Genomic DNA, 113025 nt, shown 5'->3' with positions numbered 1-113025 from the left:
TTCCGCACGACCGCGACGATCGGCGGCGTCACGCATCCGTCACTGCAGCAATCCGGGGCGAATCTCACGCCTTGATCTGCACCGTGGTGAGCATCGTGGTGTAGCCGGTCTGCGCATCGCCGGTCTGCATCGTGACCACGGCCCGGTCGCTGGCCTCGTCTCGATAGACGTAATACAGCCCGCCGGCGAGGGTCAGTGGGGTGCCGATCGTGGTCGCGGTGGTGAGGTCGATGGCGGTGATCTTGCTGGTGCTACCGGACACCGAGAACGCGAGAGCACGGTTCGGATCCGTGGTCAGCGTGACCCATGTCCACGTACTACCGCTGTAGGTCAGGGTTTTCCCGATCTGGACGCCGTTCACGGCGTTGAACACCGACAGCTTGGACGTCGTGTCGGTGTCGGCGAGAACGGTCACCCTGTCGTCGTCACTGATCTGAACGTAAGCGCCGTAGGTGCCGGTGAACGTTCTCGTGGCGCCCAGCTGGGCACCGTTGTCGGTATTGACGATCGCGACCCGCGTGGTGTAGTTGCCCTTGCTGTCAACGACATTGGTGAAGTACACGGCCCGGTTCCCGGCAGCGACGAGGTTGGAGTCGCCGACATAGGTGGCCGGGGCACCGGTGAGGGTGATGGTGGTCCCGACTTGCAGGCCTGTCGCCGTGTCGAGCAACGCTATCCGGGTCGTGTAGCCACTCGCCGCCGTTCCGGTGACCGTGGTCAGGAAGGCTCGGCTGTCGTCAGCGTTGAACAACGGCGTCAAGTAGGTATCGGTGTCCTCGACATTGAAGGTGACCGTGCCGGTCAGGTTCAACGTCGTCCCGATCTGTGCGCCTGTGGTGGTGTTGATGACTGCGAAATTGCTCGTCGTGCCGGTCGGCGCGGTGGTCACCACAGCCCGAGTTCCGTTCGCCACCAACTGAATGGGCAGCGGCAGGTCGCCGTTGACCGGGTTGAAGCCGACAGGTGAACCCGCCACGGTGACCGCGCTACCGACCTGTTCGCCCGTGGCCGTGTCGATGACGATGACGCGAACCCCTGACAGGGAGCCGGATGCGATGCCGTATCCGGTGACAATGGCACGCGTGCCGGCATCGTTGAACTGGGCGGGCAGGATGGTGGCCGTGTCACCGGCAGTGGCGCCGGTACCGATCTGCGCTCCGGTCGCGGCGTTGTACACCGAGATCACCGTGGTGGTTCTGCCGGTGACGGTGTCGTAGATACCGCTGTTGACCACCAGCTTGCTACTGTCGCCACTCAGCTGCGCGGCACCCTGGCCCGCCACCGACAACGTCGCACCGACCTGGCCGCCGCTGGTGAGGTCGAGCACCACCACCTTGGTGGTCTGATCGCCCACATCGTCGACTTCTGGGGTGTAGGCGAACACGGCACGAGTGCCGTCATTGCTGATCTGGACGGGGTTGAACACGGTGCCACTGACCGAGGTGGTGGCGCCGAGCTGACTACCGCCGGCGGTCTCGATGACCGTGATCGTGGTGACGGAGCCATCGGATGCGGTATCGCCGCCGAACGTGCTGACGACGATTCGGCTGCCGTCGGCGTTGAGGTCGACCGACACCGGCGACAGGTCCCCGAAGAGGGAGTCGCTGTTCTGGGTTCCGACGAAAGTCCGGGTGGCCCCGGCCTGCGCGCCGGTCGTCACGTTCACCACCGTCACCCGGGCCACGTCATCGTCGGAGCCGTCCTTACCGTCGATGGCCAGGATCGCCCGGGTCTGATCGGCGTTGTACTGCAACACATCGTCCACGTAGCCGTAGCCCGCGAGGTTGAGGGTGCCGCCCAGTTGCACGCCCGTGCCGGCGTTGATGACCGCCAGCCGGGTGGACTGGGTGCCATCGACTTCGTCGACCGACGTGGCGACCAGCGCGCGGGTGGCGTTGTCGCTGAAGGTGATCCACCCCTCCCGACCCGTCACCTGCACCGCGGTGCCGATCTTGGTACCCGTCGTGGTGTTGATCACGGTGAACGATGTCGTGTAACCGCTGGTGCTGTCACCGGTGACGGTGGCGATGATCGCCCGCGTCCCGTCCTTGCTCATCACCGCGTCGACGTTCTCGCCGTTGACGTTGACGGTCCCGCCGACCGCACTCAAACCCTTGGGGTCGACAGCCACGTTGACGGTGAACGTTGTCGTGCCGGTGTGGCCGTCGGACACGGTGACGGTGAAGGCGTCGGCTTTGTCAGCCGCGGTGGCGTTGGCGGCATTCGCCTTGATCCGGGCGGCATCGGTGGGTGTGTAGGTGAAGGTGCTGCCCGTGATGGTGATCGTGCCCTTGGCCGACTTCGCGGGAGCGGAGTAGGTCAGCGGGTCACCGTCGGCATCGGTGGCCGAGAGCGTCCCGGTGACCACACCGTTGGCGCCCAAGGTGACACCGCCGCCCGTGCCTCCGGTGGGAGCAGTGTTGGCCGGGGCAACCGTGACGCTCACGAGTTTGTCGAAGGTCCCGCCATGCGCATCGGTGATCGTCACGGTGAACGTATCGGTCTTGTCGGCCGCGACCGTGCCCGCCGCAGCATGGCGCGCCGCCGCGGTCGAGTTGTAGGTGAACGTTCCGGTGGTCGCGTCGATCGTGACGGTGCCTTTGGTGGTGGTCGCCGGCGCGCTGTAGGTGAGGGTGTCCTTGTCCTTGTCGGTGCCTTTGACCACGCCGGTCACGACACCCGCAGCGTCAGGTTTACCGACGGTGACGGTGGCGGTTGGCGTCACGTTGGCCGGCACCACCGTGACGGTGACCGCCGTGGTGATCGAGGCGCCCTTCGCGTCGGTGATGGTGGCCGTGAAAGAGTCTGTGGTGACCGGGTTTACCGTCAGACCGGCGTCATGCCGGGCCGCGGTGGTCGGGGTGTAGGTGAACACGCCGGTCTTGGCGTTGATCTTCACCTTGCCCCCGGTGACCGATGCGCCGGCGGTGTAGGTGAGGGCGTCGCTCTCCGGATCGTCGGCGTGCACGGTGCCGGTCACCGCACCCGTCGACGGGTTGGTGCTGGTGATCGTGAAGGTGGGACTGATCGGCGCCTTGTTCGGGGAGATGTCCACGGTCACCGACTGGGTGTTCGTCGCGCCCTTGGAGTCGGTGATCGTCACGGTGAACGAATCCGACTGCGCCCCAGCGACTCCCTCGGCTGCGGCCTGGCGGGCGGCCTGGGTCGGGGTGTAGGTGAAGGCTCCGGTCTTGGCGTTGATGGTGACGGTGCCCGTCGCCGGGGATTCGGTGCTGTAGGTCAGGGTGTTCTTGTCCGGGTCGCTGGCCTTGATGGTCCCGGTGACCGCACCGGTGGTCGGGTTGGTCTTGAGAATGGCGGCGACGCCGTTGACCGGTGCCCCGTTCGGGGCGATCGGGACGGTCACCGTGTCGGTGAACGATCCGCCGTGGCCATCGGACACTGTGAACGTGAAGGAGTCCGTGGTTGTCGCACCGGCAGCCAGCGCCGCCTCGGGGGTCGGGGTGTAGGTGAACTTGCCCTTCGCATCCACGGTCACGCCGCCGTTGGCGGGCGCGGTGCCCACGCTGTAGGTCAGCGTGTCTTTGTCTTTGTCGGTGGCCTTGACCGTCACGGTCACGGCTCCGGTGGCCGAGTTCGGTTTACCCACGGCGTGAGTGGCCGTCGGATCCGTGTTCACCGATGGCGCGATGTCCACCACCACCGCCGCGCTGGCGATGCCACCCTTGCCGTCGGTGACTTTCACCGTGATGGTGCCCTGGGTGACCGGGTTGACGGTCGCGCTGGCGGCGTGTCGCGCCGCCGCCGTCGGGGTGTACACGAACGCTCCCGTCGACGAGTTGATCGTCACCTTGCCGTTGGTCGCGGTCGCGGAGTATTTGAGCGTGTTGCCGTCGGCATCAGTGGCCAAGGCCTGGCCGGTGACCACCCCGCTGGATGAATCGGTGGTGGTCACCATCGGCGTGCCGAACACCGGAGCGGTATTCGCCGTCGCCGCGGGTGCCGCGGCCGCCAACGCCGTCGCCGGCTCGCCGGTGGAGACCACCGCCGCCGTCTTCGCCGAAGAGTTACCTCCCCCGGCGAATTCACGCCGGGACGCGGCGGCGACGGCCCACAGCACGGGCGAGTTCACCAAGGGTCCCGCCGGGACACCACCGACCAACGACGCATCCGCCACCGCACCGGCGACCGCACGCACCGACCCGGAAACCACGGCTGCCGCCGGCACCGCCGCGGGTGGCTCGGAAACCGTTGTCGCCGCCGGAGCACTGACCGCAACCGCAGACGGCGTCGCTTTGACCGGGGCAGACGATCCCGTACCCGGCTCGTCGTCCTTGTCTTCGCGTGCAGGACGTGAGGACACCGTGGACTTCGGCGCCCCGGTGGCGTCGTTCTTGGCCGCCTTCGCACCCGCCGGCTTGCGCTTGTGCGAGGAGCCCGCCGAGGTCTTCACCTCACTCTTGGCTTCGCCGGCTGTGGGCGAAGAGACCTCCGCACCGGCGGAACCCGACTCGGTCGCACCCGGCGCCGATGAGCCGGATGACGCACCGCCACCGGCGGAGCCACCGCTTGCCGAACTGGTGCCGCCAGATTCCGAGCCGCCCCCGGCACTCTCGTCGGCCCAGGCGATCCCCGCGCCGAGTGACACCGCGGCGCCCACCCCCAGCGCCACAGCCAAACCGCCAACTCGACCGACAAACCGCCCAGCGCCCACGGAGCCTCCTGACTTCGACGTCAATTCACAGCGGACTCTAAGTCATCTCCCGGATTTGCTCTGTAGGCCGTTCGGTTGATTCCGGATTTGCCGGCTACGGGGAACCGAACAGCAGATTCTTCCCAGCAAATAGCCGTGCGTACCGCCGGGCGGCGCTTTGCCTCAGTCCGCCGACAGCCAATCGGCTGTCGGGACACCTGGCCCGTCGCGCCGTTATGCTGACGCCGATGACACCGCTCACCGTGCTCCGCCGCTATCTGGTGTTTCAGGGCATGACGTTCGTCTTCGGCATCGTCGGGCCGATCTTTCTGGTCATCTTCTTCACCGTCCCGCGGGATCCCGGCATGAAGTGGATGTACTTCATCGGCCTGTTCATCACCGCCGCAGACGTTCTCATCGCGCTGGGGCTCACCCAGAACTGGGTCAATCAAGAACGATTGGCGCAGGAACGGCGCTCGGACCGGTCACACCTCATCACGCCGTGAACCCAATCCACTCAGCAGCGCCACGATCACCCCGATGATCACCAGGCCGCCACCGACGGTCAGCGTGAGGTTGAGCCACATGTGCATACTGCCCACCGCGTGGTCGACCATCACATCGGCGATCGCGTGCACATCCCCGGAGGTGTGGTTCAGCGCGTCATCGACGTAGCGCCGGCCGATCTCGATACCCACCCATCCCGCAGCACCCACCAGCAGGGCCGAAATCCCCAGTGCAGCAAAGGCTTTGCCACGCGCGCGGGCCGCCGCCAGCGTCAACAGGGCGAATACGCCGGTCAGCACCGCCGCCCCGACACTCGCCCACGGGCCCCATACCGCGACCAGCCGCAACTGCCCGGGCCGCAGATGCTCCGACACCTGTTCGGTGAGCGGCACTTCCAGCTTCGAGGGCGGCGCGATACCGAACGAGGTCAGCGTCTCGCGGAAGGAGCTGTCCGCCAACATCGGCGATATGTCGACCACCCACCGGCCCGTCGCATCCGAACGCGAAACCCGGTCGGTGAACAACCAGTCATGCGCGAGGCCGTTGACCTGGGCGAACTGGCCGGGGAACGCCGAGCTGGCGGTGTAGATGCCGGCACCGCGACTGAGCACGTCGGTTCCCACGTCGTAGCCGGTACCGCTGGCCAGATTCTTGAGCTGGCTGCCCAGTTCCGACGCCATCGCCTGTTGCAGCGCCGGATCCTTGGCCGCCGCCGCGGCAAACGCCGTGTACCCGTCCCGGTCCACGATCGTGTGCTGCGCCCACAACGCCGGCACCGTCACCACCAGCAGCGCCGTGGTGATCAGCCACAGCAAGGCCGCCAGCAGAAACCGCACGGCGTCCTCCTCACGAGGGACGCCTCATCAGCGCTAGTCGCTGAGTGCGCGCCCCACGATCAACGGGTCGGCCTGGCCGACCACCTCATGGTCCTTGTTGTCGTAGTTGAACTTACCCAGGACGTAGCGCATCGCGTTGATCCTGGCGCGTTTCTTGTCGTTGCTTTTCACGACGGTCCACGGCGCGATCTCGGTGTCGGTCCAGGCGAACATGTCTTCTTTGGCCGCCGTGTAGCCGTCCCATTTGTCCAGCGATGCCAAGTCGGTGGGCGAGAGTTTCCACTGGCGGACCGGATCGACCTGACGGATGGTGAACCTGGTGCGCTGTTCGTTCTGGGTCACCGAGAACCACAGCTTGGTCAGGCTGATGCCGTCGTTGGCCAGCATCTGCTCGAACAGCGGGGCCTGCCGGATGAACTCGGCGTGCTGCTTGGGCGTGCAGTAGCCCATCACCCGTTCTACCCCGGCCCGGTTGTACCAGGACCGGTCGAACAGCACGATCTCACCGGCTGCAGGCAGATGATTGACGTAGCGCTGGAAATACCACTGGGTGCGTTCCTTCTCGGTCGGCTTCTCCAGTGCCACCACCCGGGCGCCGCGGGGGTTGAGGTGCTCCATGAACCGCTTGATGGTGCCACCCTTGCCTGCGGCGTCGCGACCCTCGAACACGATGACGTGCCGAAGGCCGTTGGCCTGGCTCCACTTCTGCAGCTTGAGCAGTTCGATCTGCAGCAGCCGCTTCTGCTCCTCGTACTCGCTGCGCTTCATCCGCTCGTCGTACGGGTAGCCCTCACGCCAGGTGTCGACGACATCGCCACCGGGCATCAGCAACAATTCGGGATCGTCGTCGTCATCGTCACGGACGGCGTAGCAGGACAGGTCCACAGTCACCGGACGAAGTTATCGAGCCGGACGTACCAGCCGGTGTCGCCCAGGTGAACAGAAGGTGAGCTACTTGGCCTCGCGCTTCGGACGCGCCAGCGCCAGCTTGGTCATCATCTTGTTCATCCGGGCCAGCGCCTTGAGCGAATTGTTGTAGTAGTTGCCGCCGGCACCCACGCTCAGCCGCGGCGCCACCACCGTCTCCTGCCGGCAGAACTTGCGCACCCCGTCGACACCGCCGAACCGCGCACCGATCCCCGAGGTCTTCCAGCCGCCCATCGGGGCCGTCGTGCACATCAGGTTGGAGATGACGTCGTTGATGTTGACGGCACCGCAATCCAGTTGCAGCGCAACATCCTTGGCCCGGTCCACATCCTTGGAGAACACCACCGCGCTCAGCCCGTAGGGGCTGTCGTTGGCCAGTCGGACCGCCTCACCCACCGAGGACACCTTCATGATGGGCAGCGTCGGACCGAAGGTCTCCTCGGTCATACACGCCATCGAGTGGTCGACGTCGACCAGCACGGTCGGCGGGTAGAAGCTGCCCGCACCTTCGGTGCGCTTACCACCGGTCAGCGCCTTCGCGCCCTTGGCCAGGGCGTCATCGACGTGGCGCGCGGTCACCGCGACCTGCGACTCGTCGATCAGCGCGCCGAAGTCATAGCCCTCACCCGCACCCACCTTCAGGTTCTCGACCGCCTTCACCACGGCCGCGACGAACTGGTCGTAGGCCGGCTCCAGGACGTACACCCGCTCGACCGACACGCAGGTCTGACCCGCGTTGAACATCGCGCCCCAGACCGCGGCGTTGGCCGCCAACTCGATATCGGCATCCTCCAGGACCAGCATCGGGTCTTTCCCGCCGAGTTCCAGGCTGACCGGCGTGAGCCGGCGCGCGGCCCGCTCCATGACCTTGACGCCGGTGGCGCTGGAGCCGGTGAACTGGAGGTAGTCGGAATTGTCGATGACGGCCTCGGACACCTCCCGCGCACCCTGGGCCAGGGCCAATACTTCCGGAGCCCCGCAATCCAACCAGCCGCGCAGCAGCACCTCGGCGGTCAGCGGGGTGCGCTCGGACGGTTTGAGCAGTACCGAGCAGCCGGCGGCGAGCGCGCCGATGGCGTCCATCAAGGCGTTGGCCACCGGGTAGTTCCACGGGGCGATGATGCCGACGACCGCCCGGGGCCGATAGTGCACCTCGATCTTCTTGATCGACAGGAAGGGCAGCGGGGCGGGCCGGGTCTCCGGCGCCATCGCCTTCTCCACCGCCTTGATGTAGTACGACAGGATCATGATCAGCAGCGGCACCTCCTGAGCGGCGTCCGTTGCCGACTTGCCGGTCTCGGCGATCAGCAGCTTCTCGATCTCGTCACGGTGGTCGCCCAGCCAGACGGCATAGCGGGCCAGCACCTTGGCGCGGCCTTTCGCGCCCCGGGCCTCCCATTCGCGCTGCGCCTCGCGGAGCCCGGCAGCGATCCGCGGGACGTCAGCGGGAGCGGTCCAGCGCACCTCGCCGGCCACGGCACCCGTGGCGGGACTGACGATGGTCGCGATATCAGAACGGTCTGCAGTGGCAGTCATAGAGCCATGCTAAACCGCACGTGTGACGTAGCTCGCACCGGGGTTGACACCTGTCAACTTGGCGGCGCGATACCTCGCACATACGCCGCCTGCCCGAGGTGCTGGGCGCAGTCGTCGATGATGCTGACCAACCGCGCGCTCGCGGTGACCGGCGGGGTCCAGCGCTCGTCGACGATGCGGGCCAGCTCCTCATCGGTGACCGAGGCGATGTACTCGAGGGTGACCTTGTGCACCGCGTGGTAGTAGCCCGCCAGCAGTGCGGTGGGCGCCTGCACCTTGCCGACCTCGTCGGGCGTATGCCCGTAGCCGATGTCGTTGGCCGGCAGGTCGAGCGCGAACCGCTCACGCCATCCGTCGCGTGCCCACACCTGCTCGGCACCGGCGATATCGCACAGCTGCAGATCCTGGCAGCGCGCACTGTGCCAGATGAGCCAGGCGATGCTGTTGGCTTCGGGCGTCGGGCGCCACGAGGACAGCTCCTCGGTGAGGTCGCCCGTCAGCTCATCGACATGCTCGATGAGTCGGGTGAAGGAGTCTCTCAGCAGTTCACGGGCGGCGGTGATATCGGATTCGGCCACGGTCCCGACGCTACCCGCGCCCACCGACGACAACGCCGATCACGGCTTCCGATCACAACATCGCCAACGACACGTCCCACAGCCGCTCGGCATTCTCCGGATCCAGCGCATAGGGCGCCACTCCGCCGATCCCCCCGTCGCGAGACTCGACGACGACGGCCTCATTGCAGTTTTCGAAGTACCGGCCACCGACCCCGTCGAGCAGCGGCGAGGCGGCCAGCAGCACCGAGGTGGCCGCGCCCTGTTCGACGCTCTTGAACCGGGAGCCCGCCTGGCGGAACTGCTCCCGGGCCTCGTCGTTGTAGCCGAGCGGGAGGTGCCGCTGCAGTGCGGTGGCGATCCCGCCGGGCATCAGCGCGTTGGCGGTGATCCCGTCCCCGGCCCAGCGCCGGCTGGCTTCGACGGCGAACAGCACGTTCGCGGTCTTGCTCTGCCCGTACGCGCCGAACGGGTCGTACTCGCGAAACGCGTAGTCGATATCGTCGAACACCACCGGCGAACGCAGATGCCCCGCCGAACTCACCGAGACGATGCGCGCCCCGCCCGCCTGCCGCAGCGCGTCGTACAGGCCGATCGCGAGCGCGAAATGCCCGAGGTGGTTGGTGGCGAACTGAAGCTCGTGGCCACCTTCGGTGCGGGTCAGGTGCTGGACGGCCATCACCCCGGCGTTGTTGACCAGGATGTGCAACGGCCCGGTCCAGGCGGTCGCGAAGGCCACGACACTGTCCGGCCGGCTCAGATCGAGCGTCGAGACCGAGACGGCGTCGTTGCCCGTGCTGTGCCGGATCTCCTCGGCGAGGGGCTCGGTGGCGTCCGCGTCTCGCACCGCCAGGGTGACGGCGGCCCCGGCCCCGGCCAGGGCGCGCGCCGTCTCCACACCGATGCCGGACGAGGCGCCGGTGACGATCGCGGTCTTACCGGACAGATCGACCCCGGCGATCACGTCGGCCGCGGTGGAGTCGAAGCCGAAGGGTGTGGTGAGGCGCGCTTCAACGGTCGGTGTGCTCATACCCGGTACCAACCGCCGCCCGGCGGAATGATTCCCGTCAGGCCCCGTGGAACACGGCTTCCACGTTGTTGCCATCGGGGTCGCGCACGAACGCACCGAAGTAACCCGGGTGGTACTCCGGCCACAGCCGCGGCGCGTGCAGCGATTCGGCGCCCAGGCCGACGGCCGCGTCGTAGAACTTCTGCACGGCCTCGGCGTCGGCGGCCTGGAAGGCCACGTGCACCTCACGGTTGGGCCCAGTGGCGTCACCGGCGTTGATATCGGCGATCCAGAAATCGGGTTTGCCGTTGCGGCCGTAGCCGATGGCCACCTCGACATCCATCTGCCGGGTGACGCCGAGGACACCCAGCACGGTGTCGTAGAACTCCCGCGACTTGGCGAAGTCGGCACAGTTGATTCCCAGGTGATCGATCATCCTGGCATCGTAGGTTCGAGGTATGACAAAGCGAAGCGACGAGGATCTGCACGACCTCGTGATCCGCAACGGGACCGTCGTCGACGGATCGGGCGGGCAGCCGTACCGCGGCGATGTCGCCGTCACCGGCGGTGTGATCACCGCAGTGGGGTCCGTCACCGGCAGCGGCACCCGGGAGATCGACGCCACCGGCCTGCTGGTCACCCCGGGATTCGTCGACCTGCACACCCACTACGACGGGCAGGCCATCTGGTCGGACCGGATGACCCCGTCCTCTTCGCACGGCGTCACCACGGCCGTGATGGGCAACTGCGGGGTCGGTTTCGCGCCCTGCCGGCCCGCGGACCACGAGACGCTGGTGGACGTGATGGCCGGTGTCGAGGACATCCCCGGCGTGGTGATGGTCGACGGCCTGCCGTGGACCTGGGAGACCTTCCCGGAATTCCTCGACGCGGTGGCGTCGCGACAACGGGACATCGACGTCGCCGCGTTCCTGCCGCACTCCCCGCTGCGGGTGTACGTGATGGGTCAGCGCGGCGTCGACCGTGAACCCGCCACCGCAGAAGACCTGTCCCAGATGCGCAAGCTCGCGGCCGAGGCGGTGCACGTGGGTGCCCTCGGCTTCGCCTCGTCGCGGCTGACCATCCACAAAACCGAGAGCGGGCAGCCGATTCCGAGTTATGACGCGGCCCAGGCTGAGATCGAGGCCATCGCGCGCGGTGTGGACGACGCCGGCGGCGGACTGATCCAGTTCGTGCCCGACCTGTTGGCCGCCGACTACGAACAGGCGCTGCAATCGGTGTTCGACGTGGCGGCCGATGTCGGCCTGCCCGTCACGTTCACGCTGGCGATCGGCAATGCCGGACCGGCACTGCATCTGGATGCGCTACGCATGGTGGAGAAGGCGAATGCGAACGGCGGCGAGATCACCGCGCAGATCTTCCCGCGCCCCATCGGCCTGGTGATCGGGCTCGAGTTGTCCGGCAATCCGTTCATCACGTATCCGAGCTATCGCGAGATCGCCCATCTGCCACTGGCCGAACGTGTCGCCGAGATGCACAAACCCGAAGTGCGGGAACGCATCCTGAACGACTCCCCGGCCAGCGACGGCCACCCGTTGATGTTCGCCGTACAGGCGTTCGACTGGATCTTCCCGCTGGGCGACCCGCCGAACTACGAACCGAGCCGGTCGGACAGTATCGCCGCGCGCGCCGCCGCCCGCGGGGTCACTCCCGCCGAGGAGGCATACGACCGGCTGCTCGACGATGACGGCCACGCCATGCTGCTGATCACGCTGGCCAACTTCCGCGACGGTTCGCTGGACACCGTCGCGGAGCTGGTGCGCCGTGACGATGTGGTGCTCGGCCTCGGCGACGGCGGAGCGCATTACGGAATGATCTGCGACGCAAGCTTTCCCACCTACATGCTGACGCACTGGGCGCGCGACCGGGCCACCGGCCGACTCAGTGTCGCGGACGCGGTGCGAGAGCTGACCACCGTGCCGGCCCGGGTGGCCGGGCTGGCCGACCGCGGCCGCATCGCCGTCGGCTACAAGGCCGACCTCAACGTCATCGACCACGGCGCACTGCGGTTGCACAAGCCGACGGTGGCCTACGACCTGCCTGCCGGCGGGCGCCGCCTCGACCAGACCGCGGAAGGCTACGTCGCCACGATCGTGTCCGGTGAGATCATCGCCGAGCGGGGTGTGCCCACCGATGCGTTGCCGGGCAAGCTCATCCGCGGCCGGCAACCCGCACCCGCCTGATCTGCACAACGAATACAATAATCGACACAGTGTCGATTAGCGCGTACCGTGGTGCCATGACCAAGACGTTCTTCATCACCGGAGTCAGCACCGGGCTCGGCCGTGCGTTTGCGCAAGGGGCGCTGGACGCCGGACACACCGTGATCGGCACGGTACGCAAGTCCGCCGATCTGGCCGCTTTCGAGAGCCTGCACCCTGGCGCGCATGGCCGGATCGTCGATGTCACCGACCACGGGGCGGTCGTCGACACCGTCGCGGAGGCGGAGGCGTCGATCGGACCGATCGATGTCGTGATCGCCAACGCGGGTTACGGATTGGAGGGTGTCTTCGAGGAGACGCCACTGTCGGAGCTGCGCGCGCAGTTCGAGACCAACGTCTTCGGTGCTGCCGCCACCGTGCAGGCGGTCCTGCCGTACATGCGCAAGCGCCGGGCCGGGCACATCATGGCCGTCACCTCGATGGGTGGGCTGATGACGGTGCCGGGACTTTCGGCGTACTGCGCCAGCAAGTACGCACTCGAAGGCCTGCTGGAGAGCATCGGCAAGGAGGTCGCGGGGTTCGGGATCCACGTGACCGCAATCGAACCCGGGTCGTTTCGGACGGATTGGGCGGGTCGGTCGATGGTCCGCGCCGAGCGCGCTGTCGACGATTACGACGCGGTGTTCGAGCCGATCCGCCGCGCGCGGCAACAGGCCAGCGGCAATCAGCTCGGCGATCCGGCAAAGGCGGCCGCGGCCATGCTGACCATCGTCGATGCCGCCGAGCCGCCCCGCCATCTCGTGCTGGGATCCGACGCGCTGCGACTGGTGCGTGCCGGACGGGACGCCGTCGACGCCGATATCGCGGCCTGGGACTCGTTGTCGCGCAGCACCGATTTCGCCGACGGACACCAGATCGTGGCCAGTTGACCAGGCGGCGATCCGGCGAACCACGCAAGGGCGACCTCCGTGAGGCCGCGATCCTGGACGCGGCTGAACAGTTGCTGAGCACCATCGGGTACGACGCGATGACGATCGCCGACGTCGCCGAAGGTGCCGGCATCACCAGAGGCGCGCTCTACTTCTATTTCGGCTCGAAACAAGAGGTCATCACCGCCCTGTTCGCTCGCACCGTCGCGGTACTACACGAGAAGTCGCGCGCCGCAACCGAAGACGCCGCCAGCGGGGCGCAGGCGATCGACACCGCCATGAGGCGGACCGAGGACCTGTGGCGCGAACACGGTGTCGTCATGCGCACCGCGATCGACCTTGCCGCCACCATCCCGCAGCTCGATGAGCTGTGGAAGGCGACCGCCGACATCTTCATCGGGGCGATCACGGCCATCCTCGAGCACATGGGCGTGCCCGCCGGCAAGGGGCCCGACCAGTCGTCGGCGATCGCCGAGGCACTGTGCTGGATGATCGAACGCAATTTCTATCAAGCCTCCCGGGTGTCGCCCGCCCGCCTGACACAGGCACGCAAGACCTGTACGGAGATATGGCTGCGCGCCGCCTCGTGAGCCGCGGCGCCATTTCGAATCACGCTGTGTCCAAATCTGGTCACCCGCCACAGCCATGTGCGTTGATTGATTTCCGTGACTGTCACCGCACCGGCCCCCGGCGACCAGGGCCGGACCCTCTCTCCTCAGGCGCGCACCGCCCTGTGGGCGAGCCTGGTCGGCACCACCATCGAGTGGTACGACTTCTTCCTCTACGCCACCGCGGCGAGCCTGGTGTTCAGCCATGCGTTCTTCCCGGACCAGACGACGTTCGTCGGCACGCTGCTGTCGTTCGCGACATTCGCGGTCGGCTTCGTGGTGCGTCCCATCGGCGGGTTCGTGTTCGGCCACGTCGGGGACCGCATCGGCCGCAAGAAGACACTCGCGCTGACGATGTTCCTGATGGGCGGGGCCACCGCGCTGATGGGCCTGCTGCCCACGGCGGCGCAGATCGGTATCGCGGCGCCGATCCTGCTGCTGTTGTTGCGCATCGTGCAGGGTTTCGCACTCGGCGGTGAATGGGCCGGCGCGGTGCTGCTGGCCGTCGAGCACAGTCCTACCCAGAAGCGGGGCCTGTTCGGCAGCGTGCCTCAGATCGGGCTGGCCCTCGGGTTGGCGCTGGGAACCGGGGTGTTCGCCGTTCTGCAGGCCACGCTCTCGGATGCGGCGTTCCTGGCCTACGGTTGGCGCATCGCGTTCCTGCTCAGCATCGCGTTGGTGGTGTTCGGTGTCGTGGTGCGGCTACGCGCCAGTGAGACACCGGCTTTCGAGAAGGTGCGCGACAGCGACGAGCGCGCCGCCGTGCCGCTGCGCGAGGTGTTCAAGCCGCCGGTGCTGCGCTCGACGGTGCTGGGCATGCTGTCGCGTTGGGGCGAGGGCGCGGCCTTCAACACCTGGGGCGTCTTCGCCATCTCCTACGCCACCGGCACGCTGAAGCTGGAGAAGGTGCCGGTGCTGGTGTCGGTCACGGTGGCCGCACTGTTGATGGCCGCGTTGCTTCCGGTCTCGGGGCTACTGACCGACAGGTACGGCGCCAAACGCGTCTACGCCACCGGCATCGCGGCCTATGGGGTGGCCGTGTTCCCGGTGTTCGCCTTGTTCGGCACCAAGGACATCGCGCTGTACGCGGTGGCCATGCTGGTGGTGTTCGGGGTCATCCACGCCCTGTTCTACGGGGCGCAGGGAACGCTGTACGCGTCCTTGTTCCCGGCCCGGATCCGCTACACCGGATTGTCGACGGTGTATCAGCTGTCCGGGGTGTACGCGTCGGGCCTGACCCCGCTGATCCTCACCGCCCTGATCGGTGCCGCGGGCGGTGCACCGTGGATCGCGTGCGCGTACCTGGCCGGCACTGCGGTGATCAGTGTGGCCGCCACGCTGGCGCTCAAGCCGACGCCGTTGGCCGATATCTAGGGAAATCGGCGCGAGTGTGGGTGCTGCGTTCGCAGTAATGCGAATTCGCGTGCACAGCACCCACACTCACTCCTCAGATCGGGCACCCCGCCGCCCGCAGCTTCGCGCGGACCCGCGCCGCGATGACGTCCGGACGTGCCATCATCTCGGCGCTGACGCGCACCACCGACCAACCAGCATCCTCGAGTAGCGCGATCCGGTCGATATCCCAGGAGCGTTGCCGGGCGTCGGACCAATGCTGGACGCCGTCGTATTCGACGGCCACCTTCCACCTGCGCCACCCCAGGTCGACCCGGATTCGCAGATCGCGAAACACGATCTGGGTTTCGGGACGCGGCAGACCCGCCTCGACCAGAAGCAGCCGGAGCCTGCTCTCCTGCGGCGACTCGGCACCACCGTCCACGAGATCCAGCACGGCCCGCACGTTGGCCACGCCGCGAAACCCGGGATGGGCGTCGATGACGACCGCCACCTCTTCGCGTGTCACGCCCGTCGCGTTCATCAACGCATCGAGCACCGGAACAGCTACCTGCGCGGCGTACCGCCGACCCAGATCGAACGCCGTACGCGCAGGTGTGGTGCACTCCGCTCCGCCCGCTCGACAGGTCTCTCGCTCGCCGAGCTGCCAGGTGTGTACGACAATTCCCGCCTGCGCATGCCTGTCCGCGCGGATGATCTCGGCAGGCATGTTCGGGTTGAGCCACTTCGTGCCGAGCACCGCCGCGGCAGAGACACCCGCCAGAGTGGCACCCGAAGACAACCAGGCCGCCTGCGCCCTGATCCGGGCCGTCAGCTCGATATCGCGCCGCACGTACACATCGCGGTAGAGGGCGACGTGGTCACGCGCCAGCCCGCGTCGGGTGAGCGCACCCCGGCGGATCTCGACACTGCCGATGAACGGTTGCATGTGCGAACAGTCGCCGCGCACCCCGACGAGTGTGGGTCCTGCGCACCGGAATCGGCGACTGCCTGTGCATGAATCCCACACTGGGGATAACGAAAAAGCCCCGGCGCGCAGAGCGCACCGGGGCTTTTCTCGTGAAAGGACTTAGAAGTCCATACCGCCCATGCCACCGGTCGGGTCGCCCGCAGGTGCGGCGGCCTTCTCCGGCTTGTCGGCGACGACGGCCTCGGTGGTGAGGAACAGCGCCGCGATGGACGCCGCGTTCTGCAGCGCCGAGCGGGTGACCTTGACCGGGTCGGCAACGCCGGCGGCCAGCAGGTCCTCGTACACGTTGGTCGCGGCGTTCAGGCCGTGACCGTCGGGCAGGTTCGACACCTTCTCGGCGACGACGCCCGGCTCCAGACCACCGTTGAAGGCGATCTGCTTCAGCGGGGCCGACAGCGCGACGCGCACGATGTTGGCACCGGTGGCCTCGTCACCCTCGAGCTTGAGCTCGTCGAGCGCCGGAGCCGACTGCAGCAGAGCCACGCCACCACCGGCGACGATGCCCTCTTCGACGGCAGCCTTCGCGTTGCGGACGGCGTCCTCGATGCGGTGCTTGCGCTCCTTGAGCTCCACCTCGGTGGCAGCTCCGGCCTTGATCACCGCAACACCGCCGGCCAGCTTGGCCAGGCGCTCCTGCAGCTTCTCGCGGTCGTAGTCGGAGTCGCTGTTCTCGATCTCGGCGCGGATCTGGGCCACCCGGCCGGCGATGGCGTCGGAGTCGCCCGAGCCCTCGACGATGGTGGTCTCGTCCTTGGTGATGACGACCTTGCGGGCGGTGCCCAGCAGTGCGACATCGGCGGTCTCCAGCGAGAGGCCGACCTCTTCGCTGATGACCTGGCCACCGGTGAGGATGGCGATGTCCTGCAGCATGGCCTTGCGGCGGTCACCGAAGCCCGGGGCCTTGACGGCGACGGACTTGAAGGTGCCACGGATCTTGTTCACGACCAGGGTCGACAGGGCCTCGCCCTCGACGTCCTCGGCGATGATCAGCAGCGGCTTGCCGGACTGGATGACCTTCTCCAGCAGCGGGAGCAGATCCTTGACCGTCGACACCTTGCCCGAGACCAGCAGGATGTAGGGATCCTCGAGGACCGCTTCCTGACGCTCCGCGTCGGTCACGAAGTAACCCGAGATGTAGCCCTTGTCGAAGCGCATGCCCTCGGTGAGCTCCAGCTGCAGACCGAAGGTGTTGGACTCCTCGACGGTGATGACACCCTCGTTGCCGACCTTGTCCAGAGCCTCGGCGATCAGGTCACCGATCGACTGGTCACCGGCGGAGATGCCCGCGGTGGCAGCGATCTGCTCCTTGGTCTCGACCTCTTTGGCGGTCGAGAGCAGGCGAGCGGTGACAGCCTCGACAGCCTTCTCGATACCGCGCTTCAGGCCGAGCGGGTTGGCGCCGGCCGCGACGTTGCGCAGACCTTCGCGAACCAAGGCCTGGGCCAGCACGGTGGCGGTGGTGGTGCCGTCGCCCGCGACGTCATCGGTCTTCTTGGCGACCTCTTTGACCAGCTCGGCGCCGATCTTCTCGTACGGGTCCTCCAGCTCGATCTCCTTGGCGATGGACACACCATCGTTGGTGATCGTGGGGGCGCCCCACTTCTTCTCCAGGACGACGTTGCGACCCTTGGGGCCGAGCGTCACCTTTACGGCGTCGGCGAGGGCGTTGAGGCCCCGCTCGAGGCCGCGGCGGGCCTCTTCGTCATACGCAATTGTCTTGGCCATTGCGAAGTGATTCCTCCGGTTGGGAATTGCACGTCTGTTGGTCGGGCGCAGTGCCCGCGACGGACGGCTGGGGTGTGCTCCCTAGCCTCACCGTCCCGACCTAGCACTCACGTATCGAGAGTGCCAACTACGTTCTTAGCACTCGACCATGGCGAGTGCAAGGTGCTTCACTGAGCGCGAAGCCCGTCGAGCACCACGTCGGTGGCATGTTCGGCAACCGCGGGGTTATAGGCCTGGATGGCCTGGCAACCCACCAGCAACGCCTTCACCTCGGGCACGGTGACGTCCGCCCGCACGGACCCGGCCCGTTGCGCGGCGGCCAGCAGCTCGCCGAGGATCGCCAGGAACTCCCCTTCGGATTCCGGGACGACACAGTTGATGTCGATGCCCACACCGGCCAGTGCGTCCACCAGCCCACGGTCGGCGGCACCCCACTGCAGCACCATCGACCGCAGGAAGTCGAACAACCCGGTGCCCGGATCCCCCGAGCCCAGCAGGCTTCGCGCCTCGTCGACGATGGTGCGGATCCGTTCGGCGACCACGGCCCGGTAGAGGTCCTCCTTGGCGGGGAAGTGCCGGTAGACCGTGCCTGCGCCGACGCCGGCCCGGCGCGCGATCTCATCGATCGGCACACCGAGGCCGTCGGCCGCGAAGGTCTCGTAGGCGACCTCGAGCACCCGCGCACGGTTACGGGCCGCATCGGCGCGCATCGCCACCACCTCCGGGAACAAACAAGCGGGGCGTGCGTTCCGTATATTCGGAACCAACCGGAGGACACACTCCGCTTAACCCTCTCAAGGAGTTTCTCATGCCGAACTGGACCGCCGCCAACATTCCCGATCAGACCGGCCGCACCGCCGTCGTCACCGGGGCCAACACCGGCCTCGGGTACGAAACCGCTAAGGCGCTCGCCGCCAAGGGGGCACACGTCGTACTCGCCGTCCGCGATCTCGACAAGGGCCGGGCGGCTGCCGAGCGGATCGGCGGCGATGTCGTGGTGCAGCGACTGGACCTCGGCTCGCTCGCCTCGGTCCGGGAGGCCGCCGGCGAACTCAAGAGCACGTACGACACCATCGACCTGTTGATCAACAACGCCGGGGTGATGACCCCGCCCAAGCAGACCACCGCCGACGGATTCGAGCTGCAGTTCGGCACCAATCACCTCGGCCACTTCGCCCTCACCGGCCTGCTGCTCGACCGGCTGCTGCCGGTGCCCGGTTCCCGCGTGGTGACGGTCAGCAGCATCGGGCACCGCTTCGCCCGCGCCATCCGGTTCGAGGATCTGCAGTGGGAGCGCGACTACCACCGGCTCGTCGCGTACGGCCAGTCCAAGCTGGCCAATCTGATGTTCACCTATGAGCTCCAGCGCCGGTTGTCCGGACAGCGCACCACGGCGCTGGCCGCGCACCCGGGCGGCTCCGACACCGAACTCGCGCGACACCTGCCGCGCGCCTTACAGCTGGCGCTCCCGGTCGCACGGGTGCTGTTCCAGGAAGCCGCGATGGGCGCGCTGCCGACACTGCGAGCCGCCACCGATCCCGGCGCGCTGGGCGGTCAGTACTACGGGCCCGACGGCTTCGCCGAACAGAAGGGCCACCCCAAGGTGGTGACGTCCAGCGAATACTCCTATGACGTCGAGACGCAGCGCCGGCTGTGGGCGGTATCCGAGGAGCTCACCGGCGTGACCTACCCCGATTCACTGGACCACCCGGTCACGCAGTGGGACGAACTCCCATCCGGCCGCGCGTAACTGCGGGATCGCGGCGGCATACCCGGCGGCCGTCCCGCCCTCCGGGTGGTTCATATGCGATATGACGATCGCCCCCGGGGCGGCGCCCAGCACGGTGGCACGCACCTTCGCCGCCGGCAGCGTCGCCCCGGCGTCGCCGTTGACCGTGAACCCCAGCGGCCGCTCACCGAGTTCCGCCACGATCGCCACCGCGACATCGTCGTAGTGCGCCGTGCCGGGCCGGAACCAGGTCGGGGGCTTTCCGGTCAGCGCGGCGATCTTCTGATGGCTGGCCCACACCTCGTCGACCACCTCGGCCGCCGAGCGGGTGCCTGCGATGCCGTAGGCGGAACGGCCGGTCACCGACAGCGGCACATGCCTGGTGCCGTGGTTGCCGATCTCGAACAACGGGTCGGCGGCCAGCTCGGCGGCCCGGTCGGGGTGCTGGTCGATCCACTTGGCGTTGAAGAACAGCACGGCGGGAACCTGGTTGCGCCTCAAGGTGTCCAGCAGGGCGTCGTCGCAGCCGCCCCGGCAGGCGTCGAAGGTCAGGGCGAGCTCCCGGCCGTTCGGCACGAACGATGTGGCGATCCCCGGCAGCGCCATCCCCCACTGGGTGGGCACCCGCCGGCCGTTCTGTCCCACCACCGCCGCCGGGTCCAGCGCGGCCGATGCCCGCGGCGCCGACACACAGGCCACGACGGTGGCGGACCCGGCCGCCAGGAACATCCGCCTGGTCATCACCTGTCCGGAGGCTAGGCACCGACTCTGAACGGACTGTGTCGCGCAACTGTGGGTTTGCTGGGGTGCGGCCGACGTAGGGTGAACCGGATGTCGCTGATCGTGCCGCCCTACCCGCCGCCCCGCTACACCGCGGACGATCCCGAGGTGAGCGCCTGGGTGCGCCGCGGCGACCAGCCCGCCGACTACGACGCCTTCGGTCTGGTCAAGTATCACTACCTGGCGAATCAACAGCAGACCGACGGCGACTACGGCCTGTACCGGGTCGAGATCAGCCCCCGCGGCGGCGGCCCCGCCCCGCATTACCACCGCGCCATGAGCGAGGCGTTCTTCGTGCTGGGCGGCGAAGTGGAGATCCACGACGGCACCGACTGGTCGACCGCCGGGGTCAACGACTTCCTCTATGTACCGCCGGGCGGTATCCACGGCTTCCGCAACACCGCCGACGCGCCCGCCTCGCTGCTGATGCTCTTTGCTCCCGGCGCGCCCCGCGAGCACTACTTCGAGAACATGGGCGCCCTCGCCGACATGACCGATGCCGAACGCGCGGAATGGTTCGTCAAGAACGACAACTTCTTCGTCTGACCGGCGCGCCCACCCGCGACACGTGCTGCGGGTATGCGCACCCGGAACCCCTTGCCCTAGACTGCCCTTCGACCAGATAGGAGTCTCGGGTGCGGCCGTACGAAGTGCCGAATTCCGGCGCCGGGGGACCCAGCACCCAGGCTTTGCGGGGCTGGCAACGCCGGGCATTGGTGAAGTATCTGTCTGCCAAGCCCAAGGACTTCCTGGCTGTCGCGACCCCGGGCGCCGGCAAGACCACCTTCGCCCTGCGCATCGCCGGAGAGTTGCTGAGCGACCGCACCGTCGAGCAGGTCGTCGTGGTGGTGCCCACCGAACACCTCAAGACCCAGTGGTCACAGGCCGCGGCCCGGCTCGGCATCGCGATCGACCCCAAATTCAGCAACTCCGCCGGCCACACCTCCAGCGACTACCACGGCATCGCGGTCACCTACGCCCAGGTGGCCAGCCACCCCACCCGGCACCGGGTGCGCACCGAGAACCACAAGACGCTCGTCATCTTCGACGAGATCCATCACGGCGGAGACGCGAAGAGCTGGGGTGACGGCATCCGCGAGGCGTACGGCGACGCCACCCACCGGCTGGCCCTGACCGGTACCCCGTTCCGCAGCGATGACAGCCCCATCCCATTCGTCAACTACGAGACCGACGGCGCCGGATTCCAGCGCTCGCAGGCCGACCACGTCTACGGCTACGCCGATGCACTCGCCGACGGCGTGGTCCGCCCGGTGATCTTCATGGCCTACTCCGGTGAGGCCCGCTGGCGTGACAGCGCCGGCGAAGAACACGCCGCGCGCCTGGGCGAACCGCTCACCGCCGAGCAGACCGCGCGCGCCTGGCGCACCGCCCTCAACCCGGCGGGCGAATGGATGCCCGCGGTGCTCGCGGCCGCCGACACCCGGCTGCAGCAGAAGCGCCAGCACGTCCCGGACGCCGGCGCCATGGTCATCGCCTCCGACCAGACCGCGGCCCGCGCCTACGCCAAACTGCTCACCACCCTCACCGGTGAGGAACCGACCGTCGTGTTGTCCGACGACCCGACGGCCTCGAACAAGATCTCGCAGTTCTCCGACTCCAGCAGCCGCTGGATGGTCGCGGTCCGCATGGTGTCCGAGGGCGTCGACGTGCCCCGCCTGGCCGTCGGCGTGTACGCCACCAGTGCGTCCACCCCGCTGTTCTTCGCCCAGGCCATCGGCCGGTTCGTGCGTAGCCGCCGGCCCGGCGAGACGGCCAGCATCTTCCTGCCCTCGGTACCCAACCTGCTGCAGCTGGCCTCGGAGATGGAGGCGCAGCGCAATCACGTGCTGGGCAAACCGCACCGGGAATCCGACGGGCTCGACGACGAGCTGCTCGCCGACGCCGAGAAGCGCAAGGACGAGAAGTCCGATATGGACCGGGGGTTCGAGTACCTCGGCGCCGAGGCCGAACTGGACCAGGTGATCTTCGAGGGGTCGTCCTTCGGCACCGCCACTCCGGCGGGCAGCGACGAGGAGGCCGACTATCTCGGTATCCCCGGCCTGCTCGACACCACCCAGATGCGCGACCTGCTGAACCGCCGCCAGGACGCGCAGCTGCAGAAGCGCACGGCGTCCGGCGCGGTGCCGCCCCCCACCACCCACAACCAGCTGCGCGATCTGCGCCGCGAGCTCAACGTGCTGGTGTCGGCGTTCCACCACCGCACGGGCCGGCCGCACGGCTGGATCCACAACGAGCTGCGCCGCCGCCGGGGCGGACCGCCGGTCGCCGCGGCCACCCGTGAGCAGTTGCAGGAACGCATCGACGCGGTGCGCGAGATGCAGCGCGAGGTCGCCGGCGGCTAGAGCCCCAGCAGCGCCGGCAGATCGGCCACCGAGTCGATGACGTGGTTCGGCTGCATCGCGAATTCGTCTGTGGCCCAACGGTCCAAGGTGGCCTGCCGGAACTTTCCGGTGCGCACCAGCACCCCGGTCATGCCGACCACCTGGGCGGCGAGCACATCGTTGTTGAGGTCGTCACCGACCATGTACATCTCCTCGGGGTCCACCCCGAGCCGGTTCGCGGCCGCCAGGAAACCCTGCGGCGCGGGCTTACCGACGGCGGTGGCCTTACGCCCCGACGTCTCCTCCATCCCGATCAGATACATCCCGGTGTCCACCCGCAGGCCGTGGCTGGTGGTCCACGCGGTGCTGCGGTGCATCGCCACCACCGGCACCCCCTGGGCCATCCAGTCGTAGACCCAGCTCAAGGTCAGGTGGGTGTACTCGGGCCCCGCTCCACCGAGCAGCACCACATCCGGGGTCTCCGGTGCGGTGGGACCGGAGAACTCGTGCGAGTAGACGATGTCCACGCCCGCCATGTCCTCGGCGATATCGCCACTGTTCACCAGGAAGCATCGCGCCCCCGGATACCGGTCGCGCACGTATTCGGCGGTGAGCAGTGCCGATGTCACGACCTCGTCCGGCGCGACGGTCATTCCCGCGGTGCTCAGCAGGTCGGCGATCTGGGTGCGGGTACGGGTGGTGGTGTTCGTCAGGTAGCTGCGGGCGATCTGGTGTTCGGACAGGGTGCGCAACGCTGCAGCCGCACCCGGAATCGGTTGCCACGATGTCACCAGGACACCGTCGATATCGAACAGCACGCCACCGATCGCCATGTGCCGACAGTAAACGGCCAACCTTTCTGCGCAACTCGGGCCGCCCAGTAGTGTTGCGCGTCATGGGGCCACTCGCGCTTTTTGGAGAACGCTGGACCGAGAGAGATGTTCCGGACCAGACCGGCAGGATCGCGATCGTCACCGGCGCCAACACCGGGCTCGGTTTCGAGACGGCCCGGGTGCTCGCCGGCCGCGGCGCGCGCGTGGTCATCGCGGTCCGCGACACCGCCAAAGGTGAGGCCGCCGCAGCCAGGATCACCGGCGATGTGACGGTCCAGAAATTGGACCTGGGTTCGCTGGCCTCCGTGCGGGAAGCCGCCGAACAGCTGCGGACCCGGTTCGAGAAGATCGACCTGCTGATCAACAACGCCGGGGTGATGTACCCGCCCAAGCAGACCACCGCCGATGGTTTCGAGCTGCAGTTCGGCACCAACCACCTGGGCGCCTTCGCACTGACCGGACTGCTGCTGGATCGCCTTCTGCCGGTTGCCCGTTCGCGGGTGGTGGCGGTCGCCAGCATCGCGCACCGCATCCAGGCCGGCATCCACTTCGACGATCTGCAGTGGGAACGGAGCTACAACCGGGTCGCCGCCTACGGACAGTCCAAACTGGCCAATCTGCTGTTCACCTACGAGCTGCAACGGCGGCTTTCCTCACACCACAACCCGACCATCGCGGTGGCCGCGCATCCGGGTATCTCCAACACCGAGTTGATGCGCCACACCCCGGGCAACGGCCTGCCCGGATTCAGCACGCTGTCCGGTCTGGTCACCAACAGCCCCGCGGTCGGCGCGCTGGCCACCCTGCGCGCCGCCACCGACCCGGCCGTACGTGGCGCCCAGTACTACGGCCCGTCCCTCCCGGTCGCCTCGTTCGGACTGGTCGGCTACCCCGAACTGGTCACCTCCTCGGCGCAGTCCCACGACGTGGACCTGCAGCGCCGACTGTGGGCGGTATCCGAAGAGCTGACCGGCGTGACGTTCCCGGTCTGATGCGATCCGTCGAGGAACATCAACGCGTCGTCGCGAGTCTGATCGCGCCACGCGACCCGGTCGCGGTGCCGCTGGCCGATGCGCTCGGACTGGTGCTGGCCGCCGACGTGGTGGCCCCGCTCCCCCTGCCGGGGTTCGACAACTCGGCGATGGACGGGTTCGCGGTGTACGCCGACGATATCGCCGCCGCCACCGCCGAACATCCGGTCCGGCTGCCGGTCGCCGACGACATCCCGGCCGGACGCACCGACACCGGCGCACTGAAACCCGGTACCGCACAACGGATCATGACCGGTGCACCGCTCCCCGCGGGGGCGACCGCCGTCGTTCCGGTGGAGGCCACCGACGCAGACTTCTCGACCACCGCGACCACGGTGGCCATCCGCACCGCCGTCCGGAACGGCCAGCACATCCGACGCGCCGGTGAGGACGTCGCCGCCGGTACCACGGTGTTACGCCGAGGCCAGGTGCTCACGCCGGCGGCGCTGGGTCTGGCCGCCGCCCTGGGCTTCGGCGCGCTGACGGTGCTGCCCCGCCAGCGCGTGCTGGTGATGTCGACGGGTTCGGAGCTGGTGGCGCCGGGAACCCCGCTGCTGCCCGGCCAGATCTACGAATCCAACGCCGTGATGCTGGCCGCCGCCGTCCGCGACGCCGGCGGCGAGGTGCTCTTCTCCCCCGTGGTGAGCGACGATGTGCACGCCTTCCGGGATGCGCTGGTCACCCACACCGGCGACGCCGATCTGATCATCACCACCGGTGGCGTCAGCGCGGGCGCCTACGAGGTGGTCAAGGATGCGCTGGCCGACGAAGTCGAGTTCGTGAAGGTGGCGATGCAGCCGGGGATGCCGCAGGGCAGCGGCCGGATTTCCGGAGCCGGGCTGCCTGCGGCATCCGGTACCGGCACGCCCGTCGTCACGCTGCCCGGCAACCCGGTGAGCTCGCTGGTCTCCTTCGAAGTGTTCGTCCGCGCCCCGCTGCGCGCGGCCATGGGCCTGCCGGCCGACCGCCCACGGGTGACCGCAACCCTGACCGACGACCTGACCTCGCCGCGAGGTAAGCGGCAGTTCCGTCGCGGTGTGCTCGCCGGAACCACCGTCACCGGCTACGGGCCGCCCGCCTCACACCATCTGCGCTGGCTGGCGTCGTCGAACTGTCTGCTCAACATTCCCGAAGATGTCGACCATCTGGCAGCCGGATCGCCGGTTCTGGTCTGGGACCTGTCAACCGGCTGAGTCCACGTAGAATCGGGAGCCGCCATGGCCAGACCTGCCCGCCCCTCCGACGACAACGCGTCCGAAGCGCAACGCTTCGCCGAACTCGTCCGTTCCACCGTCCCTCCGGTTCATCCGGCCGGCCTGCCGTTCATCGCGGGTGGGCTGGGAATCGCCGCACTCGGCCGGCACCGCCGCTGGCTGCGCAACGCCGGGCTGAGCGCCGCGAGCTTCTCCGCGCTGTTCTTCCGGCACCCCTCCCGCGTACCCCCGACCCGGCCCGGCGTCGTGGTGGCGCCCGCCGACGGCCGGGTGACGCTGATCGACCAGGCGTTGCCGCCTGCCGAACTCGGCCTGCCCGCCACCCCGATGCTGCGGATCAGCATCTTCCTGTCGCTGTTCGACGCGCACGTGCAGCGCGCACCCGCGGCCGGTGAAGTGGTGGCCGTGCAGCACCGGCCCGGCCGGTTCCAGTCCGCGGACAAGGACACCGCCAGCGAGGCCAACGAACGCAACAGCCTGCTGATCCGCACGCCGGACGGAGTCGACGTGGTCGCGGTACAGATCGCCGGCCTGCTGGCGCGGCGCATCGTGTGCAGCGCCCGTGCCGGTGACAAACTCGCTCTCGGTGAGACCTACGGGCTGATCCGGTTCGGCTCGCGCCTGGACACGTACCTGCCCGAGTCGGCCAAGGTGGCCGTCGAGATCGGTCAGCGTGCGATCGGCGGCGAAACCGTGTTGGCTGAGTTGCGATGATCGCCGGAGAGAAATGATCAAGGCCCGGATCAAATCGCCGACGGTGAGTCTGCGGTTCCTGCCCAGCGCCATGACGGTGGCGGCCATCTGCCTGGCGTTGTCCGGGGTGAAGTTCGCGCTGGACGGCAGGCCCACCGAGGCGATGGCGCTGTTGGCCGTCGCCGCGATCCTGGATGCCCTCGACGGTCGCACCGCCCGGATGCTCAACGCCACCTCGAAGATGGGTGAGGAGATCGACTCGCTGGCCGATGCCGTGAACTTCGGTGTGGCACCGGCCTTCATCGTCTATGCCACGCTGCTGTCGCATTCGCGGATCGGCTGGATCGTGGTGCTGTTCTTCTCCGTGTGCATCGTGCTGCGGCTGGCCCGGTTCAACGCCATGCTCGACGCCGATCTGCCGGCGTACGAGAAGGAATATTTCATGGGCATGCCGGCCCCGGCCGGTGCGATCGGAGCCATCGGCCCGATCGCCGCCAAGTTGCAGTTCCCCGGTGAATGGTGGAACACCCCGGCCGCCGAGTTCCTGGTGATCGCCTGGATGATCGGCGTCTCGCTGCTGGTGGTCAGCGCCATCCCGATGCGCAAGGTACACACCTTCTCCGTCCCACCCAACATGGTCGCCCCGCTGCTGGCCCTGCTGGGCCTCGGCGTGGCTGCCTCGGTGCTGTACGGCTACGTGGTGATCATGCTGATCATCCTCGCTTACGTCATCCACATCCCCTTCGCAGTGCGCAGCAAGCGCTGGGTGGCCGCACATCCGGAGGCTTGGAACGACAAACCGCGCCAGCAGCGCGCGGCCCGGCGGGCCATCCGCCGCACCCAGCCGCACCGTCGCTCGGTATCCCGCCTCGGCTTGCGCAAGCCGCCCGGCCGCCAATGACGCTGTCGTTGACCGCACGGCTCAACACGTCCGCCCTGGACTCACGTCGCGGTGTGGTGCGCCTGCACCCGGAGGCCATCGCCGCACTGGGCATCCGGGAATGGGATGCGGTCTCGCTGCTGGGGGCGCGCACGACCGCAGCAGTCGTCGGCGTGGCCCCGGCCGGCACGCCCGCCGGGGTGGCCCTGCTCGACGATGTCACCCTGTCCAACGCCGGATTGCGCGAGAACACCACGGTGGTGGTGGCGCCGGTGACGGTGTACGGCGCGAAATCGGTGACGTTGACCGGGTCACGGCTGGCCACCCAGTCGGTGTCCCCGGCCACCCTGCGAATGGCCCTGCTGGGCAAGGTGTTGTCTGTCGGCGACACCGTGTCGCTGCTGCCGCGCGATCTGGGTCCCGGCACCTCCACCTCGGATGCAACGACCGCACTGACCACCTCGGTCGGCATCACCTGGACTTCGGAGCTGCTCACGGTCACCGGCGTCGACCCGGCCGGAACGGTGAGCGTGCAACCCAACTCGATGGTGTCCTGGGGTGACGGGATCTCCGAGTCCCGGCCGGTGCGGACCACCGCCGCGGAACCCTCGGCGGTGCCGTTCGACGATCTCAAGGGCGCCCATCTGCAGGCGGGCAAGCTCACCGAGTGGCTCAAGCTCGCACTCGACGAACCGCAGCTGCTGGAATCCCTGGGCGCCACCGCCAATCTCGGCGTGCTGGTCTCCGGTCCGGCCGGTGTCGGCAAGGCGACGCTGGTGCGGGCGGTGTGCGCCCAGCGCACGCTGGTCGAACTCGACGGCCCCGAGATCGGGGCGTTGCGCGCCGAGGACCGGCTGTCCGCGGTGGCCGCGGCGGTCGCCAAGGTTCGCGACGGCGGGGTGCTGCTCATCACCGATATCGATGCGCTGCTGCCCGCACCGCCGGAACCCGTGGCCACGCTGATCCTCACCGAGCTGCGCAATGCCATCGCCACCAGGGGCGTCGCGTTCGTCGCCACCTCGGCGGTGCCCGACAACCTCGACACCCGGCTGCGCGCACCCGATCTGTGCGACCGGGAACTGGGCCTGTCGCTGCCCGACGCCGGCACCCGCAAGGCCCTGCTCGAGGTGTTGCTGCGGGGAGTACCCGTCGCCGATCTGCAGCTCGACGAGATCGCCGAACGCACACCGGGTTTCGTCGTGGCCGACTTGGCCGCCCTGGTCCGGGAAGCTGCGCTGCGCGCGGCGGCACGGGCCAGCGCCGACGGGCAGACGCCCACCCTGAGCCAGGACGACCTCGCCGGCGCGCTGTCGGTGATCCGCCCGCTGTCCCGTTCGGCCACCGAAGAGGTGGCCGTCGGTTCGGTCACCCTCGACGATGTCGGCGACATGGTCGAGACCAAACAAGCCCTGACCGAGGCGGTGCTGTGGCCGCTGCAGCACCCGGACACCTTCGCCCGCCTCGGGGTGCAGCCCCCGCGTGGCGTGTTGCTCTACGGACCGCCCGGCTGCGGTAAGACGTTCGTGGTGCGCGCCCTGGCCAGTTCGGGCCGGCTGTCCGTGCACGCCGTCAAGGGTGCCGAGCTGATGGACAAGTGGGTCGGCGCATCGGAAAAAGCGGTTCGTGAATTGTTCCGCCGCGCACGCGATTCCGCCCCGTCCATGGTCTTTCTCGACGAGATCGACGCGTTGGCGCCGCGGCGCGGGCAGAGCCACGACTCCGGTGTCACCGATCGGGTGGTGGCCGCCCTGCTGACCGAGTTGGACGGTATCGACCCGTTGCGTGACGTGGTGGTGGTCGGCGCCACCAACCGGCCGGACCTGATCGACCCGGCCCTGCTGCGGCCCGGCCGACTGGAGAAGCTGGTGTTCGTCGAACCGCCGGATGCGCAGGCGCGCCGGGACATCCTGCGGACCGCCGGGAAGTCGATCCCATTGGCACCCGATGTCGACCTGGACAGCCTGGCCGACGAATTGGACGGTTACAGCGCCGCCGACTGCGTGGCCCTGCTGCGCGAGGCCGCCCTGACCGCGATGCGTCGGTCGATCGATGCGGCCGATGTGACCACCGACGACGTCGCCAAGGCCCGCGGCAATGTGCGCCCGTCCCTGGATCCCGAGCAGGTGGCGTCGTTGCGGGCGTTCAGCGAGAACCGTTAGGGTCGCCGGCCCGCAACCTGGGCTCAGCTCTCGCTGAGCGCGGCCAACCGGTCCATCGACGCCATGAGTTTGTCGGCCGTGGTGGCCTGCGCCCGCGCCATCCGCGTCTCGTCGGTCAGACGGGTCCAGTCGTAGGTGTGCGTGACGCGGGTCGTGCGCTCGTCGACCGGCTCGAGCTCCCAGCGCCACAGGTGCCCGGGCGCGGGCTCGCCTTCCGGAGCTGGCTGCCAGGCGATGAGCCGGCCCTCGGCGAACTCCACGACGTGGTTCTCCCGGACCGGACCCTGGATGAGGCGCATACGGAACACGTCGCCGACCGCATGTACCCGCTGACCGGCGGGCGCCTCGGCGAGGTTGTCGTTGCCATCCCAGCGCGGCTGCTGAGCGGGGTCGGCGATCAGCTCGAAAATCGCGTCGGCGGGGGCGTCGATGGTCCGGCTGACCGAGACAATTGTGCTCACGCCGAAGAGCTTACGGATGATCGCCGCGCACCTCATGCCGGCCACGGCGTGCCCCGCAGACCGGACCACCACAACCCCGTTACTCGCCAAGGGCTTTCGCTCCGTAGCGGCTCGGGCTGAGGTGAGCCGTCGCGACCCACGTAGAATGCGTGCCAAGACAAAGTCATAGAGGGACACCCCGACCCCAACCCGATCGGAGTGCCATGCTCACCGTACTGCTCGCCCACGCGGTCGCGACCGCGCTGGCGCCACTTCTGGTGGCCAGGTGGGGCCGAGCGGCGTTCTATCCACTGGCACTCGTCCCGCTCGGCTCGCTGATCTGGGTGGCGCAGAACTGGCCGAGTGACGACCGGGTGCCCACCCTGGACATCCCGTGGGTTCCCGAACTCTCGATGGACATCACGCTGCGTTTCGATTCGCTGGCCGCGATCATGAGCGTCCTCGTCCTGGGTATCGGCGCGCTCGTGCTGTTCTACTGCGCCGGGTACTTCCAGCATCACGACGGGCACACCGAGAAGCGGCTGCCCAGCTTCGCCGCCGAACTCGTCGCCTTCTCCGGCGCCATGTTCGGGCTGGTCGCCAGCGACAACATGCTGGTGCTCTACATCTTCTGGGAAACCACCACCGTGCTGTCCTTCCTGCTGGTCGGCCACTACGCGGAGCGCGCCACCAGCCGCCGCGCCGCCACCCAGGCCCTGCTGGTGACGACCCTGGGCGGTCTGGCGATGCTGGTGGGCATCATCGTGCTCGGCCAGCTGGCCGGTACCTATCTGCTCTCCGAGCTGATCGCGGCGCCGCCCACCGGGACCGCGGCCTCGATCGGCATCGTGCTGATCCTCATCGGCGCGCTGTCCAAATCGGCGATCGTGCCCCTGCACTTCTGGCTGCCCGGCGCCATGGCCGCGCCCACGCCCGTCAGCGCCTATCTGCACGCCGCGGCGATGGTCAAGGCGGGTGTCTATCTGGTGGCGCGGCTGACCCCGGGTTTCGCCGACAACCCGCTGTGGCGACCCATGGTGGTCGGCCTCGGCCTGCTGACCATGCTGATGGCCGGCTGGCGCGCGGTCCGCGAGTACGACCTCAAGCTGATTCTGGCCTTCGGCACCGTCAGCCAGCTGGGCCTCATCACCGTCATGGTCGGGGCGGGCGGGCCGGACATGATGCTGGCCGGACTGGCCATGTTGTGTGCGCACGCCATGTTCAAGGCCGCGCTGTTCATGGTGGTCGGCGTCATCGATCACGCCACCGGTACCCGCGACATCCGCAAGCTGGCAGGGCTCGGCCGGAAGTACCCACCGCTGTTCGTCATCGCCGTCGGTGCCACCGCGAGCATGGCCGCACTGCCGCCGTTCTTCGGTTTCGTCGCCAAGGAGGCGGACCTGGAGACCGTCATGCACAGCGCCTCGCTGGGCTCAGCCGCGCCGTTCGTGTTGGCCGGCATCGTGATCGGGTCGGTGTTCACCACCGTCTACAGCCTGCGGTTCCTGTGGGGCGCGTTCGCAGCCAAGGGTTCAGGAAAGGGTGCGGTCACCCCCAGCGTGCGGGTCGCCGAGATGCACCGGCCGTCACCGAGCTTCCTGGCCTCCCCCGCCATCCTGGCCGCGGCGGGCCTGGTGTTCGGCCTGTTCCCGGGCACGCTGGACGACAAACTCGACGACTACGCCGACACCATTCCCGGCGAGTCCGACTACTACCTGGCGCTGTGGCACGGTCTGGGCCTGCCGCTGCTGCTGTCGGCCCTGGTCCTGGCCGCCGGCGCCGCGCTGTTCTTCGGGCGCAACCGGCTGCCTCGCACCCGGGGCGCCTACCTGCCGCTCGGCAATGCCGACCGGATCTACGACGCGGTGATGCGCGGACTCGATATCGTGGCCGTCCGGTTGACCGGCCAGACCCAGCGCGGTTCCATCCCGGCCACCCAGGCCGTCATCCTGTGCACGCTGGTCGTGCTTCCCGTCGGCGCCCTGCTGTCCGGTGCCAGGGACCGGCCCGAACTGCGGTTGTGGGATTCCCCGCTGCAGGTGGTGGTGGGTCTGCTGATGCTGGCGGCGGCCGTCGGCGCGACCGTCATGCGCAATCGGCTGGCGGCCGTCCTGCTGGTCGGGGTGACCGGGTACGGCTGCGGCGTGATCTTCGCCTTCCACGGCGCACCCGACCTGGCGCTGACGCAGTTCCTGGTGGAAACGCTGGTGCTGGTGATCTTCGTGCTCGTGTTACGGACCCTGCCCGCCGAGGCGAACAGCTCCAACATCAAGCGCAACCGGCTACCGCGCGCCGCCCTGGCGTTGACCGTCGGCGCGTCCGTCACCGGGCTCGCGGTGTTCGCGATGGCGGCCCGGCGCACCACGCCGATCGCCACCCTGCTGCCCGACGCCGCCTACTACCGCGGGCACGGCGCCAACACCGTCAACGTCCTCCTTGTCGACATCCGGGCCTGGGACACCATGGGCGAGATCTCGGTGCTGCTGGTCGCCGCGACGGGCGTGGCATCGCTGGTGTTCCGGCACCGGCGTTTCGGGGCCGCGCCGCGGGTGCCCCAGGCCGGCGGGAGCGCGGCCGGCCAGCCCGATATCGGCCCGGTCACCGCCTACAGCCCCGCCGTCGGCGACATCACCTGGCTGCGCGGCAGCGATCTGCGCGATCCCAAGCACCGCTCGCTGGTCCTCGAGGTGGCCACCCGCCTCATCTTCCCGCTCATCATGGTGCTGTCGGCGTACTTCTTCTTCGCCGGGCACAACACGCCCGGCGGCGGTTTCGCCGGCGGATTGACCGCCGGGCTGGCGCTGGTGCTGCGCTATCTGGCCGGGGGCCGCTACGAACTCGGCGAGACCCTGCCCCTGGACGCCGGCAAGATTCTGGGCACCGGCCTCGCGCTCTCGGCGGGCACCGCGGTCACCTCCCTGTTCCTCGGCGCACCCGTGCTGTCCTCGGCGGTGATCCATCTCGACATCCCGGTGCTGGGCCCGGTCAAGCTGGTGACGGCACTGTTCTTCGACCTGGGCGTCTACCTGATCGTGGTGGGCCTTGTGCTCGATATCCTGCGCAGCCTGGGTGCCCGCGTCGACGTGGAGATGGCCCGGACATGAATCCTCTCGTCGTGCACGTCGCCCCCCTTGTCATGATCGGCGGACTCACCAGCGCCGGTGTCTATCTGCTGCTCGAACGCAACCTGACCCGAATGTTGTTGGGGCTGCTGCTGATCGGCAACGCGGTCAATCTGCTCATCCTCACCGTCGGCGGCGACGCGGGTAACCCGCCGATCCGCGGACGCACCAGCGACGGGCACACCACCACCGCAGATCCCTTGGCCCAGGGCATGATCCTGACCGCCATCGTCATCAGCATGGGCATCGCGGCGTTCGTCCTCGCGCTGGCCTATCGGTCGTATCAGTTGACCACCGCAGAAGATGTCGAGACCGACCCCGAAACCGCACGGGTCGCCGAGGGCACCGAGATGGATGCCGACGACATCCCCGATGTGGTGCCGTCCCGCGACACCGACGCGGCCGACGAGCTCGACGCCCTGCCGGGTGCGGAGGGGTCCCGATGACCCTCTCCCAGGTCCTCACCCCGTTGCCGGTCTTGATCCCCACGATCGCCGCGGCGGTGACGCTGTTCGCCGGCCGCACCCCGCGGCTACAGCAGTTGGTGGCCCTGGCGTCGCTGACCTCCGTGGTCGCGGTGTGCGCGACGCTGCTGTACCTCGTCGACCGCGACGGCACCACCGCCGTGCAGGTCGGCGGCTGGGGCCAGAGCCAACCGGGGATGGGTCCGCTGGGCATCACCCTGGTGGCCGACCGGTTGTCGACGCTGATGCTGGTGGTGTCGTCGATCGTGTTGCTGGCGGTCGTCTTCTACGCCATCGGGCAGGGTATCCGCGACGGCAACGACCGTCAGCCGGTGTCGATCTTCCTGCCCACCTACCTGATCCTGTCGGCCGGTGTGTGCACGGCATTCCTGGCCGGCGACCTGTTCAACCTGTTCGTCGGGTTCGAGGTGCTGCTGTCGGCGAGCTTCGTGCTGCTGACCATCGGGGGCAGCGCCGACCGGGTGCGGGCCGGCATCGCCTACGTGATGGTGTCGATGGTGTCGTCGCTGGTGTTCCTGATCGGCCTGGCCATGGTGTACGCCGCGGCCGGCACCCTGAACATGGCCGAGCTCGCGGTCCGCCTGGAGCATGTGCCGGCAGGTACCCGCACCGCGTTGTTCGCGGTGCTGCTGGTGGCCTTCGGGATCAAGGCCGCGGTGTTCCCGCTGTCGGCGTGGCTGCCCGAGTCCTATCCGACCGCGCCGGCCCCCGTGACTGCGGTGTTCGCCGGCCTGCTGACCAAAGTCGGTGTGTACGCGATCATCCGGGCGCATTCACTGCTCTTCCCCGGTGGCGCTCTGGACAATGTGCTGCTGGTGGCCGCGCTGCTGACCATGGTGGTCGGCATTCTCGGCGCGCTGGCCCAGAACGACATCAAACGACTGCTGTCCTTCACCCTGGTCAGCCATATCGGCTACATGGTGTTCGGGATCGCGCTGTCCAACCAACTCGGGATGTCCGGCGCCATCTACTACGTGGCGCACCACATCGTCGTGCAGACCACGCTGTTCCTGGTGGTTGGCCTGATCGAGCGCCAGGCCGGGGCGTCGACCCTGCAGCGACTGGGCGGCCTGGCCGCGGCGAGCCCGGTGCTGGCCTTCGTCTTCGTCATCCCGGCGCTCAATCTCGGCGGTATCCCACCCTTTTCCGGCTTCATCGGCAAGGTGGCGCTGTTGGAGGCCGGCGGAGCGGCGGGTTCCGTTCTGGCCTGGGTGCTGGTCGCCGGCAGCGTGGTCACCAGCCTGCTGACGCTGTACGCGGTGGCGCGGGTGTGGACCAAGGCGTTCTGGCGGGCGCGCGCCGATGCCCCCGAGGGCTACCTGGCCGCGGCGGTACCGGTCGCCCTGATCGACGATGCCGACGATATCGACTTCGCCGACCGTGACGATGTCGGCCGGATGCCGGTGGGGATGTTGATTCCGACCGGTGCGCTGATCGTCGTCGGCCTGGTGCTCACGGTCGCGGCCGGGCCGATCTTCGCCTACAGCGAGCGGGCGGCGGCGCAGGTGCTCGACCGCAGCCAGTACATCGCGGCGGTGCTGAAGTGAGGGCGGTGCTGACGTGAGAAGGTGGACTCTCCGCGGCTGGACGCTGCTCTGGCTGGCGTTGGTGTGGATCCTGTTGTGGGGCACGGTGTCCGTGGCCAACATCCTCAGCGGGCTGGCGATCGCCCTGCTGATCACCGTGCTGCTGCCCCTGCCCGCGGTGCCGGTCGAGGGGCGGCTGCGCCCGTGGTCGTTCGTGGTGTTGGCGGCCTACGTCAGCTGGTCGCTGGTGGTGTCCTCCACCCAGGTGGCGTGGCTCGCGGTCAAACCGGGCCCACTTCCGCCGACCGCGGTGCTGCGGGCGCATCTGAACATCAAGTCCGATCTCGTGCTCGCCCTGGCGGTCAACGTGATCAACCTGATCCCGGGGTCGATCGTGCTGGAGATCGACCAGACCCGCCGGCTGATCTATGTGCACGTGATCGACGTCGGCTCGCAGCGCGCCGTGGACCGGTTCTACCGCCAGACCTCCACAGTGGAACGGTTGATGGTGGCGGCGTTCGAGCGCGACGCCGATTGGCAGGGGGTGCGCGCATGATCGTCCAGCGAGAAGCGAAGCGGGATCGCGCATGATCGTCCAGCGAGAAGCGAAGCGGGATCGCGCATGATCTGGGTATGGGTGGTCGCCGCGGTGATGCTGACTGCCGCGGCGATGATCACGATGTTCCGGCTGCTGGCCGGCCCCAGCACCCTGGACCGGCTGGTGGCACTGGATACCTTTGTGGCCGTGTCGATGTGCGCGATCGGCACCTGGGCGGCCTTCAGCCTGGACACCACGGTCACCTACAGCCTGACCGCACTGGCGCTGATCAGTTTCGTCGGATCGGTGAGCGTGGCCCGGTTCCGGGTCCGAGACGACGTGCCGTCCGACGCCGCACACGATGCGGGGAACCGCTCATGATCCTCGACGTGCTCGCCGCCGTGCTGGTGCTGGGCGGCTCGGCGCTGGCGCTGACCGCCGCCATCGGCGTGGTGCGCTTCCCGGACACCTTGTCGCGCATGCACTCGGCATCCAAGCCACAGGTGCTAGGGCTGCTGCTGGTGCTGGCCGGCGCGGCGATCCGGTTGCGCGGCAATGCCGATGTCGGCATGGTGATCCTGGCCGGGCTGTTCACTCTGATCACCGCGCCCGTGGTGGCCAACCGGGTGGGTCAGCTGGCCTACCGGGAACAGAATGTGAAGGACCAGCTGGCCGCCGATGAGCTGGGCGAACTGTCGGACTGACTACTCCGACAGCTGGAACTCCACCATCGCCCGCAGCGTCTCGACCGCCTCCTGCAGCACCGACAGCCGCGCTGACGCCGACGGCGCGGCCAGCACTGCGTAGCGGTCGGCCTGGCCGATCGGGATGCGGGCGGCCAGCGCGTACAACCGCTCACCGGCCTGCTGCCCGGGCTCGGCGCTGCCGAGAAGTTCTTCCCGCGAAGGCAATTCCTCGTCGCGCGCCGACGCCACGAGCGAGAACACGCTCAGCACAGCGTCTTCCACGTCGGCGATATCGGAACCGGTGACCGGAGTGCCGGGCTCATCGGGCCACGCCCGCACCTCGGCGCGTGGATACGGGGCGTCGTCGAGCCACTGTGTCACCCGGAACCGGTCCCCCAGTTCGCAGCGCAGCCGGTACCGGCCACCGCCCTGCGAAGTGTGCTCGACAATCCGGGCCATCGCGCCGACGTCACTGCGCATGTCGCCGCCGCCCACCTCACGGCCCGCCGCGATCAAGACCACCCCGAATTCCCGGTCCCCGGCCAGGCAATCGGAGATCATTGCCGAATAGCGTGGTTCGAAGATCCGCAACGGCAGCTGCTCGCCGGGCAGCATCGCCACCTCGAGCGGGAACATCGGTGTCGGTGTCACCGAAAACCCTGGCCCGCCAACGCATCTTTGACGAGGGTGGTCTTCGGGGTGAACGCACACATGGCGCCGGCCAGCCCGAGCCACAGTTCCGGATTCATCTGGACCAGCTCATTGTCCTTGCCGATGGCATCGATGACTTGCCGCTGCTGGGTCTTGTCCATGGTCTGGTAGTCACCACAGGTGGTGGCGGCCAGCCCGGTCGGCGGCGGCCCTGACGGACCCGAACCCGGAAGGTTGGGCAGGCTCGGGATCGGCAGATTGGGAAAAGACGGGATCGGGATCTGAATCGTTCTGGGTGCGCGGGTCTGCGGGGTCTGGATCGCGGTCGCCGCGGGATCGGCCATCGGCGTGCCCACGATCTCCTTGCTACAGCCCGCCAACCCCAGCGCAACCACCAGCAGTCCCACCGCGAGAACCTTCACAACACCAACTCCCCGATGAGTCCGTCGACGACGGCCCGCAGATCACCGTCATGCTCCTCGGCCACCCGGCGCTGCCGCTGATACGACCCGCCCAGCCGGTAGATCGACTCGACCCGGGCCAGCTCCGGCGCGCATCCCAGCGAGGCCGCCACCGGTTCCAGCCGAGTCAGCAGGTCGTCGAGGTCGTCGGTGACCAGTCGCTCATTGCTGTCGGCGTCCAGGATGATCTCGGCATCCAGCCCGTACCGGGCCGCGCGCCATTTGTTCTCCTGCACGTGCCACGGCGGCATGGTGGGCAGCTGCTCGCCAGCGTCGAGGCGACGATCCAGGTCGACGATCAGGCTGTGGGTCAGCGCGACCAGCGCGCCCAGTTCGGCGAGATTGGAGACACCGTCGAAGATCCGCACCTCGATGGTGCCCAGGTGCGCCGATGGGCGGATGTCCCAACGGATCTCGTTCATGTGGTCGATGATGCCGGTCTTCTTCTGATCGGCGACGAACTCCTCGAATTCCGACCACTTCTGGAACTGGAACGGCAGCCCGGCGGTCGGCAGCTGCTGGAACATCATCGCCCGGTTGCTCGCGTACCCGGTGTCCTCACCGTCCCAGTACGGCGAGGACGCGGACAGCGCCAGCAGGTGCGGGTACTGATTCAACAGTGAGGTGATGATCGGCATCACCTTGTGCGCCGACGAGATGCCGACGTGCACGTGCACACCCCAGATCAGCATCTGCCGGCCCCACCACTGGGTGCGCTTGATCAGTTCGGCGTACCGCGGCCCCTCGGTCAGCTCCTGCATCTCCCACTGCGCGAACGGGTGGGTGCCGGCGCAGAACAGCTCCATGCCGCGGGTGCGCACAATGCGCTGCACGGTGACCAGCGTCTCGTGCAGGTCGTCCATGGCCTGCGGGACGGTGTCACAGATCCCGGTGACCACCTCGACGGTGTTACGCAGCAGTTCCTTGTGAACGTGCGGGGTTTCGCCGAGTTCGGCGATCACCGCGGCGGCCTCGTTGGCCAGATCGCGGGTCACCGGATCGATGAGAGCGAACTCCCATTCGACACCGAGGGTCGGCCGGGGAGACCCGGCGAAATCGATCCGGGTTCTATTGGGCGCCGATGACACCGCAAGCTACCCGCTTGCCGGCATCGCCGGTCGCCATGGTGGTCTCGTCCGGACCCGGGGTGCCGTTGATCTGCTGGTAGCGCTCGGCGGGGATGTTGGCGAAGTTGTCCGCCTTCTCGTGGATGATGATCGCCGTCTGGGTCCCGGCGAGCAGCTGCTCGGCGGTGAACGCGTCCGTCGTCGTCACCACCTTGCCGGAGCCGTCGCTGCGTACCTGCAGCGAGCTCAGGTCACCGCTGGCCGGGTGCGTGGTATGTCCGGGCACCTGCAGATGTGCGCCGGCGCTGGTGAAGTCGCCCTCGCACTTGCCCACCGAATGGATGTGCAGCCCGTGGAAGCCCGGCGTCAACTTGCCCGGGGCGGTGGTCTCGACGGTGACGGTGGCGACGCCGTCGGCGAACTCGAAGTCGGCGGTGGCCACGGCGGTGCCGTCGGCCAGCTTCAGGACCGCGTTCAGCTTCTCGCCGGCCGCGGCGGGCGCCTGCGGTGTTCCGTGTCCGGCTTCGGCCGACGGGGCGGGCGAACCGGTCCAGATGGCGGGCGTGGTTCCGGGCTGGGTGGCGACCGGCTCATAGGGCGAGCAGGCACTGGCGATCGGCGCGATGACCGCGGCCGCGGCGAGCAGACGAAGCGAGGCTGAGATCGGCATGTCCGAGAGCCTAGCCGGTGACCGCCACGATGACGCCCGGCGGTTGGTCTGCAAGTGCGGGCACCCGTGGTTCGACCGGCGCGGCGAGCAGTTTGCCCACCTCATCGGCGGCTTCCTTCTCACCGGGAGCCTCCCCGAAGTACACCGTCGTGGCGGTGACACCCTCCAGCGTGAGGTTCCCGGTCTCGGTGACGTTCCACTGCGCGTCGCGCAGTTTGGTCGCGGTGTTCTCGGCGGCGCCGGCCACCTCGGAGATGTTGAACACCCGCACATCGGCCTTGGCCGGCGCGGGTGTGGCCGACGTCTTGGTGACGGTGGAGCTGGTGGCCGCGGTCGCCGAGGTCGAGGCGCTGCTGTCGCTGTCGTCGTTCGGTCCCAGGTACTGGAATGCAATCAGCAGGAACACCACACCGAGGAACAACAGCACCATGACCATGGCGCGCAGGGGCAGCCCGGAAGAGTCTCGCTGATTCATCGGAGCCCAGACTAGCGGTCTAGGTGACCTCGAAGCCCAGCCGCCGCGCGGCCTTGGCTTTCTGCCGGCTGGCGCGCACCCGGCGCAGCCGCTTGACCAGCATCGGATCCGCGGCGAGTGCTTCCGGTCGCTCCACCAGTGCGTTGAGCACCTGGTAGTACCGCGACGGCGACAACCCGAACAGTTCCTTGATGGCTTCCTCTTTGGACCCCGCGTACTTCCACCACTGGCGTTCGAAGGCCAGGATGTCGTGTTCGCGCCGGCTCAGGCCGTCGGCGGGCTCGGAATCATCCCCGGATCGCTCAGTCCGCGCGATAGCGCCGTCCATATCGCTCCTTGGGCCCTTCCGACAGATCTGAGAATTACACGACTGTTGTTCGGCGCTCATTCAATCACGGCTGCGGTATTGCGGGCGTGATCGTTACCCGCGAGTCGGCTGACTTAAGCTTGCCAACCGTGGCTGTTGTACCTATTCGTATCGTGGGCGATCCCGTCCTGCACACCCCGACCACCCCGGTTCCCGTGGGAGCCGACGGTTCGCTTCCTGCTGATCTCGCGGATCTGATCGCCGACATGTACGACACGATGGACGCTGCCAACGGGGTTGGCCTGGCCGCCAACCAGATTGGCATGACCGCGCGGGTCTTCGTCTACGACTGCGCCGACGAGCGCGGCAAGACGGCACGCCGTCGCGGCGTGGTGGTGAACCCCGTGTTGGAGACCTCCGAGCTGCCCGAGACCATGCCCGACCCGGACAACGACGACGAAGGTTGCCTGTCGGTGCCGGGCGAGTCGTTCCCGCGGGGCCGGGCAGAGTGGGCCCGCGTCACCGGCCTGGACGCCGACGGCACCGCGATCACGCTGGAGGGCACCGGGCTGTTCGCGCGGATGCTCCAGCACGAGACAGGCCACCTCGACGGTTTCACCTATCTGGACGGGTTGATCGGCCGGCACGCCCGCGCGGCCAAGCGCATGGTCAAGTCCAACAAGTGGGGTGTGCCGGGGTTGAGCTGGACGCCCGGCGAGGATCCCGACCCGTTCGGCCACTAGTGCCCGCTCGATGACGAGCGTCGGTGACCGGGTGTCGCTGCGTTACCGGCTGCCCGACGGCCTGACCGATGTCGTCGGTGAGCTGGCAGCCCTGAGCCCGCTGATCTCGGTGCGGACCAAATCCGGCGAGATGGTGCACATCGCGCCCGCCGATGTGGTTTCGATGCGCGAACTCTCCCACGTCACCGTGCGCAATTCGGAGATCCGTGAGCTTGAGCACGCCGCGGCGCTGGCCTGGCCCGGCACCGAGCAACACTGGTGTGACGGCTGGTTGCTGCGAGCCGGCCCTGGGATCGGGGAGGGCCACACCAGCCGCGCCAATTCGGCGGTGCCCCTGTTGTTCGAGGCGAACCTGCACGCGCTGCCCACGATCGTGGACTGGTACGCCCGCCGCGGTCTGCCCGCGTGGCTGGCGCTGCCCGAGCGTCTGCTGCCCGTCAAGACGCCGGGCACCAAACCGACCCGCGTCCTGGTGCGCGATATCACTCCCGACATCACCCCCGAGGATGTCCCGGGCGACGGCACCTTGCGCCCCACCCCGGACGCCGAGTGGCTCCGCATCTACGAACGCGCCGTCCCCGTCGAGGTGCTGACCGCCGTCGGCACCGGGGAGGAGGCCGGCGAGGTGACGTTCGCCGCCGTCGAGGGCGCCGCCGTCGGCCGCGCCGCGGTGACGACGTCACCCGGGGGCACCCGTTGGGCCGGGCTGTCGGCGGTGCGGGTCGCCGAGGATTCCCGGCGCCGGGGTCACGCCCGCGCGGTATGTTCGGCACTGCTCGGCTGGGCGGCCACCCGCGGCGCCACCCGCGCCTACGTGCAGGTGCTCGCCGACAACTCCCCCGCCGCCACGCTGTACCACTCGATGGGTTTCCGCCTGCACCACACGCTGCGGTACCTGCGCGCAGAAAGCCTTCTACCCCATGCATGAGTTACTCCAACTCAACCGCGATGTGCAGTCCTCGCGTGCGGTCCGGCTGCTCGCCACCCAGAACCTGGGGATCTACGCGACGCTGATGGAGCGCCATCTGCTCGACGGGGTGGTGGCCGAGACCGATCTGGTGGTGAGCCTGGACCGCGACCTCGAAACCCTCGACGAGATCGAGCAGTCCGGCCTGGCCCTGATCAAGACGTGGGCCAGCCAGGGCTGGTTGCACCGCGTGCTCGACGTCCGATCCGGGAGTGAACGCAACGTCTGCTACCTGACCCAGGACGCCCGCCGGGCCCTGGATTTCGTGCGCGGGATGCGCCGCAACGACACCATCGCCACCGGCGGTTCGATCAACGGCATCGCGTCCCGGCTCAAACAGGTCGCGGTGCGCGTCGACAACGACCCGGCCCGCATCCGGGCCGGCATCGAGGCCGAGATCGCCGAGCTGCACCGTGAGCTCGACGAGCTGGACGCCGGCTTGCGCCCCGAGCCCGACGTCACCTCGATGTACGACGAGGCCCGCGCGATCGCCCTGCAGATGGAACGGCTGATCACCGATATCGGGTTGTACGGCACCATGATCGAACAGGCCACCCAGGCGCTCGACGATCCGATCGACACCAACACCGAGTACCGCGACCGGCAGCGCCAGATGTACGCCGACTATCAACAGGCGTGGGAGTCGGCGGGCCGCGATTCGCACCGGGCGTTCCTGCGGATGATCAACGACCCGGACCAGCGCACCGCGTTCGAGGGCGATATCGCCGCCGTCGCCGGGGCCCTGCCCGAGCTGGACCCGGCGCTGCGCAAGGTGATGGCCGGGTTCTTCGAACTGGTCGGCCACCAGATCGACGAGGTGGAACGCATCCAGCAGCGCTGCGCGCAGCGGGTCAAGCGGTTCACCGCGTTCGGCACGCTGGAGCAGAGCCGCGGGGTGGCCCGGCAGTTGAACGAGGCGATCGGGGCGGCCCGCGCGTTGTTGAAGGTGTCGCTGACGGATTCGCGGCTGGACCTCGATGTGCCGCTGGCCCGGCACACCATCAGTTCCATCGGCGCCCTGAGTTTCCGGATCAACGACTTGTCCGCCCCCAAGCCTGCGGCCGTCGCCGACGGCGATGTCGATCTGTCCACCTTCGCCGCGCTGACCACCCAGGTCGACGCACCGGCGATGTCGGCGATGATCAACACCGCACTGCGCGACGCACCGCTGTCGCTGCCGGACGCGGTGTCGATGTTGGACACCGCGTATCTCGGGCATGTCATCGTGCTGTGGTCGTGGGCGCTCAAGCAGCCGGGCCAGACCGACACCGAACCGGTACGCATCCGGTTCCATTCGCTCGACGGCCGCGACCGTGAGATGGAGGTTCCGCGGCTGATGTTCACCGAACCGATTGTTGGAGTGGCGTCATGACAGATACACCAGTTGATTTCGCCTCCTTGCCCGAGGTCGACCGCACCGGTCGCCCGACGCAGCCGCAGCAACGCCGGCCGCGGTTCGACGGGGACGTCAGTGCGCTGCCCGACCGGGCGTGCTGGGCGCTGCAGCACCTACTGACGCGCCGCTTCGTCAGCAACGAGTCCGATGCCGACATCTACAGCTGGATCAAGGAGTATCGCGCGGACCTGGCGGTGCGGTTGTCCGAACTCGACCTGCAACTGCAGATCGCCGAGGGTGTCGAGATCGCGTTCATCGAACAGGCCCGGTACGAATCGGCGCGGGGTGTCAAACTTCTGCGTCGCGAACCGCTGGGCACCTACGACTCCATCCTGGCGCTGCACCTGGCCCAGATGATGCGTGCCGGCGGCGACGCGAGCTTCGTCATCAGCCGTGACGAGATCCATGGTCTGTTCTCCGGGGTGCTCAACGACACCGACCGCGACGCCGTCACCTTCACCGCGCGCGTCGACGCCGCCGTCGCCCGGCTGGCCGGGCTGGAGATCCTGCGCAAGACGCGCGACGACGAGGACAGCTACACCGTGAGCCCGGTGATCAGCGCCATCATGACGGCCTCGGTGATCACCGAGTTGCAGCAGCAGTTCGAAGAGCTGCGCAAGGGAGGCAGCACCGATGAGTGAACAGTTCCATCTGTCCCGGCTCCAGGTCATCAACTGGGGCGTGTTCGACGGGTACCACAGCATCGGGTTCGGCCCCGGCGGGGCGCTCATCGCGGGCGCGTCCGGTAGCGGCAAATCCTCACTGCTGGATGCGATCTCGTTAGGCTTCCTGCCGTTCAACCGGCGCAACTTCAACGCCTCCGGCGATAACACCGCCGCCGGGTCCAGCGCGGGCCGGCGCACCGTGGACAAGTATGTGCGCGGGGCGTGGGGCCAGCGCAGCGATGCCGGCAGCAGCCAGGTGATGTACCTGCGCGGCGACGGCACCACCTGGTCGGCGATCGCCGTCACCTATGCCAGTAACACCGGGCGCACCATCACCGGCCTGGTGCTCAAATGGCTCACCGGTGAATCGCGGTCGGATTCCTCCAGCCGCTATGTGCTCGGCGACGGCGACCTGGATATCGAGGATATCTGTAACCGTTGGGCGGCGGGACGTTTCGACGCGAGTGTGTTCAAAAACCACTGGAGGTTCTCCACCAAGGTCGAGTCCCAGTATCTGGCCCAGCTCTATTCGTCCATCGGCATCCGCGCCTCCGACGCCGCCCAACAGCTGCTCGGCAAGGCGAAATCGCTGAAAAGCGTGGGCGGTCTGGAGCAGTTCGTCCGGGACTTCATGCTCGACGAACCGGACAGCCTGGCCCGGCTGCCCGAGGCACTCAAGCAGATCGACCCGCTGGTGGAGGCCCGCGAGCTGTTGGCGGTCGCGCAGCGCAAACGCAAGATCCTCGGCGATATCGAGGCCATCCAGGTGCGTTATGCGTCGGAGTCCAGCGATCTGGGCATCATCGATCTGGTGGACCTGCCGATGGTGCGGGCCTACACCGACCACGTGCGGCTGCGGGAGTGTCCGGCCCAGGTGGCCGCGCTGGACACCACCATCACCCAGCTGGACAACGAGTACGCCGACCTGACCCGTCAGCTCAATCTCGCGAAAGCCGAAGGTGATTCGCTCAACGCGCAGATCAGCGGCGCCAGCGCCAACGTCGGCCCGCTGCAGGCTCAGGTGGCCGCCGCCGAATCCCAGGCCGAGGAGGTGTCCCGCCGGCGCGCCGCCTTCGAGGAACTCGTCACCGCTCAGGGCATCGAGATCCCGGACAGCGCCGACGAGTTCTGGAATCTGCGGGAGGACCTGACCAGACAGGCCACCGAGATGCTCGGCAAGCTGGAGTGGGGCCGCGAAGCGTCGACCGACGCCGAGTACGCCCAGAAGTCGGCCCGCATCCTGCGCGACAACGCCGCCAAGGAACTCAAACGGGTCGAGCAGGTGGGCTCGGCACTCCCCGAGTTCGCCGTCACGATGCGCGATCACATCTGCACCGCGATCGGCGTCGACCCCGGCGAGCTACCTTATGTGGCAGAGCTTTTCGACTTGCGGCCCGACCAGCAGCGCTGGCGCGTCGCGGTGGAGAAGGTGCTGCGGGGTGTCGGTCTGCGGTTGCTGGTACCCGACCGCCACCACGCCAAGGTGCTGCGGTTCGTCAACGAGACCAATATGCGTGGCCGGCTGGCCCTGCATCATGTGCGCACCAGCGCAACCGGAACCCAGCCCGAGCCGAACACCTTGGCGGGCAAGCTGTTCCTGGTCAACCCGGACCACCCGTGCGCGGCCGAGGCGCTCGACGTCATCGCCGCCGCCGGTGACCACATCTGCGTCGACACCCCGGACGTGTTCGCCCGGTTCCGCCGCGCGGTCACCGACGCGGGTCTGTACAAGGACTCCGATCGGCTGTCGATCAAGGATGACCGGCGCCCGCTCAAACCGTCCGAGTTCATCTACCAGGGCGATATCAGCGCCAAGCTGGAGGCGTTGCACACCGAACTGGCCGAGGCGGAGGAGACCTTCACGCGGGCCCGCAAGGCCGCCGACGACATCGCCGCGCAGCGTCAGCAGTGGCGGGACCGGGCCGGCGCCTGCAAGGCCATCTACGAACAGTTCCCGCAGTGGAGCCAGATCGACATCGACACCGCGGACGTGCACGCCGACCGGCTGCGCGACCAGTACGAACTGCTGCTGGCCGACCACCCGGACATCGAGGCGTTGAGCGCCCGCGCCGAGGAGTGCTGGGCCGATATCCAGGCACTGATGACCAAACGCGGGGCGATCCAGACCCGTCGCGACGATCTGGACGGCCGCCGCACCCGGCTGATGGACCTGGCCGATCGGCTCTCCCCGGCGGCGGTGTCCGAGCCGGCAACCGATCTGTTGCGCCGGTACGCGGCCGAGGTGCCCGTCACCCTGGAATTGCTCAACCCCGAGCCGCATCGTGACGCGCTGTTCGCCGCGATCCGCCGGGAGCGCGATCAGCTGACCGAAAGCGGAAGGCGCTCGTATGAAGAACTGTCCCGCATCATCGCCACGTTCGACACGTCGTTCCCGGATGCCATCCCCAACGACTCCGATGACCTCGACGAGCGCGTGCACGACTACGTGGCGGTGTGCCGGCACATCGACGAACGCGAACTCCCGGACGCCTATGAGCGGATGATGCGACTGATCACCGAGCAGGCCCCGGATGCCATCCTGACCCTGCACCGGGTGGCCGAGCAGGAGACCCGGCGCATCAGCGAGCAGATCGACCGGGTCAACGGCGGACTGAGTGCGGTGGAGTTCAACCGCGGCACCCGGCTGACACTGCGGGCCACCCCGCGCAGCCTGGCCGCGGTCTCCGAGCTCACCGAGATCGTGAAGGCCATCTCCCGTCGCGTCACCGAGGTGAGCATGGGTGACAAGAAGGCCATCCTGGACCAGTACGCCGATATTCTGCGGCTGCGTAACCGCTTGGCCAGCACCGCACCCGAGGACCGCACCTGGACCCGCGACGCGCTGGATGTGCGTAACCGGTTCACCTTCGACTGCGCCGAATGGGATGTGCGCAGCGATGAGCTGATCCGCACCCACAGCAATGCCGGCGACAACTCCGGCGGCGAGCAGGAGAAGTTGATGGCGTTCTGCCTGGCCGGGGCGCTGAGCTTCAACCTGGCCAACCCCGAGAGTGGGGACAACACACCGGTTTTCGCCCAGCTGATGCTGGACGAGGCGTTCTCCAAGTCCGACCCGCAGTTCGCCTCGCAGGCCCTGGAGGCGTTCCGCAAGTTCGGTTTCCAGCTGGTCATCGTGGCCACCGTGCAGAACGCCACCACCATCCAGCCCTATATCGACGGTGTGGTCATGGTGTCCAAGACCGAGGCGACCGGGCGCAACGCCCGCCCCGTGGCCTCCGTCGCCACCAAGACCATCACCGATTTCACCGCCCTGCGTAAGGATCTCGCATGCGTGTAGCCACCTGGAACGTCAACTCCATCCGCACCCGTGTCGACCGTGTCACCGACTGGCTCGCGCGTGCCGATGTCGACGTGCTGGCCATGCAGGAGACCAAGTGCACCGACGCGCAGTTCCCGTCGATGCCCTTCGCGGCGTTGGGTTATGAGGTGGCCCATATCGGGCTGAACCAGTGGAACGGTGTGGCCATCGCCTCCCGGATCGGGCTCGACGATGTCGAGATCGGCTTCCCGGGCCAGCCGCTATGGGATGGCCTGGCCGAGGCGCGGGCCATCGGGGCGACCTGCGGCGGGGTGCGGTTGTGGAGTCTGTACATCCCCAACGGCCGCACGCTGGCCGACAAGCACTACACCTACAAGCTGGAATGGCTTGAGGCGCTGCGCGTTTCTTCTGCGGTGTGGCCGGGCCCGGTGGCGCTGATGGGCGACTGGAACATCGCACCCACCGACGAGGATGTCTGGGATCCGGCGTTCTTCGAAGGCGCCACCCATGTCTCCGAGCCGGAGCGGGCCGCGTTCCGCGCGTTCAACGACGCCGGGTTCGCCGACGTGGTGCGGCCGTACACCCCGGGCCCCGGCGTGTACACCTACTGGGACTACACGCAGCTGCGCTTCCCGAAGAAGCAGGGCATGCGGATCGACTTCATCCTGGGCTCGCCGGAGTTCGCCGCCCGCGTCACGCATGCCGAGATCGTCCGCGAGGAGCGCAAAGGCAAGCAGCCCAGCGATCACGCGCCCGTGCTGGTCGAACTGACATGACCGAGGGTCTGAGCGCCCCGCTCCCCAGGCTGCTGCTGCTCCTGACGGTCGTCACCGGCGTGGTGGACGCGTTCAGCTACCTGGCCCTCGGGCACGTCCTGGTGGCCAATATGACCGGCAACGTGGTGTTCAGCGGGTTCGCGCTGGCGGGGGCGCCGGGTTTCGTGTGGTGGGCCCTGCTGCTCGCCGTCGCCACCTTTCTGATCGGCGCCGCGTTCGGCGGGTCGCTGCGCAAGCGCCTGGGCGAGGACCGGCGAAAGCATCTGCTGACCTCGACGGTCATCGAATTGATCTGCGTTGCAGCCGCTCTGGCGGTGGTCATCGCCGCGCCGGTGCCTTACCGAAGCTGGATTCTGAGTACGCTCATCGTCTTACTGGGTATCGGCATGGGTCTGCAGAACGCGACGGCGCGGGCGCTGGCGGTGCCCGACCTGACCACCACGGTGCTCACCCTGACCCTCACCGGGATCGCCGCGGATGCCGCGTCGGGGCATGGCAGCAAGGCGGGCCGCAGGCTGGTCCCGGTTCTGGCCATGTTCCTCGGTGCGCTGGCCGGTGCCGCGCTGGTGGTGCACGGGTATCACGCCTGGGCGCTGGGGCTGGCCACGCTGCTGTTGGCCGCGGTGGCTACGTCTGCGGCGGCTTCACACCGACTGTGATGAGGTCCGAGATGGGCGTCCAGATGGGCCGGCGCACCCGGTGCTGATCGGCGATCGTGAAACCGGCGGCCTGGAACAGTGCCCGCATCTCCTGCTCGCTGGGATTGTGCGCGGGATTCCACAGGGCCGCCGAGAGCGCATGTAACGGCAGCGCCTGGCGTGGGCTGATGGTCGTCACCGCCACCAGGCCGCCCGGCGCCAGCACCCGGTGGAACTCCCGCAGCGCCGCCGGTTGATCGAAGAAGTGAAACGCCGACGTCGTCACCACGGCGTCCAGGAAACCGTCCTCGAAGGGCAGTTCCTCGGCGGGCGCCGACATCCAACGCACCCGGTCGGACCGTTTGCGGGCCTGGGCGAGCATCCCGTCGGACATGTCGATCCCGTACACCTCGTCGGGCTGTAGTTCGCGCTGGATGCGGTCGGCGAGAATGCCGGTTCCGCAGGCGATATCGGCGATCTGGCGGGACCCGCGCTGCCGCAGCTGGGCGATCACCTCATCCTGGGCGGGCTGGTACACCCAGCGCTGCAGGCACTGCTGGTTGTACACCGGGGCGGCGAAACTCCAGAACCGGGTGACGGCGTCGTTGAAGCCTCTGCGCGGGGTGGTCGTCATGACTGATTGCGCTTTCCGCCGGGAATCCGGTCCACCACCCAGCCCAACCGGGCCACGGTGCTCTCCAACGGGTCCACCACTTCGGCCAGCCGCTGGATCCGGGGCAGCGTCGCGGCAATCGCATGGGCCCCCTCGGCGATCTTCTCCGCCGACGAGTCGATCCCGGCCGCCGCTTCGGTCAACGTCGTGATCTCCTTGGCGATCATCCCCGCGTGCCGGTTGATACCCGCCGCGCTCTCACTCAGCGCGGCGATGTTCTCGGCGATTAATTGTGCCGACCGCCGCAGCTCGGCGATGTCCTCGAGGACCTTGATTCTTCTGAGGATTCCCGGCCTTCTCATGACTTCCGCTCTCCCTGCTGGTAGCGCCGCAACTCGGCACGCACGGCCGCGTCCAGCGCGCGGTCCAGGCTGGCGTGCGCCGAACGCCGTGCCACCCGGCGCATGACATCGATGAGATCCGCGGCCCAGGCGAGTTCCGCGTCGTTTCCGGGATACCAGCCGGTGCCACGTTGGCGGACCACCTCGCTGTGCCCGGCGCCGGACAGTGTCTGCGCCGCCTCGTCGAGCTTCTTGTCCACCGCCGCGGTCGTCTTCAGGATCGCCGACAACGGCATCCCGCGGGAGATCAGCTTCCCGAAGTCGTCGATGACCCGGCGGTCCCGCACCAGGTAGGTATCGGCATCCGCTGCGGGGTCGGCGGACTCCGCGGCCGAACCTGTCGGTCCGCTCACCTCGATGATCCCGTTGGCGGTCAGCCGCCGCAGGGTCGCCGCGTTGAGCGGGCCGAGCTGGGCTTCCAGTTGTTCGCGCGTCATCGTCTCGGGCACGGGGTGTGACCACGGCTCGGTCACCAGCTCGCCCAGGTCCGCCAGATCGAGCACCTCGACCAGCCCCTCCCCGCGCTGCAGCCCGGTGAGGAATTTCAGGATGTGCTTGACCGTGAACCCCTCGCTGAGCAACCGGATGATCGCCTGCAACTGGCTGAGATGCTTGTCGGTGTAGATGGCGACCCGGCCCCGACGTTGGGGGCGGGGCAGCAGGCCGCTCTCCTGGTAGACGCGCACGTTCCGGGTGGTCGTCCCCGCAACGCGTGCGAGGTCGTCGATCCGGTACTCGGTCACCAGCGAATTCTATGCGGTCAGCACGGGGGCACTGCTGGTATCCGCCACGGTAATCCGGTAGTCGGCCAGGTCCACCGTCTTCAGCTGGTTGACGTACTGGGTGGCGAACCCGGGGAACATGGTCGCGTTGAAGCCGTCCTCGGTCAGGTACCAGCTCTGGCAGCCCGAGTTCCAGGTGGTGGAAGCCAGCCTGCGCTGGATGTCCTCGTTGTAGCGGGCCTGCACCTCCGGCCGGACGTCGAGCGCCTTCCAGCCGAACTGCAGCAGCTTGGCGATCGCCCCGGTGATGTAGTCGATCTGCGCTTCCATGTACACCAGGGCCGAGCTGTGGCCGGGCCCGGAGTTCGGCCCGAAGGTGAAGTACAGGTTGGGGTAGCCGGATACCGCCACGCTGCGGTAGGCGTAGGCGCCCCGGTTCCATTCCGAGGCCAGGTCGCGCCCGTCGATACCGGTGACCGGAAACGGCGTGCCGGCTTTGGACACGTCGAAACCGGTCGCGAAGACGATGGCGTCGAACTGGTGCTCGATACCCTCCACGGTGCGAATTCCCTTCGGGGACAACCGCGCGATCGGCCACGTCACCAGCTTGCAGTTCTCCGCCTGCAGCGCGGGGTAGTACTCGCTGGTCATCAGCAGCCGCTTACAGCCTGCCGAGAAGTCCGGCGTCAACTGCCGGCGTAACCACGAATCTCTCACCTGAATACGGAGATTCGCGAGACTGACGGCCTCCACCAGGCGGGTGAACGGGGTGTCCCACACCACGCCGAGCGCCACCGACTCGTGGCCCCAGAACCATGCGGCGCGCATGAGCTTCTCGGCCAGCGGTGCCTTCTGGTAGATATTCTTGATCCAGTCCGCGGTGGGAGTGTTGACGCGCGGCAGCACCCAGCCGGCCGTGCGCTGAAAGACCTTCACCGACTCGGCGACCTTCACCAGTTCCGGGACGATCTGCACCCCGCTGGCGCCGGTGCCGACGACGGCGACCTTCTTGCCCGCGAAATCGAAATCGTGATCCCAACGGGCGCTGTGGATCTTCTTACCCTCATAGGAGTCGATGCCCGGGATGTCAGGCAGGCTCACGTTCGCCAGCGGGCCGGAGGCGACGATCACGGCACGGGCGCGCACCGGTTTACGGCCCCTGAACCTCACCGTCCACTCCCCCGCGTCCTGGTCGTAGACCACACCGGTGACGTTGTGCCCGAAGCGGATCTGCGACTCCAGGCCGGCCGTGGCGACCATGCCGTCGATGTACTGCAGGATCTCGGCGCTGCCGGAGTAGGTGTGTGACCAGTCCGGGTTGGGCGCGAAACTGTAGGAGTACAGCCGCGACGGGATATCACAGGCCGCACCGGGATAGGTGTTGTCGCGCCAGGTACCGCCGACCCGGCTGTCACGTTCGTAGATCACGAAATCGGTGATGCCCTGGTCTTTGAGCCGGATGGCCGCACCGATACCGGCGAAGCCGGCGCCGATGATGGCTACAGAGATGGTCACGGTCTTGGTTCCTTTACGCCACGGGCTCGTAGGTCAGTTCCTGCGACCAGGTCGGGGTGTTGCGCACCATCGAGATCGGGATGGCGCCGGTGACCTTCACCAGCGAGTCAGCCAGCCAGTGATACTTGGAGCTACGGTCGATGACCTTCTTGCTGTGCCACGAGATGAACCGGTACATCGGTACCCGGTGCACGAATTCGCTTCGCTCACCGACACTCCGGAAGCGACGCATGGCCTGGTACAGCCGTTCCTCGTTGACGCCCATGGCCACGATGTTGTCGCGCATCTTGTTCAGCAGCGGGAAGTAGCTCAGCGTGCCGATCACCAGCGCGGGATTCATCCAGCTGCCGACGAATTCGACCGCCAACTTGCGCATTCCGGCGTGGCCCAGGATGTCCATGACCTCGAAGTCCACCGCCAGGTGCCGGGATTCGTCGGAGTTGATCCGCTTGAACACCTCTTGTGCCACCGGATCTTTCACCTCGTCGGTGATGAACTTGATCAACGCACCGTCGAGTGCGACCTCCAGCATCGGGATGACGGTGCCCAGGATCGACAGGGACATACCGTCGGAGAACTTGTCCAGCCAGGTGATCACCAGTTGCACGTTGACGCTCGGCGGCGGGATCTCGTCGTTCTCCAGCATGCCCCAGCGCCGCATCAGCGCAAGCTCGGCGTTGGCGTGCTTCTGCTCCTCGGCGTGGAAGTGCTCGTAGATGCTCTTCAGCGTCGGGGTCGGGGCCTTCTTGGCCAGGGCCGCGAAGCCCCGGGCGCCGACGTTCTCGATCCACATCAGATCGGTCATGAACGGCTTGAGCTTGGCCCACAGCTCGGGTTCGATCAGTTCGGCTCCCGGTGCGTCCCAGTCGATATCGACCAGTGCCCACTGCTTGTCCTTGATCTTCTGCAGCATGTCGTCGAGATTCATCGCCATGATTGCCGGTCCTTTCAGTTGTCGGGGAGGAGGCGGCCGAGCAGCCCGGCGCCGCGTACGTAGAGGGCTGGGAAGTGCCGCTTGAGATGCCAGATGACGGTCGCGTCCAACTGCGGGACGACGTACAGCCGGCCACCGTCGTGCGCATCGAGGGTGCGCGCGGCGACATTGTCGGCGGACAGGCCGGTCCAGCGCGCCAGCTGCTGGCTCAGGTTCATCGATGCCGGAGTGATGCGGCCGTCGGTGAAGACGTTGGTTTTCACGAACGTCGGACACAGCACGGTGACGGCGATACCTGTGCCGTTCAGTTCCGCGGCCAGGGTCTCCGACAGGGACATCACCCCGGCCTTGGACACGTTGTAGGCGGCCATCGACGGGGCCGCGGCGAAACCGGCCGCGGAGGCCACGTTGATGATGCCGCCCCGGCCCGCCTCACGCAGGATGGGGGTGAACACCTCGCATCCGTAAACCACGCCCCACAGGTTGATGCCCAGTGCCCAGTCCCAGTCGTCGAACCCGATGTCCCCGACCGGTTTTCCGCCGATACCGACGCCGGCGTTGTTGATCACCAGCGTGGGTGCACCGGCGAAGATCTCCTGCGCCTGCTTGGCCAGCAGTTCGATCGCGCCGCGATCGGACACATCGCACTGCACGGCGTGGCCCCTGCCGGTCGGCAGCTGGTCGATCAGCCCGACCGTGTCGGCCGCGCGGGCGGCGTCAATATCCGCGCAGATGACCTCGCCACCCCGCCGGGCGAGCTCGAGGGCGAACGACCTTCCGATACCGCTGCCCGCACCGGTCACCACGGCCTTCGCGTCAGCGGTGCGGGCGGGCCCACCGAAAAGTCCGAACAGAGTGAACATCAGCCGATCTCCTGCAGTTCGTCGGAGAACCGGTCGGCGATGAAGTTCGCCGCCCGGCGCAGCGCGACCGTCGCCTCGGGAGCCAGCTTGGGCAGTGCCTGAAAGACATGCACCATGCCGGGCCAGATCTCCAGAGTGCTGACGCCACCGGCTTCCCGCAGTTGGGCGTCGAGGTATCTGGCATCGGCGGCGAGCATCTCGCACCCGCCGACCTGGATCAGCATGGGTGGCAGTGCCCGCGCCGCGCTGAAATCGAGCTTGAGCCGCGGATGATCCGGATCCTGTCCCCGCGTGTAGAGGCTCACCATCCTGCGCGCCGCACCCGCCGACATGGCGGGATCGCGGCGAACCGTCTCCTGCCGTTCGGCGAGCCCGAGGGTGAGGTCGATCAGTGGTGAGAACAGCACTACACCGGCAGGCTGGAAGGCCGCGTCGCCGGCGTGGGCGAGCAGCATGTCGCAGGTCAGGTGGCCGCCCGCGGAATCCGCCCCGATCACGATGTCGGACGCCGCGTAGCCCTGCGCCAGCAGTCGGCGATAGCCGGCTTCGACGTCCTGGGCCGCGGCCGGGAACCGGTGCTCGGGTGCGAGCCGGTAGTCCACCACGAACATGGGCAGACCGGTGGCCTCCGACAGCCGGGCGACCAGTTTGCGGTGGGTTTTGGCCGAGCAGATGACGTAGGCGCTGCCGTGCACGTAATAGCCTGCCCGCCTGCCGAATTCGACGCCCGGGCCCAGCACCCACTCACCCCCCTCGTCCGGGATGATCGTGGCGCCGGCAGGCATGGACCCGCCCATCGCCATGATGGCGGCGATCAGGGTGCGCCCGAACCCGACGCCCGCCCGGTTCATCGGGATGACGCTGGTCAGCGATCCCAGCGTTGCACGGGTGGCCGCTGCGGACAGCAGTGCGCGCGGCGCGGCGCGGGTGGGTACCTCGGTATCCGTCACGGCCACTACGTCACCACCAACTGTGTCATTTGTCAATGGCACAGTTTCTGACGGCGAATTGGCGATCGGATCACCGCATCGCGGGCACCACGCCGACCTTTCGGCAGACCACTGGCGAGACCCGCGCGCGGAAGCCGACGGCGTTGCCATCACCGGCTCGCGCGGTCGGGTTTCGGAGAAACCCGCGAGCAAACCCGCAAGCCCGCGTCGCCGATCGCAGCGCACGCCGCGGCGTTATCACGCTGTGCACGTGCCGTTACCGATCGAATACCCAGGCAGCAGTGATCAGGTGATTCTCAGCAAATACAGCGACATCTGCTCAGCCGGATTCACATCAAACGTTGCTATGCTCACGTGGGGGTGGCCATGAGACGATCTGCATACACGTGCGGGTGCCAGCATCCCGACGAATGCGACTGCGCATCGTTGGTCGACGACCGGCCCAGTTTCTTGATCGTGTGGATCGTCGGCGCCGTGCTGGTGGGTGTGGCCCTGATGGTGTTGTTGGCCTGGCTCCTGCTCGTCTGAGAAAGCCGCGCCCGGATGTCAGGCCGCGTTGTCCGCGCCCGGCGCCGTGCCGTAGCGGCCCGCACTGAACAGCGAGGCGATCGCACCGATGACCATCATCACCGCGGCGGCGCTGAACACCACCACCAGGCCGGAGTGGAACGGCGCGGTGATCAGCTGCGGGAAGAAGGTCTGCCCGGTCAGCACGTCGGCGTTCACGCCGGGCTGATGCAGCGCGCCCGAGGGCGCCAGCAACTCGGCCATCGGGTTGTAGCCCAGGAAGGCCGCGAACAGGCTGCCCACCGGCGGCAGGTTCGCCACCTCATGTGCCACCTGTGGCGAAACACCCTGAGCGGCAAGACCGCTCGACATCGCGGCAGGCAGAGTGTTGGCCAGACCGATGATCATGAGCGAGAAGAAGATGCCGATCGACAACGAGTTGCCGCCGTTGAAGAACGTCGACCGCACACCGGAGGCGGCACCACGCTGATCGGCCGGCACGCTGGACATGATGGCCGCCGTGTTGGGAGCGGTGAAGATGCCGCCGCCGAGCCCGTTGAGGAACACCAGGATGGCGAACATCCAGTAGTCGAAATTGACCGGAATGAGCAGCAGGGCCACAAATGTCGCAGCCATCAGCAACATGCCGCCGACCGTCAGTGGGCGCGCGCCGAAACGATCGGAGAGCCACCCGGCAATCGGCGCGGCCACCAGGAATCCGACCGTCACCGGAAGCAGGTAGATACCGGCCCACAGCGGGGTGGATTCGAAGGTGTAGCCGTGCAGCGGCAGCCAGATGCCCTGTAACCAGATGATGAGCATGAACTGCAGCCCACCGCGGCCCATCGACGACATCAGCCCGGCCAGATTGCCCATGCCGAACGCCGCGGATTTGAACAGCCGGATGTCGACCATCGGGGAATCGACGTGCAACTCGATGAAGCAGAACCCCACCAGCAGTGCCAGACCCGCCGCGATCGAGCCGAGCACCCACGGGCTGGTCCACCCGGTGGTCGAGTCCCCGTAGGGCTGGATGCCGTAGGTGATACCGATCAACAGCACGGTGAGCCCGAGCCCGAACGTCACGGTGCCGGCCCAATCCAGCCGGCCGGAGGTGCGGCTGCCGAGTTCTCGCAATGAGCGGTAGCTCCAGATCGTGCCGAGCACACCGATGGGCACGCCGACCCAGAACACGGCCTTCCAGTGCCATTCGGAGAGGAATCCGCCGATCAGCAGACCGAGGAAGGATCCGGCGACGGCAGCCACCATGTTGGTGCCGAGCGCCATACCGCGCTGGTTGGCCGGGAACGCATCGGTGAGGATCGCCGACGAGGACGCCATCAGCATGGCCCCGCCGATACCCTGGATCACCCGCCACGCGATCAGCCACACGGCGCCACCGCCGAGATGGAACGGGTCGAAGGACAACGCGATCGCCGCCACTGTGAACACCACGAAACCGAGGTTGTAGATCTTCACGCGGCCGTACATGTCGCCGAGCCTGCCGAACGGAACCACCAGGACCGCCGTCACCACGAGGTAGCCCATCAGCATCCAGAGCAGGTAGCTGACATTGCCCGGGGCCAGCGGGTTCAGTCCGATCCCCCGGAAGATGGCGGGCAGTGAGATCAACACGATGGAGGCGTTGATGGCCGCCAGCAGGATGCCCAACGTCGTGTTGGACAGCACCACCCACTTGTAGAAGGGGTGATCGTGGTCCATCCGCGTGCGACGGCGGGCGGTTTCGGCCTCGGCGGTCAGCTCAATCTCGGTCGTCATCAGCCTTCAGCTCTGCGGATCGGAAAAACATATATTAGCTATCCAAACGATCACCCGGCAATTCACATTCCCGGTGACGTGGGCTAGCTTGGAACTCGTCCAACACGGGAGTGCACCCAAGTGCGCTGAGAGGACGGCTAGACCAAAGTCTTCGCACCGCGAAGGACCGGGCCGTCGACCGTATGAACCTGACCGGGTAATGCCGGCGTAGGGAGATCTGTTGATGACTGTTTCCGTTGGCTCTATTTCTGGCAGCTCCAAGGTGTACACCGAAGGTGGCGTGCCGTTGCGCCGCGTGCATCTGACCACCGGTGAGCATTTCGACCTGTACGACACGTCGGGGCCCTACACCGACGACAACGCCACCATCGACCTGGAGAAAGGCCTGGCCCCGCGGGCCGGTGTGGTGCGCGACAAGGGCACCCAGCTGCAGCGCGCCCGCGCCGGGGAGATCACCGCCGAGATGGCGTTCATCGCCGAACGCGAGGGGATGCCCGCCGAGCTGGTGCGCGACGAGGTCGCCCGCGGCCGCGCGGTCATCCCGGCCAACCACCACCACCCCGAATGCGAACCGATGATCATCGGCAAGGCGTTCGCGGTGAAGATCAACGCCAATATCGGCAACTCGGCGGTGACGTCGTCGATCGCCGAGGAGGTCGACAAGATGGTGTGGGCGACCCGGTGGGGCGCGGACACCATCATGGACCTGTCCACCGGTGCCGATATCCACACCACCCGCGAGTGGATCCTGCGCAACTCCCCCGTACCGGTCGGCACCGTGCCGATCTACCAGGCCCTGGAGAAGGTCAACGGCGACCCGACCACACTCACCTGGGAGATCTACCGCGACACCGTGATCGAGCAGTGCGAACAAGGTGTCGACTACATGACGGTGCACGCGGGGGTGCTGCTGCGCTACATCCCGCTGACCGTCAAGCGGGTCACCGGCATCGTGTCCCGCGGCGGCTCGATCATGGCGGCCTGGATGCTGGCACACCACCGGGAGTCATTCCTCTACGAACGCTTCGGCGACCTGTGCGACATCCTGGCCCGCTATGACGTCACCTTCTCCCTGGGTGACGGGTTACGTCCCGGATCGATCGCCGATGCCAACGACGCCGCGCAGTTCGCCGAGCTGGAAACCCTGGGCGAACTCACCAAGATCGCCAAAGCCCATGGCGTGCAGGTGATGATCGAAGGCCCCGGCCACGTCCCCATGCACAAGATCGTGGAGAACGTGCGCCTGGAGGAGGAACTCTGCGACGAGGCCCCGTTCTACACGCTGGGCCCGTTGGCCACCGATATCGCCCCCGGCTATGACCACATCACGTCGGCGATCGGAGCGGCGATCATCGCCCAGGCAGGCACGGCGATGCTCTGCTACGTCACCCCCAAGGAACACCTGGGCCTGCCGGACCGCAAGGACGTCAAGGACGGGGTGATCGCCTACAAGATCGCCGCACACGCCGCGGACCTGGCCAAAGGTCACCCACGCGCCCAGGAACGCGACGACGCCCTGTCCAAGGCCCGCTTCGAGTTCCGCTGGCACGACCAGTTCGCCCTGTCCCTGGACCCCGACACCGCCCGGGAATTCCACGACCAGACCCTGCCCGCCGAACCGGCCAAGACCGCCCATTTCTGCTCGATGTGCGGACCGAAGTTCTGCTCCATGCGGATCACGCAGGATATCCGCGACGCCATGGACCAGAAATCCCTGGAGTTCGCCGAGCAGGGCAACCGGGTGTATCTACCCTTGAGTTCATGAGCTTTCTGCCGCTGACACCGCCCGGGCAGACGCCGCACCGGGTGATGACGATTGCCGGCAGCGATTCCGGCGGCGGCGCAGGCATCCAGGCCGACCTGCGCACCTTCGCCATGCTCGGACTGCACGGATGCGTGGCGGTCGCTGCGGTGACGGTGCAGAACTCTCTGGGCGTCAAGGGTTTTCACGAGATCCCACTGGATGTCATCGCGGGCCAGATCGAGGTGGTCGCCGGTGACATCGGCATCCAGGCCGCCAAGACCGGGATGCTGGCCTCGGCGGACATCATCGGCGTGGTGGCCCAGACCTGGCGCGGCCTGAACACCGACGCCCCACTGGTGGTCGACCCGGTGTGCGCCTCCATGCACGGCGACCCGCTGCTGCATCCCTCGGCACTGGATTCGGTGCGTCACCAGCTGTTCCCGATCGCCACCCTGGTGACACCGAATCTCGACGAGGTGCGACTGATCACCGGGATCGACGTGGTGGACGCGGCGACCCAGCGCGATGCGGCGAAGGCCCTCCATGCGCTGGGTCCGCGCTGGGCACTGGTCAAGGGTGGGCACCTGCGCTCCTCGACGCACAGCCCCGATCTGCTCTACGACGGCACCGACTTCTACGAATTCGACGCTGAACGCATCGACACCGGTCATGACCACGGCGCCGGTGACACCCTGGCCGCTGCCACCACCTGCGCCCTGGCACACGGCTACCCGGTGCCCGACGCGGTGGCCTTCGCCAAGCGCTGGGTGACCGAATGTCTGCGCGCCGCATACCCTTTGGGCCATGGCCACGGTCCGGTGAACGCACTGTTCAGGTTGCAGCATGGGTCTTGAGGACCTGGCCGGGGTGGCCCACGAGCCCGAGGTGCGCCCGAAAGGCGTGGTGCTGCTCACCCACGGCGCCGGCGGCAACCGGGACTCCCCGCTGCTGATCCGCATCTGTGACGAGTGGGCGCGCCGCGGATTCCTCGCGGTCCGGTACAACCTGCCCTACCGGCGCCGGCGCCCCAAGGGCCCTCCGTCGGGTTCGGCGAAGGCCGATCAGGACGGCATCGCCGAGGCCATCGCCTGGGCGCGCAGCCTGGGTCACGGGCCGGTGGTGGCCGGCGGACACTCGTACGGCGGGCGGATGACGTCCATGGTGACGGCCGCACAGGCGGGCACCGCGGCGGGGCCGGACGTCCTCACCCTGTTCTCCTATCCCCTGCATCCGCCGGGCAAGCCGGAACGTGCCCGCACCGAGCATCTCCCGCAGATCACGGTCCCGACGGTGTTCACCCACGGCACCGCCGACCCGTTCGGCGGCATCGAGGAAATCCGGGCCGCGGCGGACCTGGTGACGGGTCCGGTGACCGTCGTCGAGATCACCGGCGCCCGCCATGATCTCGGATCGAAGACCCTGGACGTTCCCGCGCTCGCGGTCTCGGCCGCGGTTATCGTCATTCCATGACACAGCCGCCCTACGGGCCGCCCTGGGGCGAGCGAGGCGACGGGGGATATCCGCCACCGCACGGGGCACCCCCGCCACCGCCGCAGCCGTATTCGTACGGCTATCCGTATCAGGCCCCACCCCCGCCACCGCGCAAGACCCGGTGGGGTCTGATCGTCGGGTTGATCGCTGGCGTGTTCGTGCTGTTCGCCGTCGTCGGCGTCATCGGAATCGTGCTGCTGGTGAAGAACTCGGACGTGGTCGACGCCGCCGACGTCGGCCTCGGCGACTGCCTCACCGAGATCCCGTCGGATGCCAGCCTGGTGGCGTCGGTGAAGACGGTCGACTGCACCGAACCGCACAAGGGTGAAGTGTTCGCCGTGATCACCGTGCCGGGCAACGACTTTCCGGGCCAGGCCAGGATCTCCGGCTATCAGGACAAGTGCCAGCCCGCGCTGCAGACCTACTCGTCGAGGGCGATGACGGATCCCGAGGTGGGTATGTTCGTGCTCTACCCGACCGAGGCCTCCTGGAAGCGCGGCGACCGGGCCGTCACGTGTATCGCGACGACGGACAGCCCGAGACCCGGATCGCTCAAGAACTGATTGCGGTACCGTCGGCCCCGTGTCCGAGAAGAAGAAGTCCCCGGCCGTTGTCCTCACCGGACTGGCACTCGCGGGAGCCGGTGTCACGCACTTCGTCGCGCCGCAGGTGTTCGAGCCGATCACCAAGCCGGCGTTCCCGCGTGACACCGACCGCCACATCAAGGTCAACGGCAGCATCGAGACCGCCCTCGGTATCGGCTTGCTGATCCCGAAGACCCGCAAGCTGGCGAAGTTCGGCGCGCTGGGTTACGTCGGTTACCTCGCCGCCAACGCGATTCGCCACCGCTGATCGGCCTGCTGGCCGCATTGGCCGCCTGCTTCAGCTACGGAACCGCATCCGTGCTGCAGGCCTATGGGGCGCGGAGTTCCCGCGACCCCGCCCACACCGGCGGGCCGACCCTGCACTCGACGGTGAGCGCGGCGATCACCCCGGCCTTCCTCGCCGGCATGGCGCTCGACGGTCTGGGCTTCTTGGCCAGCCTCGTGTCCGCCCGGCTGATCCCGCTGTTCCTGTCGCAGACCATCATCAGCGCCAACCTGGTGGTCACGGCGCTGCTGGGGATCGTGGTGCTCGGGGTGCGGTTGGGCGGCCGGGACTGGCTGGCGATCGGCACCGTGGTTGTTTCGCTCCTGGTCCTGGGATTCACGACGGGGCATCTGGGCACCGGGACGGGGCCACCCGGGCTGCATTGGGCACTGCTGGTCACCGCGCTGGTGATCCTCGCCGCGGCAGTGCTGCTCGTCCGGTTTCTCGGAGCCCGTGCGGCGATACCCGCGGGCCTGATCGCCGGCGTGCTGTACGGCACCATGGCGGTCGCGGTGCGGGCGGCCGACGGCATCGACCCCTTCCGGCTGAGCGCGCTGCTCACCGATCCGGCCGCGTGGACAATCGCCATCGCCGGGCTCGGCGGCTTCTACCTGTTCACCGTCGCACTGCAGCTCGGCTCGGTGAACGGGGCGGCCGCGGCCCTCGTCGTCGGCGAGACGGTGATTCCGGGAATCCTCGGCGTCGTGCTGTTCGGCGACACCGCGCGCCCCGGATTCGACTGGTTGGTCGTGCTCGCATTCTGCGCTGCCGTGGCGGGTGCGGTGGCGGTGGCGATCTTCGGGAAGATCGACAGCTCAAACTGAACAGTCTAGGCTGTCTATTGTGTTCGAAGTCAGCGAGTCAGCCGTCACCGCGGCCCGCGATATCCGAGTGCTGTTCGGCCGGCTGCGACGGCGCCTGCGCGATGTCACCACAGCTGACGACCTGTCCCCGGCACAGACCGCGGTACTCCTCCGGCTGCTGAAGAACGGGCCCGCCTCGGCCAGCGAACTGGCCGGCGCGGAACGGGTGCGGCCGCAGTCGATGGCCACCATCCTGACCGGGCTGGACCGGCACGGCCTGATCCAGCGCGCACCCGACCCCGATGACGGCCGCCGGATGACGGTATCGCTGACCGCCGCGGGCCGCACGCACGCCGAGAGCGATCGACAGGTACGCAATGTCTGGCTGGAGCAGGCCATGGAGGACCGCTTCACCGAACGTGAGCGACAGGTCATCAACGAGGCGCTCGGACTGCTGGACCGGCTCAACGAAAAATGAGGAGCAACAATGGAATTGGGCGTACATTTCATCGACTTTCGGCCCGGTGATCCCGCCGGACTCGGCCCCACCCTGGCCGCCGCGGCGAAAGCCGCCGAAGACGGCGGGGCCACCATGTTCACCCTCGCCGATCACCTGTTCCAGATGGAGGCGGTGGGCCGGGCCGAGGATCCGTTCCTGGAGGGCTACACCAGCATGGGGTTCCTGGCCGGTCGTACCGAGCGCATCACGTTGGCCATGCTGGTGACCGGGGTGACCTACCGCCACCCCGGCGTGCTCGCCAAAACCATGACGACGCTGGATGTCCTGGCCCAGGGCCGGTCGATGTTCGGCATCGGTGCGGCATGGTACGAGCGCGAGCACCTCGCCCTCGGCGTGCCGTATCCGCCGCTGCGCGACCGGTTCGAGATGTTGGAGGAGACGCTGCAGATCTGCCTGCAGATGTGGAGCGCGGACAACGGGCCGTACCACGGCACGCACTACCAACTGGCCGAGACGATCTGCTCGCCCCAGCCGGTGCGCCGCCCGCCCATCGTCATCGGGGGCGGCGGCGAGAAGAAGACCCTGCGGCTGGTCGCGCAGTACGCCGACGTGTGGAACACCACGGCGGCGGTCGAGGAACTGCCGCACAAGATCGACGTGCTCAAACGGCACTGCGCCGACGTCGGCCGCGACTTCGCCGAAATAAAGCTCACCGCAGCTCATTTCGCCGACCCGTTCACCGATCTCGACGCGTATCTGCGTACTGCGGAACGGCTGGCCGACCTCGGGATCGACCTCATCAATGCCGGACCACACCCGGGCAACCCGGACCCGGTCGGGTTCATCGAGCGTCTCGGAGAACAGGTGATCCCGCGTCTGGCGGGTTAACATCCCGCAGTGAGCATGCTCAGCTGGAAGCACGTCGAACCCACCCATGACGGCACGTTCGTCGTGGCCCCCGACGAACGGCTGAGCTGGCCGCGCACCATCGGCATCGGGGCCCAGCACGTGGTGGCGATGTTCGGCGCCACCTTCCTGGTCCCGGTGCTGACCGGGTTCCCGCCGGCGACCACCCTGCTGTTCTCCGGGGTGGGGACCATCGCCTTCCTGCTCATCACCGGCAACCGGCTGCCCAGCTACCTCGGGTCCAGCTTCGCGGTGATCGCACCGGTCACCGCGGCCGTCGCCGCGCACGGGACCGGCAGTGCGCTCGGCGGTTTGGTGGCGGTGGGTGTGCTGTTGATCGTGATCGGCGGCATCGTGCACGTCGTCGGTACGCGCTGGCTCGACGCGTCGTTACCGCCGGTGGTGACCGGGGCGATCGTCGCGCTCATCGGGTTCAATCTCGCGCCCGCGGCGAAGAACAACTTCGAGAAGGGACCGCTGGTCGGCATCGTGACGCTGGTCCTGCTGGTCGGCACGCTGGCCTTCTTCAAGGGAATGGTGGGCAGGCTCGCCATCTTCCTGGCCGTCGTGCTCGGCTACCTGCTGGCCCTGGCCCTCGGCGAGGTGGACACCGCGGCCATCGCGGCGGCGCCGTGGATCGGGCTGCCGCAGTTCCACGCGCCGTCCTTCAACCTCTCGGTGCTGCCGCTCTTCCTACCCGCGGTGATCGCGCTGGTCGCCGAGAACATCGGGCACGTCAAGTCGGTCGGCCAGATGACGGGTACCGACCTGGACCCGGTGATGGGCCGGGCACTGGCCGCCGACGGGGTCGCCACCGTCCTGGCCGGCGTGGGCGGCGGGTCTGCCACCACCACCTACGCGGAGAACATCGGCGTGATGGCGGCGACGCGCATCTACTCGACCGCGGCGTACTGGGTGGCGGCCGCCGTGGCCATCGTCTTGTCGTTGTGCCCCAAGGTCGGTGCCACCATCTCAGCCATCCCACCGGGTGTCCTCGGTGGCGCGACCATCGTGCTCTACGGGCTGGTGGGAGTGCTCGGCATTCGGATCTGGCTGACCAACCACGTGGACTTCTCCCTGCCCGTCAACCAGATGACCGCCGCCATCCCGTTGATCATCGGGATCGCCGACTTCACCTGGCAGATCGGCTCGTTGACGTTCACCGGTATCTCACTGGGCGCCATCGCGGCACTTGTCGTGTACCACGGGATGCGGCTGCTCGGCGCCCCCAGCCGCCACGAACCTAGTCACCCAGCGCACTGACGACGCGCGAGAACACCGCGGGCAGCGCGGCCGCCACCGGAGTGATGCCGGCGCGCACCGGCCCGATCCCGGTGGCGTGCAGCAGGGCCGCGGTCAGAAAGCGGTAGCGACGGGTGAGGGACCGCCACCGCCTGTCGTAATCCTCGGTGCGCCCGGTGCGTACGCAGTCGACCAGAAGTTCGGCCGCGCCGAAGGCCAGTCCCATGCCCTCCCCGGTCAGGGCATCGACATACCCCGCGGCATCGCCGACCAGCAGCACCCGCCCGGCGGTCCGGTCACGCACCTTCTGCCGCAGCGGCCCGGCCGCCCGGTCCTGGCCGTGCGGCGCGCCGTCCAGCCGCGCCATCAGCGCCGGAAACTGCTTCAGGTGCTCCTCGAAGCCACCCCGCGTCGACTTCAGGATGGCCACGCCGACGCAGTCCGGACTCACCGGCGTGACATACGCTTCGGTGTCCCTGGACCAGTGCACCTCCACACAATCCGACCAGGGAGCGACCTGCACATGCCGCCGTATCCCCCACCGTCGCTGCGCCGCCTCACCCGCCGACAGCCCCAGCGCGCGGCGGATCGGTGAGTGCAGACCGTCCGCCGCGGCCAGGTACCGCGCCCGCAACCCCGCCGCGGATACCGACTCCGAATCCTGGGTGACCTCACCGACCTCGCCGTGCACCACCCGCACCCCGGCCGCCGCGGCGGCCTCGGACAGCGCGGTGTGCAGTACGGTCCGCCGAACCCCTCGACCGGGACCGTGCCTGAATCGCGCTTCGGCGCAACGCCGTCCGTCGAGGTAGCGGATGCCGTGAAAATCCTCACCGACGGGACGCACACCGATGCGTTCCAGCTGCCGCAACGAATGCGGCATCAACCCTTCGCCGCATGCCTTGTCGATCGGACCGCGGCGGTGTTCGACGACGACGACTTCCAGCCCTGCCCGCGCGGCGTGCACCGCGGTGGCGAGACCGGCCGGACCACCTCCCGCGACGAGCAGGTCGATCACGACGAGCCGTCCATCAGGTCAGGCTCCGCAGCGCTTGGTCTTCCACACGGATCCTGGTGCGCAACAGCATCGCATTGGCGACGGAGAACACCAGCGCCGTGACCCACGCGCCACCGACCAGGGGCAGCGCCGCCCCTTCGGCCACCACCGCCACGTAATTCGGGTGCGGCAGATAGCGATACGGCCCGCCGACGACGCGGTCGGCACCGGGTACGACGACCACCCGGGTGTTCCACTGCTTGCCGAGGGTGGTGATGCACCACCAGCGCAGCACCTGCGCGGCCAGCACCACCCACAGCGCCGCCCGGCTTCGGCGCTTACGCACCCGCGCCTCGGCGACCGCGCCGACCAACAGACCGGTGTGCAGCGCGACCATCACCGGATAGTGACCTGCCCCGAACTCCTTGCCGCCGTGCGTCTTACTCCACTTCAGGTTGCGATTGGACACCACCAGTTCGGCCACCCGCTCGACGGCCACCAGCAAGATCAGGGTCAGAAAGCCTCGCATGCCGATCAGCGCCAGCGCAGCAGGACGAGTTCCGAGCAGAATCCCGGCCCCATGGCCATCAGCACCCCCGGCGTCCCGGCGGGCGGCCGCTTGCGGATGGTGTCCCGCAGCACGTGCAGCACCGAGGACGACGAGAGGTTGCCCACCTCGGCCAGCGACTGCCAGGTCAGGTCGAGGGCATCCGCCGGCAAGCCCAACGTGTCGATGATGGCCTCGATCACCTTCGGGCCGCCGGGATGGCTGACCCAGGTGCCGATATCGTCGATGGTCAGATCATGGGCACCAAGGAAATTCGTGACATCGTCGCCGAGGTAGCGGCCGACGAATCCGGGCACCTCGGCGCTGAGCACGATCTCGAAACCCTGGCTGCCGATATCCCAGCCCATGGCGTGTAGCGAATCCGGGTACAGATGGCTGGTGGAGTCGAGCACGTCGGGCCCGGTGGGGTTCATCCGTTCGGCGCGGTCCCGCCCCACCGCGACCACCGCGGAGGCGCCGTCGCCGAACAGGGCACCGGCGACCAGGGTCGGCATCGACGGATGGTGTTTGCGGGTCAGCGAACACAGCTCCACCGAGACCAGGACCGCGACCTTGTCCGGGGCACCGCGCAGATAGTCGTTGAGCCGGGCAACCCCGGCGGCCCCCGCCACGCACCCCAGGCCGAAGATCGGGACCCGGCGGACGTCCGGGCGTAGACCGAGCCGGCCGGCGATGCGCGCGTCCAGGGACGGCACCACCGCTCCGGTCACGGTGGTGGTGATGATCAGGTCGACATCCTCGGGTCGCAGACCGGCCTCGTCGAGCGCGCCGGACAGCGCGGCACAGCCCAGATCGGTTGCGTGCTCGATGAAGAGATTGTTTGCTTCACCGAAGTCGGTGAGCCGGGCATACTCCTCGATCGGCAGCACTGTGTACCTGCTCTGCACCCTCGCGCTCTTGTGCAGAGCGCGGACCATCTGCTCGTGCTCCCGGTAGCCAGGGAGCGCCAACAGCGTTTCGGTGACCTCGTCTTGGGTGTATCGGTGCGGCGGAAGAACGCCGTGGACTCCGGCGATGGTGCTGTAGCTGGACACTTCGGCGACATTAGTTCCCATGCCAAGGACACGGGGGGCCACGTCATCCGGTTCAATCCGGTTCCTGGCTTTAGTCTGTGAATCCGAACCGATCGTGCAGCCGTGCCAGTGGTTTCGGTGCCCACCAGTTCCACCGGCCCATCACCTGCATGAACGCGGGGACCAGCATCATCCGCACCAGGGTGGCATCCATCAGGACCGCCATCGCCAGGCCGAGGCCGAACATCCGCATGAATGACACGTTTGCCGCAATGAGAGCGGCGAATGAGATCGACATCACCAGCGCCGCAGCGGTTACCACGCGACCGGTCCTGGCCAGGCCCAGCGCCACGCTTTCACCGACATCGGCCGCGGTGCGCCCGGATGCCAGCCAGTACTCGCGAATTCGCGACAGCAGGAACACCTCGTAGTCCATGGACAACCCGAAGGCGATACAGAACAGCAGCACCGGAATGTTTGCCACCAGCGTGCCGGTGGGTGTGGTCCCGAACGCGCCGAGGTGGCCGTCCTGGAAGATCCAGACCAGCGCGCCGAACGCCGCCGACAGCGAGAGGACGTTGAGCACAAGCGCTTTCAAGGGCAGCACGAGGCTTCCGGTGAGCAGGAACAGCAACACGAAGGTGATCACGGCGATCAGACCGAGCACCACCGGCAAGCGCGAGGTGATCGCGTCCACGCTGTCCCGGTTCAGCTGGGCCGCTCCGGTGATCAGCACCTCCCGGCCGGCCGGTGCCGCCACCGCGTGCAGACCGTCGAGCTGCGCCTCGGAGGCATCGGAGAACAACGGTGCGGTGCTCGACACGGTGAGGTAGCTGCTGCCGTCCTTCTGGACCGGGGGCGACACCGCCGATACGTCGATCACGGCGCCCAGTTCGGTGGCATAGCGCCGCATCTCGACAGCGGGGATGCCGGCAGAGTCGGGTAGCACGACGGTCACGGCGGTGGCCGAGTTGTTCACGAAATCGTCACGCAGCCGGTCGCCCACCTGGTGCGCCGACGCCGACGCCGGCAACACCCGGTCGTCGGGGAAGCCCCATCGCACCCCGGTGAAGGGCAGGCCGAGCAGGACCAGCAGGGTGACCACCGCCAGACCGATCGCCACGGGTCGGCGCAGCACGAATCTGGTTGACCGGTACCAGAATTGCCGTTCCACGGGCTTGGATTGGCCGGCCCGGCCGCGCAGCCTGTCCCCCAGCAGCACGATCGCCGCCGGGGTCAGCACCAGTGCGGCGAGGGCCGCGAACACGACGGTGGCCACGCCCGCGTAGGCGAATGATTTCAGGAAGTACATCGGGAACAGCACCAGGGTGGACATCGGCAGCACCACCGTCGTCGCCGAGAACACCACGGTGCGGCCCGCCGTCGCCATGGTGCGCACCAGCGCATCCCCGGGTTCCCCACCGTCGGCCAGCTCATCGCGATACCTGCTGATCATCAACAGCGTGTAGTCGATCGCCAACGCCAAACCCATTGCCATACAGAGGTTCAGCGCGAACACCGACACCTCGGCGAACCACGTGATCACGTGCAGCACCGCCAGGGATCCGAGGATCGCCGACACTCCGACCACCACGGGCAGCGCCGCCGCCAGCAGCCCGCCGAACACCCAGACCAGCACCAGGAAGCTGAACGGTATGGCGATCGACTCCATCAGCAGCAGATCCCGCTGCGACTGTGCGGTGATCTGCGAATTGACCATCGCGGTGCCGCCGGCCAAGACGCTCACCCCGTCGCGGTCACGCACCAGCCGGTCGGTGAGTTCGGTGGCATTGTCCTGCGCGTGCTTCTCGCCGCCACCGATCCCGGCGACGATCAGCCCGGCTTTGCCGTCCTTGCTGAGAAGTTCGGTGAGTGCGGGATGCGGCGTGTCCCAGGCGGAGTTCACCGTCGCGACGTTCGGGGACGCATGCAGTTCGGCGGCGATCTCCGTGCCCACCGCGCGCGCGGCCGGGCTCATCGCACCGTCGGGTGACGATACGACGATCAGTAGCTGCATATCGCCCTGGCCGAATTTGCGGGTCAGCAGATCGGCGGCACGCGACGACTCGGCTCCGGGGTCGGAGAATCCGCCGGCGGTCAGCTTCTGCGCCACCGGTACGCCGAACACGGCCGCCGCCACCACCATCAGCGCCGCGATGATGAGGATCCGTCTGGGTGCGGCAAGGGCCATCCGGGCGAGACGTTCCACCGGGCCATCGTGCCCGATGCACGTCAGTCGCGGTGGGTTTCCTCTTCCGGTTCGATATGCGCACGGATCCGGCCGCTTTCGTCGGTCCAGCCCTTGGACCGGGCGAAGTCGATCATCGCGGCCAGCTTCTGCTGCCATTCCGCGTCGCCGCCGCGGCCGGCGAGTTCGCTGAGGTCGGCCGGATCCACCCAGGAATGCGCAGCGGTCACGACCACGACCTTGAACGCGGTGAAATCCTCGGGTTCGCAGACCTGGACATCCGGTGGGGTGGTACGGGTGTCGACACGCAGGTACACGGCACTCCTCAGGGCTTGCGGTGGCGGCTGTCCCGGGCCGGGACGCCGTTGGGTCCGTCGGTGGACGCAGCGTAGGCGCCGACGGCGAAGGCGATCGCCGGGCCGGCGAGGGAGAGCGCGCGGTGGTCGACGTTGTCGATCCCGTCGCGGGGACCACCGGTATTCGGGTCGAACGGCCGACCGGCAGTCCCGCCCCAGAGCCGGGCCTGCACCGGCGTCTTCTTCTGCAGTCCACCGGTGGTGACGCCGCCGGCGGGGATCCCGGCCGCCAGGAACGGGCTGTAGTCGCTCACCCGGTCCAGCGGCATGTCGGCGGGTCGGACCCCGGCCAGGTTGAGATATCCGGCCAGCGTGCGTTCCACCCCGGCCGAGCCCTCCGGGACCGAGGTGATCTCCGGGTTGGGTGGGCCGGACTGGTCGCCGTCGTAGGTGAAGAACCCGGCGTTCGGCGATCCCAGCATCTCGGCATCCAGGTAGACCGCGATGTCGTCGAGCTGGTCGGCCCCCAGACCGGCGAGGTACTTCGCCGCGGCGCCAAGGGTTTCCGACCCCCAGAACGCGAACCGCACCGCGTTCGCGATGGTCGGCGACGATCCCAGGGCGGTTGCGGTGGCCAGCAGCGCGGCGACCCCGGTCCCGTTGTCGTTGATGCCGGGGCTGCCCGGTGCGCTGTCCAGTTGCGCGCCGGCCATCACGACGTTTCCGGTGGCGCCGGTTTTGGTCTGGGCCAGGACACTGCGGGACCGCGCCAGAGCCGCCTTACCGTTCAGGGTCAGCCGCACGGGGGCGTTGGTGCGGCGCAGCGCGGCGTCCACATCGCGGTCGATGATCGCCACGGGGACCTTGAGGTCTTGGTAATAGCCCCGCGGGAACAGGCCGGGCACGCCTTCGGTGGCCACCACCAGCAGGCCGGCGGCACCCGCCGCCACGGCCGCATTCTGCTTGTCGACCACCGAACACCCCAGGGCGTCGACGATCACCAGCGCGCCGGTCGTGCTGGGGGCGCCGCGGTAGTCCGCCGCCGTGCAGCCCGCCGGTTTGGCCGGGCGGACGCTGAGTGCGCTCAGGCCGCCGGGCCCCGTCGGCGTCAACGGCGAACCCTGGTCGACGGGATAGCGCCTGCCGGCCACTTCCAGCGTCGGTGTGCCGGGGTCACCGGTCTTGAGCCACTCGAATTCGGGTGTTTGCACGTCGAAACCCTTGTCGCGCAACACCCCGGCGATGTAATCCACCGCGGCGTCGAAACCGGGGGTGCCCGGTTCACGGCTGCCGATATCGCTGAGCTTCTGCAGATGGGTGTACATCGCGTCGGCGGTCACCTTGCCGGCCAGGTACTGGGCCGAGATCTCCGGCGACGGCGGTGGCGGGGGTGCACAGGCGCTCAGCGTGACGACGGCGCACGCCGTGACGATCAGGCGTCTCATGAGCCGGACAGGGTGTGCCGGGTGCGGTCGTCGCGGACCGGAACCCCGTTGCGTCCGCGCTGATCCTGGGCGTACAGCGCCACTGCGTAGCCGACGCCCTTGCCCTGGATGTCCAGCGAGGTGCGGTCGATGTGGTCGAGGGTGTCGGTCGCCTTGTGGTAGTTCGAGTCGAACGGCTGGTTGGCCTTACCGCCCCAGCGCTGAGCCTGCTCCTCGGTCATATCCACCTCGGCGCCGGAAAACAGTCCACCGGACGGGATCCCGGCCTTGGTGAAGCCGTCGTAATCGGAGCGACCATCGAACGACGTGTCCTCCGCCGGCTTGCCCGCGCCGTCCAGGTAGGCCACCAACGTGCGCTCGATACCCGCGGAGCCCTCGGGCACCCGCGGCACGCCGCCGTCCTTGTCCGGCGGCAGGGACTGGTCACCGTCATAGGTGAAGTAGCCCGGGTTCGGCGACGCCAGCATGTCGAAATTCAGGTACAGCGCAATGTCTTTGAGTTGATCGACGTCCAGTGTGGAGATGTAGTTGGTGGAACCGAGCGTACCCAGTTCCTCGGCGCCCCAGAACCCGAAGCGCACCGCATTGCGGACGTCCGGCGAACTACCCATCTGCAGCGCGGTTTCCAGCACGGCGGCGGTTCCGGAACCGTTGTCGTTGATACCGGGGCCCTCGGGCACGCTGTCCAGGTGCGCGCCCACCATCACCACATCGGCGGCGGAGCCGGTCTTGGTCTGGGCGATCACGTTGCGGGTGCGTTCGACGTTGACGCCGGCTTTCATCGTCATGCTCACCGGTCCCGGGGCGGCGCGCAGCCGGGCGCCCTCGGCCTTGGTCACGCCGACCACCGGGATCTTGACGTCGGTGCCCTCACCGAGGGTGGCGCCGAACTCATCGCCATCCACATTGTTGGCGACGATCAGCGCCAGCGCGCCGCGCTTGGCGGCGACGGACTGCTTGTCCCCGAACGGACACGAGCCGCGGTTGACCAGCACCACCGAACCCTGCACCGGGAGGCCGTCGTAATCCGACTCGGCGCAGCCCGGCGTGTCGTCGGCGCGCGCCACGACCAGCGGGCCGCTCACCCCGCCCTCCGGTGTGCCGATGGTGTACTTGAGCGGACTGGCACTCACCCGCGCCCCCGCAACCGTCAGCACCGGGTCCTCGGCGAACGGCAGGCGCACCTCGAACTCCGGCGTTTGCACATCGAAGCCTTTGTCCCGCAGAGCATTTGCCACATAGTCCACGGTGGCCTGGTAGCCCGGCGTGCCTATCGCCCGGGTGCCGTCGTTGGCGTCGGCGATGTCCTGCAGCTTCGTCAGGTGGGCCATCATCGCGTCGGTGGTGATCCGGTCCCGGATGGTGGCGGCGTACCCGGTGTCCGGCGCCGGGGTGGGCGCCACGGCGGTGGGCTGCGGCGCAGGCGCGTGGCCGCAACCGGCCAGGACGGCCACGGAAACGAAGACGGTTGCCGCGTGTGATCTGAGCCGCATAGGACCCACGGTAGCCGACGCCCATCAGGCATCCCGGCGGGTCACCACCACGGCCGCCACGGCGAAGACGGCGGCCGCCACCGCGCCGAAGTACAGCGCCGAGCCCGCCGGGCCCCACCACATGGTGAAAGTCTGCAGCCACGTGACGCCGGTGAAGGCATTCGCATTGGTGAAGGGCAGCAACGGGCCGACCCGCGCCCCCAGCTCCGGGCTCAGCCCGATCAGCGGTTCCACCACGAACGGCAGGAGCACCAGCACGGCCACGGCGGCGGCACTGTGCCGCACCAGAGCGCCCAGCCCGACGGCCAGCACCGCGCCCAGTGCGGCGTAGAGCGTCACCGCACCCACCGTCCGCCACACCGGCACCCCGCCGGCCAGCACCATGGACCCCACGGCGGCCAGGCCACTGACCACGACGGAGAATGACACGGCGACAACCGCTTTCGCCGCGAGCACGCGGATCCGGCTGGGGGTGGCCAAGAAGGTGGTCCGGATCATCGCCGTGCGGTACTCGCCGGTGATCGTCAGCGCGGACAGGATCATCAGCACCGGGACGCCGAACGCGGCGGCCCCGAGCTCGGGCCGGTCCGGGACCGCCGTGGCCAGCCCCAGACTGAGCACCAGCACCGCCAGCGCCGTCCAGGCCGAGGACCGGGTGGTGGTCAGTTTGAGGTATTCGGACCTGATGGTCATGCGCCGGCCCGGTATTCGGTGGCACCGTCGGTGCGGCTCAGGTACGCCTCCTCCAGCGAGGCCCGCACCGCGGTCAGCTCGTGCAGGGTGAGGCCGTGCCGGGCCGCCAGTTCGCCGATCCGCTCCAGCGTGGCACCGCCGACCCGCAGTGCGCCGCCGTCCCGGGTGACCGAGATTCCTTCGGCGGTCAGCACCGCGGCCAGCCGGTCGGCCTGCGGGCTGCGGACCAGTGCGTCGGCCGCGGCGGCCAGGAAATCGTCCATCGAGGTGGCCGCGATCAATCGGCCGCGGCCGATCACCACCAGCCGGTCGGCGGTGTTGGCCATCTCGGCGAGCAGATGGCTGGAGACGAACACGGTGCGCCCCTCGGCGGCCAGCGAACGCATGAAGGTGCGCACCCAGCGGATACCCTCGGGGTCCAGTCCGTTGACCGGTTCGTCGAAGAGCAGCACCTGCGGGTCACCCAGCAGCGCCGCCGCGATACCGAGACGCTGGCTCATGCCGAGGGAGAACGCCCCGGCCCGTTTCCCGGCCACCTCGGTGAGCCCCACCTGGTCCAGCACCTCATCCACCCGGGAAGCGGGGATCTGGTTGCTGGCCGCGATCCAGCGCAGGTGCGCGCGGGCCGACCGGTTCGGGTGCACCTGTCGCGCATCCAGCAGCGCGCCGACGGTGCGCAGCGGGTGGGTGAGCTCGTGATAGCGCTTGCCGAGCACCGTCGCCGTTCCCGCGGTCGGCCGGTCCAGACCGAGGATCATTCGCATGGTGGTCGACTTCCCGGCCCCGTTGGGGCCGAGAAAGCCGGTGACCACGCCGGATTCGACGGTGCAGGTGAGATCGTCGACAGCGGTGGTGGCACCGAAGCGTTTGGTGAGGCCGGTGAGTTCGATCATTGCGCGGCTACCACCAGGTCGGCGACCGCGCGCATACCCGCGGCGTTGGGGTGCAGCGGCGCCGGACCGCGGCCGGGCAGCGGCAGCACGATCCAGCTGGGTTTCGTGGTCCAGGGATCCCGCGACCACGGGTGGTGATCACGGCTGGCCGCCCCGGCGCGCACCACCTCGCAACCGGTCTCGGCCGCCGCGGCGGCGGTGGCGCGTTCCAGTCCGTCCGCGATGTGGTGCCCGAGCGCGAACAGCTCCGCGGGCAGCGGCGGCGACGCGGTGTCGGCCGGCGGCAGCAGCGTGAGGTAGTCGACGAACAACACCCGCGCCCGGGGCGCACGCGCCCGGATCGCGGTGCCCACCCGGATCAGCGAGTCGTGCACCGCCGCGAGCGCGGCGTTCCTGGCTTCGGGGTCGAACAGGTCGCCCACCGGCGTCATCCGGCGCAGCAGCCCCGGCAGCGCCGCCACGCTCAACAGCGGCACATAGCCGACGTCGTTGCCGCCGATGGTCACCGTCACCACCGCCTCGGACCCGTCCAGGGCCTCGATCTGCGGCGGCGCTCCATGCTGACGTTCGCTCAGGATATGCGCGGTGGTGGCCCCGGAGAAGGTGACGTCCACCAGATCCAGCCCGAGCCGCGCGGCGGTCAGGTGCGCGTAGTTGCGCGCCGAGCGCATCGCCAGGACGGGCGATCCGGTGGCGCGCGGCGCGATACCAGGTCCGGCGGCCATCGAGCTGCCCAGCGCGACATAGCGTTTCACGGGGCGGCGGGACTCGACGCGTGTGCCCAGAACCGTTTCGGGATCCGGCCGGCCGCTCGCGCCAGATACCCGGCGGTGACGGCCGCGGCCATCGCGGCGGCCATCACCGGCGGATCGGCGGCCCGGGTGACGGCGCTGGCCAACAGCACGGCGTCACAACCGAGTTCCATGGCCAGCGCGGCATCGCTGGCGGTGCCGATACCGGCATCCAGGATGACCGGCACCCCGGCCCGGTCCACGATCATCTCGATGTGATGCGGGTTCGCGATACCCAGTCCGGTTCCGATCGGTGAGCCCAGTGGCATGACGGCCGCGCAGCCGGTGTCCTCCAGTCGCTTCGCCAGCACCGGGTCGTCATTGGTGTAGGGCAGCACGACGAATCCGTCGTCCACCAATTGCTCTGCGGCCCTGACCAACTCGATGGCATCGGGCAGCAGGGTGCGCTCATCGGCGATGACCTCGAGTTTCACCCACTCGGTACCGAGCGCCTCCCGGGCCAGTCGCGCGGTCAACACCGCCTCGGCCGCGCCGCGGCACCCCGCGGTGTTGGGTAACGGCGTGATACCGAGCCGGCCGAGCAGATCCAGCACCCCGGTGCCGGTTTCGGCGTCGACGCGGCGCATGGCCACCGTGGTCAACTCGGTGCCCGACGCGATCAGCGCCTCCTCCAGCACCGCGAGGTTGGCCGCACCGCCGGTGCCCATGATGAGCCGTGAGCCGAACTCCCGGCCCGCGATGGTGAGCTTTGTCGATGAACCGCTTGCGCGAAGAGCATCACGGTCAGCCACCCTGCACCGCCGTCACCACTTCCACCCTGGCACCGTCGGCGAGCACGGTGTGCCACTCCGACCGCGGCAGCACCTCCCAGTCGACGGCCACCGCGATGCCCTTCTCCGGAAAACCCAAGTCGCGCACCAGCTCTTCGACCGTGATCTCATCCCGCACCTCGGCCTCCTCGCCATTGACCAGCAGTATCATCGCGCTCCTAACTCGCATGCGATCCGCTCCGCGGTCCACGGCGCCAGCAGAAATCCATTACGCCCGTGTCCGGTGGCCACCAGCGTGCGTTCGTCCAGCCTGCCCACGATCGGCAAGCCGTCGGGTGTCATCGGCCGCAGTCCCGCGGCACACTCGGCCAGCTCATACTCCCCCAGCGCAGGCATCACGGCGCACGCATCGTCGAGCAGGTCGCGCACCCCGGTGACCACCGGGGCGGTGTCGCGGCCGTGTTCGTACTGGGTGGCGCCGATCACCACCCCGTCGGCCCGGGGCACCAGATAGACCTGCCTGCCGTGCACGCGCGCCCGGACCACCCGCTGCGGCACCGGCATACAGCCCTTGCGCCAGCGCAGCCGCAGCACCTCGCCCTTGACCGGACGCACCTGCAGGCCCGGCCACAGTGCCGGGGCGTCGATCCCGTTGGCGATCACCCGCAGCCCCGGCACCTCGGCCAGGTCGGTGACCGGGGGCGCCCACTGCACGCCGGCGGACTCACAGGCCGACGCCAAGGCGTCGACCAGGGCGCGGTTGTCCACCGCGAGTTCCGTCTCGGCGACGAACCCGTGCCGGATGCCCGGGGCCAGCAGGGGCTCGATATCCCGGGCCACCGTCGTCGGGCTGACCGGCTGTCCCCGCGCCGAAAGCCAGTCGGCCACGGTGTGCAGATCGGCGACGTCGGCCCGGTCGACCGCCACCACCAGCGATTCGCGTGCGGTGACGACATCGGCGGGCAGTCCCTGCAGGAACCCGGTGTGCCACAGTGTGAGCGATTCCAATCCCAGTGCCAGCTGGGCGTCCTCCCCCGGCCAGCCCTCGCTGTGTGGGGCGAGCATGCCGCCGGCCACCCAGGAGGCCCCGCGCTCCCCGGTGTGGTGCAGGCGCACCGACCAGCCGTCCTGCGCGGCGCGGCGGGCGATCGACAGCCCGATGACGCCGCCACCGATCACGGCGAGTGCACGTTCAGACATTCCCTCTCCCTTCGCCGGCATGACCCGGATCAGGTGTAACGGTCAGGGCTGGTCATTGGCCCACTCTCAGCCCCGGTCCCGGGACTCCCGTGTCGGCTGTCCAGGGTACTCGGCCCCACCCGAGATCCCGGCGTGGTTAACCTCGGGCCTGTGGATCCACGTACGCGTCTCGCCGACTCCCGCCTGTATCTGTGTACCGACGCCAGGCTGGCCCGCGGTGATCTCGCCGAGTTCGCCGACGCCGCACTCGCGGGCGGGGTGGACATCATCCAACTACGCGACAAAAGCATCGAGGCCCGCCAGGAGCTCGATGCCCTGGAGATCCTGGCCGACGCCGCCCGGCGGCACGGCGCCCTGCTCGCGGTGAACGACCGCGCCGATGTGGCGCGGGCCGCGGGTTCGGATGTGCTGCACCTCGGGCAGGACGATCTGCCACTGGACGTGGCGCGCTCGATCATCGGGGAACGTCCCGTCATCGGCCGCTCCACCCATGACGAACACCAGGTCGCCGCAGCGCTGGCCGAGGCCGTCGACTATTTCTGCACCGGCCCGTGCTGGCCCACGCCGACCAAACCGGGCCGTCCCGCGCCCGGTCTGGACCTGGTCCGGCACACCGCGGCGCTGGCACCGGAGCGGCCGTGGTTCGCCATCGGAGGTATCGACGCCGAGCGGCTGCCCGAGGTCCTCGAGGCGGGGGCACGCCGCATCGTGGTGGTCCGCGCGATCACCGAGGCCGAGGACCCGGAGGCCGCCGCGCGTCACCTCAAAGACGCGCTCACGGCCTGAGCAGCGGGATGGTCGCGGTGACGCTGCGCAGCCGGTCCCAGCTGGCCGCGAACCCGGGGTGCAGCGGCAGGTCGATGACCTCGTGCTCGGCGACCCAGCGCAGTTCGGAACTCTCCCGGTTGGGCGTGGTGGTCAGCATCTCGGTGGCGTCGGCGATGACGGTGGTGTACGACCAGCCCGGTACCTCATGCGTGACCACCGAGATCCGGACCGTCAAATGGACCGCTTCCAATCCGGCTTCTTCGAAGGCTTCGCGGAACGCCGCCTCCTCGACCGATTCGTGGCTGTCCCTGGCTCCGCCGGGCAGACCCCAGGTTCCGCCCTGGTGGCTCCACGGGGCGCGGTGCTGCAGCAGCACCGCGGCGCCACCGCCGGGACCCGGCGCACGCAGCAGCAACCCGGCCGCACCATGGCGGCCCCAGAAATGCCCACCGCCGTCGGACATCACCCAACCGTCACCGTCGCCACGCACGCGTTCAGGATAAGGCTCCGCGAATTCCCACACGTCCCACCAATCTCTCTTAGACTTTCATTAATCGCCCACCAAACCACTCCGTGAGGGAGGTTCGCGCACCCGTGACCGTGGAGTTGGCGCATCCGTCGACCGAACCGCTGGCCTCACGGTCGCCGGCCACCCCTGCACATCCGCGGTGGGCGTTCCTGTGGACCACCCCGGGCCGCATTCTCACCATCGGTGTGGTGCTGTCCGCGCTCGTCATCGCCTGCGCGTTTGCGACGTCACGCACCGTCGACGACCGTCAGCAGGCCCTGACCACGGTGCTCAACCACACCGAACCGCTGTCCTTCGCCGCCGGTCAGCTCTACACCACGCTCTCGGTCGCCGACGCCGCCGCGGCCACGGCGTTCATCGCCGGCGCCGAACCCAGCGATGTCCGGCAGCGCTACGAACAGGCCATCACCGATGCCTCGGTCGCCGTCACCCGGGCCTCCAGCGGGCTGACCGACGAGCCGATGATCCAACTGCTCGGTCGGGTCAACGGGCAACTGGCCATCTACACCGGGCTGGTGGAGACGGCCCGCACCAACAACCGGGCCGGTAATCCGGTCGGTTCGGCCTATCTGTCCGAGGCGTCGGCCTTGATGCAGACCCAGATCCTGCCCGACGCCCAGCGGCTCTACGAGGCCACCTCGGCACGCGTCGACACCGAGACCGCCGCCTCGGCGCGCATCCCGGCCTCGGTCATCGTCGTGGTGACCGCCACCATCCTGTTCGGTTTGTTCGCCAACCGGTGGCTGGCCCGGCGGACCCGACGGCGGGTGAACGTCGGTTTCGTCGCGGGCGGACTGGCGGTGCTGATTATGGTGGTCTGGGTGGGTACCGCACTGGCCATCTCGACCACCGATAGCCGCAGTGCGAAAAACACTGCGGCGCAATCGCTGAAGACGGTCACCACGATGGCGATCACGGCGCAGCAGGCCCGCGCCGACGAGACCCTGGCCCTGGTGCGCCGCGGCGATGTGGAGGTGCGCAAGCAGTCTTACTACCAACGCATCGACGCCATGCAGCAGCAGCTGTCGATCTACCTGAGCGGCGATGACGTCAGCAAGGGCGACCTCGCCGATGCCGAGCAACTGCTGCGCAAGTGGCGAGCCGCCGACGACCGGATCAACGCCTATATCGCCGTCGGCGACTACCAGGCGGCCACGCAGGTGGCCCTGGGCACCGGCGAGGACGACTCCACCCCCGCTTTCGGCAAGCTCGACGAAGCACTCAGCAAGGGCATTGCGGACAGCCGCAACCAGCTGCGCGCCGATATCCTCAACGCCCGCCGGGTGCTGTCGGGGGCGACGGTCGGCGCGGCGGCACTGAGCGTGATCGCGGCCATCGCCGTCACCCTGGGCCTGTGGCCCCGGCTGAGCGAGTATCGCTGATGAACAAGATCTGGTGGATGCTGGCTACGACGCTGGTCGTCGCGGGCTGCTCCCAGAGCGCACCCGCGGCACCGATCCCGGAGGTGACGCTGGCTCCCCCGACCCCGGCCGGGATGCAGCAGCTGGCTCCGGATCCGTCGCCGGCCCCCGTGCGCACCGAGCACTGCGACCGCACCGCCAGCCTGCGCCCGTTCCCGGACCGCCGGCAGGCCGAAGAGGCCGTGGAGAAGATCCGCAACCGCGGGCGGCTCATCGTCGGGTTGGACATCGGCAGCAATCTGTTCTCCTTCCGCGACCCCATCACGGGGACCATCACCGGCTTCGACGTCGATATCGCCGGCGAGGTGGCCCGCGATATCTTCGGCACCCCGTCGCAGGTGGAGTACCGCATCCTGTCGTCGGCCGACCGGCTCACCGCACTGCAGAACGACCAGGTCGACATCGTGGTCAAGACCATGAGCATGACCTGCGCGCGCAAGGAGCTGGTGGCGTTCTCCACCGAGTACCTCTCGGCCAACCAGCGCATCCTGGCCCCGCGCGATTCACAGATCAGGCAGGCCGCGGATCTGGCGGGCAAGCGGGTGTGCGCGGCGACCGGCACCACGTCGCTGGAACGGGTGAAACAGATCGATCCGCCGCCGGTCATCGTCGAGACGGTGACCTGGGCGGACTGTCTGGTCGCCCTGCAACAGCGCCAGGTCGACGCGGTCAGCACCGATGACACCATCCTGGCCGGTCTAGTCAGCCAGGATCCGTACCTGCACATCGTCGGCCCGAGCATGGCCGAGGAGCCCTACGGGATCGGGATCGGCAAGGAGAATCCCGGCCTGGTCCGCTTCGTCAACGGCACCCTGGAACGCATCCGCCGGGACGGGACGTGGAACACGTTGTACCGCAAGTGGTTGACCGTGCTGGGTCCGACACCCGCGCCTCCGGTGGCGAGGTATGTGGACTGATGGCCGACCCTGACACAGGCACCCAACCCGACGATCCCGGCACCCGGCCGGCCGGCCTGGCCGACCTGGAGGAGTTCGAGGACTTCGACAGCGACTCCGTGGCGACCGTGCGGCCGATGGCCACCCAGGCCGTGTACCGCCCGGATTTCGGGGATTCGGAGCGGTCCGCCCGGTCCTCTGGTGGGAGCGCCACCACCGAACCGACCGAACACCTGACGACGGCGACCCGGCCGCGCTCCCCGACCCGCCGTCTGGGCGGTGGACTGGTCGAGATCCCGCGGGTGACCGAACGCAACCCGCTGGCCGCGCTGATGACCAATCCGGTGGTGGCCGAGTCGAAACGGTTCTGCTGGAACTGCGGCAAACGGGTGGGACGCGCCTCCGCCAAGGACGGCACGCCGGCCCGTTCCGAGGGCACCTGCCCCTACTGTGGCAGTGCGTATTCGTTTCTGCCGCAACTCAGTCCCGGTGACATGGTGGTGGACCAGTACCTGATCAAGGGCTGCATCGCACACGGCGGCCTGGGCTGGGTGTACCTGGCGTTCGACACCAACGTGAACTACCGCCCGGTGGTGCTCAAGGGCCTGGTGCATTCCGGCGACGCCGAGGCACAGGCCACCGCGATGGCCGAACGCCAGTTCCTGGCCGAGGTGACCCACCCGGCCATCGTCAAGATCTTCAACTTCGTCGAACACGCCGACAAGCACGGTGATCCCGTCGGCTACATCGTCATGGAGTACGTCGGCGGTACCTCGCTCAAGCAGGGCAAGGGAACCAGACTTCCTGTCGCGCAGGCGATCGCCTACATGCTGGAGATCCTGCCGGCACTGGGCTACCTGCACTCGCTCGGGCTGGTGTACAACGATCTCAAGCCCGAGAACATCATGGTCACCGAGGAGCAGCTCAAACTGATCGACCTCGGCGCGGTATCCCGGATCAACTCGTTCGGATTCCTTTACGGCACACCGGGTTACCAGGCACCGGAGATCGTGCGAACCGGCCCGACGGTGCAGACCGACATCTACACCGTGGGCCGCACGCTGGCCGCGCTGACCCTGAACCTGCGTACCCGCAAGGGCCGCTACGTCGACGGGCTGCCCGACGACGATCCGGTGCTGACCACCTACGATTCGTTCGGCCGGCTGCTGCGCCGGGCCATCGACCCGGACCCGCGGCGCCGCTTCACCAGCGCCGAGGAGATGTCCGGCCAGTTGCTTGGCGTGCTGCGCGAAGTGGTCGCCCAGGACACCCGGGTGCCTCGGCCCGGCCTGTCCGCGGTGTTCAGCCCGCCGCGATCCACCTTCGGGGTGGACCTGCTGGTCGCACACACCGACGTCTACCGGGATGGTCAGGTGCATTCGGCGAAGCTGACCGCCCCCGAGATCGTCAAAGCCCTGCAGGTGCCCCTGGTCGATCCAGCCGATGTCGGCGCTCCGATCCTGTCCGCCACGGTGCTCAGTCAGCCTGTGCAGACACTGGATTCACTGCGCGCCGCCCGGCACGGCACGCTCGATTCCGAGGGCATCGACCTGTCCGAGTCGGTGGAACTGCCACTGATGGAAGTGCGCGCCCTGCTGGATCTCGGCGATGTCTCCAAGGCCACCCGCAAGCTCGACGATCTGGCCGAGCGGATCGGCTGGCGCTGGCGGCTGGTCTGGTTCCGCGGCGTGGCGGCGCTGTTGACCGCCGACTTCGAGACGGCCACCAAGTATTTCACCGAGGTGCTCGACACCCTGCCCGGTGAGCTGGCGCCGAAGGTGGCGCTTGCCGCCACAGCCGAACTGGCCGGTACCGCCGACGAACGCCGCTTCTACCAGACGGTGTGGCGCACCGACAACGGCATCATCTCCGCCGGTTTCGGCCTGGCCCGCGCCCAATCGGCGGATGGGGATCGCGACGACGCCGTGCGCACCCTGGATCTGGTGCCCGCCACCTCACGGCATTTCACCACCGCGCGACTGACCAGTGCGGTGACGCTGCTGTCCGGCCGGTCGATCAACGAGGTGTCCGAGCAGCAGATCCGCGATGCCGCACGGCGGGTGGAAGCACTGCCCGAGAGCGAACCACGGGTGCTCCAGATCCGCGCGCTGGTGCTGGGCACCGCCATGGACTGGCTGGCCGACAATACGGCCAGCACCAACCACATTCTGGGTTTCCCGTTCACCCAGCACGGGTTGCAACTGGGCGTGGAGGCGTCGTTGCGCAGCCTGGCCCGGGTGGCCCCGACCCAGGCGCACCGGTACGCACTGGTCGACCTGGCCAACAGCGTGCGCCCGATGAGCACGTTCTAGACTTCGTAGAGTTCCAGCGGAAGATCGTCGGGGTCCTTGAAGAAGGTGTAGCGGCGATCGGTATGCGGGTCAATGCGGATCGGCTCCACCGCAACACCTTTGGCTTCCAGATCACGCACCGTGGCGTCGAGGTCGTCGACGGCGAAGGCCAGGTGCCGCAGTCCCTGCGCCTCGGGCCCGTTCGGGCGTCGCGGCGGATCGGGGAAGGAGAACAACTCGATCTGGGTGCCGTCGGGCAGCGCCAGATCCAGCTTGTACGAGCCGCGTTCGGCGCGATACACCTCCCTGATCACCGCCAGCCCCAGGATATCGGTGTAGAAGCGTTTGGACACCGCGTAATTCGAGCAGATCACCGCGACGTGGTGGATGCGCTGCAGGCGCACGGCTACCCCTCCAGCACAGCCGCGCAGGCGCGGGCGATGGCCAGTTCCTCGTTGGTCGGGATGACCAGCACCGTCGTGGGCGATTTGTCGGCCGAGATGCGCCGGGCCACCCGCTCCGGTGCGCTGTTGAGCGTCTCGTCGAGTTCGATTCCCAGCGAGGACAATCCGGTCAGTGCGTCCCGACGCACCAGTGCGTCGTTCTCCCCCACCCCGGCGGTGAAGGTGATGACGTCCGCACGGCCCAGCAGCGCCAGGTACGCGCCGATGTACTTGCGCAGCCGGTGGATGTACACCTCGTAGGCCAGGCGCGCGTCGTCGTCGCCGGCATCGACGCGCTTGTGCAGTTCCCGGAAATCGGTCTCGCCGCCGAGTCCGTACACCCCGGATCGGCGATTGAGCATGGTCTCGATGTCCTCGACCGTCATCCCGGCGGCGCGCCAGAGGTACATGATGATGCCGGGGTCCAGGTCACCCGACCGGGTGCCCATCACCAGGCCCTCCATCGGGGTCAGGCCCATCGAGGTGTCGATCGCTCGGCCGCCGGCGATCGCCGAGGCCGAGGCGCCGTTACCCAGGTGCAGCACAATCTGATTCAGCGAGTCCAGCGGCGCATCCAGGAACAGGGCGGCCTGTTCGCTGACATACCGGTGCGACGTGCCGTGGAAACCGTAGCGCCGGATGTGCCACCGCTCGGCCACCTCACGGTCGATGGCATACTCCGCCGCGGCCGCGGGCAGATCATGGAAGAACGCGGTGTCGAAGACCGCGATATGGGGCAGTCCGGGCAGCAGCTTGCGGGCCTCGCGGATGCCCAGCACCGCCGGCGGGTTGTGCAACGGGGCCAGCGGCGCCAGCTCGTCGATCTTGGCCAGCAACTCGTCGTCGATGACGGCAGGCTGATAGAAGCGGCGGCCGCCGTGCACCACCCGGTGCCCGACCGCCACCAGGTCGTCGGTGTGCACCCCCGCCGCGGTCAGGGCGTCGAAGACCTCCCGCAATGCGGCGCTGTAGTCGGTGACGCGTTCCACGATGCCGCTGCACAGCGAGCGGCCGGAATCCGCCTCCAGCACCTGGTATTTCACCGAGGAGGACCCGGAGTTGAGCACCAGCACGCTCATTTGGACTGCGCCTGGATCGCCGTGATCGCCACGGTGTTGACGATATCCTCCACCAGCGCACCTCGGGACAGGTCGTTGACGGGTTTGTTGAGCCCCTGCAGCACCGGTCCGATCGCGATGGCCCCCGCGCTGCGCTGCACCGCCTTGTAGGTGTTGTTGCCGGTGTTGAGGTCCGGGAAGATCAGCACCGTGGCCTGGCCGGCCACCGGGGAGTCCGGCATCTTGGTGACCGCCACCGACGGTTCCACCGCGGCGTCGTACTGGATGGGGCCCTCCACCAGCAGGTCCGGTTCCCGCTCACGCACCAGTTCTGTTGCGGCCCTGACCTTGTCGACATCAGCGCCGGTACCTGAGGTACCGGTCGAATACGACAGCATGGCGACCCGCGGGGCGATGCCGAATTGCGCGGCGGTCCGTGCCGAGGAGATCGCGATATCGGCGAGCTGTTCGGAGGTCGGGTCGGGCACGATGGCGCAGTCGCCGTAGGCGAGCACCCGGTCCTCCAGACACATCAGGAAGATGCTCGACACCGTCGATACCCCGGGCTGGGTCTTGATGATCTCGAAGGCCGGGCGCACCGTGTGTGCGGTGGTGTGCGCCGCACCCGAGACCATGCCGTCGACCATGTCGTTGTGCACCAGCATGGTGCCGAAGTACGACACGTCATGGATGATCTCGCGGGCCTGCTCGACGGTGACACCCTTCTTGCTGCGCAGTTCGGCATATTGGCGGGCGAACTGGTCGCACAGCTCGCTGGTGCGCGGGTTGATCAGCTGGGCACCGTCGAGGTCGACGCCCAACTCGGCGGCTCGGGCCCGCACCGCGCCTTCGTCGCCGAGGATGGTGAGGTCGGCCACCCGGTGCGCCAGCAACCGGCCGGCAGCCTTCAGGATCCGGTCATCGTCGCCCTCGGGCAGCACGATGCGCCTGCGGTGGCTGCGCGCCCGGTCCTGCAGCTGGTAGGTGAACATCTGTGGGGTGATCACCTCGGGTATCGGAATGGCCAGCTGGGCCAGGAGATCCGCGGTGTCCACATGGGTTTCCATCAGCGCCAGGGCCGTGTCGATCTTGCGAATCGAGGTCGCGGTCACCCGCCCGCGGGCCTTGGCCACCGCCCGCGCCGTGTCGTAGGTACCCGCCTCGGTGGCGATGACCGGCAGCCGGAGGTTGAGCCCGTCGACCAGTTTGGCCACCGCCGGGTGCAGTTCCAGTCCGCCGTTGAGGATCAGGCAGGCCAGGGACGGGAAGTTCTCGGCGGCGTGCGCACTCATCACCGCCATCACCACATCGGAGCGGTCACCGGGGGTGATGACGGCCATACCGTCGCTCAGGCGATCCAGCACGTGCTCGGCCGTCATACCGGCGACCAGCACGCCGAGCGCCTCGCGGCTCAGCAGCGCCTCATCGCCATCGGTCAGGGTGCCGTGCACTGCATCACGCAGTTCCGCGACCGACGGTGCGACCAGCAGTGGCTCCTCGGGCAGCACATAGCTTTTCGGGCCGTTCGGGGCGAGCGCGGCGGCCAAGGTGTCGATCAGGTCGGTCAGTTGCGCCGGGTCGCATCGGTTCGCCACCACCGCCGCGGTGTGCGCGTGTTGGGCTGTCAGCTCCGCCAGACACAGCTCGACGACCTGCGCCACCTCGTCCGGGGTGCGCTCCGAGGCCCGCACCGCCAGCACCACCGAGGCGCCCAGGTTGGCCGCGATCCGCGCGTTGACCGCCAGCTCGCTGGGGCTGGCCACATCGGTGTAGTCGCTGCCGACGATCAGGACGGCATCGCACTGGGCGGCCACCTCGTGGTAGCGCTCGACGATCTCGGTGATGGCGCCGTCGAGGTCTTCGTGCAGGCGCTGGTAGCTGACGCCGACGCAGTCCTGGTAGCTCAGCCCGGCCGTGGCGTGGGCCAGCAGCAGTTCCAGGATGTAGTCGCGCCGCCCGCCCTCGGAGCGGGCGATCGGCCGGAACACGCCCACTTTGGCGACATTGGCCGCCAGCCGCGCCAGGATGCCGAGCGCAATGGTGGACTTCCCGGTGTCACCCTCGGGTGAGGCGATGTAGATCGCGGACGCAGCCATGGGTAGAGCCAACCAAATGACTGAACGTGAGCCAACTCATCATGGGTCTTCCCCGCGTCCGAGGAGATCTTCGGGGTGGTGCAGGGGGTTGACCCGAGGCGGGCCGGCATCCAACTGCGGTGGTGGAATCCATTCCACCCGGCCGCTCTTGCCGATGCGGGTCTTCCAGCCGCCCTCTTTGACCAGCCGATTGTGTGGCCCGCAGGCCAACCCCAGGTTCGGGATGTCGGTTTTCCCACCTGCTCGGTAGTCGGTTTCGGCGTGATGGCTCTGGCAGAGGTAGGCCGGGACGGGGCAGCCGGGATAGGTGCACCCGCGATCGCGGGCGTGGAGCACCATCCGCTGCCCTGGTGAGGCTGTCCGCCGGGCCCGGCCCAGATACAGCGGCACCGCCGCATGCTCGTCGAAGACGCTCAGATAGTGCCGGGCATGGCCGGCCATCCGGATCAGATCGCACATCGGCAGCTTCGAGCCGCCGCCGGTGCGCGCGACCCCCGCGGCGTCCTCCAGCTCGGTCACGGTGGTGGTCACGACGACGGTGACGGGCAGCCCGTTGTGCTCACCCAACTCCCCTGAGGCCAGGGCCGTGCGAGCGATCGTCATCAACGCGTCGTGCTGGCGCTGCCCCAGGCTGCGGGTGTCGGCGGCGACCGCCTCGGCCGACGGTGTCCCTTTGGTGACCGGAGTCTCGTCATTCGGATTGCACATGCCCGTGGCCGCGAGCTTGCCCAAGGCCGGCTCCAGATAGGCACGGAATTCCGGGGTGACCTTGGCACGCAGGTCGCTCAGCCCGTCGGCATCCTGCGGGCCCAAGATCAGCTGGCGGAACATCTCCCGCCGATCGATGGCGTCCTCGTCGTTGGGTTCGGGCCCGTCGGGATCGAGCAACTCCAGGAGTAACGATGCCGCGCTGCGCAGCGCCTCCGGGGCCTGAATCGACGCGACCCCGGCCAGATCGGCCTCGGCTCGGGCACGGGTCTGCGCATCGACTCGGGGTGGGATCTTCTTCATCGTCCGGGTGATGATGCGGACATGTTCGGCCGAGAGCTCACCGCGCGCCAGCGCGGCCGCCGTCGCCGGATACTGCGGCTCCAGTGGTTCGCCGGCGACCGACCGCCGCGGTCCCAGCAGCTCACCCTCGGTGAGCCGCCGGCAGGCTTCGGTGTTCGAGATACGCAACCGGATGGACAACACATCGGCCCAACTACGGATGCCGAGCTCGGCCGGGCTGGACTGTGCCTTCACCGCCGCCATGACTCGGTGCTGAACCGCGGGCAGCCGCCGGTACACCTGCTCCAGCGCGGACTGGACTTCGAGCAACTCGGCGACGGGGACCTCGTCGAACGCGGCGGCGGACAGCTTGTCCACTATGACCGCGAGATCGCCGATGCCTTCCATGATTCGAACATTAGTGCGAACCACCGACAAGTACCGACGTTATCCACAGTCGCCGATTCATCCACAGATCCACTGCTGCAAAGGAATTGGGACTTGACAAGCGGCTAAACCTGCGCACTGAAACGACCCAGGAGAAGCTGCTCGATCCGATCCATCAATTCGTGCGGATCATCGGCGGTGGCGTCTTTCCACTCAAGGAGGGCGTCAAGCAGATTTTGCGGCTCAACCGTGAGCTGCGGACCGAGCAATACCGTTTCGGATGGTTCAGTCAAATCTGCTGCATGATAGGAAATTTCCACCCGTAGTGCCTTGGCTCCGCTCACCTCGGCAACCCACTTGGGCGCGACTGCCTGGACTCGTTCGCGGGTGAGTTCCATCGGCGCGAACTTCGGCCCCGCCGACGGCACAGTCAATGTCGACGGCGTGATTCGCAAGATGCTCTTGCGCCACAGGCGAATAGCGGAGTCCAGAAAGATCGGCGTGAACAGCAGCAAGATGCCTCCGCCGAACCGAAGCCAGACCGGATTACCCGGTGCAAGACCTGCCACAAGCATGGCCGCACCCGTCAGAGGAAGCGCCAGGTTCACGTAGTACGCATTTCCTTCGAACCACGGGATGTATCGGCAGCTGATCTCGTCGGCCGTGCGTTCTACGCCAGGCCGAAAGATCCGGCGCCTTCCGAGGATGATGAGGAACGCAGCGCAGAACACGATGACCGACCAGTACCAGGGCATCCCAGCCCGTGCCGCGACCACGGTCAGTAAGCACAGGGCAAACCCGGCGATGTATCGCAGCAGCTGCCACGAACGTCCGCGTCCCTTGGTATCTGACATCACTGGCTCCCGTGTGTTCGGACGGTCAGCCAGATACTCGTATCGTCCACCGGCGAATCGTGGAGCGCGGTCACCGTCAGTTGGGCGATGAGCGTCTCCTTTTCAGTCATGATGATTCTAGTGCGCGACACACTGTCGATGCTTCCGAGTTCGTGAGCGATCTCCATCGAAAGCGCCCCCACAACGCCGGCTCCTTCGCTTGCGGCAGCGAGTTCGCGGTGCAGCTCGCGGCAACCCGGCACCATCTGGATCTGCTGTTCGGCCAACATCGCGAATACCTCATCTGCGTGGAGTACCGCCTGGACACGATGCATGGTCAACACCGCATTGGCGCAGAACTCGTCCATACGCGGGTCGCTGCGACAGATCCACACGTGGAGCCCGACAGTCGAATCGAACAGCTCCCATCCCGACGGCGCCCCCACCTCCACGACGCAACCGGTGAATCGGTCGACCGGGAACGCAGCAATACCCTTCTCCTGCATGAATCCATCGAATCTCACTGGTCGCAACTATCCGAAACCAAAGACGGACTCCACCGCATCAGCGACCGGATCCCAGCCCCAGTCGATCACTTTCGACACACCCAAGGCTGTGCCCGCTCCCACGGCTGCACCGGCCACCAGACCGATCGCAGTGCCCACGCCTGGAACGACCGAACCCGCCGTTGCGCCGATCGCCATATCTGCGGCTACCGCTCCCACACCGAGCCCAGCTGCAGTCGCAAAGGTTTCCCGAGTCACGGCCTCGGTCACCGAATTCCCGTCATGAATATCGGACATCACCGAAGGCACCGCGCTGACCGCAGCGACCAACCCGCCGACCCGGGAAAATCCTTTCAACTCGACACCGCCGATCTTCGGATCCTCCAACCATTTCAACAGGCCGGGGTCGGCCGCACCCGGGCCGGTACCGGGAGAGTCCGCGATCATCTTCAACGTCGTCTGCCGCACGCCATCGGCGGTCCCGCCGGCCACTGCACCCGCTCCTGCGATCGCCACATCGCCCTTGGTCACGGTCGGCCCCGACGCCTCCGTCGACCCCCCGGCAGCCTGCGGCCCCTCTCCGGGGATCGCTGCCATGGACGACTCGGCCGCCGCCATCGCATTCACGTAGGTGTCCCGACTGCCCTGTACTTCGCCCAGGGTGATCCGCATCGTGGCGACCGCCGCGTCGTGCAGCGCCCTGGTGTCCTGGTTGGTTGCCTTGGCCGCGCCGATCGCGTCATCGGCGCCGTGCAAGAAGGTGTCCAGGGCGGCGATATCCGCGTCGCAGGCACGTTGGGCCGCCACCAGCGCGGTGGCCACATTCTCCAAATTCAGTGCGATGGTGGCGAGTTGGGGCTTCTGCAGGTGCAGCGTCTGCGTTGCGCGGGTGACCTCGGCCGAATCGGTGATCGGGTGTTGGGCACCGCTGTGTTGCCAGCCTTTTTCGAAACGCTCCTTGGCCGCCTTGAAGTCACTCTCTATCTCGGTGGCAGCACCAGCCGCGGTGTGAAACGCATCGGCTTGGGCATTGATAGCGCCGGGGTCACCGGCTTGCAGATCGTCATTGATCTTCCACGGGTCTCCGCCCGCCTCGGCGATCAGATCCGCGACCGACAGGTTGACCAAACCCAGAGGTGGTGGCATCAGGGCGCACCGAAACGCGCGCCGGCCGCACGCACGGAATCGGCCGACGACGCATCCGTGGCGGTGAATTCATCGGCTCCGGATCGGCTCTTGGCACTGATATCGCCCAGAGCGCGGTGATGGGCCTGAAACTGCTCGACATGACCTTGGTGCGCAGCCGAGACCGCCTGATGAAACATGCGGGCTTCGTCGAAATCACCGAACATCCCCGCAGCCGGCTTCATCTCGGCGAGTTCACCGGCCGCGGCCAACGCAGTGCCCGCTGCGTCACCGCACCGGTCGGCACCTGCATTCAGATGCTCGGTATCGACTTCCATGCCCCGTTCGGCCATGACCGGCTCCTCCCCCGTAGCAACCCCGGAGAAAAGCCTACCCTCGCCAAAACTGGGAAATTGCAGGGAAATTCCTGTACGTGCAATCCCCGCACGCCGCAACCACGTGCCCGGGACTCACAGCTGCGCCAGCACCGCCTCGAACTCCGTGCAGAACCGATCCACGTCGGCCAGGGAGAACACCATCGGCGGCCTGATCTTGAGCACGTTGCCGTGCGCCCCGCACACCGAGATGAGCACCCGGCGCTCCCGCATCGCGTTCACCAGCCGCCGCGCGGTGTCACGGCCGTCCACCTCGACCCCGACGTACAAGCCGGCGCCACGCACCTCGCGGATGTCCTCACGGGTGCCCGCCAACCGGGCCAGCTCCGCGCGCAGTGCGGTGCCCACCTCCAGGGCATTGGCGACCAGCTTCTCGTCCTCGATCACGTCGAGGACCGCCGCGGCCGCAGCCATCGATACCGGATTACCGCCGAACGTGTTGAAATACGGTATCCCGCGCGCGAATTCATCCAGCACCTGCGAACGTGCCGCCATCGCCGCCACCGGCAGTCCATTGGCCATCGGCTTACCCATGGTGACCAGGTCGGGCACCACACCGTGGCGCTCGAACCCCCACATGGCCTCGCCGGTGCGCCCGAACCCGGGCTGCACCTCATCGGCGATGAACACCCCGCCGGCGGCCCGCACCGCGGTCACCGCCGGTTCGAGCACCGACGGGTCCGGGTAGATACCGTCCGAGGAGAAGATCGTGTCGACGATCAGTGTGCTGACCCCGAGACCGGACTCCTGCAGGTCGGCGATGGCGGCCGGCACCCCGGCCAGGTCGGGAGCAACCGTGCGGACATGTGCGCCGACGGCCGCCGCACCCCCGATGGACGGTGAAATCGCCGTCACCGCAGCAGTATTCCCGTGATACGCATCGCTGGTGATGATGATGCCGGTGGCCCCCGTGTAGGTCTGGGCCACCCGCAGTGCCAGATCGTTGACCTCAGATCCGGTGCAGGCGTACATCACCTGGTCGATCTCGTCCGGCATGCTCGCGAGCAGGCGGCGTGAGTAGTCGACGATCCCTTCGTGCAGATACCGGGTGTGGGTGTTGAGCATGCCCAGCTGCCGCGTCACCGCGTCGACGACGTGCGGGTGACAGTGCCCGACGCTGGCAACGTTGTTGTAGGCATCTAGGTAGTCGCGCCCCTCGGCGTCGTACAGCAGGGTGCCCTGCCCGCGGACCAGATGTACCGGCCGTTCGTAGAACAGCCGGTACGCCGGGCCCAGCATCCGGCCCCGAGCAGCTATCAGGGGGTCGTCCTGTTGACCGCCCTGATAGCTGTTGGAGTCCATGATGTTGGAAAATGCCATGATTCTTGTCAGCGTCTTCGTCAGCGCTCGTGCGCTTCTTCCAACACGGTACGACCCAGTTCGGCGTACCGTGCGGGTTCCTTGTACTTCAGGAAGACGGCCCACAGCAGGCCACCGATCCCGACCACGCCGACGATCCACGGGATGGCCGCGAACACCCAGTCCGAGGCCGCCGTTCCCGCCGCAAAGGATGCGTTGATGGCCAGCAGGTAGATCACGTAGACCATGCCGAGCCCGCCGAGCAGCGGAGCCAGGAAGGTACTGAACCAGTTGGCGGTCTCTGGATGACGTTTCTGCACATGGAAATACGAGATCACCGAGAATGCGGCCAACGCCTGCACGATCATGATCGCCGTCGTGCCCAGCAGAGCCATCAGGCCGTACAGGCCGGTGTAGGGATCGCGACCGGTGACCTCGAAGAACAGCACCACCAGGGTGGCGAAACCGGTCTGGACGAAGCCGGCGACGTGCGGAGAGCCGTGCACCGGGTGGGTGGCACCGACGGTCTTGCGCATACCGGGGACGACATCCTCGCGCCCCAGCGCGTACAGGTAGCGGGCCGCACAGTTGTGGAACGCCATACCGCAGGCGAACGATCCGGTCATCAGCAGGATCTTGAACAGGTCCACGGCCCACTGGCCCAGGTGCTCGTGCACCGGGTTGAAGAAGATGTTGCCCGCGGTCGCCGAATCCTGCGCCAGCGCAACGGCGTTCTCGGGCCCGGTGCCGACGATCGCCAGCCACGACACCAGCACGTAGAACACACCGATGCCGATGACGGAGCTCACCACGGCGATCGGGATGATCTTCTTCGGGTTACGCGACTCCTCGCCGTACATGGCGCTGGACTCGAAACCGACCCAGGACCAGAACGCGAAGAACAGGCCGACACCCGCGGAGCCGGCGACGGCGATCGTGGACCCGTCGGCGCCCGTGACGACACCCGACAGGCTGTGAAAACCGTTGAGCGGGTTGAGCGAACCCCAGGACCAGCCCTGCGGGCCGCCACCGGTGAACAGCACCGAGAACGCCATCAGCGCGAGCATCACGATCTCGGTGACCAGGAAGACGCCGAGCACCTTGGCGGCCAGGTTGATGTCGAAGTAGGTCAGCAGGGCATTGACGGCCAGCATCACCAACGCGAAGACGATCCACGGCACATGGACGTTGAACAGCGAGGAGAACAGGTCGTTGCCGAAGAAGGAGAAGATGCCGATCAACGACGCCTCGAACACCATGTACGCCAGCGCGGTCAAGAAGCCCGCGCCCAACCCGACGATGCGTCCCAGGCCGTGTGAGATGTAACCGTAGAAAGCACCCGTGGCGGTGATGTGCTTGCTCATCTTGGCGTAGCCGATGGCGAACAGGGTCAGCACGATGGTGGCGACGAAATAGCCGGCCGGCGCGTACGCGCCGTTACCGAAGCCGACCGAGATCGGCACGTTGCCGACCATGGCGGTGATCGGTGCAGCGGTGGCGACCGCCATGAACAGCACACCGACCAGCCCGACCGCGTTCGGTTTGAGGCGCTGGATGGTGTCGGCGCCCGCGGGCGCCGGTGGATCGATGATCTCGCTCATTGAATCCCAATCTGAGGGCATTTCTGGTGACCATTATTTGGTCTGGTATCGGAATGTCACCGGCGCCGATGTCGGTGACGAACTGCAACGTCGGCCATTGTTACCTCGTCGAGATTGCTTGGTCAACTGGGAAACTCAGTCGTCACACGCATTGTTTCCGGCACGTTTCGAGCCTGGCAGCTTTTGCAACAGCGAGGTAAATCTCGGCTATTTGGTCTGCTTTGGGTCGATACTTGGCCCACACTGGTCGGCATGCCGGGATTGCCTGCCGACCATGAGCGCTTCGCCCGGGCGGCGCTCCCCGCCTATCGGCGCGACCTCGATACCCCGTTGCGCCTGCTGAGTCTGTCCGAGAACGCCACCTATCTGGTGTGCGACGACGACCCGATCGTGCTGCGGGTACACCGGCCCGGGTATCACTCACTGGAGGCCATCCGCTCGGAGCTGGCCTGGATGGGCGCCCTGCGCACCGAAACCGCGGTCAAGACTCCCGAATTGGTGCACTCCTGCGTCGGTGACGAGGTGGTGACCGCCATCGTGGGCGACCGTCACCTCTATGTCGACGCCGTCACCGTGATCCCGGGTTGCACCGCCGAGGAGGTTCCGGACTCCGTCGGGTTCGCGACCCTGGGCGAGTTGACGGCGATCATGCACGAACACGTGCAGGGCTGGCCCGTGCCGGCGGGCTTCACCCGGTTCCGCTGGGATCTCGACGACATCCTCGGCCCCGGCGCGCGGTGGGGCGACTGGCGCGAGGCATCGGCCCTTGCCGACACCGACCGGGCATCCATCACGCGTGCGGTCCATCGCGTCACCGAGGAACTGTCCGAATTCGGCACCGGCGCGGATAGATTCGGGCTGATCCATGCGGATCTGCGGCTGTCGAACCTGATGGTCGACCCGGCGGCACCGTCGGACGGGATCACCGTGATCGACTTCGACGATTCCGGGTGGGGCTGGCACCTGGCAGATCTGGGCGCGGTGGTGTCCTGGATCGAGGACACCCCCGAAGCCGAGCGCATCGTGGCCGAGTGGCTGCGCGGGTACACCAAGGTGCGTACGCTGCCCGAGGCGCATCTGGCGCTCATCCCGACATTCGTCATGCTGCGGCGCATCCAGCTCACCGCATGGATCGCCTCGCATGCCGACGCCGACGCGGCCATCGCGATCGGTCCCGGATACGCCGTCGGGACCGCCCGACTGGCCGAACGCTATCTCGACGATCACACCTGGTTACGTTAAGGAGACACATGTTCGACCTGCAGTCCCGCTCGGTACTGGTGACCGGCGGCAGCAAGGGAATCGGCCGCGGGATCGCCGGCGTCTTCGCCCGCGCCGGGGCCGACGTGGCCGTCGCGGCGCGCTCGGCGGCCGGCCTCGACGAGACCGTCGCCGCCCTCGACGAGCTGGGCCCCGGAAAGGTCGTCGGGGTTCGCGTCGATGTCAGCGACCGGCAGTCGTGTACGGAGATGGCCGCGACGGTCATCGATGCCTTCGGCGGTCTGGACGTGTTGTGCGCCAACGCCGGGATCTTCCCCGATGCTCCCCTGGCCACCATGACCGTGGAGCAGCTCAACGAGATCATGGGGATCAACGTCAACGGCACCTTCTTCGCGGTGCAGGCCTGCCTGGACGCGCTGATCGCCTCCGGGAGCGGCCGCATCATCCTGACCTCGTCGATCACCGGGCCCATCACCGGCTACCCGGGCTGGTCGCACTACGGGGCCACCAAAGCGGCGCAGCTGGGGTTCATGCGCACCGCGGCGATCGAACTGGCGCCGCACAAGATCACCGTCAACGCGATCCTGCCCGGTAACATCATGAGTGAGGGCATGGCGGAAAACGGCGAGGAGTACATCGCCAGCATGGCGCGGTCCATTCCGGCCGGCGCCCTGGGCACCCCGGAGGACATCGGTCACCTGGCCGCCTTCCTGGCCACCGCCGAGGCGGCCTACATCACCGGTCAGTCCATCGCCGTCGACGGCGGTCAGGTGCTTCCCGAATCCCTGGACGCGATCATCAACTGATCGCGGAAGAGGCCTGACCATGGAAGAGACGGCGGGGGGTGCGGTCGCCGAGGATGTGCGCCGGCGCATTCTGTCGATGCTGTCCAGCGGGGCATTGCGGCCGGGTTCACGACTGGGCACCGAGCGGGAGATGGCCGAGAGGTTCGCGGTGTCGCGTGCGACGCTGCGCAGCGCGCTGCTGCCCCTGAGCCAGGCCGGCGTGCTGGAACGGCGCACCGGTCGCGCCGGCGGGACCTTCATCCGCGCGGATATGGTGCAGCGCGGCGCCGCCGAACAGGCCGGGCTGCCCGCACTCCTGCAGAGCGGCGGCCACACCAGCGCCACCAAGGTGCTGGCCACCGACCGCAGGCCGGCCACCGTCGCCGAATCCGCGGCGCTGGAGATCGCCGAGGATGCCGAGGTGTTCGTCATCCGGCGACTGCGCTACGCCGACGGGGTACCGCTGTCGGTGGACATGTCCTGTTTCATCACCGAGCAGGTCGGTGATCTGCTGGAGCAGCCCCTGGGTGGTTCCCTCTACGAGCTGCTGCGGGTGCGCTACGGCCTGGTGCCGGCCACGACCAACGAAACCATCGAGGTGGTCAGCGCCAGTCCGCGCGAGGCGCAGTGGCTGGACATCGCGCATCGCAAACCGCTGCTGGCGATCACCCGGGTGGCTCGCGACGCGGCCGGCAGGCCGTTCGAGTACGCCTACGACCTGTTCCGCGCGGACCGGGTGCGGCTCACCGCCACCGTGTCCGCCGTGGCCCACTCGCACCCGGTACGGGAACGCCGGGCCGACGACGGCATGGTGGAGCGCATCGTGAGCGCCTGACTATCCCAGCTTGCGCAGCCGGGGCTCCAGGTCCCGCTTGAACAGTTCGAGGAAGCGGCGCTGGTCATGGCCGGGCGCGTGGAACACCAGGTGGTTCAGGCCCCACGTGACGTAGTCGGCCACCTTCTCGACGGCCTCGTCGGGATCCGAGGCGACGATCCAGCGCTTGGCCACCTGCTCGATGGGCAGTGCGTCGGCGGCCTTCTCCATCTCGATCGGATCGTCGATGGAGTGCTTCTGCTCGGCGGTCAGCGACAGCGGCGCCCAAAACCGGGTGTTCTCCAGCGCCAGCTCCGGGTCGGTGTCATAGGAGATCTTGATCTCGATCATCCGGTCGATATCGTCGGGGTTCTTCCCGGCGGCCTCGGCACCTTCGCGCATGGCGGGGATGAGCTTGTCCTTGTAGAGCTCCTCACCCTTGCCCGAGGTGCAGATGAAACCGTCACCCGCGCGGCCCGCGTACTTGGCCACCTGCGGCCCGCCCGCGGCGATGTAGATCGGGATACCGCCCTCGGGTACGTCGTAGATCGAGGCGCCCTTGGTCTTGTAGAACTCGCCGTCGAAGTCGACGCGGTCGCCCAGCCACAGTTCGCGCATCAGGCGGACCGACTCGCGCAGCCGCGCGTAGCGCTCCTTGAACTCCGGCCACTCGCCCTCGTAGCCGGTGGCGATCTCGTTGAGCGCCTCCCCGGTTCCGACACCGAGGAAGATCCGGTCCGGATACAGACAGCCCATCGTGGCGAATGCCTGCGCGATGACCGCCGGGTTGTACCGGAAGGTCGGGGTCAGCACCGAGGTGCCCAGGACCAACCGTTCGGTGCGCTCGCCGACCGCCGTCATCCATGCCAGTGAGAACGGGGCGTGTCCGCCCTCGTGCCGCCACGGCTGGAAGTGATCGCTGACGGTGGCGCTGTCCATGCCATGTGCCTCGGCCGCCACGGCCAACTCCACGAGCTCGCGCGGAGCGAACTGTTCCGCTGATGCCTTGTACCCCAATTTGAGTTCAGCCACGTGTCTTTTCTACTCCCTGCCCTGCACTTCTATTCCCAAGCCCCGGCCAGCGGCCCGCCTAGACTCGACCCGGTGGGCGCTTCGATCGAATTGACAGCTGTCACCGACACCGTGCATTTCGTGCAGACCGACCTGGTCAACTGGACGCTGGTGACCGACGGCAACGGTGTGCTGGTCATCGACGCCGGCTATCCGGGTCAACGCGGGGACGTCGTCGAATCGGTGCGCCGGCTCGGCTTCCAGATGCAGGACGTGCGCGCCTTCTTGCTCACCCACGCGCACGTCGACCATTTCGGTTCCGCCATCGGGTTTGCGAAAACCCTTGGCACGCCGGTGTATACGCACGCAGCCGAGGTCGGCCACGCCAAGCGCGAATACCTGGAGCAGGTGGCGCCGATCGATCTGGTGACGCGGATCTGGCAGCCCCGGTACCTGGCCTGGACGGCCGCCATCATCGGCAAGGGCGCGCTGACCAGGGAGGGCATCCCGGGCACCCAGGCCCTGGGTGAGGACATCGCGGCCACCCTGCCGGGCACCCCGACGGCCATCCCCACCCCCGGCCACACCGGCGGGCACTGCTCCTATCTGGTGGACGGCGTGCTCGTCAGCGGCGACGCCCTGGTGACGGGGCATCCGTTGAGCTCGCGACGAGGTCCGCAGTTGCTGCCCGGCCTGTTCAACCACGATCAGCAGAGCTGCCTGCGCAGCCTGGACGCGCTGGGCATGCTCGACACCGAGGTGGTGCTGCCCGGTCACGGACCGGTATGGCGCGGCCCGGTGCGCGACGCCGTCCGGCAGGCGGCCCGGTGACCGGCCGGGCACCGGTCCATCGTGACCGGGAGCGGGCGAACTCGTTCGGCTCCGCCGCAGCGCGTTACGACCGGCACCGCCCGCGCTACCCCGCCGCGCTCATCGCGGATCTGGTTGAGCGCCAAGGTATTCGGGTGCTCGATGTCGGTGCGGGCACCGGTATCGCGACCGCGCAGTTGCGCGACGCGGGCGCCGACGTGCTGGCGGTGGAACCCGATCCGCAGATGGCCGAGATCGCCGCACAGAAAGGCCTCGCCGTGGAGGTGTCCAGTTTCGAGGACTGGGACGCGAGGGGCCGCACCTTCGACCTGGTGGTGTTCGCGCAGTCGTTTCACTGGGTGGACCCGGAAGCGGGGCTGCGCAAGGTCCGCACCCTGCTGGCTCCCGGCGGCCGGCTGGCGCTGCTGTGGAACCGTATCGTGCCCGTCACCCCGAGCCCGGCCGAACTCGGCCGCGCCTACGAGGGCATCCTCGAGGAATGGCAGCGGCCCTCGACCGATGTCGAGGGCACGCACCTCGACCCGCTGCTCGCCGCCGCCGGCCTGGTGGGTGACCGCCGGCGCTATGTCGAGCACCCGCACTACGCGTGCGAGGCCTGGGTTGATCTGGTGACGACCTACTCCAATGTGCTACGGCTACCTCAGGCCGAACAGGGCGAACTGCGGTCTCGGCTGACCGCGACGATCGGCGCGGCCGGTGTCCACGCCACCAACGACGCGCTGGCGGTGCTGTGCACCCGCCTCACGTGAGCACGTCGTAGCCGAGCAGGAACACCCCGGTCAGGAACAGTCCGCAGGCCAAGACGATGGCCGGCATCAGGATCATCCCGTCCAGCTCATCGTCGTCGAACGGGTCGGTGAGGACTCGGCCGAACAGCACCCGCCCGATCACATTGCCACGCAAGGCGATCACGGTCCGTCGCATCGCAGGGGAATCGCTGTTGCGGCCGACGACGAGGCGCAGGCCGACCCCGGCCAGCGCCGTCAACAGGGCCGCCGCCAGGATCAGCAGCCCGACGGTCGTTTGCGACACGACACGAGCCTAGCTCGCCCACCTCTTGGCGATCAGCTCATGGGACCGCAGCCTGTCCTCGTGGCGGTGGGTCACCGAGGTGATGACGAGTTCGTCGGCGCCGGTCACGCGCTGCAGCGCAGCCAGTCGGTCGGCCACCTGATCGGCATCACCGACGAATTGGGTGTCGATCCGGTCCTGCACGAGGGCCAGCTGCTCCTCGGTCAGCGGAGCCACGGTGTCGGGGTCCGGATACGGCACGGCACCGCCCCCGGCGCGGACGGAGTGCACCCAGTGGCCGTAGCTGCCGGCCAGATGGCGCGCGGTCTTCTCGTCGTCGGCAGCCACCACATCGGCCGATACCACCACATAGGGTTGGGCCAGCGCGGCCGAGGGACGAAAAGCGTTGCGGTAGGCGGCCACCGCCTCCAGCGCGGTGGCCGGGGTGATGTGGTAGCTGGCCACGAACGGCAGCCCCAGCGCACCGGCCACCCGGGCGCTCTGCCCCTTGGAACTACCGAAGACCCACGGCCACAACGTCTTCGACTCCCCAGGTGTCGCATGCGCCTCGAAACCCCCGGCCCGGTAGGTGCCGCTGATCAGGGCCACGATATCGGCCACCTGATCGCCGAAATCCGGCGAGACCGCGTCCGGTTGCTGCAGGGTGGCCATGATGGCCCGCAGCCGCGGAGTGCGCATGACTGCACCGACGTCGAACGGGGCGGGCACCACCACGCCGTCCACCTCATGCCGTTCCCGCGCAGGTGTGGGTATGCGCGACGCCGGCCGCAGCGACTCGGTGCGGCGCTGACCCGACCGGCCGACCCCCAGATCGATACGGCCCGGATAGAACGCGTCCAGGATGCCGAAGCTCTCGACCACGGCGATGGCGGTGGTGTATCCGAGCTGCACCGCGGCCGCGCCCACCTGGATGGTGCGGGTCGCTGCGGCGATCTGGCCGATCAGCACCGCGGGCGACGAGCTGGCCACCGCGACATAGTGATGCTCGGCCAACCAATAGCGGCGGTAACCCCACAGTTCGGCATGCCTGGCCAGGTCGACGGTGTTGCGCAGTGCCGTGGCCGCGTCGCTGCCCGCGCTGATCGGCGCGAGGTCGAGGACGGAGAGCGGAACGGTCATCACCTCATGTCTAACGTGTCCGCGCCAGGTGCATTCCGGATGGGGGTGATCGGATCACCATGATCGGAAATCCGGCCTGCTAGCGTCGTGCCGATGCGGGCGGCAGCGGTGGTGGTGGCACTGGTGTGTGGCCTGTTGGCCGGCTGCACCACCACTCCGACGGCCACTCCGACGGCCACCCCGACGGCCGGCCCCGCGGACGGCACGTGCGACCTGGGTGGTCTGCCCCCGCAGGCCGGCGAGACCGTGCACCGCATCGAGTCCGGCGGCCCATTTCCCTACCCCCGCAACGACGGTGTGGTGTTCGGCAACTACGAGGGCAGGCTGCCCAAGCGGGAGCGCGGCTACTACCACGAGTACACGGTGCCCACCCCGGGTCAATCCCACCGCGGGACCCGCCGCATCGTCACCGGTGGGCAACCCCTGATCCGGCCGCCCGAGTTCTACTACACCGGCGATCACTACGAATCGTTCTGCCTGATCGGAGGCGTGTGAAGACGTATCGGATCGACGGGTCCCGGATCGGGTCGGCAGCGGACTTCTATACCGAGGTCGGCCGTGCGGTCAACGGTGACGGCGGCTATTTCGGGTCGAACCTCGACGCCCTGGCCGATTGCCTGCGCGGCGGCTTCGGCACACCGGAGGAGGGCGGTTTCCGGTTCGTCCTGGCCCCGTATCAGGGACCCAGGGCGGCGATCGGCGAACCGGTGTGGAGCACGCTGCTGCGGGTGTTCGTCGACAACGGCGTCGACCTGTGGTTGAAGAATTAGCTCAGGGTGTCCATCCCCGCCAGGATCAGGTCGATCCCGGCCAGGAACTGCTCGCGGTCGTCGTGATCGCGGAGCTGGGCCGCCACCGAGTGGACGAACGGGTACCGCGCGGGGTCGTTGCGCGTCCACTGCCGCACCACGTCGGCGAGAAACGCGGTGCGGTCCGCCCCCGCCCCCTGTGACCGGGCGTTCTCGGCGTTCTGCGCCGCGACGCCCAGGATGTAGTTCGTCAGCGCGGACGCCGAATTGAACTGCGCCGCTTCGGGAACACCGAGCGCCCGGATCCGGCCGCCGATACCTTCGAAGATCCGCAGTAGCGCCGACCGGGGGTGGCGGTGCAGCTGAGCACCGACCCAGGGATGCTCGTCGATGGTGTCGAACAGACCCACCGCGATAGCCCGGATCGCGTCTGCCGGCGCCAGATCGCCGGCCACCCCGGCCATGGCGCGGGTGACGATGCTGTCGGTCGCCGCGGCGAGCAGCGTGTTTTTGTCTGGGACGTGGTGGTAGATCGCCCCGCTGCCGGTGGCCAGTCGGGCGGCGAGCGCCCGGAAGGTCAGCGCGCCCTCGCCGTCGGTGTCGAGGATCTCGATCGCGGCCTCGACGATGCGCTCCTTCGACAGGGCATCCGTCCGGCGTTCGGCCACGCCCCATCTTGACATGTGTGGAACGTTGTTCCAACCTGGTTGGAACAACGTTCCAAAGGGGGCTGGATGACGACGCGCGTGACGATCGTGGGCGCAGGCATCGGTGGGCTGGTGCTGGCACGGGTACTGCACGTGCACGGCATCGCCAGCGCCGTGTACGAGGCGGAAACGTCTGTGGGCAGCCGGGCCCAGGGCGGACAGCTGGACATTCATCACGACACCGGTCAGCCCGCGCTGGAGCTGGCCGGACTGACCGAACAATTCCGCGCGATCATCCACGTGGGCGCCGAGGCGGACCGACTGCTGGCACCAGATGGCACGGTGCTCATCGACGAGCCCGACGACGGCGCCGGGCTTCGTCCCGAGGTACTGCGCGGCGAACTGCGCCGGGTGCTGCTGGACTCGCTGCCCGCGGACACGGTGCGGTGGGGCCACAAGGTGGCGGGTGCCCGACCGCTCGGCGACGGCCGGCACGAGCTGAGCTTCACCGACGGCGGCTCGGTACGCACCGAACTGCTGGTCGGCGCCGACGGCGCATGGTCGAAGATCCGGCCGCTGGTCTCGGACGCATCACCCGGCTACGCCGGTATGACGTTCGTCGAAACCTATCTGCACGACGCCGATACGCGCCACCCCGGTGCCGCCGCGGCGGTCGGCGCGGGCTCGATGTTCGCCGTCGCGCCGGGCAAGTGGATCGGCGCCCATCGTGAGCCGAACGCCGTGCTGCACGCCTATGTCGCGCTGCACCGGCCGGCCGAATGGATCGCCGCCGTCGACCTCACTGACACCGCCTGCGTCGCAGCCGAATTCGACGGCTGGGCACCCGAACTCACGGCGCTGATCACCGACTGCGACACCGGACCGACGGTCCGGATGATCCACACGCTGCCGACCGATCACCGCTGGGATCGCACCCCGGGCGTGACGCTGCTCGGCGACGCTGCCCACCTGTCGCCGCCGTCGGGCGAGGGCGCGAACCTGGCGATGTTGGACGGCGCCGAACTCGGCGCGGCGATCGCCGCCCATCCGGGTGACACCGAGGCGGCGTTGGCGGCCTACGAGGCGGTGATGTTCCCCCGAAGCGAGTCCGCCGCCCTGGAAGCACTCCGGATGCAGGCCACCTTCGTGGGTGCGCACGCGCAGTCAGAGCTCACGAGCACCCTCGCTCGCGAAGTCTGGACCGGTCGCGCATCGGACAGCGCTCGGTGACATAGCCGCCGAAGCCGCGCGTCCCGCACTCCAGATCGCCGGTCGGCAGCCACCAAACCGACGGACAACTCGATCCACACACCGTGCCCGTACGGAACCTGGAGCACACTTTCGCGAGAAACTTGACACATGTAAAGTTCGGTCCCATGGACAACATCAGGGGCAAGACCATCGCGATCACCGGCGCCGCTCGCGGTATCGGCTATGCCACCGCCAAGGCCCTGCTGGCTCGCGGCGCCCGCGTCGTCATCGGTGACCGCGACGTCGCGTTGCAGGAGTCGGCCGTCGTCGAACTCACCAAGCTTGGGCAGGTTTCCGGCTACCCCCTGGACGTGACCGACCGGGAGTCCTTCGCGACGTTCCTGGACAAGGCCCGCACCGACGGTGGCGGCCACATCGACGTGCTGATCAACAATGCCGGCGTGATGCCGGTCGGGGCGTTCCTGGACGAGACCGAACAGTCGATCCGGTCATCGCTGGAGGTCAACGTGTACGGCGTGCTCACCGGCTGCCAGCTCGCGCTGCCGGAGATGGTCAAGCGGCGCAGCGGTCACGTCATCAACATCGCCTCACTGTCGGGCCTGATCCCGCTGCCCGGCCAGGTGGTCTACGTCGGCGCCAAGTACGCCGTGGTCGGACTGTCGACCGCGCTGGCCGACGAGATGGCGCCGTACGGCGTCAACGTCTCGGTGGTCATGCCGCCGTTCACCAACACCGAGCTGATCTCGGGCACCAAGTCCAGCGGCGCGATCAAGCCCGTGGAACCCGAAGATATTGCCGCCGCCATCGTCAAGACCTTGGACAAGCCCAAGACCCATGTGTCGGTGCCGCCGCCGCTGCGGTTCACCGCACAGGCCGCGCAGATGCTCCCACCCAAGGGCCGGCGGGCACTGAACAAGGCACTCGGCCTGGACAAGGTGTTCCTGGAGTTCGACAAGTCCAAGCGCAAGGCCTACGAGGACCGCGCCCGGGCCGCCCAGGGCGTCATCGAGTCCGGCGGCAAATAGCGCCGCTCGGTGCGCCCCCCGATCCCGGTGAGGATCTCGTAGTCGATGGTGCCGGTGGCGTTCGCCCAGTCGCCGGCGGTCACACCGGCACCACCGAACAGCACCGCCCGATCTCCCTCGGTCACGCCACCGCCGTCGTGGCCGAGGTCCACCACCAGCTGGTCCATGCAGATCCGGCCGACCCCGTCGAAGCGGCGGCCGTTGATGTGCACCGGCAGCCGGTTGCTCAGCGCACGGGGCACCCCGTCGGCGTACCCGCAGGCCAGCACACCCACCACGGTGTCAGCCGGCGCGACCCAGGCGTGGTTGTACGAAACACCTTGCCCGCCGCGGATTCTCCTGACCTGCGCCACCTCGGCGGTCATCGTCATCGCGGGTGTCAGCCCGAAGTCGCCGAGGGCGGGCACCGGGCTGCGCCCGTAGATCGCGATACCCGTTCGCACGATATCCCGGGCCAGACTCCGATCCGTCAGCGCGGCAGCCGAATTGGCCAGATGCACCCGCTGCGGTCGCAGTCCGGCCCGGCGCAGGTCCACGACGCGGTCATCGAGCCCGGCGGCCTGGCCGGCATTGAGCGGATGACCCGGTTCATCGCCACGGGCCAGGTGACACATCACCGTGCGCAGCACCAGCGCCTCGTCTTTGAGCAGCGCACAGACATCGGGCCAGTCGCGTTCGGACACCCCACTGCGGGCCAGACCGGTATCGACCTTGACACCGACGGTGGCAGTACGGCCCAGCCGGTGTGCCGCGGCGACGACCGCGTCCAACTGCCCCGGCGTGGACACCACCACCTCGACGCCGGCCTGCACCGCAGCGACGAAATCCGTTGACGGCGCGTGCAACCACGCGATCACCGGCGCGGTGACGCCCGCCCGGCGCAACGCCAGGGCCTCGCCCACCGTGGCGACCCCGAGTTCGCTCGCCCCGGCCGCCAGCGCAGCACGAGCCACGGCGACCGCGCCGTGCCCGTACCCGTCGGCCTTGACCACCGCGATGACCTCGGCGCCGGACCGCTCGCGCAGAACACCGACGTTGTGTGCGATGGCCGCCAGGTCGACGACCGCCTCGGGACTCAGTATTCGATCGCTTCGATCAACGGGGAGGGCTCGTCCATCAACGCCCAGAACCGGTCCCGGATCGCCACGGTCATCGGGCCGGGTTCGCCGTTCCCGATCGCCTCACCGTCGAGGGAGTTGATCGGGGTGACGCCGCCGGCGGTGGTCACGGCCATCAGCTCGTCGGCCTCGTAGAGCTCGTGACTGGTCACGTCACGCAGGGTGGCCTCGATGCCCATCTGGTCGGCCAGCTCGAAGACCGTCTTCCGGGTGATGCCGGGCAAGGCATTTCGCGACGGAGACGCCAGCTTGCCGTCCTTGACGATGCACACGTTGAAGCCGGGGCCCTCCGCGACGCAGTTGTCGGAGTCGAGCAGGATCGCGGTACGCGCGCCACGATCCTTGGCCTCGAAGCTGGCGGCGGTGAGGTCACCCCACTGGTAGTTCTTGATGGTCGGGTCGACGGTGTTGCGACCGGCCCGACGGACGTGGCGTGGCACGATGGCGGTGGTGCCGAAGATCTGCTCGGCCGGCGGGAACGCCCACAGGTACGGGATGGCGTAGATGTACACCTGATGGGTGAGCTTGGTGAGATCCTTCTCGCCCTTGCGCTTTCCGTATCCGCGGGTGACGGTCAGGTTCACGAACGACTCACGCAGCTGCGACAGCGAGACGCACTTCTTGGTGATCTCGGCGAGCTCGTCCTTGGTGAGCCCCGCATCCAGCCGCAGCTTGCGGGCCCCGTCGAGGAGCCGGTCCAGATGATCGCCGAGCCGGAAGATGTTGCCGTGCCAGACATGCGCCACGGTGTAGGTCAGGTCGGAGTGACCGAAGCCGGTGTCGAAGATCGAGATCTTGGCTTCTTCGGCGGGCATGTACTCGCCTTCGATCCAGGCCACCCCGCCCGCGAACGGGCTGGAGGTGTCGAGTTCGTAATCGCTGTACTGGATCACCGAACCGGCCGGGGTGTCCTCCCGGATGGCGGCGCCGGGCTCGACGGCGACGAGATTGGAGGTTCCTGCATCTGCGAGAGTCATTGTGGTTGAGTCCTTTCGGTTCTACGAGGCGTGGGTCTTGACGTAGTCGGCACCGGCGTCGCCGCGGGCCAGCCGCGCCTTCAGGCCGGTGGCCCACCACAGCGCCGCGATGGCGACGATGCCGAGGAAGACCCATTTGTTGTTGGTGAACTGCGGCAGGAACAGCAGCGCGACGGCGACGCCGAGGAACACCACCAGCGCGGTGACGTACAGCGGGAGCCGCCAGCGGCCCAGGTCGAACGTGCCCGGCTCGCCCACCGGGATGGTGCCGCGCTTGTACCCGATGAGCAGGCCGATGGTCTGCAGGATGTAGACGAAGAAGAACAGCAGCGAGGCGATGCCGATGATGTAGTTGAACGCCTGCTCGTTCACCAGTGCCGAGCACAGCAGCAGCGCGGACAGCACGCCCAGTCCGAGCACCGCGTAGGTGGGCGCCTTGCTCTTGGGCGAGACATGCCGCCAGATGTGCGAGAACGGCAGCATGTTGTCCCGGGCCATCGAGTAGGTCAGCCGGGTGGCCACCAGGATGTTGGCCAGCAGACACGCCAGGATGTTCGTCAGCGCCACGGCCACCACGATTTTGGTGACGACGGGGCCGGCCTGCTGGTTGATGATCTCCTCGATGGGCGCGCCCTGGTTGGCGGCGACGGCGGCGGTATCGCGGATGGCCAACACGTAGACGATGTACATCAGCAGTTCGATGACGATCGACGTGACCAGCGCGTAGAACATCGTCTTGGGCACCACCTGCCGGGCGTTCTTGGTCTCCTCGGCGACATCGGCGCCGGACTCCACACCGATGAGACCGAAGAACGGGCCGAGCGCGGCGGCCAGCCAGGCCAGCAGGTAGGAGTCCTTGTCCCCGGATTCACCGCCGGTGAACAGCACCGAGATGGGCTGGTGGTTCTCCGGTGCGGAGAAGGCGAGAACCGCGACCAGCAAGGTGGCGCCGACCGTGATGACCAGTTCCAGGCTGACGCCGATGTTGTTCACCATGGTGGCGAACCGGACGCCGTAGATGTTGATCAGCACGCAGACGAAGACCACCGCGATGGCGAGCAGGATCTGTGCGCTCTGGCTCATGCTCCAGCCGAACAGGCCGCCGAGGTAGCCGGACAGGATGAAGCCGACACCGGTCATCCCGCAGACCCAGCCCATCAGCGCGATGAACCCGGTGAACCAGGCCAGGTTCGGCCCGTTGATCCGGCTGATCCACTGGTACGAGTACCCGGCCAGGGGCAGCTTGGCGGTCAGGTCGGCCGCGATGAAGGCCCACAGCGCGAACACCGCACCGGCCAGCAGCAGGGTCCACACGAACGGCGCCCCGGCGGTGAAGTAGCCCGCGCCGAAGCCGGTGAACACCGCCGTGGTGGCGCTGATGGTGGCGAAGCCGATCGCGAAGGACGCCAGGGTGCCGACGGAGCGGTCCAGCTTCTGGGCGTAACCGAGTTCGGCCAGCTTGGCGTCCTCGGAATCGAGTGCGGGCGGCGATGTAGCGGGGACATCAGTGGGGCGTACCGGGGTATCGGTCATGGTCACTCCAGGTCAGGCGGAATGGAACAGCGACTGATGTAAGGAAAACGCCGACGGCCGGTCACCGGAAGTTCGATGTTTTGATGGATTGATAACCGCTGTTTATCAGCGTGGTGGATCGTCCGGGGTGTCGCCGAAGCTCCAATGCGCCTGCACGTGCCTGACCAGCGCATCCGCCTGGGGAGACAGGGCCGCCGGATTCCACGCCAGCGCCGTGTGGCTCGGCGGCCGGTCTGTTATCGGCACGTAAACGATGCCGGGGCGGTCATAGAACCGGGCCACCGACGAGGTGGTGAAACTGATGCCCAGGCCCCGCGCGATCGACGTCGTCTCGGCCTCGTACGTCGCGGCGACCGCGGCGATGGTCGGCGGCCGGTTCCCGCGGACATCCATCGCCAGCCAGTAATCCCGCCACGGGCCGGCCGTCAGCGGTGCGCACACGATCGGGTCGTCGAGCAGTTCGGCGATCCCCACCTCATGCCGACCGGCCAGCGGATGATCCCTGGGCAGGCAGGCCACCCAGGATTCGGAATCCAGGATCAGCATCCGATGTTCGGGAAGATCCACCGGCGGCCTGATCAGCGCCACCTCGGTGGCACCCGAGGACAAACCCGCGGTCGGGTCGGCGAAATCGAACTCGATCGGCTCGACGCTGACCTCGGGATAGGCGGCCTCGAAATGGCGCACGATGCGGAAGAGCAGGTCGGCGCCGGTGCCGATCAGATATCCCAGCCGCAGCCGGCCCTGGCGGGTACCCGACAACGTCACCAGGTTGTCCACCACCGCGTCCACCCCGGCCAGGGCCTGCTGCACCTGCGGCAGCCAGGCCGCCCCCAGATCGGTGAGCGCGACCTCCCGGGTGCTGCGGGTGAACAGCACCACCCCGAACGCCTGCTCCAGCGCTTTGATCGCGGTGGACAGTGCCGGCTGGGTGATGAACAGGCGCTCGGCGGCGCGGCGGTAGTTCAACTCCTCGCCCAGGGCGGCGAAGTAGCGCAACTGCCGCAGCGTCACTTCACTCACGGCGGCCGGCCGGCACCGAGGACGTGAGGTCGCGGACCTCGGCATACCGTGCCCGCACCGCGGGCACGACGTCGGCCTCGTAGCGCGCGGCGGCCGGTGGGTTCCACTCCGGCAGCGAACCGGTCAGCGCCCACGCGGCCTGGCGCGCCGCGCCGAGCGCGACGTATTCGGCCGGGTCCGGCACCTGCACGGGGACACCGAAGACGGTGGGTGCGATCTCACGCAACGCCTGCGATCTGGCGCCACCACCGACCAGCAACACCCGCCGCGCCGGCACCCCCAGATCGGTGAGGTGGTCGAGCCCGTCGGCCAGCGCGCACAGCAGACCTTCCACCGCGGCCCGGGCCAGGTTGGCGGCGGTGGCATTGCCCACCCGCAGGCCGTGCACCGCACCGGTCGCGTCGGGACGGTTGGGCGTCCGCTCCCCTTCCAGGTACGGCACCAGCACCAGGCCGTCGCTGCCAGGCGGGGCCGAACAGGCCAGCCGGGACAGCTCGTCGTGGTCGACACGCAGCAGGGTGGCCGCGGCATCGAGCACCCGTGCCCCGTTGAGCGTGCACACCAGCGGCAGGTGCCGGCCGGTCCCGTCGGCGAAACCGGCGACGAATCCTTCGGCGTCCCTGACCGGGACCGCGGCGACCGCCGAGACCACCCCCGAGGTGCCGATCGAGACGATGACGTCCCCCTCGACGGCTCCCAAACCCATTGCGGCAGCGGCATTGTCGCCCAATCCGGCGCCGAACACCCGGCCTGCGGCCGCGATGCCGTCTCCGGGTGCCAGCACCCGCGGGAGGGCGGGGCGGCGGCCACGCAGGGCCAGCTCCAGAAGATCGGTGCGGTACTCGCCGGTGCCGGCGTCGTAGTAGCCGGTGCCGCTGGCATCGCTGCGGTCGGTGACGACGGCGGCCGGATCGGTCTGGCCACCCAACCGCCAGCTCAGCCAGTCGTGCGGCAGGCACACCGTGGCGGTGCGGTCGGCGGCGGCCGGTTCGTGGTCGGCCAGCCAACGCAGTTTGGACACCGTGATGGCCGCCAACGGCACCACGCCGACCGCGTCGGCCCAGGCCTGCGGCCCGCCGAGCTCGGTCACCAGATCCGCTGCCGCCGGCGCCGAACGGGTGTCGTTCCACAGCAGCGCGGGCCGCACCACCTGACCCTGTTCGTCCAGGCACACCATGCCGTGCTGCTGCGCACCGACCGATACCGCGGAGACGTCATCGAGCCCGCCGGCGTCTGCGATGGCCACCCCGGCAGCGGATTCCCATGCCGACGGCTCGATTTCGGTACCGTCGGGATGACGGGCCCGCCCCTCCCGCACGACACGTCCGGTGTCGGCGTCGCAGACGATCACCTTGCAGGACTGCGTGGAGGAGTCGATTCCCGCGATGAGGGCCATGGGTTGCAGACCCTAGCCGAACTCCGGGACCGGGTCACCGTTCCGGTAGTCCTCGATCACCTGCAGGTGCTCGAACAGCTGGTCGTGGGTGAACGGGTGCTGCGTCGTGGTGCCGACCAGGACCACCCGCACGATCGCGCCGTCCTCGGTGGCGTCCAGCCACAGTGACGTCACCGGCAGCCCGTCGGCGACCTGCGCCCCGGACGGCTCGAAGAACCAGACCGCATAGTCGTCGTTGGATTCTTCCTCGTCAAAGATCCAGCCGCGTAAGGTGATTCGCTCGTCGAACTCGGCGAGGTCGGCCACCACCGCATCCTCGATGGCCGCCACCTGCTCGAAGGCCGCGGTGGAGATCCGATGGGCGGCCTGACGCTTCTTGCGGCGGGCCTTCTTCGCTGCGTTGTCCCGTGACACCGCTCAGCCCAGCGCCCGGTCCAGATCCGCGATCAGGTCCTCGGTCCCTTCCAGGCCGACCGAGATGCGCACCACCCCGTCACCCAGGCCGATGGCGGCCCGGCCCTCCGGCCCCATCGCGCGGTGCGTGGTGGTGGCCGGGTGGGTGATCAGCGATTTGGCGTCGCCCAGGTTGTTGGAGATGTCGATGACCTGGAGTTTGTCGAGCACCTCGAAGGCGCGATCCTTCGCAGATCCATGCTTTCCGGCGGCCAACTCGAAGGTGACCACGGTCCCGCCGCCGCGCATCTGCCGTTTGGCCAGGTCGAATTGCGGATGTGATTCCAGGAACGGGTATCTCACCCAGTTCACCCCGGCCTGGCCTTCCAGAAATTCGGCGATGCGCTGCGCAGACCGGTTCGAGTAGTCCACCCGGACGGCCAGCGTCTCAAGGCCTTTCAGCAGGATCCAGGCGTTGAACGCGCTGATCGCCGGGCCGGTGTGGCGCATCAGCTTCTGCACCGGCCCGTCGATGTACTCCTTGTCGCCCAGGATCGCACCGCCCAGCACCCGGCCCTGGCCGTCGATGTGCTTGGTGCCCGAATACACCACCACGTCCGCACCCAGCGGCATGCCCTGCTGCAGCAACGGGGTGGCGAAGACGTTGTCCAGCACCACCTTCGCGCCGGCAGCATGCGCCAGTTCGGAGACCGCGGCGATATCCACCAGCGACTGCATCGGGTTGGACGGGGTCTCGAAGAACACGGCCTGGGTGGGCTTGCTCAGGGCTTCCTCCCACTGCGAGAGGTCTTCGCCGTCCACGAACACCGTCTCGACACCCCAGCGCGGCAGGATCTCGTTACACACCACGAAACAGGACCCGAACAGGCTGCGGGCAGCCACCAGCCGATCCCCCGCACCCAACAGCGCGCCGAGCGCGGTGAAGACCGCCGCCATCCCGGTGGCCGTGGCGAAGGCCGCCGGGGCATCCTCGATGAGCCGCAGCCGCTCCTCGAACATCGAGATGGTGGGGTTGCCGTAGCGCGAGTACACGTACCGGTCGATCTCACCGGTGAACGCCTGCTCCGCACTCGCCGCCGACTCGTAGACATAACCGGAGGTGAGATAGAGGGCTTCCGCGGTCTCCTCGAAACCCGACCGCAGCAGCCCGCCGCGGACACCGATGGTGGCCTGGCTGACGCCGTCGGGCAGGGCCGCCGGAATCCGGACCGATGGAACCTCACTCATGAACTGACCCTCGCTCTGTTGTGCACTCTGTCGCTACGTCTGTCGCTACGTCTGTTTCCAAGGCAGGCCGACCGCTTTCCAGCCGGTTGCGCCCCGGTGGCCGTTCTCGTCGAGATTGCCCTCGAATCCGTCGAGCACGTTGTACGACGGCGCGATACCGGCTTCGGTGGCGGCGACGGCCGCGCCGATGGACCGGTTCCCGGACCGGCACAGGAAGATCACCGGGCGCTCGCCGGGCGTGACACCCGCACCGGTCAGATCGTCGAGGAAGCCGTCGTTGTGTGAGCCGTTGCTCTTGTTCCACTCGACGTAGACCACATCGCGCCGCAGCTCGGCCAGATCAGGCACCCCCACGAAACGCCATTCCGCCTCGGTGCGACAGTCGACCAGAACGGCGCTGGGGTCGTCGGCCAGCAGCTTCCAGGCTTCCTGCGGCGTGATGTCTCCTGCGTAGGGTGTGGACACACCTCACACCGTAGTAGCGCGTGGTCCGCACGGGTAACAAGGGTTAGCCCGGAGTCGCCGAGCAGATCTTCCACGACCCGTCCTCGCGGACGAGTACCAGATCGGCGCCGACCAAGGTGTCCGGCGCGTTGTTGAAGTGGTAGGTCGCCTTGGCGGTGGCGCGATCGCCGTTCACCACCACATTGCCGACGCCGTCCACATAGCGTTCTCCGCGCGTGGCCGCTGAATTACGTTGCCGGGCAAGGACGTCATCCTGCGTGCCCTGCTGTTCCTTGCAGGTGTACTTCACGAAATCCTGGTAGTCCTGCCGCTGCAGGGCGTCGTTCTGACCCGATACGGCAGTGCCGATCTGTTCGGGATCCCCGCCACCGCTCTGGCGGTTCAGCACAAAAATCACGGTGATCACAATGACGATGATGACGAGCGCGCCCAGGAAGGGGGCGGCGGTCGGTCGGTCCTGCTGGTCGTCCTGGTCGCTCACGACTGCCAGAGCTTACGCAGCACATGCGAGGTGCGCTGCGCGCGGTCCCGGGCCACCGTCACATCGGGTGCGGTCGCCAGGGCGGCGCCCAGCCGGTACCGGCCGTCGGACTCGTCGAGCCGGTTGAACAGGCGGACGTCGCTCTCGGCCACCGCCAGCGCTTCGGCCAGGACGGCGAGCATCTCCCCCGGGTCCGCGGGTTGGGTGGTCGTATCGGCGCCGCCGTAGGCCACCTCCGCCGCGCCGGGCGACACCATGATGGTGTCCACCGACAGGCCGAGTACCGCGCGGGCATGAAGTTCGAACTCGGACAACCGCTGGGTGCGCGCCGTCAGCAGGCCGGTGTCGTCCGGGCGGGGCCGCACCGTGGCGAAGTACACCTCGTCACCGCGGACCAGCAGATCCACCCCGAAGACCCCGCGCCCGCCCAGTGAATTCACGATGCGGGCCGCGATCGACTTGGCCGCGTCCAGCGCGGCGGGCGACAACCGGTGCGGCTGCCAGGTGGACAGGGTGCCGTCCTCGGCGGTGCGGCGCCCGATCACCTCGCAGAAATGGACGGCCGGTCCGGTCGGCCCGGTGGTGCGGACCGTCAGCAGCGTCACCTCGTCGTCCACGTCGACCACCGTCTCGGCCATCACCCGGTTGTGGGTGGTGTGCCCGGCGGCGACCGCGCGGTTCCAGGCCGGCTCGACGTCTTCGGCGCGCAGCAGCACCGATACGCCGTCGCCGGGGGCGCCCTGCACCGGTGTCACGGTGAGCGGGAAACCGGCGTGCTCGGCGACGGTGGCCAATTCGGCGGCCGACCCGGCGAACCAGAACGGCGCGGTGGGCAAGCCGAGCTCATCGGCGGC

At 68.1% G+C, this 113025-nt stretch carries 114 protein-coding genes and 1 riboswitch (1 of these 115 running past the window's edge); of the genes, 49 read left to right on the top strand and 65 right to left on the bottom strand.

Features of this window, described 5'->3' with window-relative positions:
• Positions 1-64 precede the first annotated feature (64 nt).
• Positions 65-4633, bottom strand: coding sequence for a beta strand repeat-containing protein (locus tag FHU31_RS05320; protein WP_263988010.1), 4569 nt, complete (start codon positions 4631-4633; stop codon positions 65-67).
• Positions 4634-4902: 269 nt separating this feature from the next.
• On the opposite strand from FHU31_RS05320, the gene FHU31_RS05315 reads away from it, so the two are divergent.
• Positions 4903-5160 (top strand): hypothetical protein, encoded by a 258-nt coding sequence (locus tag FHU31_RS05315; protein ID WP_167156505.1) that lies wholly within the window; start codon positions 4903-4905, stop codon positions 5158-5160.
• On the opposite strand, the gene FHU31_RS05310 is transcribed toward FHU31_RS05315, so the two are convergent.
• The 6 genes from FHU31_RS05310 to FHU31_RS05285 are packed head-to-tail and all read right to left on the bottom strand — an operon-like array spanning position 5140 to position 10462.
• On the bottom strand, positions 5140-5997 hold the full coding sequence (locus tag FHU31_RS05310) for a hypothetical protein (RefSeq protein ID WP_167156503.1): 858 nt from the start codon (positions 5995-5997) through the stop codon (positions 5140-5142). The two genes, FHU31_RS05315 and FHU31_RS05310, sit on opposite strands and share 21 nt — an antisense overlap.
• A 33-nt stretch (positions 5998-6030) precedes the next feature.
• Positions 6031-6888 (bottom strand): polyphosphate kinase 2, encoded by an 858-nt coding sequence (ppk2, locus tag FHU31_RS05305; protein WP_090360436.1) that lies wholly within the window; start codon positions 6886-6888, stop codon positions 6031-6033.
• Positions 6889-6948: 60 nt separating this feature from the next.
• The gene (locus FHU31_RS05300) at positions 6949-8460 is read right to left on the bottom strand and encodes an aldehyde dehydrogenase family protein (protein WP_167156501.1); all 1512 of its coding nucleotides are present in this window, start codon (positions 8458-8460) and stop codon (positions 6949-6951) included.
• A 53-nt stretch (positions 8461-8513) separates the two neighbouring features.
• Positions 8514-9038 carry a mycothiol transferase gene (locus FHU31_RS05295; RefSeq protein WP_167156499.1) on the bottom strand — a complete coding sequence of 175 codons (525 nt, stop codon included), beginning with the start codon at positions 9036-9038 and terminating at the stop codon, positions 8514-8516.
• Between the two features lie 52 nt (positions 9039-9090).
• Positions 9091-10047, bottom strand: coding sequence for an SDR family NAD(P)-dependent oxidoreductase (locus tag FHU31_RS05290; protein WP_167156497.1), 957 nt, complete (start codon positions 10045-10047; stop codon positions 9091-9093).
• 37 nt (positions 10048-10084) lie between these two features.
• Positions 10085-10462, bottom strand: coding sequence for a VOC family protein (locus FHU31_RS05285; protein WP_090360447.1), 378 nt, complete (start codon positions 10460-10462; stop codon positions 10085-10087).
• Positions 10463-10484: 22 nt separating this feature from the next.
• On the opposite strand from FHU31_RS05285, the gene FHU31_RS05280 reads away from it, so the two are divergent.
• From FHU31_RS05280 to FHU31_RS05265, 4 genes are all read left to right on the top strand, one after another.
• Entirely contained in the window at positions 10485-12227 is a 1743-nt protein-coding gene (locus FHU31_RS05280; protein ID WP_167156495.1) for an N-acyl-D-amino-acid deacylase family protein, read from the top strand.
• A 56-nt stretch (positions 12228-12283) separates the two neighbouring features.
• The gene (locus tag FHU31_RS05275; RefSeq protein WP_167156493.1) at positions 12284-13135 is read left to right on the top strand and encodes an oxidoreductase; all 852 of its coding nucleotides are present in this window, start codon (positions 12284-12286) and stop codon (positions 13133-13135) included.
• Positions 13132-13725, top strand: coding sequence for a TetR/AcrR family transcriptional regulator (locus tag FHU31_RS05270; RefSeq protein WP_167156491.1), 594 nt, complete (start codon positions 13132-13134; stop codon positions 13723-13725). Before FHU31_RS05275 ends, FHU31_RS05270 begins: the two co-directional genes overlap by 4 nt.
• 75 nt (positions 13726-13800) lie before the next feature.
• Entirely contained in the window at positions 13801-15117 is a 1317-nt protein-coding gene (locus FHU31_RS05265; protein ID WP_090360458.1) for an MFS transporter, read from the top strand.
• Between the two features lie 73 nt (positions 15118-15190).
• Here the strand turns inward: FHU31_RS05265 and FHU31_RS05260 are convergent, their stop codons facing one another.
• From FHU31_RS05260 to FHU31_RS05250, 3 genes are all read right to left on the bottom strand, one after another.
• On the bottom strand, positions 15191-16024 hold the full coding sequence (locus FHU31_RS05260) for an endonuclease domain-containing protein (protein ID WP_167156489.1): 834 nt from the start codon (positions 16022-16024) through the stop codon (positions 15191-15193).
• A gap of 141 nt (positions 16025-16165) precedes the next feature.
• Positions 16166-17791, bottom strand: a complete 1626-nt coding sequence (groL, locus tag FHU31_RS05255) for a chaperonin GroEL (RefSeq protein ID WP_090358955.1) — start codon at positions 17789-17791, stop codon at positions 16166-16168.
• Positions 17792-17958: 167 nt separating this feature from the next.
• A complete protein-coding gene (locus tag FHU31_RS05250; protein WP_167156487.1) occupies positions 17959-18501 on the bottom strand; it encodes a TetR/AcrR family transcriptional regulator in 543 nt (180 codons plus the stop codon).
• A gap of 98 nt (positions 18502-18599) precedes the next feature.
• Between FHU31_RS05250 and FHU31_RS05245 the strand changes: the two genes are divergently transcribed.
• Complete coding sequence (locus tag FHU31_RS05245; protein WP_167156485.1) at positions 18600-19541, top strand: SDR family NAD(P)-dependent oxidoreductase; 942 nt, start codon at positions 18600-18602, stop codon at positions 19539-19541.
• On the opposite strand, the gene FHU31_RS05240 is transcribed toward FHU31_RS05245, so the two are convergent.
• A complete protein-coding gene (locus tag FHU31_RS05240) occupies positions 19488-20261 on the bottom strand; it encodes a polysaccharide deacetylase family protein (protein WP_167160654.1) in 774 nt (257 codons plus the stop codon). The two genes, FHU31_RS05245 and FHU31_RS05240, sit on opposite strands and share 54 nt — an antisense overlap.
• Before the next feature lie 90 nt (positions 20262-20351).
• Between FHU31_RS05240 and FHU31_RS05235 the strand changes: the two genes are divergently transcribed.
• The gene (locus tag FHU31_RS05235; protein ID WP_167156483.1) at positions 20352-20846 is read left to right on the top strand and encodes a cupin domain-containing protein; all 495 of its coding nucleotides are present in this window, start codon (positions 20352-20354) and stop codon (positions 20844-20846) included.
• An 89-nt stretch (positions 20847-20935) separates the two neighbouring features.
• Positions 20936-22663, top strand: a complete 1728-nt coding sequence (locus tag FHU31_RS05230; protein WP_235632896.1) for a DEAD/DEAH box helicase — start codon at positions 20936-20938, stop codon at positions 22661-22663.
• Here FHU31_RS05230 and FHU31_RS05225 read toward each other — a convergent pair.
• Positions 22660-23475, bottom strand: a complete 816-nt coding sequence (locus FHU31_RS05225) for an HAD-IIA family hydrolase (protein WP_167156481.1) — start codon at positions 23473-23475, stop codon at positions 22660-22662. The genes FHU31_RS05230 and FHU31_RS05225 overlap by 4 nt on opposite strands.
• Before the next feature lie 62 nt (positions 23476-23537).
• On the opposite strand from FHU31_RS05225, the gene FHU31_RS05220 reads away from it, so the two are divergent.
• From FHU31_RS05220 to FHU31_RS05200, 5 genes are read left to right on the top strand one after another with little or no spacing between them, the layout of a single operon-like run.
• Positions 23538-24467 (top strand): SDR family NAD(P)-dependent oxidoreductase, encoded by a 930-nt coding sequence (locus FHU31_RS05220; RefSeq protein WP_167156479.1) that lies wholly within the window; start codon positions 23538-23540, stop codon positions 24465-24467.
• A complete protein-coding gene (gene moeA, locus FHU31_RS05215; RefSeq protein WP_167156477.1) occupies positions 24467-25699 on the top strand; it encodes a molybdopterin molybdotransferase MoeA in 1233 nt (410 codons plus the stop codon). The genes FHU31_RS05220 and moeA overlap by 1 nt, the downstream gene beginning before the upstream one ends.
• Before the next feature lie 24 nt (positions 25700-25723).
• Entirely contained in the window at positions 25724-26434 is a 711-nt protein-coding gene (locus tag FHU31_RS05210) for a phosphatidylserine decarboxylase (RefSeq protein ID WP_167156476.1), read from the top strand.
• Positions 26435-26447: 13 nt separating this feature from the next.
• Positions 26448-27314: a CDP-alcohol phosphatidyltransferase family protein gene (locus FHU31_RS05205; RefSeq protein ID WP_167156475.1), complete on the top strand. Its 867-nt coding sequence runs from the start codon at positions 26448-26450 to the stop codon at positions 27312-27314.
• On the top strand, positions 27311-29452 hold the full coding sequence (locus FHU31_RS05200) for an AAA family ATPase (RefSeq protein WP_167156474.1): 2142 nt from the start codon (positions 27311-27313) through the stop codon (positions 29450-29452). The genes FHU31_RS05205 and FHU31_RS05200 overlap by 4 nt, the downstream gene beginning before the upstream one ends.
• Positions 29453-29475: 23 nt before the next feature.
• On the opposite strand, the gene FHU31_RS05195 is transcribed toward FHU31_RS05200, so the two are convergent.
• Positions 29476-29949 (bottom strand): SRPBCC family protein, encoded by a 474-nt coding sequence (locus tag FHU31_RS05195; RefSeq protein ID WP_208410442.1) that lies wholly within the window; start codon positions 29947-29949, stop codon positions 29476-29478.
• Between the two features lie 167 nt (positions 29950-30116).
• Between FHU31_RS05195 and FHU31_RS05190 the strand changes: the two genes are divergently transcribed.
• The 6 genes from FHU31_RS05190 to mnhG all read left to right on the top strand — a co-directional run bounded on the left by FHU31_RS05190 (position 30117) and on the right by mnhG (position 36267).
• The gene (locus FHU31_RS05190) at positions 30117-32996 is read left to right on the top strand and encodes a Na+/H+ antiporter subunit A (RefSeq protein WP_167156473.1); all 2880 of its coding nucleotides are present in this window, start codon (positions 30117-30119) and stop codon (positions 32994-32996) included.
• On the top strand, positions 32993-33460 hold the full coding sequence (locus FHU31_RS05185; RefSeq protein ID WP_090358921.1) for a Na(+)/H(+) antiporter subunit C: 468 nt from the start codon (positions 32993-32995) through the stop codon (positions 33458-33460). Before FHU31_RS05190 ends, FHU31_RS05185 begins: the two co-directional genes overlap by 4 nt.
• The gene (locus FHU31_RS05180; RefSeq protein WP_167156472.1) at positions 33457-35046 is read left to right on the top strand and encodes a Na+/H+ antiporter subunit D; all 1590 of its coding nucleotides are present in this window, start codon (positions 33457-33459) and stop codon (positions 35044-35046) included. Before FHU31_RS05185 ends, FHU31_RS05180 begins: the two co-directional genes overlap by 4 nt.
• Positions 35047-35059: 13 nt before the next feature.
• Complete coding sequence (locus FHU31_RS05175) at positions 35060-35581, top strand: Na+/H+ antiporter subunit E (RefSeq protein ID WP_167156471.1); 522 nt, start codon at positions 35060-35062, stop codon at positions 35579-35581.
• A 66-nt stretch (positions 35582-35647) separates the two neighbouring features.
• Positions 35648-35944, top strand: coding sequence for a monovalent cation/H+ antiporter complex subunit F (locus tag FHU31_RS05170; RefSeq protein ID WP_090358916.1), 297 nt, complete (start codon positions 35648-35650; stop codon positions 35942-35944).
• Positions 35941-36267, top strand: coding sequence for a monovalent cation/H(+) antiporter subunit G (gene mnhG / locus FHU31_RS05165; RefSeq protein ID WP_167156470.1), 327 nt, complete (start codon positions 35941-35943; stop codon positions 36265-36267). The genes FHU31_RS05170 and mnhG overlap by 4 nt, the downstream gene beginning before the upstream one ends.
• Here the strand turns inward: mnhG and FHU31_RS05160 are convergent, their stop codons facing one another.
• The 6 genes from FHU31_RS05160 to FHU31_RS05135 are packed head-to-tail and all read right to left on the bottom strand — an operon-like array spanning position 36268 to position 39901.
• The gene (locus tag FHU31_RS05160; protein WP_167160650.1) at positions 36268-36885 is read right to left on the bottom strand and encodes an LON peptidase substrate-binding domain-containing protein; all 618 of its coding nucleotides are present in this window, start codon (positions 36883-36885) and stop codon (positions 36268-36270) included.
• 11 nt (positions 36886-36896) lie between these two features.
• A complete protein-coding gene (locus FHU31_RS05155; RefSeq protein WP_167156469.1) occupies positions 36897-37322 on the bottom strand; it encodes a superantigen-like protein SSL4 in 426 nt (141 codons plus the stop codon).
• Positions 37319-38449 (bottom strand): glutamate--cysteine ligase, encoded by a 1131-nt coding sequence (locus FHU31_RS05150; protein WP_090358908.1) that lies wholly within the window; start codon positions 38447-38449, stop codon positions 37319-37321. Before FHU31_RS05150 ends, FHU31_RS05155 begins: the two co-directional genes overlap by 4 nt.
• Complete coding sequence (gene sodC, locus FHU31_RS05145) at positions 38430-39098, bottom strand: superoxide dismutase[Cu-Zn] (protein WP_167156468.1); 669 nt, start codon at positions 39096-39098, stop codon at positions 38430-38432. The genes FHU31_RS05150 and sodC overlap by 20 nt, the downstream gene beginning before the upstream one ends.
• Before the next feature lie 10 nt (positions 39099-39108).
• Positions 39109-39573 carry a LytR C-terminal domain-containing protein gene (locus FHU31_RS05140; protein ID WP_167156467.1) on the bottom strand — a complete coding sequence of 155 codons (465 nt, stop codon included), beginning with the start codon at positions 39571-39573 and terminating at the stop codon, positions 39109-39111.
• Positions 39574-39592: 19 nt separating this feature from the next.
• Positions 39593-39901: a nucleoid-associated protein NapA gene (locus FHU31_RS05135; protein ID WP_090358903.1), complete on the bottom strand. Its 309-nt coding sequence runs from the start codon at positions 39899-39901 to the stop codon at positions 39593-39595.
• 128 nt (positions 39902-40029) lie between these two features.
• Between FHU31_RS05135 and FHU31_RS05130 the strand changes: the two genes are divergently transcribed.
• Genes FHU31_RS05130 through FHU31_RS05100 form a run of 7 tightly spaced genes read left to right on the top strand, consistent with a single transcriptional unit; the run spans position 40030 to position 48366 of the window.
• Complete coding sequence (locus tag FHU31_RS05130; protein WP_167156466.1) at positions 40030-40623, top strand: peptide deformylase; 594 nt, start codon at positions 40030-40032, stop codon at positions 40621-40623.
• A gap of 10 nt (positions 40624-40633) precedes the next feature.
• On the top strand, positions 40634-41551 hold the full coding sequence (locus FHU31_RS05125; protein ID WP_167156465.1) for an N-acetylglutamate synthase, CG3035 family: 918 nt from the start codon (positions 40634-40636) through the stop codon (positions 41549-41551).
• Entirely contained in the window at positions 41544-42962 is a 1419-nt protein-coding gene (locus FHU31_RS05120; protein ID WP_167156463.1) for a DUF3375 domain-containing protein, read from the top strand. The genes FHU31_RS05125 and FHU31_RS05120 overlap by 8 nt, the downstream gene beginning before the upstream one ends.
• Entirely contained in the window at positions 42959-43627 is a 669-nt protein-coding gene (locus tag FHU31_RS05115; RefSeq protein ID WP_090358894.1) for a DUF4194 domain-containing protein, read from the top strand. Before FHU31_RS05120 ends, FHU31_RS05115 begins: the two co-directional genes overlap by 4 nt.
• Positions 43620-46949 carry an ATP-binding protein gene (locus FHU31_RS05110; protein ID WP_167156461.1) on the top strand — a complete coding sequence of 1110 codons (3330 nt, stop codon included), beginning with the start codon at positions 43620-43622 and terminating at the stop codon, positions 46947-46949. Before FHU31_RS05115 ends, FHU31_RS05110 begins: the two co-directional genes overlap by 8 nt.
• Positions 46940-47707, top strand: coding sequence for an exodeoxyribonuclease III (locus tag FHU31_RS05105; RefSeq protein ID WP_167156459.1), 768 nt, complete (start codon positions 46940-46942; stop codon positions 47705-47707). The genes FHU31_RS05110 and FHU31_RS05105 overlap by 10 nt, the downstream gene beginning before the upstream one ends.
• On the top strand, positions 47704-48366 hold the full coding sequence (locus FHU31_RS05100) for a YoaK family protein (protein ID WP_167156457.1): 663 nt from the start codon (positions 47704-47706) through the stop codon (positions 48364-48366). Before FHU31_RS05105 ends, FHU31_RS05100 begins: the two co-directional genes overlap by 4 nt.
• Here the strand turns inward: FHU31_RS05100 and FHU31_RS05095 are convergent.
• From FHU31_RS05095 to FHU31_RS05065, 7 genes are read right to left on the bottom strand one after another with little or no spacing between them, the layout of a single operon-like run.
• Positions 48335-48979, bottom strand: coding sequence for a class I SAM-dependent methyltransferase (locus FHU31_RS05095; RefSeq protein WP_167156455.1), 645 nt, complete (start codon positions 48977-48979; stop codon positions 48335-48337). The two genes, FHU31_RS05100 and FHU31_RS05095, sit on opposite strands and share 32 nt — an antisense overlap.
• Entirely contained in the window at positions 48976-49320 is a 345-nt protein-coding gene (locus FHU31_RS05090) for a hypothetical protein (protein ID WP_167156453.1), read from the bottom strand. Before FHU31_RS05090 ends, FHU31_RS05095 begins: the two co-directional genes overlap by 4 nt.
• Positions 49317-50102 carry a MerR family transcriptional regulator gene (locus FHU31_RS05085; RefSeq protein ID WP_167156451.1) on the bottom strand — a complete coding sequence of 262 codons (786 nt, stop codon included), beginning with the start codon at positions 50100-50102 and terminating at the stop codon, positions 49317-49319. Before FHU31_RS05085 ends, FHU31_RS05090 begins: the two co-directional genes overlap by 4 nt.
• 9 nt (positions 50103-50111) lie before the next feature.
• Positions 50112-51596, bottom strand: a complete 1485-nt coding sequence (locus tag FHU31_RS05080; RefSeq protein WP_167156449.1) for a flavin-containing monooxygenase — start codon at positions 51594-51596, stop codon at positions 50112-50114.
• A gap of 13 nt (positions 51597-51609) precedes the next feature.
• Positions 51610-52530, bottom strand: coding sequence for a ferritin-like domain-containing protein (locus tag FHU31_RS05075; protein WP_167156447.1), 921 nt, complete (start codon positions 52528-52530; stop codon positions 51610-51612).
• A gap of 14 nt (positions 52531-52544) precedes the next feature.
• Complete coding sequence (locus tag FHU31_RS05070; protein ID WP_167156445.1) at positions 52545-53393, bottom strand: SDR family NAD(P)-dependent oxidoreductase; 849 nt, start codon at positions 53391-53393, stop codon at positions 52545-52547.
• The gene (locus FHU31_RS05065) at positions 53393-54349 is read right to left on the bottom strand and encodes an alpha/beta hydrolase (RefSeq protein WP_308206732.1); all 957 of its coding nucleotides are present in this window, start codon (positions 54347-54349) and stop codon (positions 53393-53395) included. The genes FHU31_RS05070 and FHU31_RS05065 overlap by 1 nt, the downstream gene beginning before the upstream one ends.
• Before the next feature lie 360 nt (positions 54350-54709).
• Between FHU31_RS05065 and FHU31_RS05060 the strand changes: the two genes are divergently transcribed.
• Positions 54710-54871 (top strand): hypothetical protein, encoded by a 162-nt coding sequence (locus tag FHU31_RS05060; protein ID WP_167156442.1) that lies wholly within the window; start codon positions 54710-54712, stop codon positions 54869-54871.
• A gap of 18 nt (positions 54872-54889) precedes the next feature.
• Here FHU31_RS05060 and FHU31_RS05055 read toward each other — a convergent pair whose 3' ends face one another.
• The gene (locus FHU31_RS05055; protein WP_167156440.1) at positions 54890-56629 is read right to left on the bottom strand and encodes an MFS transporter; all 1740 of its coding nucleotides are present in this window, start codon (positions 56627-56629) and stop codon (positions 54890-54892) included.
• A gap of 223 nt (positions 56630-56852) precedes the next feature.
• Here FHU31_RS05055 and thiC point away from each other — a divergent pair, with 223 nt between their 5' ends.
• From thiC to FHU31_RS05010, 9 genes are read left to right on the top strand one after another with little or no spacing between them, the layout of a single operon-like run.
• Positions 56853-58394, top strand: coding sequence for a phosphomethylpyrimidine synthase ThiC (thiC, locus tag FHU31_RS05050; RefSeq protein WP_167156438.1), 1542 nt, complete (start codon positions 56853-56855; stop codon positions 58392-58394).
• Complete coding sequence (gene thiD / locus FHU31_RS05045) at positions 58391-59227, top strand: bifunctional hydroxymethylpyrimidine kinase/phosphomethylpyrimidine kinase (protein WP_167156437.1); 837 nt, start codon at positions 58391-58393, stop codon at positions 59225-59227. The genes thiC and thiD overlap by 4 nt, the downstream gene beginning before the upstream one ends.
• A complete protein-coding gene (locus FHU31_RS05040) occupies positions 59217-59843 on the top strand; it encodes an alpha/beta hydrolase family protein (RefSeq protein WP_167156435.1) in 627 nt (208 codons plus the stop codon). The genes thiD and FHU31_RS05040 overlap by 11 nt, the downstream gene beginning before the upstream one ends.
• Positions 59840-60427 carry a septum formation family protein gene (locus FHU31_RS05035; protein WP_167156433.1) on the top strand — a complete coding sequence of 196 codons (588 nt, stop codon included), beginning with the start codon at positions 59840-59842 and terminating at the stop codon, positions 60425-60427. Before FHU31_RS05040 ends, FHU31_RS05035 begins: the two co-directional genes overlap by 4 nt.
• 19 nt (positions 60428-60446) lie before the next feature.
• A complete protein-coding gene (locus tag FHU31_RS05030; protein WP_167156431.1) occupies positions 60447-60716 on the top strand; it encodes a DoxX-related protein in 270 nt (89 codons plus the stop codon).
• Positions 60713-61558, top strand: a complete 846-nt coding sequence (locus tag FHU31_RS05025) for a DMT family transporter (RefSeq protein WP_167160649.1) — start codon at positions 60713-60715, stop codon at positions 61556-61558. Before FHU31_RS05030 ends, FHU31_RS05025 begins: the two co-directional genes overlap by 4 nt.
• Before the next feature lie 19 nt (positions 61559-61577).
• Positions 61578-62015, top strand: a complete 438-nt coding sequence (locus tag FHU31_RS05020) for a MarR family winged helix-turn-helix transcriptional regulator (RefSeq protein WP_167156429.1) — start codon at positions 61578-61580, stop codon at positions 62013-62015.
• Between the two features lie 9 nt (positions 62016-62024).
• Positions 62025-62885: an LLM class F420-dependent oxidoreductase gene (locus FHU31_RS05015; RefSeq protein WP_167156427.1), complete on the top strand. Its 861-nt coding sequence runs from the start codon at positions 62025-62027 to the stop codon at positions 62883-62885.
• A 15-nt stretch (positions 62886-62900) separates the two neighbouring features.
• Positions 62901-64166, top strand: coding sequence for a uracil-xanthine permease family protein (locus FHU31_RS05010; protein ID WP_167160647.1), 1266 nt, complete (start codon positions 62901-62903; stop codon positions 64164-64166).
• Here FHU31_RS05010 and FHU31_RS05005 read toward each other — a convergent pair.
• The 13 genes from FHU31_RS05005 to thiO all read right to left on the bottom strand — a co-directional run bounded on the left by FHU31_RS05005 (position 64147) and on the right by thiO (position 76453).
• On the bottom strand, positions 64147-65163 hold the full coding sequence (locus FHU31_RS05005) for an NAD(P)/FAD-dependent oxidoreductase (protein ID WP_167156425.1): 1017 nt from the start codon (positions 65161-65163) through the stop codon (positions 64147-64149). The genes FHU31_RS05010 and FHU31_RS05005 overlap by 20 nt on opposite strands.
• A gap of 13 nt (positions 65164-65176) precedes the next feature.
• A complete protein-coding gene (locus FHU31_RS05000) occupies positions 65177-65671 on the bottom strand; it encodes an isoprenylcysteine carboxyl methyltransferase family protein (protein ID WP_167156423.1) in 495 nt (164 codons plus the stop codon).
• Between the two features lie 5 nt (positions 65672-65676).
• Complete coding sequence (locus FHU31_RS04995) at positions 65677-66765, bottom strand: type III polyketide synthase (protein ID WP_167156421.1); 1089 nt, start codon at positions 66763-66765, stop codon at positions 65677-65679.
• Positions 66766-66814: 49 nt separating this feature from the next.
• On the bottom strand, positions 66815-68914 hold the full coding sequence (locus tag FHU31_RS04990; RefSeq protein WP_167160645.1) for an MMPL family transporter: 2100 nt from the start codon (positions 68912-68914) through the stop codon (positions 66815-66817).
• Positions 68915-68955: 41 nt separating this feature from the next.
• A complete protein-coding gene (locus tag FHU31_RS04985) occupies positions 68956-69228 on the bottom strand; it encodes a hypothetical protein (RefSeq protein WP_167156419.1) in 273 nt (90 codons plus the stop codon).
• Between the two features lie 8 nt (positions 69229-69236).
• Positions 69237-70652 carry a M28 family peptidase gene (locus tag FHU31_RS04980; protein ID WP_167156417.1) on the bottom strand — a complete coding sequence of 472 codons (1416 nt, stop codon included), beginning with the start codon at positions 70650-70652 and terminating at the stop codon, positions 69237-69239.
• Positions 70649-72145: a M28 family metallopeptidase gene (locus FHU31_RS04975; RefSeq protein WP_167156415.1), complete on the bottom strand. Its 1497-nt coding sequence runs from the start codon at positions 72143-72145 to the stop codon at positions 70649-70651. The genes FHU31_RS04980 and FHU31_RS04975 overlap by 4 nt, the downstream gene beginning before the upstream one ends.
• A 24-nt stretch (positions 72146-72169) precedes the next feature.
• Entirely contained in the window at positions 72170-72838 is a 669-nt protein-coding gene (locus FHU31_RS04970) for an ABC transporter permease (protein WP_167156413.1), read from the bottom strand.
• A complete protein-coding gene (locus tag FHU31_RS04965) occupies positions 72835-73731 on the bottom strand; it encodes an ATP-binding cassette domain-containing protein (protein ID WP_167156411.1) in 897 nt (298 codons plus the stop codon). The genes FHU31_RS04970 and FHU31_RS04965 overlap by 4 nt, the downstream gene beginning before the upstream one ends.
• Positions 73728-74486 carry an SGNH/GDSL hydrolase family protein gene (locus FHU31_RS04960; protein ID WP_167156409.1) on the bottom strand — a complete coding sequence of 253 codons (759 nt, stop codon included), beginning with the start codon at positions 74484-74486 and terminating at the stop codon, positions 73728-73730. The genes FHU31_RS04965 and FHU31_RS04960 overlap by 4 nt, the downstream gene beginning before the upstream one ends.
• Complete coding sequence (gene thiG, locus FHU31_RS04955; RefSeq protein WP_167156407.1) at positions 74483-75274, bottom strand: thiazole synthase; 792 nt, start codon at positions 75272-75274, stop codon at positions 74483-74485. The genes FHU31_RS04960 and thiG overlap by 4 nt, the downstream gene beginning before the upstream one ends.
• Positions 75267-75464: a sulfur carrier protein ThiS gene (gene thiS / locus FHU31_RS04950; protein WP_167156404.1), complete on the bottom strand. Its 198-nt coding sequence runs from the start codon at positions 75462-75464 to the stop codon at positions 75267-75269. Before thiS ends, thiG begins: the two co-directional genes overlap by 8 nt.
• On the bottom strand, positions 75461-76453 hold the full coding sequence (gene thiO, locus FHU31_RS04945; protein WP_167156402.1) for a glycine oxidase ThiO: 993 nt from the start codon (positions 76451-76453) through the stop codon (positions 75461-75463). Before thiO ends, thiS begins: the two co-directional genes overlap by 4 nt.
• Positions 76443-76554, bottom strand: a riboswitch (TPP riboswitch). Its footprint overlaps the gene before it by 11 nt.
• A 31-nt stretch (positions 76555-76585) precedes the next feature.
• Here thiO and thiE point away from each other — a divergent pair.
• Entirely contained in the window at positions 76586-77239 is a 654-nt protein-coding gene (gene thiE / locus FHU31_RS04940; RefSeq protein WP_409371219.1) for a thiamine phosphate synthase, read from the top strand.
• Here the strand turns inward: thiE and FHU31_RS04935 are convergent.
• A complete protein-coding gene (locus FHU31_RS04935; protein ID WP_167156398.1) occupies positions 77229-77711 on the bottom strand; it encodes an NUDIX hydrolase in 483 nt (160 codons plus the stop codon). The two genes, thiE and FHU31_RS04935, sit on opposite strands and share 11 nt — an antisense overlap.
• Positions 77712-77815: 104 nt before the next feature.
• Here FHU31_RS04935 and glnX point away from each other — a divergent pair, with 104 nt between their 5' ends.
• Genes glnX through FHU31_RS04920 form a run of 3 tightly spaced genes read left to right on the top strand, consistent with a single transcriptional unit; the run spans position 77816 to position 82379 of the window.
• On the top strand, positions 77816-79132 hold the full coding sequence (gene glnX, locus FHU31_RS04930; RefSeq protein ID WP_167156396.1) for a protein kinase G-activating protein GlnX: 1317 nt from the start codon (positions 77816-77818) through the stop codon (positions 79130-79132).
• A complete protein-coding gene (locus FHU31_RS04925) occupies positions 79132-80088 on the top strand; it encodes a glutamate ABC transporter substrate-binding protein (RefSeq protein WP_167156394.1) in 957 nt (318 codons plus the stop codon). Before glnX ends, FHU31_RS04925 begins: the two co-directional genes overlap by 1 nt.
• Positions 80088-82379, top strand: coding sequence for a serine/threonine-protein kinase PknG (locus tag FHU31_RS04920; protein WP_167156392.1), 2292 nt, complete (start codon positions 80088-80090; stop codon positions 82377-82379). Before FHU31_RS04925 ends, FHU31_RS04920 begins: the two co-directional genes overlap by 1 nt.
• Here FHU31_RS04920 and gloA2 read toward each other — a convergent pair.
• From gloA2 to FHU31_RS04870, 10 genes are all read right to left on the bottom strand, one after another.
• Positions 82376-82762, bottom strand: coding sequence for an SMU1112c/YaeR family gloxylase I-like metalloprotein (gene gloA2 / locus FHU31_RS04915; RefSeq protein WP_167156390.1), 387 nt, complete (start codon positions 82760-82762; stop codon positions 82376-82378). The two genes, FHU31_RS04920 and gloA2, sit on opposite strands and share 4 nt — an antisense overlap.
• Before the next feature lie 2 nt (positions 82763-82764).
• Positions 82765-83880: an acetate kinase gene (locus tag FHU31_RS04910; protein ID WP_167156388.1), complete on the bottom strand. Its 1116-nt coding sequence runs from the start codon at positions 83878-83880 to the stop codon at positions 82765-82767.
• Entirely contained in the window at positions 83877-85955 is a 2079-nt protein-coding gene (gene pta, locus FHU31_RS04905; protein ID WP_167156386.1) for a phosphate acetyltransferase, read from the bottom strand. The genes FHU31_RS04910 and pta overlap by 4 nt, the downstream gene beginning before the upstream one ends.
• A 39-nt stretch (positions 85956-85994) precedes the next feature.
• The gene (locus tag FHU31_RS04900; RefSeq protein ID WP_167156384.1) at positions 85995-87353 is read right to left on the bottom strand and encodes an HNH endonuclease signature motif containing protein; all 1359 of its coding nucleotides are present in this window, start codon (positions 87351-87353) and stop codon (positions 85995-85997) included.
• 104 nt (positions 87354-87457) lie between these two features.
• Positions 87458-88186, bottom strand: a complete 729-nt coding sequence (locus FHU31_RS04895) for a hypothetical protein (protein WP_167156382.1) — start codon at positions 88184-88186, stop codon at positions 87458-87460.
• Positions 88186-88689: an LpqN/LpqT family lipoprotein gene (locus FHU31_RS04890; RefSeq protein ID WP_308206731.1), complete on the bottom strand. Its 504-nt coding sequence runs from the start codon at positions 88687-88689 to the stop codon at positions 88186-88188. Before FHU31_RS04890 ends, FHU31_RS04895 begins: the two co-directional genes overlap by 1 nt.
• 9 nt (positions 88690-88698) lie before the next feature.
• Complete coding sequence (locus tag FHU31_RS04885; RefSeq protein WP_234901138.1) at positions 88699-89817, bottom strand: putative alpha/beta hydrolase; 1119 nt, start codon at positions 89815-89817, stop codon at positions 88699-88701.
• Positions 89817-90149, bottom strand: a complete 333-nt coding sequence (locus tag FHU31_RS04880; protein WP_167156379.1) for a DUF2563 family protein — start codon at positions 90147-90149, stop codon at positions 89817-89819. The genes FHU31_RS04885 and FHU31_RS04880 overlap by 1 nt, the downstream gene beginning before the upstream one ends.
• A gap of 117 nt (positions 90150-90266) precedes the next feature.
• The gene (locus FHU31_RS04875) at positions 90267-91511 is read right to left on the bottom strand and encodes an aspartate aminotransferase family protein (protein ID WP_167156377.1); all 1245 of its coding nucleotides are present in this window, start codon (positions 91509-91511) and stop codon (positions 90267-90269) included.
• Between the two features lie 20 nt (positions 91512-91531).
• Positions 91532-93091 (bottom strand): APC family permease, encoded by a 1560-nt coding sequence (locus FHU31_RS04870; RefSeq protein WP_167156375.1) that lies wholly within the window; start codon positions 93089-93091, stop codon positions 91532-91534.
• A gap of 252 nt (positions 93092-93343) precedes the next feature.
• On the opposite strand from FHU31_RS04870, the gene FHU31_RS04865 reads away from it, so the two are divergent.
• From FHU31_RS04865 to FHU31_RS04855, 3 genes are read left to right on the top strand one after another with little or no spacing between them, the layout of a single operon-like run.
• Positions 93344-94333, top strand: a complete 990-nt coding sequence (locus FHU31_RS04865) for a phosphotransferase enzyme family protein (RefSeq protein WP_167156373.1) — start codon at positions 93344-93346, stop codon at positions 94331-94333.
• Positions 94334-94341: 8 nt separating this feature from the next.
• Complete coding sequence (fabG, locus tag FHU31_RS04860; RefSeq protein WP_167156371.1) at positions 94342-95118, top strand: 3-oxoacyl-ACP reductase FabG; 777 nt, start codon at positions 94342-94344, stop codon at positions 95116-95118.
• Positions 95119-95137: 19 nt separating this feature from the next.
• Positions 95138-95932 carry a GntR family transcriptional regulator gene (locus FHU31_RS04855; protein ID WP_167156369.1) on the top strand — a complete coding sequence of 265 codons (795 nt, stop codon included), beginning with the start codon at positions 95138-95140 and terminating at the stop codon, positions 95930-95932.
• Here FHU31_RS04855 and fgd read toward each other — a convergent pair whose 3' ends face one another.
• The gene (gene fgd / locus FHU31_RS04850; protein ID WP_167156367.1) at positions 95933-96943 is read right to left on the bottom strand and encodes a glucose-6-phosphate dehydrogenase (coenzyme-F420); all 1011 of its coding nucleotides are present in this window, start codon (positions 96941-96943) and stop codon (positions 95933-95935) included. It abuts the gene before it with no gap.
• A gap of 72 nt (positions 96944-97015) precedes the next feature.
• On the opposite strand from fgd, the gene FHU31_RS04845 reads away from it, so the two are divergent.
• Together FHU31_RS04845 and FHU31_RS04840 are read left to right on the top strand one after the other, a co-directional pair.
• A complete protein-coding gene (locus FHU31_RS04845; RefSeq protein WP_263987990.1) occupies positions 97016-97753 on the top strand; it encodes an MBL fold metallo-hydrolase in 738 nt (245 codons plus the stop codon).
• Entirely contained in the window at positions 97708-98502 is a 795-nt protein-coding gene (locus FHU31_RS04840) for a class I SAM-dependent methyltransferase (protein ID WP_167156364.1), read from the top strand. The genes FHU31_RS04845 and FHU31_RS04840 overlap by 46 nt, the downstream gene beginning before the upstream one ends.
• Here the strand turns inward: FHU31_RS04840 and FHU31_RS04835 are convergent.
• Complete coding sequence (locus FHU31_RS04835; RefSeq protein WP_167156362.1) at positions 98495-98785, bottom strand: hypothetical protein; 291 nt, start codon at positions 98783-98785, stop codon at positions 98495-98497. The genes FHU31_RS04840 and FHU31_RS04835 overlap by 8 nt on opposite strands.
• A 9-nt stretch (positions 98786-98794) precedes the next feature.
• Positions 98795-99904, bottom strand: a complete 1110-nt coding sequence (locus tag FHU31_RS04830) for an LLM class flavin-dependent oxidoreductase (protein WP_167156360.1) — start codon at positions 99902-99904, stop codon at positions 98795-98797.
• A gap of 93 nt (positions 99905-99997) precedes the next feature.
• Between FHU31_RS04830 and FHU31_RS04825 the strand changes: the two genes are divergently transcribed.
• Positions 99998-100399, top strand: coding sequence for a guanyl-specific ribonuclease (locus FHU31_RS04825; RefSeq protein WP_167156358.1), 402 nt, complete (start codon positions 99998-100000; stop codon positions 100397-100399).
• Positions 100396-100674, top strand: coding sequence for a barstar family protein (locus FHU31_RS04820; RefSeq protein WP_167156356.1), 279 nt, complete (start codon positions 100396-100398; stop codon positions 100672-100674). Before FHU31_RS04825 ends, FHU31_RS04820 begins: the two co-directional genes overlap by 4 nt.
• On the opposite strand, the gene FHU31_RS04815 is transcribed toward FHU31_RS04820, so the two are convergent.
• Entirely contained in the window at positions 100671-101336 is a 666-nt protein-coding gene (locus tag FHU31_RS04815) for a TetR/AcrR family transcriptional regulator (RefSeq protein WP_167156354.1), read from the bottom strand. The two genes, FHU31_RS04820 and FHU31_RS04815, sit on opposite strands and share 4 nt — an antisense overlap.
• Before the next feature lie 51 nt (positions 101337-101387).
• On the opposite strand from FHU31_RS04815, the gene FHU31_RS04810 reads away from it, so the two are divergent.
• The gene (locus FHU31_RS04810) at positions 101388-102530 is read left to right on the top strand and encodes an FAD-dependent oxidoreductase (protein ID WP_167156352.1); all 1143 of its coding nucleotides are present in this window, start codon (positions 101388-101390) and stop codon (positions 102528-102530) included.
• Between the two features lie 146 nt (positions 102531-102676).
• Positions 102677-103537, top strand: coding sequence for an SDR family oxidoreductase (locus FHU31_RS04805; RefSeq protein ID WP_167156350.1), 861 nt, complete (start codon positions 102677-102679; stop codon positions 103535-103537).
• Here FHU31_RS04805 and alr read toward each other — a convergent pair.
• The 10 genes from alr to purT form a co-directional block, all read right to left on the bottom strand.
• A complete protein-coding gene (gene alr / locus FHU31_RS04800; RefSeq protein WP_167160637.1) occupies positions 103483-104619 on the bottom strand; it encodes an alanine racemase in 1137 nt (378 codons plus the stop codon). The two genes, FHU31_RS04805 and alr, sit on opposite strands and share 55 nt — an antisense overlap.
• Positions 104613-105632 carry an aminotransferase class IV gene (locus FHU31_RS04795; RefSeq protein WP_167156348.1) on the bottom strand — a complete coding sequence of 340 codons (1020 nt, stop codon included), beginning with the start codon at positions 105630-105632 and terminating at the stop codon, positions 104613-104615. Before FHU31_RS04795 ends, alr begins: the two co-directional genes overlap by 7 nt.
• Positions 105633-105653: 21 nt before the next feature.
• Positions 105654-107165 (bottom strand): APC family permease, encoded by a 1512-nt coding sequence (locus FHU31_RS04790; RefSeq protein WP_167156346.1) that lies wholly within the window; start codon positions 107163-107165, stop codon positions 105654-105656.
• A 105-nt stretch (positions 107166-107270) separates the two neighbouring features.
• Positions 107271-108179 carry a LysR family transcriptional regulator gene (locus tag FHU31_RS04785; RefSeq protein WP_337788392.1) on the bottom strand — a complete coding sequence of 303 codons (909 nt, stop codon included), beginning with the start codon at positions 108177-108179 and terminating at the stop codon, positions 107271-107273.
• A gap of 1 nt (position 108180) precedes the next feature.
• On the bottom strand, positions 108181-109584 hold the full coding sequence (xylB, locus tag FHU31_RS04780; protein WP_167156342.1) for a xylulokinase: 1404 nt from the start codon (positions 109582-109584) through the stop codon (positions 108181-108183).
• A 12-nt stretch (positions 109585-109596) separates the two neighbouring features.
• Complete coding sequence (locus FHU31_RS04775) at positions 109597-109998, bottom strand: hypothetical protein (RefSeq protein WP_090358787.1); 402 nt, start codon at positions 109996-109998, stop codon at positions 109597-109599.
• Positions 109999-110001: 3 nt separating this feature from the next.
• Positions 110002-111225: an O-succinylhomoserine sulfhydrylase gene (locus FHU31_RS04770; RefSeq protein ID WP_167156340.1), complete on the bottom strand. Its 1224-nt coding sequence runs from the start codon at positions 111223-111225 to the stop codon at positions 110002-110004.
• Between the two features lie 45 nt (positions 111226-111270).
• Positions 111271-111690 (bottom strand): rhodanese-like domain-containing protein, encoded by a 420-nt coding sequence (locus FHU31_RS04765; RefSeq protein ID WP_167156338.1) that lies wholly within the window; start codon positions 111688-111690, stop codon positions 111271-111273.
• Positions 111691-111733: 43 nt separating this feature from the next.
• Positions 111734-112171: an Rv0361 family membrane protein gene (locus FHU31_RS04760; protein ID WP_263987987.1), complete on the bottom strand. Its 438-nt coding sequence runs from the start codon at positions 112169-112171 to the stop codon at positions 111734-111736.
• Positions 112168-113025: the 3' portion of a formate-dependent phosphoribosylglycinamide formyltransferase gene (gene purT, locus FHU31_RS04755; RefSeq protein WP_167156336.1), read on the bottom strand. It continues 372 nt past the right edge of the window; the window shows 858 of its 1230 coding nt (coding positions 373-1230); its start codon lies beyond the right edge, outside the window; its stop codon occupies positions 112168-112170. Before purT ends, FHU31_RS04760 begins: the two co-directional genes overlap by 4 nt.

Origin of the sequence: Mycolicibacterium fluoranthenivorans (genome assembly GCF_011758805.1) — a bacterium.
Lineage (GTDB): Bacteria > Actinomycetota > Actinomycetes > Mycobacteriales > Mycobacteriaceae > Mycobacterium > Mycobacterium fluoranthenivorans.
The sequence above is the reverse complement of the archived record's forward strand: the minus strand, read 5'-3'. Positions and strand labels throughout refer to the sequence as shown.

What these genes read in the sequence shown, in the direction of transcription:
- FHU31_RS05315 (WP_167156505.1), top strand. Translation starts at nt 4,903, where the DNA reads ATGACACCGCTCACCGTGCTCCGCCGCTATCTGGTGTTTCAGGGCATG.
- FHU31_RS05300 (WP_167156501.1), bottom strand. Translation starts at nt 8,460, where the DNA reads ATGACTGCCACTGCAGACCGTTCTGATATCGCGACCATCGTCAGTCCC.
- FHU31_RS05290 (WP_167156497.1), bottom strand. Translation starts at nt 10,047, where the DNA reads ATGAGCACACCGACCGTTGAAGCGCGCCTCACCACACCCTTCGGCTTC.
- FHU31_RS05285 (WP_090360447.1), bottom strand. Translation starts at nt 10,462, where the DNA reads ATGATCGATCACCTGGGAATCAACTGTGCCGACTTCGCCAAGTCGCGG.
- FHU31_RS05280 (WP_167156495.1), top strand. Translation starts at nt 10,485, where the DNA reads ATGACAAAGCGAAGCGACGAGGATCTGCACGACCTCGTGATCCGCAAC.
- FHU31_RS05275 (WP_167156493.1), top strand. Translation starts at nt 12,284, where the DNA reads ATGACCAAGACGTTCTTCATCACCGGAGTCAGCACCGGGCTCGGCCGT.
- FHU31_RS05260 (WP_167156489.1), bottom strand. Translation starts at nt 16,024, where the DNA reads ATGCAACCGTTCATCGGCAGTGTCGAGATCCGCCGGGGTGCGCTCACC.
- groL (WP_090358955.1), bottom strand. Translation starts at nt 17,791, where the DNA reads ATGGCCAAGACAATTGCGTATGACGAAGAGGCCCGCCGCGGCCTCGAG.
- FHU31_RS05250 (WP_167156487.1), bottom strand. Translation starts at nt 18,501, where the DNA reads ATGCGCGCCGATGCGGCCCGTAACCGTGCGCGGGTGCTCGAGGTCGCC.
- FHU31_RS05245 (WP_167156485.1), top strand. Translation starts at nt 18,600, where the DNA reads ATGCCGAACTGGACCGCCGCCAACATTCCCGATCAGACCGGCCGCACC.
- FHU31_RS05240 (WP_167160654.1), bottom strand. Translation starts at nt 20,261, where the DNA reads ATGACCAGGCGGATGTTCCTGGCGGCCGGGTCCGCCACCGTCGTGGCC.
- FHU31_RS05235 (WP_167156483.1), top strand. Translation starts at nt 20,352, where the DNA reads ATGTCGCTGATCGTGCCGCCCTACCCGCCGCCCCGCTACACCGCGGAC.
- FHU31_RS05225 (WP_167156481.1), bottom strand. Translation starts at nt 23,475, where the DNA reads ATGGCGATCGGTGGCGTGCTGTTCGATATCGACGGTGTCCTGGTGACA.
- FHU31_RS05220 (WP_167156479.1), top strand. Translation starts at nt 23,538, where the DNA reads ATGGGGCCACTCGCGCTTTTTGGAGAACGCTGGACCGAGAGAGATGTT.
- moeA (WP_167156477.1), top strand. Translation starts at nt 24,467, where the DNA reads ATGCGATCCGTCGAGGAACATCAACGCGTCGTCGCGAGTCTGATCGCG.
- FHU31_RS05210 (WP_167156476.1), top strand. Translation starts at nt 25,724, where the DNA reads ATGGCCAGACCTGCCCGCCCCTCCGACGACAACGCGTCCGAAGCGCAA.
- FHU31_RS05205 (WP_167156475.1), top strand. Translation starts at nt 26,448, where the DNA reads ATGATCAAGGCCCGGATCAAATCGCCGACGGTGAGTCTGCGGTTCCTG.
- FHU31_RS05200 (WP_167156474.1), top strand. Translation starts at nt 27,311, where the DNA reads ATGACGCTGTCGTTGACCGCACGGCTCAACACGTCCGCCCTGGACTCA.
- FHU31_RS05195 (WP_208410442.1), bottom strand. Translation starts at nt 29,949, where the DNA reads ATGAGGTGCGCGGCGATCATCCGTAAGCTCTTCGGCGTGAGCACAATT.
- FHU31_RS05190 (WP_167156473.1), top strand. Translation starts at nt 30,117, where the DNA reads ATGCTCACCGTACTGCTCGCCCACGCGGTCGCGACCGCGCTGGCGCCA.
- FHU31_RS05185 (WP_090358921.1), top strand. Translation starts at nt 32,993, where the DNA reads ATGAATCCTCTCGTCGTGCACGTCGCCCCCCTTGTCATGATCGGCGGA.
- FHU31_RS05180 (WP_167156472.1), top strand. Translation starts at nt 33,457, where the DNA reads ATGACCCTCTCCCAGGTCCTCACCCCGTTGCCGGTCTTGATCCCCACG.
- FHU31_RS05170 (WP_090358916.1), top strand. Translation starts at nt 35,648, where the DNA reads ATGATCTGGGTATGGGTGGTCGCCGCGGTGATGCTGACTGCCGCGGCG.
- mnhG (WP_167156470.1), top strand. Translation starts at nt 35,941, where the DNA reads ATGATCCTCGACGTGCTCGCCGCCGTGCTGGTGCTGGGCGGCTCGGCG.
- FHU31_RS05160 (WP_167160650.1), bottom strand. Translation starts at nt 36,885, where the DNA reads ATGTTCCCGCTCGAGGTGGCGATGCTGCCCGGCGAGCAGCTGCCGTTG.
- sodC (WP_167156468.1), bottom strand. Translation starts at nt 39,098, where the DNA reads ATGCCGATCTCAGCCTCGCTTCGTCTGCTCGCCGCGGCCGCGGTCATC.
- FHU31_RS05140 (WP_167156467.1), bottom strand. Translation starts at nt 39,573, where the DNA reads ATGAATCAGCGAGACTCTTCCGGGCTGCCCCTGCGCGCCATGGTCATG.
- FHU31_RS05135 (WP_090358903.1), bottom strand. Translation starts at nt 39,901, where the DNA reads ATGGACGGCGCTATCGCGCGGACTGAGCGATCCGGGGATGATTCCGAG.
- FHU31_RS05125 (WP_167156465.1), top strand. Translation starts at nt 40,634, where the DNA reads ATGACGAGCGTCGGTGACCGGGTGTCGCTGCGTTACCGGCTGCCCGAC.
- FHU31_RS05120 (WP_167156463.1), top strand. Translation starts at nt 41,544, where the DNA reads ATGCATGAGTTACTCCAACTCAACCGCGATGTGCAGTCCTCGCGTGCG.
- FHU31_RS05115 (WP_090358894.1), top strand. Translation starts at nt 42,959, where the DNA reads ATGACAGATACACCAGTTGATTTCGCCTCCTTGCCCGAGGTCGACCGC.
- FHU31_RS05110 (WP_167156461.1), top strand. Translation starts at nt 43,620, where the DNA reads ATGAGTGAACAGTTCCATCTGTCCCGGCTCCAGGTCATCAACTGGGGC.
- FHU31_RS05105 (WP_167156459.1), top strand. Translation starts at nt 46,940, where the DNA reads ATGCGTGTAGCCACCTGGAACGTCAACTCCATCCGCACCCGTGTCGAC.
- FHU31_RS05100 (WP_167156457.1), top strand. Translation starts at nt 47,704, where the DNA reads ATGACCGAGGGTCTGAGCGCCCCGCTCCCCAGGCTGCTGCTGCTCCTG.
- FHU31_RS05095 (WP_167156455.1), bottom strand. Translation starts at nt 48,979, where the DNA reads ATGACGACCACCCCGCGCAGAGGCTTCAACGACGCCGTCACCCGGTTC.
- FHU31_RS05090 (WP_167156453.1), bottom strand. Translation starts at nt 49,320, where the DNA reads ATGAGAAGGCCGGGAATCCTCAGAAGAATCAAGGTCCTCGAGGACATC.
- FHU31_RS05075 (WP_167156447.1), bottom strand. Translation starts at nt 52,530, where the DNA reads ATGGCGATGAATCTCGACGACATGCTGCAGAAGATCAAGGACAAGCAG.
- FHU31_RS05070 (WP_167156445.1), bottom strand. Translation starts at nt 53,393, where the DNA reads ATGTTCACTCTGTTCGGACTTTTCGGTGGGCCCGCCCGCACCGCTGAC.
- FHU31_RS05060 (WP_167156442.1), top strand. Translation starts at nt 54,710, where the DNA reads ATGAGACGATCTGCATACACGTGCGGGTGCCAGCATCCCGACGAATGC.
- FHU31_RS05055 (WP_167156440.1), bottom strand. Translation starts at nt 56,629, where the DNA reads ATGACGACCGAGATTGAGCTGACCGCCGAGGCCGAAACCGCCCGCCGT.
- thiC (WP_167156438.1), top strand. Translation starts at nt 56,853, where the DNA reads ATGACTGTTTCCGTTGGCTCTATTTCTGGCAGCTCCAAGGTGTACACC.
- thiD (WP_167156437.1), top strand. Translation starts at nt 58,391, where the DNA reads ATGAGCTTTCTGCCGCTGACACCGCCCGGGCAGACGCCGCACCGGGTG.
- FHU31_RS05040 (WP_167156435.1), top strand. Translation starts at nt 59,217, where the DNA reads ATGGGTCTTGAGGACCTGGCCGGGGTGGCCCACGAGCCCGAGGTGCGC.
- FHU31_RS05035 (WP_167156433.1), top strand. Translation starts at nt 59,840, where the DNA reads ATGACACAGCCGCCCTACGGGCCGCCCTGGGGCGAGCGAGGCGACGGG.
- FHU31_RS05015 (WP_167156427.1), top strand. Translation starts at nt 62,025, where the DNA reads ATGGAATTGGGCGTACATTTCATCGACTTTCGGCCCGGTGATCCCGCC.
- FHU31_RS05010 (WP_167160647.1), top strand. Translation starts at nt 62,901, where the DNA reads ATGCTCAGCTGGAAGCACGTCGAACCCACCCATGACGGCACGTTCGTC.
- FHU31_RS05000 (WP_167156423.1), bottom strand. Translation starts at nt 65,671, where the DNA reads ATGCGAGGCTTTCTGACCCTGATCTTGCTGGTGGCCGTCGAGCGGGTG.
- FHU31_RS04995 (WP_167156421.1), bottom strand. Translation starts at nt 66,765, where the DNA reads ATGGGAACTAATGTCGCCGAAGTGTCCAGCTACAGCACCATCGCCGGA.
- FHU31_RS04990 (WP_167160645.1), bottom strand. Translation starts at nt 68,914, where the DNA reads ATGGCCCTTGCCGCACCCAGACGGATCCTCATCATCGCGGCGCTGATG.
- FHU31_RS04980 (WP_167156417.1), bottom strand. Translation starts at nt 70,652, where the DNA reads ATGAGACGCCTGATCGTCACGGCGTGCGCCGTCGTCACGCTGAGCGCC.
- FHU31_RS04975 (WP_167156415.1), bottom strand. Translation starts at nt 72,145, where the DNA reads ATGCGGCTCAGATCACACGCGGCAACCGTCTTCGTTTCCGTGGCCGTC.
- FHU31_RS04970 (WP_167156413.1), bottom strand. Translation starts at nt 72,838, where the DNA reads ATGACCATCAGGTCCGAATACCTCAAACTGACCACCACCCGGTCCTCG.
- FHU31_RS04965 (WP_167156411.1), bottom strand. Translation starts at nt 73,731, where the DNA reads ATGATCGAACTCACCGGCCTCACCAAACGCTTCGGTGCCACCACCGCT.
- thiS (WP_167156404.1), bottom strand. Translation starts at nt 75,464, where the DNA reads ATGATACTGCTGGTCAATGGCGAGGAGGCCGAGGTGCGGGATGAGATC.
- thiO (WP_167156402.1), bottom strand. Translation starts at nt 76,453, where the DNA reads ATGTCTGAACGTGCACTCGCCGTGATCGGTGGCGGCGTCATCGGGCTG.
- FHU31_RS04925 (WP_167156394.1), top strand. Translation starts at nt 79,132, where the DNA reads ATGAACAAGATCTGGTGGATGCTGGCTACGACGCTGGTCGTCGCGGGC.
- FHU31_RS04920 (WP_167156392.1), top strand. Translation starts at nt 80,088, where the DNA reads ATGGCCGACCCTGACACAGGCACCCAACCCGACGATCCCGGCACCCGG.
- FHU31_RS04910 (WP_167156388.1), bottom strand. Translation starts at nt 83,880, where the DNA reads ATGAGCGTGCTGGTGCTCAACTCCGGGTCCTCCTCGGTGAAATACCAG.
- pta (WP_167156386.1), bottom strand. Translation starts at nt 85,955, where the DNA reads ATGGCTGCGTCCGCGATCTACATCGCCTCACCCGAGGGTGACACCGGG.
- FHU31_RS04900 (WP_167156384.1), bottom strand. Translation starts at nt 87,353, where the DNA reads ATGGAAGGCATCGGCGATCTCGCGGTCATAGTGGACAAGCTGTCCGCC.
- FHU31_RS04895 (WP_167156382.1), bottom strand. Translation starts at nt 88,186, where the DNA reads ATGTCAGATACCAAGGGACGCGGACGTTCGTGGCAGCTGCTGCGATAC.
- FHU31_RS04885 (WP_234901138.1), bottom strand. Translation starts at nt 89,817, where the DNA reads ATGCCACCACCTCTGGGTTTGGTCAACCTGTCGGTCGCGGATCTGATC.
- FHU31_RS04880 (WP_167156379.1), bottom strand. Translation starts at nt 90,149, where the DNA reads ATGGCCGAACGGGGCATGGAAGTCGATACCGAGCATCTGAATGCAGGT.
- FHU31_RS04875 (WP_167156377.1), bottom strand. Translation starts at nt 91,511, where the DNA reads ATGGCATTTTCCAACATCATGGACTCCAACAGCTATCAGGGCGGTCAA.
- FHU31_RS04870 (WP_167156375.1), bottom strand. Translation starts at nt 93,091, where the DNA reads ATGAGCGAGATCATCGATCCACCGGCGCCCGCGGGCGCCGACACCATC.
- FHU31_RS04865 (WP_167156373.1), top strand. Translation starts at nt 93,344, where the DNA reads ATGCCGGGATTGCCTGCCGACCATGAGCGCTTCGCCCGGGCGGCGCTC.
- fabG (WP_167156371.1), top strand. Translation starts at nt 94,342, where the DNA reads ATGTTCGACCTGCAGTCCCGCTCGGTACTGGTGACCGGCGGCAGCAAG.
- FHU31_RS04855 (WP_167156369.1), top strand. Translation starts at nt 95,138, where the DNA reads ATGGAAGAGACGGCGGGGGGTGCGGTCGCCGAGGATGTGCGCCGGCGC.
- FHU31_RS04840 (WP_167156364.1), top strand. Translation starts at nt 97,708, where the DNA reads ATGGCGCGGCCCGGTGCGCGACGCCGTCCGGCAGGCGGCCCGGTGACC.
- FHU31_RS04830 (WP_167156360.1), bottom strand. Translation starts at nt 99,904, where the DNA reads ATGACCGTTCCGCTCTCCGTCCTCGACCTCGCGCCGATCAGCGCGGGC.
- FHU31_RS04825 (WP_167156358.1), top strand. Translation starts at nt 99,998, where the DNA reads ATGCGGGCGGCAGCGGTGGTGGTGGCACTGGTGTGTGGCCTGTTGGCC.
- FHU31_RS04815 (WP_167156354.1), bottom strand. Translation starts at nt 101,336, where the DNA reads ATGTCAAGATGGGGCGTGGCCGAACGCCGGACGGATGCCCTGTCGAAG.
- FHU31_RS04810 (WP_167156352.1), top strand. Translation starts at nt 101,388, where the DNA reads ATGACGACGCGCGTGACGATCGTGGGCGCAGGCATCGGTGGGCTGGTG.
- FHU31_RS04805 (WP_167156350.1), top strand. Translation starts at nt 102,677, where the DNA reads ATGGACAACATCAGGGGCAAGACCATCGCGATCACCGGCGCCGCTCGC.
- FHU31_RS04795 (WP_167156348.1), bottom strand. Translation starts at nt 105,632, where the DNA reads ATGACTCTCGCAGATGCAGGAACCTCCAATCTCGTCGCCGTCGAGCCC.
- FHU31_RS04790 (WP_167156346.1), bottom strand. Translation starts at nt 107,165, where the DNA reads ATGACCGATACCCCGGTACGCCCCACTGATGTCCCCGCTACATCGCCG.
- xylB (WP_167156342.1), bottom strand. Translation starts at nt 109,584, where the DNA reads ATGGCCCTCATCGCGGGAATCGACTCCTCCACGCAGTCCTGCAAGGTG.
- FHU31_RS04770 (WP_167156340.1), bottom strand. Translation starts at nt 111,225, where the DNA reads ATGAGTGAGGTTCCATCGGTCCGGATTCCGGCGGCCCTGCCCGACGGC.